Here is a 111,135-nt window from a genome sequence, read left to right on the forward strand (position 1 = left end):
AGACGCACCTGGCGTACGTACGGGAGCGGCGCACGGACGCCGACGGCGAGGCGATCCTCGCCGAGGCCCTCGCCAAGCTCCGCGGCGAGATCTGAACACCACCTGAAGTCATGTGACGTGAGGCCCGGTCCCGTTGGAGACATCTCCGGCGGGACCGGGCCTCTTTGTGTGCGTTGGTCCCCTTCGGATCCCTTAGGTTGGAGATCGGCGGGGCACGACAGGACGGAAGAAGTGGGTTGATGTCCGAGATGAACGCAGACAGCCGTACGAAGCTCAACCGGATGCCGGAGTGGCTGGCACTCGGCAAGCACCGGGAGGAGTTCGGGCAGACGCATCTGCGGGAGCTGTTCGAGGAGAATCCGGGCCGCGGTGCCGGCTACACCCTGCGGGTCGGCGACCTGCACATCGACTACTCGAAGCACCTCGTGACCGACGAGACGCTGACCCTGCTGCGCGAACTCGCGGCGGCGGCGGGCGTGGCCGAGCTGCGCGAGGCGATGTTCCGCGGCGAGAAGATCAACACGACCGAGGACCGGGCGGTCCTGCACACCGCCCTGCGCGCGCCCGAAGACGCTGTCGTCGAGGTCGACGGAGAGAACGTCGTCCCCGCGGTGCACGCCGTCCTCGACAAGATGGCGGACTTCGCCGGCCGGGTCAGGTCGGGGGAGTGGACCGGCTTCACCGGACAGCGCATCAGGAACGTCGTCAACATCGGCATCGGCGGCTCCGACCTGGGTCCCGCGATGGCCTACGACGCCCTGCGGGCCTTCACCGACCGCGGTCTGACAGTGCGCTTCGTGTCCAACGTGGACGGCGCGGACCTGCACGAGGCCGTGCGCGACCTGGACCCGGCCGAGACGCTGTTCATCATCGCCTCCAAGACCTTCACCACCATCGAGACCATCACCAACGCCACTTCGGCGCGCGAGTGGCTGCTCGCGGGCCTGGGCGGTGACCAGGCGGCCGTCGCACGGCACTTCGTGGCGCTGTCGACCAACGCCGAGAAGGTCACGGACTTCGGCATCGATCCGGCCAACATGTTCGAGTTCTGGGACTGGGTCGGCGGCCGCTACTCCTTCGACTCCGCCATCGGGCTCTCGCTGATGACCGCGATCGGCCCGGACGCCTTCCGGGAGATGCTCGGCGGCTTCCACGCCATGGACCGGCACTTCCGCACCGCGCCTCCGGAGGAGAACGCCCCGCTGCTGCTCGGGCTGTTGGGCATCTGGTACGGCGCCTTCTTCGACGCGCAGTCGCACGCGGTGCTCCCGTACAGCCACTACCTCTCCCGCTTCACCGCCTACTTGCAGCAGCTGGACATGGAGTCCAACGGCAAGTCGGTGGACCGCGACGGCAATCCGGTGGAGTGGCAGACGGGTCCGGTGGTGTGGGGCACGCCCGGCACCAACGGGCAGCACGCGTACTACCAGCTGATCCACCAGGGGACGAAGGTGATCCCCGCGGACTTCATCGGCTTCGCGCGTCCGGTGGCGGAGCTGGAGCCCTCGCTCGCGGCCCAGCACGACCTGCTGATGGCGAACTTCTTCGCGCAGACCCAGGCGCTGGCCTTCGGCAAGACGGCGCAGGAGGTACGGGCGGAGGGCGCCGCCGAATCGCTGGTCCCCCACAAGACCTTCCAGGGGAACCACCCGACGACCACCATCCTGGCCACCGAGCTCACCCCGGCGGTGCTGGGACAGCTGATCGCCCTGTACGAGCACAAGGTGTTCGTACAGGGCGCGGTGTGGAACATCGACTCCTTCGACCAGTGGGGCGTGGAGCTCGGCAAGGTCCTCGCGAAGCGGATCGAGCCCGCGCTGACGCAGGGCGCGGACGTACCGGGCCTGGACGCCTCGACCAAGGCCCTGGTGGCCGCCTACCGCGAGCTGCGCGGGCGCGGCTGAGCCACGTGACGTACCCGTCGGCTCACGAGGCCGGCGGGTACATCCCGGACGGGAGGTGCGCGGCCGCCGCGCGGTCCAGGAGCCACAGGGTGCGGGAACGGCCGTAGGCCGCCGCCGCCGGGGCCTGGACCCCGCCGGCGCCGCCGAGGGCGATGGACACCGCGCGGGCCTTGTCCTCGCCCGCCGCCAGCAGCCAGACCTCGCGGGCCGCCCGGATCGCCGGAAGGGTGAGCGAGATGCGGGTGGGCGGGGGCTTCGGGGCTCCGTGGACGCCGACCACCGTCCGCTCGGTCTCGCGGGTCGCCGGGTGCTCCGGGAACAGCGAGGCCACGTGGGTGTCCGGGCCCACGCCCAGCATCAGCACGTCGAAGGTGGGGACCGGGCCGTGGTCCTCGGGACCGGCCGCCTTCGCCAGCTCGGCCGCGTACGAGGCCGCCGCCGCGTCCACGTCGGGCCCGTACGGGCCGTCCGAGGCCGGCATGACGTGCACGCGGGCGGGATCCACCGGGACGGAGTCCAGCAGCGCCTCGCGGGCCTGGGTGTGGTTGCGCTCGGGGTCGTCGGCGGGGACATAGCGCTCGTCCCCCCACCACAGGTCCAGCCGGGACCAGTCGACCGCGTCCCGGGCCGGGGCGGTGGCCAGCGCCGCGAGCAGGCCGTTGCCGTTGCGGCCGCCGGTGAGGACCACGGACGCCGTGCCGCGGGCCGTCTGCGCGTCCACGATCTTCGTGATGAGCCGGGCCGCCGTGGCCTGGGCCATCAGCTCCTTGTCCCGGTGGACGACGACCTGGGGAGTCGTCATACCCATGTGCTGCCGCCTTCTTGGTAGGTGGGGGTGGGTGCGGGTGCCGCTGCCCGGACCCGCAAATGCCGACGGGGCTGGATTGCGCTGCGCACAATCCAGCCCCGCGCGGTACGGGCTACTTCGCCGCGGCCTTCTTGGACGGCTTGGCCGCCGGCTTCGGGGCCGGGGCCGGGGCCTCCTCGGCCGGGGCCGGGGCCGCGGACTCGGGGGCCAGTTTGGCCACGCCGAACTTCAGCGAGGCCTCGTAGGTGTTGTCCGGGTCCAGGCGGCGGAGTTCCTCCGCCAGGAGCTCGGCCGTGTCCCGGCGCTTGAGCGCCACCGCACGGTCGGGCTGCCCCGGCATGCACAGCGTGGCCAGCGCCCCGTCCGCCCGGTCCAGGACGATCGTGCCGTCCTTGGTCTCCAGGCGTACGGCCGTCAGGCCCGGACCCGCCGACGGCGTGCGCCGGACGGGGACCTTGAGCCGGTCCGCCAGCCACATGGCCAGCAGCTCGCAGCTCGGGTTCTCCGACTCGCCCTCGACGGTCGCCGAGGCGACCGACAGGGTCTGCTGGTCCAGCGCGGCCGCCAGCATCGAGCGCCACGGGGTGATCCGGGTCCACGAAAGGTCCGTGTCCCCGGGCGCGTAGGCGGCGGCCCGGCTGCCGAGCGCCTCGGTCGGGTCCTCGCAGGAGTACGTGTCCGTGATCCGGCGCTGCCCCAGCGCACCGAGCGGGTCGCCCGCCAGGTCCGTCGGAGCGTTCTCGGGCCACCAGACGACCACCGGGGCGTCCGGCAGGAGCAACGGGAGAACCACCGACTGGGCGTGGTCGACCAGTTCGCCGTGAAGGCGGAGCACGACCGTCTCGCCGGTGCCGGAGTCCGCCCCGACGCGGACTTCCGCGTCGAGACGGGCATCGCGGCGGCTGCGCGGCGAGCGGCTGACCCGCTTGATGACGACGACGATCCGCGAGGGGTGTTCGTGGGACGCGTCGTTCGCCGACTTGAGCGCGTCGTACGCGTTCTCCTCGTCGGTCACGATCACCAGCGTGAGGACCATGCCGATGGCCGGCGTGCCGATGTCCCGGCGCGCCTTGACCAGTGCGGCGTTGATCTTGCTGGAGTTGGTCTCCGTGAGGTCGATCTTCATGGCCGGCGCCAGCTCCGTCCGTCTCGTGCGAGCATCTCGTCCGCCTCGACCGGACCCCAGGTGCCCGCCGGGTACTGCGCGGGCTTGCCGTGCTTGTCCCAGTACTCCTCGATCGGGTCGAGGATGTTCCAGGACAGTTCGACCTCCTGGTGACGCGGGAAGAGGTTCGCGTCGCCGAGGAGCACGTCGAGGATCAGCCGCTCGTACGCCTCGGGGCTCGACTCCGTGAAGGACTCGCCGTAGGCGAAGTCCATCGTGACGTCCCGGACCTCCATGGAGGTGCCCGGAACCTTGGACCCGAAGCGGACCGTGACGCCTTCGTCCGGCTGGACCCGGATGACCAGGGCGTTCTGCCCCAGCTCCTCGGTCGCGCCCGATTCGAACGGCAGGTACGGGGCCCGCTTGAAGACCACCGCGATCTCGGTCACCCGGCGGCCCAGGCGCTTGCCGGTCCGCAGGTAGAACGGGACGCCCGCCCAGCGGCGGTTGTTGATCTCCAGCCGGATGGCCGCGTAGGTGTCGGTCTTCGACTTGGGGTCGATGCCGTCCTCTTCGAGGTACCCGACGACCTTCTCGCCGCCCTGCCACGCCGCCGAGTACTGGCCGCGCACGGTGTGCTTGCCCAGGTCCTCGGGCAGCTCCACGGCGGTCAGCACCTTGAGCTTCTCGGCCACCAGCGCCTTGGGGTGGAAGGTGCCGGGCTCCTCCATCGCGGTCAGCGCGAGCAGCTGGAGCAGGTGGTTCTGGATGACGTCACGGGCCGCGCCGATGCCGTCGTAGTAACCGGCCCGGCCGCCGATGCCGATGTCCTCGGCCATGGTGATCTGGACGTGGTCGACGTACGACCGGTTCCAGATCGGCTCGAACATGGTGTTGGCGAAGCGGAGCGCCAGGATGTTCTGGACGGTCTCCTTGCCGAGGTAGTGATCGATCCGGAAGACCTCGTCACGGGGGAAGACCTCGTGAACGACCTTGTTGAGCTCCTCGGCGCTCTTCAGGTCGTGGCCGAAGGGCTTCTCGATGACGGCGCGCCGCCAGGAGCCTTCCTTCTGCGCCAGACCGTGGTCCTTGAGCTGCTGGACCACCTTGGGGAAGAACTTCGGCGGGACCGACAGGTAGAAGGCGAAGTTGCCGCCCGTACCCTGCGCCTTGTCGAGCTCGTCGATCGTCGCCTTCAGGGTCTCGAAGGCCGCGTCGTCGTCGAAGTCGCCCTGCACGAACCGGCAGCCCTGCACCAGCTGCTGCCAGACCTCCTCCCGGAACGGCGTGCGCGAGTGCTCCTTGACGGCCTCGTACACCTCCTGGGCGAAGTCCTCGTGCTCCCACTCCCGGCGGGCGAAGCCGATCAGTGAGAAGCCCGGCGGGAGCAGGCCGCGGTTGGCCAGGTCGTAGACGGCAGGCATCAGCTTCTTGCGCGACAGGTCACCCGTAACGCCGAAAATGACCAGGCCGGACGGCCCCGCGATACGCGGGAGCCGCCGGTCCTGTGCGTCACGAAGCGGGTTCGCTCCGTTTACAGACAAGGTGTTCAGGCCTCCGTGGGGGCGAGGCGCTCAAGCTCCGCCTCGGTCGACTTCAGCAGGTCGTTCCAGGACACCGCGAACTTCTCGACGCCCTCGTCTTCCAGCAGCTGCACCACATCGTCGTACGAGATGCCCAGCTTCGCGACCGCGTCGAGCTCGGCGCGCGCCTGCTCGTAGGTGCCGCGCACGGTGTCACCCGTGATCTGCCCGTGGTCGGCCGCGGCCTCCAGGGTGGCCTCCGGCATGGTGTTCACCGTGTTCGGGGCGACCAGGTCGTCCACGTACAGGGTGTCCTTGTACGCCGGGTCCTTGACGCCCGTCGAGGCCCACAGCGGACGCTGCTTGTTGGCGCCGACGCGCTCCAGGGCGGCCCAGCGGTCCGAGGAGAAGACATCCTCGTACGCCTCGTAGGCCAGACGGGCGTTGGCGAGCGCCGCCTTGCCCTTGAGGGCCTTGGCCTCGTCGGTGCCGACGGCGTCCAGGCGCTTGTCGATCTCGCTGTCCACGCGGGACACGAAGAAGGAGGCGACCGAGTGGATCAGGGACAGGTCCAGGCCGGCGGCCTTGGCCTTCTCCAGACCCGCCAGGTACGCGTCCATGACCTCGCGGTAGCGCTCCAGCGAGAAGATCAGCGTGACGTTGACGCTGATGCCCTTGCCGATGACCTCGGTGATCGCCGGCAGGCCGGCCTTGGTCGCCGGGATCTTGATCAGCGTGTTCGGGCGGTCCACCAGCCAGGCCAGCTGCTTGGCCTCGGCGATGGTCGCCGGGGTGTTGTGCGCCAGGCGCGGGTCGACCTCGATCGACACGCGGCCGTCCTGGCCGTCGGTGCGGTCGTAGACCGGGCGCAGGATGTCGGCGGCGTCGCGGACGTCCGCCGTCGTGATCATGCGCAGCGCCTCCTCCACGGTCACCTTGCGGGTCGCGAGGTCGGTGAGCTGCTGCTCGTATCCCTCGCCGCCGCTGATGGCCTTCTGGAAGATCGCCGGGTTGGTGGTGACGCCGACCACGTGCGACTCGTCGATGAGCTCGGCCAGGTTGCCGGACGTGATGCGCTTGCGGGACAGGTCGTCCAGCCAGATCGCCACGCCCTCGTCGGAGAGGCGCTTGAGTGCGTCTGTCATGGGAATTGCATCTCCTACTGGTCTTGTACGGGCGTCAGCGCGCGGCTGCGGCGAGGGAGGCCTGGGCTGCGGCGGTCACGGCCTCGGGGGTGAAACCGAACTCGCGGAACAGCACCTTCGCGTCGGCCGAGGCACCGAAGTGCTCCAGCGACACGATCCGGCCCGCGTCGCCGACGTAGCGGTGCCAGGTCAGGCCGATGCCCGCCTCGACCGCGACGCGCGCCTTGACGGAAGGCGGCAGGACGCTGTCCTTGTACGCCTGGTCCTGCTCCTCGAACCACTCGACGGACGGCATCGAGACGACTCGGGTGGGGATGCCCTGGGCCTGGAGCTGCTCGCGGGCCTCCACGGCCACGTGCACCTCGGAGCCGGTGCCGATGAGGAGGACCTGCGCGGCTGCGCTCTGCCCGTCGGCGCCCGTGGCCTCGAAGAGCACGTAACCGCCCTTGGCGGCGTCCTCGTTGCGCTCGTAGGTCGGCACGCCCTGACGGGTCAGCGCCAGGCCGTGCGGGGCGCCCTTGCCGAACACCTTGGTGTGGCGCCGCAGGATCTCGCGCCAGGCGATGGCGGTCTCGTTGGCGTCGGCCGGGCGGACGATGTTCAGGCCCGGGATGGCGCGCAGCGAGGCGAGGTGCTCGACCGGCTGGTGGGTCGGGCCGTCCTCGCCGAGACCGATGGAGTCGTGCGTCCACACGTAGGTGACCGGCACGTGCATCAGCGCGGAGAGCCGGACGGCGTTGCGCATGTAGTCGGAGAACACCAGGAAGGTGCCGCCGTAGATGCGGGTGTGGCCGTGCAGGGCGATGCCGTTCATGGCCGCGGCCATGGCGTGCTCGCGGATGCCGAAGTGGATGGTGCGGCCGTACGGGTCGGCCTCCGGCAGCGGGTTGCCCACCGGCAGGAACGAGGAGTTCTTGTCGATGGTGGTGTTGTTGGAGCCGGCCAGGTCGGCCGAGCCGCCCCACAGCTCCGGGATGACCGCACCGAGGGCCTGGAGCACCTTGCCGGAGGCGGCGCGGGTGGCGACACCCTTGCCGGCCTCGAAGGAGGGGAGCTTGTCCTCCCAGCCCGCGGGCAGCTCGTTCGCGTTGATGCGGTCGAACTCGGCGGCGCGCTCCGGGTTGGCGGTGCGCCAGGCGGAGAAGTCCTTCTCCCACGCGGCCTTGGCCTCGCGGCCGCGGTCCAGCGCCTTGCGGGTGTGCGCGATGACCTCGTCGGAGACCTCGAAGGTCTGCTCCGGGTCGAAGCCGAGGACGCGCTTGGTGGCGGCGACCTCGTCGTCACCGAGGGCCGAGCCGTGCGAGGCCTCGGTGCCCTGGGCGTGCGGGGCCGGCCAGGCGATGATCGAGCGGGCCGCGATGAAGGACGGGCGCCCGGTCTCGGCCTTGGCGGCGATCAGCGCCTGGTGCAGCGCCTTCGGGTCGAGGTCGCCGTTCTCCTGCTGCGCGACGCGCTGGACGTGCCAGCCGTACGCCTCGTAGCGCTTGAGGGTGTCCTCGGAGACGGCCGTCTCCGTGTCGCCCTCGATGGAGATGTGGTTGTCGTCCCACAGCAGCACCAGGTTGCCGAGCTTCTGGTGGCCCGCCAGCGCGGACGCCTCGTGGGAGATGCCCTCCTGGAGGCAGCCGTCGCCCGCGATCGCGTAGATCATGTGGTCGAACGGGGAGGTGCCCTGGGCGGCCTCCGGGTCGAACAGGCCGCGCTCGTAGCGGGAGGCCATGGCCATGCCCACCGCGTTGGCGATGCCCTGGCCCAGCGGGCCGGTGGTGGTCTCCACGCCGGCCGTGTGGCCGTACTCCGGGTGCCCGGGGGTCTTGGAGCCCCAGGTGCGGAATGCCTTGAGGTCGTCCAGCTCCAGGCCGAAGCCGCCGAGGTACAGCTGGGTGTACAGGGTGAGGGACGAGTGCCCCGCGGAGAGCACGAAGCGGTCGCGGCCCACCCACTCGGGGTCCGCCGGGTCGTGCCGCATCACCTTCTGGAAGAGGGTGTACGCGGCGGGGGCCAGGCTCATCGCCGTACCGGGGTGGCCGTTTCCGACCTTCTGGACCGCGTCAGCGGCCAGAACGCGGGCGGTGTCGACGGCCCGCTGGTCCAGTTCGGTCCACTCGAGCTCTGTGGTGGTCGGCTTGGTGCTCACCGTGGGTCAGGGCTCCTCTCCACATGTCTGTTCCCGGTGACGAACGGTGCACCGGCGCGATTCCGAGCCTACCCCCGCAACGGCGTGCAGCTATTCGAGTGTCCGCACTCCGTCACCGTGCCGTCACCGGGTCGTCAGCTCCGTTCGGACCAACACGACGCGACCCCCGCGCAGGGCGACGTATGACCAACGTCTACAGTGGCGTGGTACGTGCAAGCCCTTGTGGTGCTTGCTGGTTTCTCTCTCAGGGGTGTGCGTGACGGCCGTCGAATCCCGTCCAGCGGGGGTGCTCGCGACGAGCGCCGGTCACCGGCCGTTCGGGGCCCGGGCCATGGCTTTCGTGGCATTGACCAAGCCGCGGATCATCGAACTTCTGCTGATCACCACAGTGCCGGTCATGTTCCTCGCCGAGCAGGGCGTGCCCTCGCTGTGGCTGGTCCTCGCGACCTGCTTCGGCGGCTACCTGTCCGCGGGCGGCGCCAACGCGCTGAACATGTACATCGACCGCGACATCGACGCGCTGATGGACCGGACCTCGCAGCGCCCGCTGGTGACCGGCATGGTCAGCCCCCGCGAGTGCCTGGTCTTCGGCATCACCCTGGGAGTGGTCTCCACCCTCTTCTTCGGCCTGCTGGTCAACTGGCTGTCGGCCGCTCTCGCACTCGGCGCGCTCCTCTTCTACGTCGTGGTCTACACGATGCTGCTGAAGCGGCGTACCGCCCAGAACATCGTCTGGGGCGGCATCGCGGGCTGCATGCCGGTGCTCATCGGCTGGTCCGCCGTCAAGAACGAGGTCTCCTGGGCCGCGGTCATCCTCTTCCTCGTCATCTTCTTCTGGACGCCGCCGCACTACTGGCCGCTGTCGATGAAGGTGAAGGACGACTACGCGCGGGTCGGCGTGCCGATGCTCCCCGTCGTGGCGGGCAACAAGGTCGTGGCCCGTCAGATCGTCCTCTACAGCTGGGTGATGGTGGCGGTCTCGCTGCTGCTGACCCCGCTGGGGTACACCGGCTGGTTCTACACCGCGGTCGCGCTGGTCGCGGGCGGCTGGTGGCTGTGGGAGGCGCACGCGCTGCACGCGCGGGCCAAGTCCGGGGTGACCGGGCCGAAGCTCAAGGAGATGCGCCTGTTCCACTGGTCGATCACCTACGTATCGCTGCTGTTCGTGGCGGTGGCCGTGGATCCCTTCCTCCGCTGATTACTCACGGGTAGCATGCCGTCCATGGCAGACACCGCAGACACCACCGCAGCGACCGCGGACAAGAAGCAGGACCGTACGGCGGCGAAGCTCGCCAAGCAGATCGGTGCGTTCGCCAAGCAGCACGGCGGCGCCGAGGGCCACCTCGCCCACATCGGCCAGGCCGGCACCCGGATCGTGCTGGTGGGCAAGGACGGCGAGTGGGGCGACCTGGTGGCCCCGGCTTTCGCGGTGGCGCAGCTCGCCGCCGAGAAGGCCGAGCTGACCCTCCACGAGGAGTTCGACGGCGAGTTCGCGGCGCGCGTGCGCACCGGCCCGTACGAGTGGACGCGGATGGCCGGCATCCAGCTCGGCGGACCCGCGAATCCGGCGGCCTGACCCGCCCCCGGACAGCTTCCGGGGACCCCAGGTGGCTGCTCGGTCAACAGCGCGAGCAACACCTCACACCCCGCTCACCCGTTAGGACGTGTGGAAGCTCCTTCCTCACGTCCGCAACGGGATGCCCGGATGATCGAAACGCCGCCCCTGGTGGATCAGTACTGCCACGGAGTACTCCGTACGGAACTGGGCCTGGGCACCTTCGAGGCCCAGCTGATCCGCTCGGCAGGACCGCCCGCCGCGGGCACCACCTTCTTCGACACGCAGACCGGTTTCGCCGTGCGCCGCTGGTGCCCGCCGCTGCTCGGGCTGGAGCCGTACGCCGCCCCCGCCCGCTATCTGGCCCGGCGGCGCGAGCTGGGCGCGATCGAGTCCGCGCGGCTGCTGCTGCGGGGCTCCGGGATCGCCGCCTACGTGGTCGACACCGGAGTGGCCGGGGACCTCACCGGCCCCAAGGAGCTGGCCCTCGCCGGGGATGCCGAGGCCTTCGAGACGGTCCGGCTGGAACCGCTGGCCCAGCAGGTCGCCGACACCTCCGGGACCGTGGCCGCCTTCCTCGCCAATCTCGCCGAGGCCGTGCACCAGGCGGCCACCGGGGCCGTGGCCTTCACCTGCGGCGCCGCCGCCGACCATCCGTCCGTCCTGGCCGACGCGCCCGAGCCGCCCGATCCCGGCGAGGTGCGCGGGGCGGCCGGGCGGTGGCTGGTCGGGCGGACCAGGGGCGATGCCGTGCGCGACCCCGTACTCCTGCGGCACCTGGTGTGGAGCGCGGTCGCGTCCGGGCTGCCGCTCCAGCTGCACACCGGGGCGGGGGACCCGGCGCTGCTGACCGGGTTCGTACGGGCCACTGCGGGTCTGGGCACGCGACTGGTCCTGCTCGGCGGATACCCGTACCACCGGCAGGCGGCGCAGCTGGCCGAGGCCTTCCCGCACGTCTACGCCGACGCCGGCGCGGCCCTCGGGCAGACCGGGGCGCGGGCCGCGGCGGTCCTGGCCGAGCTGCTGGAGCTCGCGCCGTTCGGGAAGCTGCTGTTCTCCAGCGGCGGCCGGCGGCTGCCCGAGCTGCACGCGGTGGGCGCCCTGGTGTTCCGGGAGGCGCTGGGCCGGGTGCTGGGCGGCTGGGTCGCCGACGGGGCCTGGTCCTGGACGGACGCGGGGCGGGTGGCCGCCATGGTCGCGGCGGGCAATGCCCGCCGCGTCTACCGGCTGGACGAGCGGGAGTGAGTCTCCCGGGCCTCCCGGGCCAGGCGGGCCGGACGGGTCAGACGGAGGAGAGCTGGGGGTCGCCCTGGGCCGGGATCTCCGCCTGCGTCATCGGCCGCTCGCGCAGGCTCAGCGCGACCCGGAGCACCGCGATCCACACCAGGCAGGAGCCGAGCATGTGGGCGGCGACGAGCAGCTCGGGCAGCTCGGCGAAGAACTGCACGTAGCCGATGCCACCCTGCGCGAGGAGCACGATCAGCAGGTCACGGGCGCGCGCCCGGGTGTCCGCGGGGGCGTCGACCACGCGCAGCACCAGCCACATCGCCACGGCCAGCGCGCACACCAGCCAGGCGGTGATCGCGTGCACGTGGGCGGTGGCCGCCCAGTCGAACGGCATCCGCTTGATCTCGCTGCGGTCGCCGGCGTGCGGTCCGGAACCGGTGACCACGGTGCCGGCGGCGATCAGGACCAAGGTGGTCGCGAGCATCGCCCACGACAGCTTGCGCACCGGGCCGGGTACGCGCGGCCGCGGGGCGGAGTCCCCCTCGCGGGTGCGCTGCCAGGTGAGCGTCGTCACGGTGATCAGCGAGGTGGCGAGCAAGAAGTGCCCGGCCACGCTGTAGGGGTTGAGACCCGTCATCACGGTGATGCCGCCCAGCACGGCGTTGGCCATCACGATGGCGAACTGGACCCAGCCGAGCTTCGTCAGCGTACGGCGCCAGGGCTTGGCCGAGCGGGCCGCGAGGATGACCCAGCCGACGGCCGCGCAGAGCACGTACGTCAGCATCCGGTTGCCGAACTCGATGGCGCCGTGGAAGCCCTGGGCCGGCGTCGCGATCAGGCTGTCGTCGGTGCACTTGGGCCAGGTGTCGCAGCCGAGACCGGATCCGGTCAGCCGCACCGCGCCGCCGGTGACGACGATGGCCACGCTCATGAGGAGCGCGGCGGACGCGGCCCGCTGGACGATCCGGGGTGACGGAGTCCAGCGACTGGCGATGAAGGCGAATGGGTTCAACACGGCTCCTATCGTAGGCGGAGCCTTGTGCAAAGTTTCACGAGGGGGTGGCCGGTGGTGCGTCGGGGCCGACGGCCAGCCGGAACCGGGCCCCGGCCGGGTCGCCCTCCTCGTGCCACCACACGTGGATGCGCCAAGGAACGCCGTCGCCGGGGTGGTCGGCCGAGCTCACGAAGCCTCGTACCAGTTCGGCCCCTATGTCCTCGGCTGTCCTGTTTCTCACTTCCGTGGCGCTGTGCCATGGATGGTCGAGTACGTTCCACAGTCCGTCAGGACCGCGCACCTCGACGCGCCACACCGCGAGCCAGGGCGTGACCTCCAGCATCGTGCGCACCTGTTCGGCGCCCAGACCCAGCCGGGCCGCGATCTCGGACTCCGCCACCCCCTGGACGCGGGCGGCCACCACGGCCCGGGGCAGCAGCCGTTCGGGCAGCAGCCCCTTCAGACGGAGACCGACCAGGGAACCGAAGGCCAGGAAGCGCAGGCGCAGTTCCAGCTGCCGGCCGATGTGGTCGAGGGCCTCCGCGGCCTCCGCGGACTCCTCCGAGCCGTGGTCGGCGAGCAGCAGCTGCCGGAAGTCCGACTCCGCGTCCACGGCCCAGGCCACCGCGTCCTCGGCGAAACCGAGCTCCGCGAGGCGGTCCCCGAGGAACACCTTCGCCTGGGCCAGGCCCCGCCGGTTGACCGGGTCCTTCTGGTCCAGGCCCGCCCACACCCCGACCGCGGCCCGGGTCAGATCACGGGCACGCTCCCCGGCCGCCCGTTCCATGGCGGTCGGCCCCTCCGTGGCGGCCGGGCCAAGCGGATGTCTCGGCAGCCGGTCCTCGTCGCTCAGCGGCCAGGCCAGCCACACCCCGTGGTTGATCAGCCCCCGGGCGTACCAGCGGGTGAACTCGGGGGAGTACGCGGCCGCGCGCTCGGAGCTGCGCAGCCCCTCCTCGATCATGGCCAGGGCGGAGGCGCGGTCCCCCGCGGCGAAGCGCAGCGCGGCCCGGTCGGCGAGGCGCAGCCCCAGCAGCGCGGTGCACTCGGGGTCCTCCGGATGGGTCCGCAGGGCCCCGATCAGCTCGTCGAGCAGCCGCTCGCGCTCCTGCGGTTCCGCGTGCGCCGCCCCCGACCGCACCCGTGCCCACTGCTCGTCCAGCCGTAGAACGGCCTCCCGCTGCACCATGTCCGCCCCCCGGCTTCATGTGTGGAGGCGCCCATCCTCGCGGCTGTGTCAACGGGAGGGGAAGGGATTCACTCCCAGCGGAAACACCGCGCGGCGGCCCCCAGACCCACGGCGGCCCAGGCTGCCAGCACGGCCGCGTCGCCCCACGGCAGCGCGGCCCCGTGCTGGAGCACCTCGCGCAGACCGTCGGACAGGGCGGAGATGGGCAGCAGGCCCAATATGGACCGAACGGCGTCCGGGAACTTGTCCAGCGGCACGATCACCCCGCCGCCGACCAGCAGCAGCAGGAACACCAGGTTGGCCGCGGCCAGGGTCATCTCGGCCTTGAGGGTGCCCGCCATCAGCAGGCCCAGCCCGGAGAACGCGGCGGTGCCGAGCAGCACCAGCGCGGCCACCGACAGCGGGTTCCCGTGCGGCGACCAGCCCAGCGCGAAGGCGATCGCCGTCAGCAGGGCGATCTGGAGCACCTCGGTGACCAGCACGGACAGGGTCTTGGCGGCCATCAGGGCCCAGCGCGGCAGCGGGGAGGCCCCGAGCCGCTTGAGGACCCCGTAGCGGCGGTCGAAGCCGGTGGCGATGGCCTGGCCGGTGAAGGCGGTGGACATGACGGCGAGCGCCAGGATGCCGGGGGCCAGGAAGTCCACGGACTTCTCGGAGCCCGTCTCGACGATGTCCACGGCGGAGAAGAGGGTCAGCAGCAGTGCCGGGATGATCACGGTCAGCAGCAGCTGCTCCCCGTTGCGCAGCAGCATCCGGGTCTCCAGTGCCGTCTGCGCGAGGATCATGCGGGAGACGGGAGCCGCCCCCGGGTTGGGGGTGAACGTGCCGGCGCTCATCCGCGCAGCTCCTTACCGGTCAGCTCCAGGAAGACGTCCTCCAGGGTGTGCCGCTCCACCGAGAGGCTGTCCGGCATGACGCCGTGCTGTGCGCACCAGGAGGCGACGGTGGCGAGCAGCTGGGGGTGGACGTCGCCGGTGACCCGGTAGACGCCGGGGGTGAGCTCGGCGGCCTGGGTGCCGTCGGGCAGCGCCTTCAGCAGGGAGGCGAGGTCGAGCGAGGGGCGGCCGGTGAAGCGCAGGGTGTTCTCGGCGCCGCCCCGGCACAGCTGCTCGGGGCTGCCGTGGACGATGACCCGGCCCGCGTCCACGATGGCGACCTCGTCGGCGAGCTGCTCGGCCTCGTCCATGTGGTGGGTGGTGAGGACGACGGTGACCCCGTCGGTGCGCAGCTCCCGTACGAGGTCCCAGGTCGCGCGGCGGGCCTGCGGGTCCAGGCCGGCGGTGGGCTCGTCGAGGAAGACCAGCTCGGGGCGGCCGACCACGGCCATGGCGAGGGCCAGGCGCTGCTGCTGGCCGCCGGAGAGCCTGCGGTAGGCGGTGCGGCCGCAGCCGCCGAGGCCGAGGCGTTCCACCAGGGGGTCGATGTCCAGCGGGTCGGCGTACAGCTTGGCCATGTGGCGGAGCATCTCGACGGCCCGGGCTCCGGAGTAGACGCCTCCGGACTGGAGCATCACGCCGATCCGCGGGCGCAGCGCCTCCGCCTGGGCGACCGGGTCGAGGCCGAGGACGCGGACGGTCCCGGCGTCGGGGCGGCGGTAGCCCTCGCAGGTTTCCACCGTGGTGGTCTTGCCCGCGCCGTTGGGGCCGAGGACCGCGGTGACGGAGGCCCTCGGGACGGTGAGGTCCAGGCCGTCCACCGCTCTCTTGGGGCCGTACCGCTTCACCAGTCCGCGGATCTCCACGGCGGGGTCGTTGCTCATGGGGGATGAGTCTACGGAGCGGGGCGAGCACTGTTTTCGCCGCCTTCGGATTCGAACACTGTGTCGCGATCACGGTTCTTTTCGGCCCGTCGTTCCTGGATGGCCCAGCGCCGTTCAGTGATCTTTTCCGGAATTCGATGTTCATGGTCCCCGGCTGCATCCTCGGTGGAGGATTGCTGGTGGGGGCCGTGTACCGGTGCACCGGAGGGGCTCGGCGAGAGTGCGGAGCGTTCCCCTCCGAATGACTCTCCGTCGACAAATTAGGTAACCCTTAGTGATGGAGGCCACCAGGGGTGGCGTCCATCACGGCTTGTCGGCGCTCGGTTAATTACGCAACAATGGCGTTGTGAAATACGGCGAACGGCAGATCGAGACCCCCCAGGGGGAGCTCGCGACCGGGGAGCGGTCAACCCGCAACCGGGTCGCGCGGTCCATCCTGGACCACGGTCCGTCCACCGTCGCCGACCTCGCCCAGCGTCTCGGCCTCACCCAGGCCGCCGTCCGCCGCCACCTCGACACGCTCGTCGCCGACGACGTGGTCGCACCCCGTGAGCAGCGTGTGTACGGTGCGCGCACCCGGGGCCGGCCCGCCAAGGTCTTCGCGCTCACCGACTGCGGCCGCGACGCCTTCGACCAGTCCTACGACACGCTCGCCGCGGACGCCCTGCGCTGGATCGCGCAGTCCGTCGGCGGCGGAGAGCAGGGGGAGGCGGCCGTCGCCGCCTTCGCCAGGTCCAGGATGGAAGAGCAGGCGCAGCCCTACCGGGAAGCCGTCGAGGCGGCCGCCCCGGAGGAGCGCGCGGAGGCCCTTGCCAGGGCGTTGACCGTCGACGGGTACGCTGCTACGGCGAAGAGCGCTCCCGGTCCGCACAGCGGTGAACAGCTCTGCCAGCACCACTGCCCGGTCGCACACGTCGCCGAGCAGTTCCCGCAGCTGTGCGAGGCGGAGACCGAGGTCTTCTCCCGCCTGCTCGGGACCCATGTGCAGCGCCTCGCCACGATCGCCCACGGCGACGGAGTGTGCACGACGTTCATTCCGCGTAGCGCGAGCACCACACAGACCGACACCTCAGTATCTGCAAGTACGGCCGGGAGGAACCCCGCATGACCACGGAGACTGCTCACCCTGAGCTCGATGGCCTGGGCACCTACGAATACGGCTGGGCCGACTCCGACGCGGCCGGCGCCGCTGCCAAGCGGGGTCTGTCCGAGGATGTCGTGCGCGACATCTCGGCGAAGAAGTCCGAGCCGGAGTGGATGCTGAAGCTCCGCCTCAAGGGTCTCAAGCTGTTCGACAAGAAGCCCATGCCGAACTGGGGCTCCGACCTCTCCGGCATCGACTTCAACAACATCAAGTACTTCGTGCGCTCCACCGAGAAGCAGGCCGCTTCGTGGGAGGACCTGCCGGAGGACATCAAGAACACGTACGACAAGCTCGGCATCCCGGAGGCGGAGAAGCAGCGCCTCGTCGCCGGTGTCGCGGCCCAGTACGAGTCCGAGGTCGTCTACCACCAGATCCGTGAGGACCTGGAGGAGCAGGGCGTCATCTTCCTCGACACGGACACCGCGCTCAAGGAGCACCCGGAGCTCTTCCAGGAGTACTTCGGCACGGTCATCCCGGTCGGCGACAACAAGTTCGCGTCGCTGAACACCGCCGTGTGGTCGGGCGGCTCGTTCATCTACGTGCCCAAGGGCGTCAAGGTCGACATCCCGCTCCAGGCCTACTTCCGTATCAACACGGAGAACATGGGCCAGTTCGAGCGGACGCTGATCATCGTCGACGAGGACGCCTACGTCCACTACGTCGAGGGCTGCACCGCCCCGATCTACTCCTCGGACTCGCTGCACAGCGCCGTGGTCGAGATCATCGTGAAGAAGGGCGGCCGCTGCCGCTACACGACGATCCAGAACTGGTCGAACAACGTCTACAACCTGGTCACCAAGCGCGCCGTGGCGTACGAGGGCGCGACCATGGAGTGGATCGACGGCAACATCGGTTCCAAGGTCACCATGAAGTACCCGGCCGTCTACCTGATGGGCGAGCACGCCAAGGGCGAGACCCTGTCCATCGCCTTCGCGGGCGAGGGCCAGCACCAGGACGCCGGCTCCAAGATGGTCCACATGGCGCCGAACACCTCCTCGAACATCGTCTCGAAGTCGGTGGCCCGAGGCGGCGGCCGCACCTCGTACCGAGGCCTGGTCGAGATCGGCGAGGGCGCCCACGGCTCGAAGTCCAACGTGCTGTGCGACGCGCTCCTGGTCGACACGATCTCCCGCTCCGACACGTACCCCTACGTGGACGTCCGCGAGGACGACGTGTCCATGGGCCACGAGGCGACCGTCTCCAAGGTCTCCGACGACCAGCTCTTCTACCTGATGAGCCGCGGTCTGACGGAGTTCGAGGCCATGGCGATGATCGTGCGCGGCTTCGTCGAGCCGATCGCGCGGGAGCTGCCGATGGAGTACGCGCTGGAGCTGAACCGGCTGATCGAGCTGCAGATGGAGGGTTCGGTCGGTTAGTCCCGACCGCCCGAGTCCCGCAGACATTCTTTTTGACGTAGGAAGAGAGCACGAAGACAGCCATGGCTGAGGCTCAGAACATTCCGGCGGGGTCGACCACCGCCGGCGCGATCGCGGTGGCCGCCGAGTCGACCGTCGCCACCCGGATGAGTGCGCCCCCGTCCTTCGACGTGGCGGACTTCCCCGTGCCCCACGGCCGCGAGGAGGAGTGGCGGTTCACCCCGCTCGCCCGCCTGCGCGGTCTGCACGACGGCACGGCGGTCGCCAACGGCACCATGAAGGCCCAGATCGACGCGCCCGAGGGCGTCACCGTCGAGTCGGTGGAGCGCGGCGACGCGCGCATCGGCAAGGCCGGCACCCCGGTGGACCGGGTCGCCGCCCAGGCGTTCTCGTCCTTCGCCAAGGCCACGGTCGTGACCGTGCCCAAGGAGGCCGTCCTGACCGAGCCGGTGCGCGTCACGCTGCACGGCGAGGGCGGTACGACCTTCGGCCACACCGTCTTCGACGTGCAGGCCTTCGCCGAGGCCGTCATCGTCATCGACCACACCGGTGACGGCGTGCGCGCCGCCAACGTCGACTTCCTGGTCGGCGACGGCGCCAAGCTCACCGTCGTGTCCGTGCAGGACTGGGACGACACCGCCGTCCACGTCTCCCAGCACAACGCGCTGATCGGCCGCGACGCGACCTTCAAGTCGATCGTGGTCACCTTCGGCGGCGACGTCGTACGCCTGCACCCGCGGGTCAGCTACGCGGGCCCCGGCGGCGAGGCCGAGCTCTTCGGCCTGTACTTCACGGACGCCGGCCAGCACCAGGAGCACCGCCTCCTGGTCACGCACGACGCCCCGAACTGCAAGTCGAACGTGGTCTACAAGGGCGCGCTCCAGGGCCAGGACGCCCACGCCGTCTGGATCGGTGACGTGCTCATCGAGAAGAGCGCCGAGGGCACCGACACCTACGAGATGAACCGCAACCTCGTCCTCACGGACGGCGCGCGGGTCGACTCGGTGCCGAACCTGGAGATCGAGACCGGCGAGATCGTCGGCGCCGGCCACGCCTCCGCGACCGGCCGTTTCGACGACGAGCAGCTCTTCTACCTGCAGGCCCGCGGCATCACGGCCGACGACGCCCGCCGCCTGGTCGTGCGCGGCTTCTTCGCCGAGCTCGTCCAGCAGATCGGTGTCGACGACATCGAGGAGCGCCTGCTCGCCAAGATCGAGACCGAGCTCCAGGGCTCCGTCTGATGAATTACGTCAAGGCCTGTGCGCTGAGCGAGCTGGAGGAGAACACCCCCAAGCGGGTGGAACTCGACGGCACGCCGGTGTCCATCGTCTCCACCGAGGGCGAGGTGTTCGCGATCAACGACATCTGCTCGCACGCGAACGTCTCGCTCTCGGAGGGCGAGGTCGAGGACTGCATGATCGAGTGCTGGCTGCACGGGTCGGCCTTCGACCTGCGCACCGGCAAGCCCTCCGGTCTGCCGGCGACCCGCCCCGTACCCGTATACCCCGTAAAGATCGAAGGGGACGACGTGCTCGTTTCCCTCACCCAGGAGTCCTGAGGTATCCATGGCAACGCTTGAAATCCACGACCTGCACGTCTCCGTCGAGGCCGAGAACGGCGCCCGCGAGATCCTCAAGGGCGTCGACCTCACCGTCAAGCAGGGTGAGACGCACGCCATCATGGGTCCGAACGGCTCCGGCAAGTCCACCCTGGCGTACTCCCTCGCCGGTCACCCGAAGTACACCATCACCGGTGGCACCGTGACCCTCGACGGCGAGGACGTCCTGGAGATGTCCGTCGACGAGCGCGCCCGCGCCGGCGTCTTCCTCGCCATGCAGTACCCGGTCGAGGTCCCCGGCGTCTCGGTCTCCAACTTCCTGCGCACCTCGGCCACCGCCATCCGCGGCGAGGCCCCGAAGCTGCGTACCTGGGTGAAGGAGGTCAAGTCCGCGATGGAGCAGCTCCAGATGGACCCGGCCTTCGCCGAGCGCAACGTCAACGAGGGCTTCTCCGGCGGTGAGAAGAAGCGCCACGAGATCCTCCAGCTGGAGCTCCTGAAGCCGAAGATCGCGATCCTCGACGAGACCGACTCCGGCCTCGACGTCGACGCCCTGCGCCAGGTCTCCGAAGGCGTCAACCGCGTCCGCGCGACCGGCGAGGTCGGCACCCTGCTGATCACGCACTACACGCGGATCCTCCGTTACATCAAGCCCGACTTCGTCCACGTCTTCTCGGAAGGCCGCATCGTCGAGTCCGGCGGCGCCGAGCTCGCCGACAAGCTGGAGGCGGAAGGCTACGAGGCGTACAGCACGAAGGGTGGCGCGAGCGCGTGACACAGCTGCCTGGCCTCCTCGACATCGAGGCGATCCGCAAGGACTTCCCCCTGCTGGATCGTGTGGTCCACGACGGGAAGAAGATCGTTTACCTGGACAACGCGGCGACTTCGCAGAAGCCGCGCCAGGTGCTCGACGCGCTGAACGAGTACTACGAGCAGCACAACGCCAACGTCCACCGTGGCGTGCACGTGCTCGCCGAGGAGGCCACGGCGCTGTACGAGGGTGCCCGCGACAAGGTCGCCACCTTCATCAACGCACCGAGCCGCGACGAGGTGATCTTCACCAAGAACGCCTCGGAGTCCCTCAACCTGGTCGCGAACATGCTCGGCTGGGCGGACGAGCCCTACCGGGTCGACCGCGAGACCGAGATCGCCATCACGGAGATGGAGCACCACTCCAACATCGTGCCGTGGCAGCTGCTCTCGCAGCGCACCGGCGCGAAGCTGAAGTGGTTCGGCCTCACCGACGACGGCCGGCTCGACCTGTCCAACATCGAAGAGGTCATCACGGAGAAGACGAAGATCGTCTCCTTCACGCTGGTCTCCAACATCATGGGCACGGTCAACCCGGTCGAGGCGATCGTCCGGCGCGCCCAGGACGTCGGCGCGCTGGTGCTGATCGACGCCTCCCAGGCCGCTCCGCACATGCCGCTGGACGTGCAGGCGCTCGGCGCCGACTTCGTGGCCTTCACCGGCCACAAGATGTGCGGCCCGACCGGCATCGGCGTCCTCTGGGGCCGCCAGGAGCTCCTGGAAGACCTGCCTCCGTTCCTCGGCGGCGGCGAGATGATCGAGACCGTGTCGATGCACGCCTCGACCTACGCCCCCGCGCCCCACAAGTTCGAGGCCGGTACGCCCCCGATCGCCCAGGCCGTCGGCCTCGGCGCGGCCGTGGACTACCTGACCGCGATCGGCATGGACAAGATCGCCGCGCACGAGCACGCGATCACCGAGTACGCGATCAAGCGCCTCGCCGAGGTGCCCGACCTGCGGATCATCGGCCCCACCACGGCCGAGGACCGCGGAGCGGCGATCTCCTTCGTGCTCGGCGACATCCACCCGCACGACGTCGGCCAGGTGCTGGACGAGCAGGGCATCGCGGTCCGCGTGGGACACCACTGCGCGCGCCCGGTCTGCCTGCGGTACGGAATTCCGGCGACGACCCGAGCGTCTTTCTACCTGTACTCCTCTCCCGCGGAGGTCGATGCGCTGATCGACGGGCTGGAGCACGTACGGAACTTCTTCGGCTGACGAGGACGACGAGGACGCTGTGAAGCTGGATTCGATGTACCAGGAACTCATCCTGGACCACTACAAGCACCCGCACGGGCGTGGCCTGCGCGACGGCGACGCCGAGGTGCACCACGTCAACCCGACGTGCGGGGACGAGATCACGCTGCGCGTGAAGTACGACGGCGAGACGCTGACCGATGTCTCGTACGAGGGCCAGGGCTGCTCGATCAGCCAGGCCAGCGCGTCCGTACTGAACGAGCTGCTCGTCGGCAAGGAGCTGGCCGAGGCGCAGAAGATCCAGGGCGTGTTCCTGGAGCTGATGCAGTCCAAGGGCAAGCTGGAGCCGACCGAGGAGATGGAAGAGGTGCTGGAGGACGCGGTCGCGTTCGTCGGCGTCTCCAAGTATCCGGCGCGTGTGAAGTGTGCTCTGCTGAGTTGGATGGCCTGGAAGGACGCGACCGCCCAGGCTCTGGGCGACGCGGAGAGGAAGACGGCATGACCGAGAACGCGACGCCCGAGGCGTCGATCAAGCCGGCCACCGAGGAAGAGGTCCGCGAGGCCCTCTACGACGTGGTCGACCCCGAGCTGGGCATCGACGTCGTCAACCTGGGCCTGATCTACGGCATCCACGTCGACGACGCGAACATCGCCACCCTCGACATGACGCTGACCTCGGCGGCCTGTCCGCTGACGGACGTCATCGAGGACCAGGCGAAGTCGGCGACGGACGGCATCGTCAACGAGCTTCGCATCAACTGGGTCTGGATGCCCCCGTGGGGCCCGGACAAGATCACGGACGACGGCCGTGAGCAGCTGCGCGCGCTCGGCTTCAACGTCTGAGTCACCCGCGTGTGAGGGCCCCCGGCACGGTCGTGCCGGGGGCCCTCCCTGTTCTTCGGGCGGACGGGTGACGTGCACCCGGAGTTGGCCACGGTGGCCGAACCTTCTCGACGGCCGTCACGCCGTGACGCCGCACGCGAGAGGACCCTCTGTGACCGTTCGTTTCGCCGCCGGGATCGCCGGCGCCGCCGCCCTGCTGGTCGCCGGGCTGACCGTTCCCGCCCAGGCCGTGACCTACGGGACGCCGACCATCGCGCTCTCCGCCTCCTACCTGTCCGGTGCCGTCGGCGCGGTCGGGGACCCCGTGGTGAACGTGACCGTCGCACAGAGCGGGGCCGCCGCGTCCGCGCTGACGGTCGGGGCCTCGGCGTCGAGCAAGGCCTCGGTCGCCGCGACCGGGGACGTCACCGTCACGGGCACCGGGTCGGTACGTCAGCTCGCGGTCACCGCGCGGGGCCGCGGCTACACCAGCCTCACCGTCAAGGTGACCGGGCTGGGCGGCAAGACGGCCACCAAGACCCTGTACTACGCGGCGTCTGCCGCCGTGCAGAACCCGGCCGACGCCCGGTACTTCACCGGTTCCGCGGACGCCTCGGCCGCCGTGGACGTGGGCGGCGGTTACGCGATCGTCGCCGACGACGAGTCCAACGTGCTGCGCCTGTACGACCGTTCCCGCTCGGGCGCCCCGGTGCGGACCTGGGACTTCAGCTCCCAGCTCGGGGTCACCAAGGAGGTGGACATCGAGGGGGCGACCCGGATCGGCGACACCATCTACTGGACGGGTTCGCTCGGCAACAACAAGGACGGCGAGTACAAGGCGCCCCGGAACACGGTGTTCACCACCACGGTGAGCGGATCCGGTACGGGCACGCAGCTCGCGTACGGGCGCTCGTACAAGAAGCTCCGCGAGGACCTGGTGGCCTGGGACGTCGCGAACGGGAACCGCTACGGCTTCGCGGCCGGTACGGCGGCGGGCGAGGCGCCGAAGCAGATCGACGGGTTCAACGTGGAGGGGCTGGAGTTCGCGCCCGGCTCCACGACCACCGCCTACGTCGGCTTCCGGGCCCCGCTGGCGCCCGTGGTGCCCGGCGGCAAGGCGCTGATCGTGCCGGTCGTCAACTTCGACCAGGTGCTGGCGAGCGGGGCCAAGGCGGCCTTCGGGGCGGGCATCGAACTCGACCTCGGCGGGCTGTCCGTGCGCGACCTGCGCAAGAACGCGGCCGGGCAGTACCTGATCCTGGCCGGCTCCTGGGCCGCGGACGACAACTCCGACCCGTACGCGCTCTACCAGTGGGACGGCGTCCCGGGCCACGCCCCGGTCAAGCGGGCCGACCTGCCGACCACCGACCCCGGCGGCTGGGAGGCCGTCGTGGACGTGCCGGACCTGACGGCGCCGGGCGCGCGGGTGCAGCTGGTGACCGACAGCGGATCGGCGGACCTGTACGGGGACGGCGTCGAGGCCAAGGACCTGACGCACCCGGAGTGGAAGAAGGCGCGGGCGGCCTGGTTCACCCTCGGCTGACAGCGGGCAGCCACGGGGTCTAGGGGCGTAGCCGCCGGTCCACGTAGAGCAGGCCGGCGGCCAGCCGGGGCAAGGGCAGCAGCAGGGCGGGCGCGAGCAGCGCGCCCGGCAGGCCGAGGCCCGCGTACAGGACGTACGCCGCCAGCGGTGCGAGGGCCCCGGCCAGTGCCGTGACCCCGAACGTCCGCCACCAGGCGCCGCGCACCAGGGCGGCCGAGCGGCGCAGCGCCGCGAGCGGGCCGAGCCCCTCGTACCCGGCCGCCGTGGGGGCCAGGGCGAACAGCACCCCCAGCCAGAGGGCGACCGGGGCGAGGGGAGCAGCGAGTACGGCGGCAGGCCCGCGGCGAGCGCGGCCGCGCCCGGCCCGGCAGCGGCGGCCAGGGCCAGCAGCCGGGCGCCGAGCACCGCCGGAATCCGGGGCACGGCGGCGCGCAGCAGCCCGGGCACGGTCACGGGCCGGCCGAGCACGGCCGGCCGCAGCAGCGCCACGGCCAGGGCGGTCGCCAGTGCGCTGCCGAACAGCAGGAACAGGGCCGCGGAGGGGAGCAGGGTGTAGACGAACACCCGGTTCCCGGCGGTACGGGTGAGGGAGGCCAGGGTGGCCGCCCCGGCCACGACGGCGATCGGCAGCAGCCCGCCCAGCTGGCCGAGGAGCAGGGCGCCGAGCAGTCGGCCCCCGTACCGGCCCAGGGTGGTGAGGACCCCGCCGAGGATGTCCCGCGGCCCCAGCGGGCGCAGGGGTATCACCCCGGGCCGCGGCGAGCGAGGGGGCAGCCAGCCGCCGCCCCGGTGGGTCCAGTGCTGCGCCATGCGCGAGCCCCCCTGTCGCCGGAAGCGGACAGGGTAGCGCCGTGGGCCGCAGGAGTCCCGGGTGCTGCGTGCGCACGTGTATGTGTACGCCCGTACGCATCGTTGTGTACTGTTGTACACATGCCCTACGTACTGCTTGCCGCGGCCATCGCCGCCGAGGTCGCCGGAACCACCGCCATGAAGTTCAGCGACGGCTTCACGAAGCTGTGGCCCTCGCTCGGCACGGTGCTGGGCTACCTCATCGCCTTCACCCTGCTCGCGCAGACGCTGAAGACGATGTCGGTGGGCACGGCGTACGCGATATGGGCCGGGGTGGGAACAGCCGCGATCGCCGCCATCGGGATGCTGTTCATGGGAGAAGCCGCCAGCGCCGCGAAGATCGCCGGGATCGCCCTGGTGATCGGCGGCGTGGTGCTGCTGAACATGGGCGGGGCGCACTGATGGCCCCCGGCGTGCGCAGGTACGACCCCGAGCGGCGCCAGCGGATCATCGACGCGGCGATCCGGGTGGTGGGTGCCAAGGGCATCGCGGGGCTGAGCCACCGCACCGCGGCCGCGGAGGCCGACGTACCGCTCGGGTCGACCACCTACCACTTCAAGACCCTGGACGACCTGCTGGTCGCGGCCCTGCGCCAGGCCAACGAGGGCTTCGCGCAGGCCGTGGCGGGCTCGCCGGCGCTGGCCGATCCGGACGCGGACCTCGCGCAGGCGCTGGCCCGACTGCTGGGCGAGTTCCTGGCGGTGGACCGGGGGCGGGTGGAGCTGGAGTACGAGCTGTACCTCGCGGCCCTGCGGCGCCCGGCGCTGCGGCCGGTGGCGGCGGAGTGGGGCGAGGCCATGGCCGCGGCCCTGACCCCGCGCACGGATCCGGTGACGGCCCGGGCGCTGGTCGCGGTCATGGACGGCATGGGCCTGCAGGTCCTGCTGACGGACGCGGAGTACGACGAACCGTACGCGCGCGAGATCCTGGGGCGGGTCCTGCGGCCCGCCTAGGCCGTGGCGCGGACGGCGGTCAGGGCCGCCTGGACGCTCGCCTCGATGTCCCGGATCGGGTAGAACACCTCGCGCACCGTGCGGTCCCGGTCGAGGACCAGGGTCAGCCGCTTGATCCGGGTCACGCCCGCCGCGCGGAACGTCGGCAGCCGCAGCGCCGCCGTCAGGGCCAGATCCGCGTCCGACAGGAGCGGGAAGCGCAGCCGCTCCCGCTCCGCGAACTCCCGCTGCTCGTCGGGGCGCTGGGTCGACACACCGTGCACGGTGGCGCCCGCCGCGGTGAACTCCGCGAGCTGGTCGCGGTACGTGCACGACTCGAAGGTGCAGCCCTTGGCGCCCGGGATCCCGGCCCAGCCGGGCGGGTAGGACTCGGCGCGCGCGTACGCGCCGGGGAAGCAGTACAGGACCGTGAACGCGGTGTCCGCCACCGGGTCGCGGAGCTCGCCGGAGCGGTCCGGCAGCAGCAGCTCGGGCAGCCGGGTGCCGCGCAGCGCGTGGACCCGTTCCGCCTCGCGTGAGGCCTCGGTGGTCGTCGCCGTCATCTCTCCCTCTCCCAGGATCCAGCTGTCCCCCCAGTCCTGGAGGGCCACCAGCACCGGCAGCAGCCCCCGGCCGCGCGGGGTCAGCCGGTACTCGTGCCGCACCGGGCGTTCCCGGTACGGCTCGCGCGTCAGCACCCCGGCCTCGACCAGCAGCTTCAGCCGCTCGGCCAGCACCTTGCGGGACATCCCCAGCTCGCGCTGGAGCTCGTCGAAGCGGTGCAGGCCGCGCGCGGTGTCGCGCACGATCAGCAGCGTCCACCAGTCGCCCACCACGTCGAGGGCCTGGGCGATCGAGCAGTCCGCGTCGCCGAGGTGTGTGCGCTGGGCCATGGGCACTCCTTTGTCCGTTGACCCAAGGCTGTCATGCTGACATAGTCCGTTCCCAAAAGGAACTTACTTGCTCGGGATGCGGGGGACACGGGTGTGCTGCAGGGGTTCAAAGACGTACCGAGGACTGTGTGGCTGCTGGCTGCGGGGGTCTTCGTCAACGCCGTCGTCAGCTTCACGTTCGTCTTCGTCTTCCTCTACCTGACCGGCCCGCGCGCCCTGGGCACCGCGCAGGCGGGCCTCGTCACCGGTATCGGCGGCATCGGCCTGGTCGCCGGCAATTTCACCGGCGGCTGGTATGGCGACCGCTTCGGCCACCGCCGGGTGCTGCTCCTCGCGTCCACGCTGGGCGGACTGACCCTGGCGGCCTTCCCGCTGCTGCCCACCCCGCTGCTGTACGCGGCCCTGCCGGTGGCCCAGTACGCCTCCGGTGTGGTGCGCGCCGCCAACTCCGCGCTGGTCGCCGTCACCGTCCCGCAGGGGGCCAGGCGCCAGGCCTTCGCCGTCGTACGCTGCGTCTCCAACGGGGGGTTCACCCTCGGGCCGCCGCTGGGCGCGCTCGTCGCGACCGGGCTCTCGTACGACTGGCTCTTCGTCGGAGACGGCCTCGGCACCCTCTTCTTCGCGCTGTGGACCGCCCGGGTCGTCCCGGCGCGCAGCGCGGACCGCACCCCCGCCGCGGCCCCGGACGGGGGTCTGGGCCGCGGCGTATGGGGGGAGCTCCGGGCCAGGCCCGCGGTCCTCGTCCTGCTGGGTGCGATCCTGGTGGTCGACGTCATCTACCGCCAGCAGTACTCGACCTTCCCCGTCTACCTCGCCGACCACGGTCTCGACACCGGCGCCTACGGGCTGATCGTCGCCCTCAACGGGGCCGTCATCCTCGTCCTGGAACTGCCGGCCGCCGTCGCCCTGCGCGCCCGCCCGCCGCTGGGCGTCGTCGGCGTCGGGCTCCTGCTCGTCGGCGCCGGGTACGGGGCGCTGCTGCTCGGGACCGGGATCGCGGCGGCCGTCGCCATGATGGTGCTGCTGAGCCTCGGCGAGATCCTCTACAAGACCCCCGCCACGGCCTACGTCGCCGACCAGGCGCCCCCGCACGCCATCGGGAGGTTCCAGAGCCTGTACGCGGGAATCTCGGTCAGCGGGGTCGTGCTCGCCCCGCCGCTGGGCGGAGCGCTGTACTCCGCCGCGCCCGGGCTGCTGTGGCCGCTGTGCGCGGTGCTCGCGGCGGGAGCGGGCGGGGCGGTGCTGTGGGCCCACGCCAGGCAGCGGCGACACGCGGTCCGACCGGCACATGAGACCGGTTCGCGACCTCGGGCGGTCGCCGGTTAGGTTTCTGGCATGACTGCTACGCGTACCACCGGCGCCGTCGCCGCCGGACTTGCCACCATCGCCGCCGACGGCACCGTCCTCGACACCTGGTTCCCCGCCCCCGAGCTGGTCGCCGAGTCCGGCCCGGCCGGCACCGAGCGCCTCACCGCCGAGCGCGCCGTGGAGCTGCTGGGCGCCGCCGCGGCGAAGGCGATCCGCCAGGACGCGGTCCGCGGCGTCGAGGTCGTGGCCGTCCGTACGGTGATCTCCTCCCTGGAGGACAAGCCGCTGGACGCGCACGACGCGTACCTGCGCCTGCACCTGCTCAGCCACCGCCTGGTCAAGCCGCACGGCCAGAACCTCGACGGCGTGTTCGGCCTGCTGGCCAACGTGGCCTGGACCTCGCTGGGCCCGGTCGCCGTCGACCAGGTCGAGACCGTCCGCCTCAACGCGCGCGCCGAGGGCCTGCACCTCCAGGTCACCTCGATCGACAAGTTCCCCCGGATGACGGACTACGTCGCCCCCAAGGGCGTGCGCATCGCCGACGCGGACCGCGTCCGCCTCGGCGCGCACCTCGCCGAGGGCACCACCGTCATGCACGAGGGCTTCGTCAACTTCAACGCCGGCACCCTGGGCACCTCCATGGTCGAGGGCCGCATCTCCGCGGGCGTCGTCGTCGGCGACGGCTCCGACATCGGCGGCGGCGCCTCCACGATGGGCACCCTCTCGGGCGGCGGCAAGCAGATCATCTCGATCGGCGCGCGCACCCTGATCGGCGCCGAGGCGGGCGTCGGCATCGCGCTCGGCGACGAGTGCGTCGTCGAGGCCGGCCTCTACGTGACCGCGGGCACCCGGGTCACCCTCCCGGACGGCCAGATCGTCAAGGCCCTGGAGCTCTCCGGCGCCAGCAACATCCTCTTCCGCCGCAACTCGGTCACCGGCGCCGTCGAGGCCCGCCCGTACAAGGCGGCCTGGGGCGGCCTGAACGAGGTCCTGCACAGCCACAACTGACCCGCACCGGGCCGGTACGCAGAAACGCCCTCCCACCCCGGCCGGGGTGGGAGGGCGCTTCTGCGTTTGCGCGTGACCGGGTCAGCGCGGCGGGATCGTACGGATCAGGCCCGCGAAGGCCTGCCGCTCCGCCTCGGTCAGCTCCACCGACTCCAGCGGGTGCGAGGCCGAGCTGCGCTGGGCCGGGATCACCGGGAGGCCCTCGAAGGCGGCCGGCTCGGGGTGGTGGAAGCGGTTGTCCCACAGCATGTGGCCGAGGCCGACCACCCAGACGAGGGCGGCCACGAACAGGACGGCGAGGCCGATTTCCTGGGCGAGGGAGATGGAGGGGAACACGCGGTCCTCCGGGGAGTACGGGGGTACAAGGCGGTACAAGATCGGGCGTGTGGACACTCAACACCACGGGACGGTCGATTCGGCAGAGATGTGTCGAGCGTCACGCCAGGGCCGAAAGTCCCCGACTTGTCCGACAACGCCCCCCGTGGCGCGTGGCCCGTGGCCCGTACGCCCCCTGCGGCCTCTGGGGCCGCCCTACGGCTCGAGGCGCAGCTTGAAGCCCTCGTGGCTGCGGGCGAAGCCCAGGCGCTCGTAGAAGCGGTGGGCGGCGGTCCGCCGCTTGTTGCTGGTCAGCTGCACCAGGCCGCAGCCCCGCTCACGGGCCCGGTTCACGGCCTGCTTCATCAGCTCCGCGCCCAGGCCCCCGCCCCGCCGGTCCGCGCGGATCCGTACCGCCTCCACCAGCGCCCGATCCCGCCCGCCCTGGCCGAGGCCCGGTATGTACGTCAACTGCAGGCAGCCCAGGACGACCCCGTCCGTCTCATCGGTGAGGACCAGCATCTCGTTGCGGGCGTCCGCTTCGATGGCGGCGAAAGCGCGCTCCTGCGCCGTGTCGACGACGACCGAGTCCGGGTCCACGACCCGGTCCTCGTCGGCCAGCAGGGCGAGCACGGCGGGCAGATCAGCGCGCGTGGCGGTACGGAAGATCATGCGCCGGAGTGTGGCAGAGAGCCCGGGCGGGACGGCGTCCGGGCCCTCTGCGGTCTGGGGGCTACGGCTTGAAGCGCAGCACCTGCGGGTCGTGGTCGCTGTTCTGGTCCGCGAACTCAGCGTTGATGTGCACGCTGTCGTACGTGAACTTCTTGATCGCCGGGCTGGTCAGGATCTGGTCCAGCACCTGGGCGTTGCCCTGGTAGACGTACGAGTAACGCTCCGGCTTCGGCAGCGACGTGATCGCCGGGTACAGCGCCCCGCCGTCGGCCAGCGCGTTCGTCGTCGCCGAGAACTCGAAGTCGTTGATGTCGCCGAGGACGAGGACGTTCGCGTTCTTCTCGGCCGCCAGGATCTCCTTCACGAAGCCGTTCACGGCCTGGGCCTGGAGCAGTCGCTTGGCCTCCGAGGAGCGCACCGGCGGCTGGTGGTGCGAGGTCAGGCCCTCGTCGCCGCCCTTGGAGCCGAAGTGGTTGGCGATCACGAAGACCGTCTTGCCGCGGAAGACGAACTCGCCGGCGAGCGGCTTGCGGCTGTCGGCCCACGCCGGGTTCGCCGGGTCAATGCGGCCGGGGGAGTGGGTCAGGGCGGCCTTGCCGTTCTCCTGGACCACGCCGGTCGCCGTCACCGCGTCACCCGGGGCGCGCTCGGTGAAGGAGACCCGCGCCGGGTTGAAGAGGAAGACCTGGCGGATGTTGCCGCCGGGCTCGCCGCCGTCCTTCTTGTCCTCCGGGTTGACGGTCCGCCACTGGTAGGCCGGGCCGCCCGCCGCCGCGATCGCCGCCGTGAACTTCGTCAGCGTCTGCTCGGCGGAGACGGTGCCGTCGTTCTTGGCGCCGTTGTCGTCCTGGATCTCCTCCAGGGCGAGGATGTCCGGGGAGGCCAGGTTCTCGACGACCGCCTTGGCGAGGGCGTCGAACTTCGCCTGCGGGTCGGTCGGGTCGAGGTTCTCGACGTTGTACGTGGCCACCGCGAGCTCGTGCTCGGCCTGCGCCTTGGTCTTCTCGGGGGCGAGGGTGCCCGCCTTGACCGTGCCGAGGGTGCGGGCCACCAGGGTGTAGCCGCCGAACTGGTTGAAGTCCAGCGGGCCCTCGGTGGTGCCGGTCAGCTTGTCGCCGACGTTGGCCACTGGGAAGGGCTGCTGCGCGAGGGGCGCGAGCTGCTGGATCTGGAGGCGGCCGGTGTTCTGGGACTCGTAGGAGCCGTAGATCGTGCCGCCGCGCTTGGCGGTGTTCTCCCAGCCCTTCACGGTGACCCACAGCTCCGAGTACGGGTCGGTGGCGCCGACCACGCGCGAGGTGCCGATCTTGACGTTCATGCCCTCGAGGGACTCGTAGAAGTCCAGGGCGTAGCGCGCGGGCTCCAGGGCCAGGCCGTTGATGCTTCCGGCGGCGGCCGGGTCGCCGGCCGGGGCGTACTCGGCGGGCACCGTGTACTCGTTGATCGCGGCGGCCTCGGGCAGGGCGTTGCCCGCGGAGACGACCGTCACGACCGGCTTGGATATCTGGGTCACGGACTGGTTGCCGGAGTTGACGCCGCCGGGGACGTACTCGCCGACCGTGCCGGAGACCTTGACCGCGTCGCCCACGGTGACGGTCGGAACCGAGCTGGTGAAGACGAACACGCCTTCGCTGGTGGCGTCGTTGTCGTCGGCGTCCGGGTCCTGGATCCAGAAGCCGCGGGAGCCGTACGTCCGCACGCCCGTCACGATGCCCTCGACGTCGGCGACCTGCTTGCCGGCGAGGGGGGATATCCGGGTGGTGCCCTGGATGTCGTGGATGCGTACCGGACCGTCGGCCGCGGAGCCTTCGGCCGCGCCGGCGGAGCCCGCGAGCAGGCCGGTGGCCAGCGCGGTGGCGACGAGGGCCGCGACGGCGGCGGAACGGGGATGCGAGGAGCGCATGGGCGAGAACTCCGGTGTGGGATGAGGGAGACGGCAGGGATGGACGGGACTGCGGCAGGAAATCTGCGGGAGGCTTGCGACTCCCGAAACATCTACGCGCGTCAATTTCCTGTGTGGCCAGCAAAGTTGTCAAGGCCTCCAGGGAATACGGCAGCTGACTGTGGGATGAACCAAAGGGGATGGCCCGCCGGACCCGCCCGAAATGCGTCTACGCTGGGTCGCCGGGCCGGCCGGCCAACCGACCAACTGGCCGGCCGTCACGGCCCCGCTCCGCCCCACCCCGTCTGACCCCGCCCTACCCCGCCCTACCCCGTCCCACCGCGTCCGCGATCCGCGAGGAGAACCGCCCCATGTCCGCAGAGCCGCACCCCACGCTGCCGCCGGTACGGCTGCACTCCGATGCGGAACTGGCCCGCGACGCCCTCGTCGCCCCGCTGTTCGCCCGCGCCGTACGGCTGGCGCGCTGGGCCGGACCCGGCACCCGCGTCGACATCGGCGGCGAACTCGTCGCCGACCAGCTCCCCGAGGCCGCCGCGGTGCTCGGTCTCGATGCCGCCGACGCGGACTCCGCGGTGTACGCGAGCCAGGCCTGGCGGGTGGCCGTGGACACCGGCCTGGTGGACGTGACCGAGCCGGAGGAGGACGCCGGCGCAGCCGGCGGCGAAGCGGGGGCGGGCGAGGGGAAGTTCGGCAGCGCCGCGCCCGGTGAGGACCTCGCGCTGGTGGCGAGCGGTGCGCCCGGCGACGTACTCGACCTGTGGCTGGCCGCCCTGGACAGTGTGCTCGCGGACGCGGCCGTGCCCGATCTCGACGACCTGGTCGACGCGCTGGACGCGGGCGGGGAAATCGACTTCGACCAGCTGGACTGGAACCCGGGGCGCGAGGCGGACTTCCTCGACGGGGTCCTCGCCAACCTCTACCTGCTCACCGTCGCCGAGGGCGGGGCGGCGGAGGGGCCGGTTCCGCTGCCCGTGCTCGCCGCGTCCATGGTGGTGCCGGACGACATGGGCGAGCCGACCGACGCCGTGCTGGAGCAGGTCTCGGACGCGATGATGCGCCTCGACGACCAGTTCCGGCAGCTGGAGCCCATCGGGCTGGTCGAGTTCCAGCCCGTCGACGAGGAGCTGATGGCGGAGGCGGACGACGAGGAGCTCACCTCGGGCGCGGCCGCCGACGAGGACGTCTCCCGCTACGGGATGGTCCGCCTGACCCCGCTCGGCCTGTACGGGATCCGTGCCCGGATGCTGGAGGCCGGGGTCGAGGCCCCGGCCGTGGGCGAACTGGCCGGCAAGGGCGCGGACGCGCTGCTCGACGCGGTCTCCCGCTACCCCGAGAGCGCCGCCCAGGCCGAGATCGAGGCGTGGCTGGCGGGCCGCGAAGTGCCCGCGGCCGTCACCGAACTGCTGGCCGCGGCGCGTGGCGACGACGAGGGAGCCCCGCTGCGGCGGCTGCGCTGCCAGCAGGCCCTCGCACCGGCGGGGCCGGAGGCGGAGCCCGCGGTCCGCGCGGTGCTGGACGACGGGGAGCTGGGCGGGCTCGCCCGGGTCTGGCTGGCCGAGCGCGGCGCGGCCGACGTACCGGCACCGGACGGGACGATGGTGTTCTGGCTCACGGTCGACACGATCGCGGCGCAGCTCGCCGCCGACGGCGAGACCGAGGAGCTGCCGCTGCTGATGGAGACCCTGACCGCCCATCACACCGGGTTCTTCGAGCAGGCGTGGCGGGTGGAGCACCCGGCGACCGCCTTCGTCCTGGAGGCGATGGGGCGGCTGCACCCGGACAAGAAGGCGGCGAAGGAGGCCCGCAAGGCCGCGTTCAAGGCGCGCTCACGGCAGTCCTGAGCGTCGCCGGGAGTCCTGAGCGCCGCCGGGGTGCATTGACCGGGCCCGGGGGAGCTTTGACGGAGCATCGACAATGCGCCGTTTCTGGGCCGGAGTTGGCCATTCCGGCCACGGGCAAGGGGTCCGCTCCTCTTACCGGGTAGTTCAGCCGCCGTTCACGTGCGGGCGGGAGCGTGTGCGCCGACGACTGCACGACAGGCGCACCACTCCCCACCCCTGGAGACCCGATGCCGCTCAGCCGCAGAGACTTCACCGCCCGTACCGTCATCGCCGGCGCGGGGGTCGCGCTCACCGGGACGGTCGGCGCCCTCGCCACCGCCCCGGGCGCCCTGGCAGCCGACGACAGCACCGCTCGCGACGAGCAGGGCCGGCCCTGCGAGCCCGGCTACGGCCCGCTCGTTCCCGACCCGGCCGGCCTCCTCGCCCTCCCCGCCGGTTTCACCTACCGCGTGATCACGCACAGCGGGGTCACCACGCTGGAGTCGGGCGAGAGCACCCCGTCCAACCACGACGGGACGGCCGCCTTCGAGGGCCGGCGCGGGGTCACCCTCCTCGTCAACAACCACGAGCTCAAGGGCAAGCGGGCCAGCTGGGCCCACCCCGTCCCGCTCACCGAGGGCCTCGTCTACGACCCGGCCGCGGCCGGCGGCTGCACGGTCGTCGAGGTCCGGCGCGGCGGCGAGGTCGCCGAGTGGGTGGGCGTCGCCGGTACGTCGACCAACTGCGCGGGCGGCTCCACCCCCTGGGACACCTGGCTCACCTGCGAGGAGACCGAGGACCTGGCCGGCAAGAACGGCATGACCAAGGACCACGGCTACGTCTTCGAGGTCGACCCGCACGACCGGCGCGCCAACCGCGACCCGCAGCCGATCAAGGCGTTCGGGCGGTACGCGCACGAGGCCGTGGTCATCGACCCGCGCGAGGGCCACGCCTACCTGACCGAGGACGCCTCCGGCCCCAACGGGCTGCTCTACCGCTGGACCCCGCCCCGCGGCTTCCACCACGGGCGCGGCAAGCTGCGTACGCTCGCGCCCGACGCCGGTGTGCTCCAGGCCGCCAAGTGCATCGACAGCGCGGGCCGGTTCGTCGACGACCTCTCGCGCGCCACGAAGATCGGCACCGTCTACGGGGTCGACTGGGTGGACGTGACGGACCGCGACGCGCGGACCGTGCCGGTGCGCAAGCAGTTCGCCGACGGCGTCGTGACGCGGGCGCGCAAGCTGGAGGGCATGTGGTGGGCCGACGGCGGTGCGTACTTCGTGTCCTCCTACGCCCGTGAGGAGAGCCCGGGTGCGGCGCACGACGGCCAGGTGTGGTTCTACAACCCCAAGCGGCGCACGATCCGGCTGACCGTCCTGATCGGGGTCAACGCGGACCCGTCGGCGGACGGCGGCTACGACGGCCCGGACAACATCACCGTGTCGCCGTACGGAGGCCTGGTCATCGCCGAGGACGGTTCGGGCCTCCAGCACCTGTTCGGCGCGACCGAATCGGGCCGCACCTACCCGCTGGCGCGCAACGAACTGAACATCGGGTCGGCCGAAGAGCCGGAGTTCTCCGAGTTCACCGGTGTCTGCTTCTCCCCGGACGGGCGCACGCTGTACGCCAACATCCAGGACCCGGGCGTCATGCTGGCCATCACCGGGCCGTGGCGGCGCGCGCACTGACGCAGCCGCGAGCGACCGCCCGGCCCGGGCCTACGGGGCCGCGGAAACCTCCGCGTGGGAGGCCGCGGCCCACTCGGCGAGCAGGAACTCATACGCCTCCGAGGGCCACTCGCCGTCCACCCGGGTCTCGACAAGGTGCCGTATCGCCTCGTTCGCCTCTGCGGCGGACGGGCGAGCGGGCCCTGTGGGGATGACTGACTTGTGCATGAGTCCAAGGCTACGGGCGGGCACTGACAGCCACCCCCGGATTACGCGTGGCATCCATCACCAGGGTCGGCGCCCGGTTGGCGCCATGCGGCTTCTCGTGCCCGCCCACCTGCTCAGAGTGCCTGCGAGGCCGGCTTGACCATGCCGCGCACTGTGCGGGACTTCACAAACTCGCCGATGGCCGTCATCTCCCACTCGCCGCTGAACTGCTTGATGAGTTTCGCCATCATGACCCCGGTCTGCGGTTCGGCGGAGGTGAGGTCGAAGCGCACCAGCTCCTCGCCGCTCGCCGCGTCGATCAGACGGCAGTAGGCCTTGGCGACCTCGGTGAACTTCTGGCCGGAGAAGGAGTTGACCGTGAAGACCAGGCCGGTGGCGTCGGCGGGGATCCGGCCGAGGTCCACGACGATCACCTCGTCGTCGCCCGCGCCCTCGCCCGTCAGGTTGTCGCCCGAGTGCTTGATGGCCCCGCCCAGGATCGACAGCTTGCCGAAGTAGCAGCTGTCGATGTGGTTGCGCTGGGGGCCGTACGCGATGACGGAGGCGTCGAGGTCGATGTCCCGGCCGCGGAACGCGGGCTCCCAGCCGAGGCCCATCTTGACCTGGGAGAGCAGCGGGCGGCCGCCCTTGACCAGGGAGACGGTCTGGTTCTTCTGGAGGCTGACCCGGCCCTTGTCGAGGTTGATCTTTCCGCTGCCGCCGACCGCCGGGGCCGGGGCCACCGGCGGCGCGGGCGGAACCGGGGCGCTGGGGGTCGTGGGCGTCGTACCGCCGAGCCAGGGGGAGGGCGGGTAGGAGACCGGCGGGGCCGGGGGAGCCGGCGGCGCGGGCGGGGCAACGGGGGCGGGAGCCGGGGCGGCGGGCGCGGCGGCCGGCTCCTCGTCCACGGAGACCCCGAAGTCGGTGGCGATTCCGGCGAGGCCGTTCGCGTACCCCTGGCCGACCGCGCGCACCTTCCACACGCCGCCGCGCTGGTACACCTCGACGACGACGAGCGCGGTCTCGGAGCCGAGCTGCGGCGGGGTGAAGCTGGCGATCACCGCTCCGCCGTCCGCGTTGCGCACCGTGGCGGTGGGCTCGATGCCCTGGAAGGTCTGCCCGGCGGCATCCGGGCTGGCCGTGACCACGATCCGCTCGATGCCGGGCGGCAGCGCGGAGGTGTCCACCGTGATCGAGTCCGGCGCCGCACCACCGCCCGACCGGTAGCTGACACCGGGCCCGGAAGGCTGGTTGTAGAAGATGAAGTCGGCGTCGGAGCGCACCTTGCCGTCCGCCGTCAGGAGCAGTCCCGATACGTCGAGCCGTACCGGCGCAGCCACGTCCACCGTCACACGGACGGCATTGAGCGGCAGGTTGGATCCAGGGGTCATAGCGGTCATGCCCGGAGAACGACCGGAGGTGCTTTGCCGTTCCCTTACCCTCGGGGCAGATTTCAGCGCCTGTTGCGGGGGTGGTTCTTCGCCGTGCGCTCGTTGCCGAACTTGTACGCACCGGTCCAGCGGGCCATCACCAGCTGCGCGTCGCCGGACTCCACCTCGGCCAGGAACTTGTCCGCCCGGTTCCCGCGCAGGGTGGCCGCGGTGCGGCCCTGGTGGGTGATGACGACGGACTGGTCGTGGTGGCGTTCGTACGAGAACCCGTGCGGCTTCGGCATGCGCCGCAGCCTGCCCCGCCGGGGGCGGGGCAGGCAACGGATTTACGGCGTTCCGGCAGGTCCGGGCGGGTCCAGCCGGGCCCGGCGGCGCTCGTCAGCTTCCGGCGGCCCCCGTCACGCGACGCGGCAGCCCGAGCGGGTTGGCCTCGCGCAGCTCGGGCGGAAGCAGGGCGTCCGGCACCGACTGGTAGGCCACCGGGCGCAGCCAGCGCTCGATGGCCGTCCCGCCGACCGAGGTGGAGTGCGAGGTCGCCGCCGGGTACGGGCCGCCGTGGTGCTGGGCCGGGGCCACCGCCACCCCGGTCGGCCAGCCGTTGACCACGATCCGGCCCGCCAGCCCCGTGACCTGCCCGATCAGCTCGGAGGCCGGGCCGGGCGCGCCCTCGGTCTCGGCGGCCGACAGCTGGAGGGTGGCGCTCAGGTTTCCGCCCAGCCGCCCGAGGACCTCGCCCGCCTCGCGCTGGTCGGCGTACCGCACGACGACGGTGACCGGGCCGAAGCACTCCTCCAGCAGCACCTCGTACTCCCCGTCCGGGGCGCTGTCGAGGATGCGGGCGGCCGGTACGGTCAGGTAGCCGGCGCCGACGGTGTGCGCGCCGCCCGAGCCCGGGGTGACGGGCGCGTCGACGCCCGGCAGCGCGGCCCGATCGCGGACCCCGGCGACGAAGTTCTCCCGCATCCGGTGGTCGAGCAGCACCCCCGGCTCGGTCTCCCCGAGCGCCTTGGTGAGCGCGCCGGTGAGGCGGTCGCCCGCCGCGCCCTCGGGGACCAGGACCAGGCCGGGCTTCACGCAGAACTGGCCGACGCCGAGGGTGACCGAGCCCGCGAGCCCGCTGCCGATCTCCTCGGCGCGCTCGACGGCCGCGGCCGGGGTGACCACGACGGGGTTGAGGGAGCCCAGTTCGCCGTGGAAGGGGATGGGCACGGGCCGGGCCGCGGCCGCGTCGAACAGGGCGCGGCCGCCCCGGATGGAACCGGTGAATCCGGCGGCGGACACCAGCGGGTGGCGGATCAGCGCCAGGCCGGCGTCGAACCCGTGCACCACGGAGACGACTTCGGGCGGGAGCCCCGAGGCGACGGCCGCCCGGCGCAGCAGCGAGGCGCACAGCTCCGAGGTGGCCGGGTGGTCGGGGTGCGCCTTGACGACCACCGGGCAGCCGGCGGCCAGCGCGCTCGCGGTGTCACCGCCGGGGACGGAGAAGGCGAGCGGGAAGTTGGAGGCGGCGTAGACCGCGACCACGCCCAGCGGCACCTTGTAGCGGCGCAGTTCGGGGCGCGGCGGGCTGAGGGAGGGGTCGGCGCGGTCGATCCGGATGTCGAGGTAGGACCCGTCCTCGACGGCGTCGGCGAAGGCACGCAGCTGGCCGGTGGTGCGGGCCAGCTCTCCGGTGAGCCGGCCCGGGCCGAGGGCGGTCTCGGCGTCGGCGGCCTCGATGACGTGCGCGGCGGCCTCGTCGAGGAAGTCGGCGGCCGTACGCAGGAAGGCGGCGCGGGCGGCGGCGTCGGCCAGCGCGCCCCGGGCGGTGTGGGTGGTCCGTACGGCTTCGTCCACCTCCTGGGGTGTGGCCTCGACCGCAACCTGTTCGCGCTGTTTCCCGGTGCGGGGGTCCACACTCCAGACTGGTGTCGTTGTCATGGCCCACTGCCTCCTGGAACGTTCAGTATTCTGAACGCCGTTCCGGTGGATGAATGATCACATCTGCTGTGGACTCTATTTCCGCGTCCTCGGCGTGACAAGAGGCGGCCAGAGGGGAAGCAGGCGCATGACGACGACCGAATCGGGGAGCACGGTCCCGGCGGCGCCGGTCAAATCGGCGGTGCGGACGGTCCTGTTGCTCGAGCACTTCGCGGCGCGGCCGGGGCTGCACAGCCTGGCCGACATCCAGAACGACCTCTCCCTGCCCAAGTCCAGCCTGTACATGCTGCTGCGCACGCTGGTGAACCTGGGGTGGGTGGAGACGGACGCGACGGGCACGCGCTACGGCATCGGCGTCCGGGCGCTGCTCGTCGGCAGCTCGTACATCGACGGCGACGAGGTGGTCGCGGCCGCCCGGCCCACCCTGGACCGGCTCTCCGACGACACGACGGAGACCATCCACCTGGCCCGGATGGACGGGACGAGCGTGGTGTACCTCGCGACCCGCCCGTCCCGGCACTACCTGCGGCCCTTCACCCGCGTCGGGCGGCGGCTGCCGGTGCACTCCACGGCGCTCGGCAAGGCGCTGCTGGCCACGCACACGGACGAAGAGGTACGGGGCCTGCTGCCGCGGCGGCTGGAGGCGGTCACCGAGCACACCGTCACCGACCGGGAACGGCTCATCGAGGAACTGGCGCTGGTGCGGGAGCAGGGCTACGCGGTGGACCGGGAGGAGAACACGCTCGGGCTGCGCTGCTTCGGGGTGGCGGTGCCGTACCGGACGCCGGCCCGGGACGCGGTGAGCTGCTCGGTGCCGGTGGCCCGGCTGACTGCGGAGCACGAGCAGGTCATCAAGGCGGCGCTGTTCGAGGCGCGGGACCGGCTGTCGGTGGTGACGCGCCGGATGTGAGCCCGGTGGGCCCGGGTGCTGGGGGCGCCGCGAGCCCTGCCCGGGTGCTGGGAGCGCCGCGAGTCCTGTGGGCTGGGCAGGAGGGCCGGCGGAGTGAGTGGTTCCTCCCCCGGCCGGGGGAGGCGGTTCCCCTTCCAGGGGGAGGTGGCGGGGCGCCGCGGGCGGGACCGTTGAGTCATGACCACACGAGCCGTTCACGCGACGTCCGCGACGCAGCCGTCGGCCCCCGGCCTGGGGACCGGACGGCGGATCCTGCGGGTGGTGGCCCTGGCCGCCACCGTGCCCTATCTGACGCTCAAGACCGCCTGGCTGGCCGGGAGTCAGGTGGGCATACCGGCCGGCAGTGTGCTGAGCGAGCCCGGGGTTTTCTTCACCGTGGCCAACTCCGTCACGCTGGCCATGGACGCCTGCGTGATCCTGCTCGTGCTGGTGCTCACCCGGCCCTGGGGCATACGGGTGCCGTCCTGGCTGCTGACCGTCCCGGTCTTCATCGCGACGGGACTGCTGGCCCCGATCCTGCTCGGCTTCCCGGGCCAACTGCTCATACGCCTGCTCGGCTTCGGGGCCGAACCGGCCGGGGACGGCGGACCGGAGCCCTTCCTGGACCCCTGGGTCTTCAACGTCGTCTACACGGGGTTCTCCGTACAAGGACTCGCCCTGGCCGGGCTGTTCGTGCCCTATGCGCGGGAGCGCTGGGGCCGGCGGTGGCAGGGCGTGCCGGAGGTGCGGCTGCCGTCGTCCACGGGGGTGGTGGCGGCAGCCGCGGCGACGGCCGGCCTGGCGGTCGCGGCGGTGGACGCGTACTGGGCCTTCGGAGGCACGGCCTGGCTGGATGCCGAGCGCGCGGCCGCGTACTCCGCGGAGACGGGCGTGGTGTCCGCCGCCCACGGGCTGTGCGCGCTCGCCGCGGGAGCGGGGGCACTCCTCCTGGCCCGCGGCGGAGAGCTCCGGACGCGATGGCCGCTCGGCATCGCATGGATAGGCGCGGGCGCGGCGCTGAGTTGGGGGACGTGGATGCTGATCGCCTCGCTGGGGCCGCAGTTGGACGGAGGCGAAGGGCCTGCCGGAGCGATCCTGTTGACCTACGCTGGCCAGATGATCACCGGATCGCTCTCGGCCGTCGTCCTCATACGGTTCCTCACCGCCCGCCGCGCCGCGTGAACCTGCTGTTCGGGGCCCGGGCCAGACTGCGCTGGGTCCACCTGATACTCGGCGGGGCCCTGCTGATGCCGTACTTCCTCCTCGCGCAGGTGGGGGTCGGCATGGCGGCCGGCGGGGTCAACGCCCTCAGCTCCTTCCCGCTCACCCTCGCCGCCTACGCGGCCGCCCTCCCGCTGGCAGCGGTGACCGCGGTGTACGGGCTGGTCCGGCCGCTGTCCGTGACCGCCGTCCGGGCCATGTGCGCGGTACCGGGGGAGCGGCTCGCCGAAGGGCCGGCGCGGTCCTGGGCCGCGCGGGGGCGGACCTCGGCCTGGTGGACCCTGCACCTGGGGGTCGGGGCGGTGCTCAGCGGGCTGACCCTCGCGGTCCCGCCCATGGCGGTGGTGCTGATCGCGCTGCCGTTCGTGAGCGGGCTGCGGGAGGTGCGGCTGGGGCTGGGCTGGTTCAGCACCGGGGCCGATCCGTACGTCGCCCCCCTGCTCGGGACCGGCCTGCTGGGCGGGCTCGTCCTGTGCGCCGCCGGGGCCGGGGCGCTGCTGGCCCGGCTGGCGCCCGTACTGCTCGGGCCGGCGGCGGCGGACCGGCTGGCCGCCGCCGAGGAACGGGCCGCCGACCTGGCGGTGCGCAACCGGCTGGCCCGGGAACTGCACGACGCGGTGGGGCACGCGCTGAGCGCCGTCACCCTCCAGGCGGCGGCCGCCCGGCGGGTGCTCGACAGCGACCCCGGGTTCGTCCGGGAGGCGCTGGCCGCCATCGAGGACACCACGCGGCGGACGGTGGGCGAGCTCGACGCCGTACTGGGCCTGCTGCGGGACGGCGACCCGGCCCGGCAGGACGCCGCGCCCGCGCCGACGCTGGCCGCCGACCTCGACGGGCTGCTCGCCCGTACCGGGGCCGCGGGCACCACCGTCACCGCCCATCAGGACCCCGGACCCGCCCGGGACTGGGCGGGGCTTCCGGCGATCGCCTCCCGCGAGGCGTACCGGATCGTCCAGGAGGGCCTCAGCAACGCGCTGCGCCACGGCGCGGGCCCCGTGGAACTGCGGATCCGCGTACAGGACGCGGCCGAGACCGGACACCGTGAACTGGAGATCACCATGACCAATCCGCCCGCCGCACCGGAGGGCCGCCGCGAGCCCCGCACCACCGGGGGCCGCGGACTGCGCGGCGCCGCCGAACGGGCCGCCCTGCTCGGCGGCCGCGTCGAGGCCGGTCCGCACGGGGACCGGTGGCGGCTGCGGGCCGTCCTGCCGCTCGCGGAGGACGCCCGATGACAGCCCCGGGCGCACCCGCCACGCCACCCGCCCCGGGGGGACGCCCGCCGCTGCGGATCGTGCTCTGCGACGACGAGCGGATGGTGCGCACCGCCCTGCGGGTCATCCTCGAGGCCGAAGCCGACCTGGAGGTCGTCGGTGAGGCGGCCACCGGGGCCCAAGCCGTCCCGTTGGTCCGCTCCCTCGCCCCCGACGTGGTGCTGATGGACGTCCGGATGCCCGAGATCGACGGGATACGGGCCACCGAGCAGATCCTCGCCACCATGGCCGAGCCGCCCCGCATCGTGGTCGTCACCACCTTCGAGAACGACGCCTACGTCTACGGGGCACTGCGGGCGGGAGCAGCCGGGTTCCTCCTCAAGCGGGCCGACCCCGACGAGCTGATCGGCGCCGTGCGCCTCGTCGCCCGCGGGGACTCGCTGCTCTTCCCGGCCGCCGTCCGCTCCCTCGCGGCGGCACACACGGCCGCCGCCGCGCCGGCCGCGCCCTGGGTGGCCCGGCTCACCGACCGGGAGGCCGACGTACTGCGGCTGATGGCCACCGGACTGTCCAACCACGAGATGAGCGAACGCCTGGGGGTCGGACCGCAGACGGTCAAGACCCACGTCGCCTCGGTCCTCGCCAAGACCGGAGCCCGCGACCGGACCCAGGCGGTCATCGCCGCGTACGAGGGCGGCTTCATGAAGAAAAGCTGAGAACCCCGCCACAATCGGGGCAGAGCGGAACGGCTGGGGCCGTTGGTGCGTCCTTCTGGAGGATGAACAAGACGATCAGGCGTGCGTCGGTCTTCTGTCTGCTTCTGGTGCTGGCCCTGCTGGTCCGCGTCACCTGGGTGCAGGCATACCAAGGCCAGGCCCTCGCAGACGACAAGCACAACCGGCGCAACCTCATCGGGCAGTACGAGAACCCGCTGGGCAACATCATCGTGGGCGGGGAGGCGATCACGGGCTCGACGAAGACGGGCGGCAAGGACTTCGGGTACAAACGGACCTACGTCGACGGCCCGCTGTACGCGCCGATCACCGGATTCAGCTCCCAGGCCTTCGGCACGAGCATGCTGGAGGGCGTCTACAAGAACATCCTCAACGGCTCCGACAGCCGGCTGAAGACGATGATGGACATGCTCACCAACAAGCGGGCCTCCCCGGGCAACGTGCTGACCACCATCGACAAGAACGTGCAGAAGGCCGCCTACGACGCGCTCCAGGGCAAGCAGGGCGCCGCCGTGGCCATCGACCCCGCGACCGGCGAGATCCTCGCCGTCGTCAACAACCCCTCCTTCGACCCCGGCCGGATCGCGGGCGCCAACGACACGGCGGCCTGGGAGGAACTGTCCGCCGACAACGGCAAGGCCATGGAGAACGTGGCCCTGCGCAAGCCGCAGGCACCCGGCTCCACCTTCAAGCTGGTCACCCTCGCCGCGGCGATCGAGAACGGCCTGGTCACCAACCTCGACCAGCAGACCGGCATCCCAGACCCGTACACGATCCCCGGCACCCGCACCGCGCTGCCCAGCGAAGCGGGCTCGGCGGCCTGCAACAACGTTTCGGTGCGCACCGCCCTGCGGCTGTCCTGCAACAACGTCTTCGCTGAGCTGGCGTCCAAGCTCGGCCAGGACAAGATGCGCGCCACGGCCGAGAAGCTCGGCTTCAACGCGCAGATCGACACCCCGGTCCGCACCAACCCGCCGAGCAAGTACCCCTCGAAGAAGATGTCGATCGACCAGGTCGCGCAGACGGGCATCGGCCAGTTCGACGTCCAGGCCACCCCGCTCCAGATGGCGATGGTCACGGCCGCGATCCAGAACGGCGGCAAGCTCGTCGCCCCGCACATGGTCTCCGAGGTCACCGACTCCGGCGGCGACGTGCTGGAGAGCTTCAAGGACCCGAAGTCCCAGCAGGTCATGAGTGCGAAGACCGCCTCGATGATCCAGGACGCCATGCGGACCGTCGCCACCGAGGGCGGCGGCAAGCCGGCCCAGGTGGCGGGCGCCGAGGTGGGCGGCAAGACCGGCACCGCCCAGCGCGGCGTCAACAACAGCCTCAACCCGCTCGCCTGGTTCACCTCGTACGGGAAGCTGAACGGCAAGCAGATCGCCGTCGCCGTCGTGATCGAGAACTCCGACACCGACCGGTCCGAGATCGGAGGCGGCAAGCTGGCCGCCCCCATCGCCCAGAAGATGATGGAGGCGTGGCTCAAGAAGTAGCCACGCGGCCGGCGGCCGGATACGACGCACGGCGAACGCGCCGGGAACCGACACGGTTCCCGGCGCGTTTCCCTTCCCATGATCAGGACCGCGCGACTCGCAGACCTCGACGCCATAACCGCCCTCCACACCAGAGCCCGGGCCACCTACTACCGGGGACGGGTCCCCGAGGAGACCTACGCCGGCGAGCTGCACGTCGCCCACGCCCGCGAGGCGTGGTCCCGGGCCGTCGCCCGCCCCGCCGCCGAGGGCGGGGTCCTGTGCGCCGAGCAGGACGGCGAGGTGACCGGCGTCGCCGCCTTCCGCACCGCGGACGGCGAGACCACCCTCACCCAGCTGCACGTCGACCCGGTCCACTGGCGCCGCGGTACCGGCGCGGCCCTGCACGCGGCCTGCCTCGACGCCTGGCGCCGCGCCGGAATCGAGCGGGTCCGCCTGGAGGTGTACGCGCACAACCTGCGCGCCCAGGCCTTCTACGCCACCCACGGCTGGCTCCCGGAGCCGCACTCCGCCCCCTCCGGCTCTCACCTCACCCTCTGGCTCGCGGTGCCGCGGCCGTCCGGGGAGTCACTGTCCGGGGAGTCACTGTCCGGGGTGTCACCGTCCGGGGAATGAGACGCACCCCCGGTTCGTTGAACCAAGAACTGTTTGTTCACCGGACCCGGAGAGAAGAAGGAACATGCGCGTCGAGATCTGGAGCGACATCGCCTGCCCGTGGTGCTACATCGGCAAGGCCCGGTTCACCAAGGGGCTGGCCGAGTTCGCGCACCGCGACGAGGTGGAGGTCGTCTTCCGGTCCTTCGAGCTCGACCCGAACGGCGCCAAGGGAGTCACCGCGCCCGTCCTGGAGATGCTCGCCAAGAAGTACGGCCGCACCCTCGAAGAGGCGCGCGCCATGGAGGAGCACGTCGCGGCCAGTGCCCGCGCCGAGGGGCTGACGTACCGCACCGACGGGCGCGACCACGGGAACACCTTCGACATCCACCGCCTGCTGCACCTGGCCGCCGCCCGCGGCCGTCAGGAGGAGCTGCTCGACCTCGCCTACCTGGCCAACTTCGGTGAGGAGCGGTCCGTCTTCGACCCCGAGGTGCTGGTCGCGCTCGCCGTGGAGGCCGGGCTGGACGAGGCCGAGGCGCGCGCCGTGCTCGCCGACGACTCCGCCTACGCCGCCGAGGTCCGCGCCGACGAGCGCGAGGCCGCCGAACTGGGCGCGAACGCCGTGCCGTTCTTCGTCCTCGACCGCCGGTACGGGATCTCCGGCGGGCAGCCGGCCGAGGTGTTCACCCGCGCGCTGGAGCAGGCGTGGGCCGGGCGCGAGGTCGAGGAGCCGGCGGCGGGAGCCGAGGCGTGCGAGCCCGACGGGGCGTGCGCCGTCCCGCAGGTATAAGCATTCCTTGAGGATGACCTGCATAAATAGGCAATGGACTTTGGGTCGCTCGCGGCGCAGAGTGGACCCATGGATCTTCCCCTCACCGAAGCGGTCCGCGCCGAGTTCGCCCATTCCACCGTCTACCTCAACACCGCCACCTGCGGGGTCCTCCCGCGTTCCGCCGTCGCGGCCGTGCATGAACTGGCCGACTCGGCGGGCGCCGGGATCCCCAGCGGATTCGGCGACTTCGACCGGGTGAACCGGGTCCGGGCCGCCTTCGCCCGGCTGGTCGGGGTCGACGCCGAACGGGTGGCCATCGGCTCGGCCGTGGCCACCCACGTCGGCCTGATCGCCGCGGCCCTTCCGGCCGGGGCCGAAGTCCTCTGCCCGGAAGGCGAGTTCGCGTCCGTCATCAACCCCTTCGTGGTGCGCGGCGACCTCAAAGTGCGCTTCGCACCGCTGGAATCGATCGCCGAAGCCGTCGGCCCGGAGACCGCGCTGGTCGCGCTGAGCGTCGTACAGTCCGCCGACGGGCGGGCGGCCGACCTGGCCGCGGTGCGCGCCGCCACCACCGCGCACGGCGCCCGCATGCTGGTGGACGCGACCCAGGCGGCGGGCTGGCTGCCCTTCGACGCCTCGCCGTACGAGTACACGGTCACGGCCGGCTACAAGTGGCTGCTCGGCACCCGCGGCGCCTCGTACCTGACCGTGTCGGAGGAGGCCCAGCACACCCTGACCCCGCTGCACGCCGGGTGGGTGGCGGCCGAGTCCATGTGGGAGGCCACCTACGGGCCCATGCCGGAACTGGCCCACGGAGCCCGGCGGTTCGACGAGTCCCCCGCCTTCCTCGCCTACCACGCGGCCGAGCCCTCGCTGGCCCTGCTGGAGCGGATCGGCATCGAGACCGTCCACGCCCACAACACGGCCCTGGCCGCCCGCTACCGGGCCGGCCTCGCCCGCCTCGGCCACGAGCCCGTGCCCGGCGGAGCCGCCATCGTCGCGGTGCCCGGCCTCGCCGGCCGGCAGCCCGCCCTGCAGGCGGCCGGCATCGCCACCGCCGCCCGCGCGGGCGCCCTGCGGGCCTCCTTCCACCTCTACAGCACCGAGGCGGACGTCGACCGGCTGCTGGACCTCCTGTCCTGAGCCGGTCGCGAACCCGACCCGACCCCGGTCAGCCGAGCGTCGCGGCCCAGGCCGACCCCGCCGCGGCGACAGCCGCCGCGGGCTCGGCCCCCAGGGCTGCCGCGAGGGCCGTCAGCGCGGCCTCGACCACGGGCAGCGAGGCCGCGGTCCCGTAGTGGTTGACCCGGACCATCTCCCGCGCCAGCGCGCCGCCGCCCGCGGCCAGCGGAACCGCCGCGTCCGCGGCCAGCGCCTTGGCCACCACCAGCGAGGCGTCCGCGACCCGCAGGGTGGTGGCCACCGGGGCGGCCTCAGCGGCCCGGCCCACGTACGGGGCCACCCCGAGCTCCGCCGCACCCGCGCGGGTCGCCGCCGCGGCGGCCGCGTGGCGGGCCGCCACCGAGGACAGCCCCTCGTCGGCGATCCGGTCGAGGCAGGCCTCCAGCGCCAGCATCTCCAGCTGCGCCGGGGCGTGCGGCAATGCCTTGCGCCCGGCGTCGATCCAGCGCTCCTTCCAGTCCAGCAGCGACAGGTAGGAGCGGCGCGGGGCCGCCGGGTTCTCCGCGAACCGGGCCCACGCGCGCTCCGACACCGACACCGCGGACACGCCCGCCGGGCCGCCCATCGCCTTCTGCGCGCCGATCACGCACAGGTCCACGCCCCACGCGTCCGGCAGCAGCGGCTCCGCGCCCACCGAAGCCACCGCGTCCAGCATGAACAGAGCCCCGTGCGCCCGTACGGCCTCACCGATCTCCGCGACCGGGTTGGTGTTGCCGGTCGCCGCCTCCGCGTGGACCAGCGAGACGAAGTCGATCTCCGGGCGCTCGGCCAGCGCCCGCGCCACCTGGCCGGCCGTCACCGCCGTGTCGAACGGGACCTCCAGGTCCACCACCGTCGCACCGCAGTCGCGCAGCCAGTTGCCGAAGGTGGTCCCGTACGGCCCGGTGACCACGTTCAGCGCCGTCGACCCGGGACGCGCGCCCGACCGGATGCACCCCTCCAGCGGCAGCAGCGCCTCGCCCTGGGTGATCACCACGTCCTGCCGGGTGGAGAGGAGGTCCGCGACCCCCCGCTCGATCGACGCGAAGCGCTCGGCGGTGAGCGGCGGGAGGTCCAGCAGGGGGTGGGTCACGGTGGTGCTCTCTTCGTCCGGGGTTACCGGAAGAGCGTATCGAGCACGCACGTACAGTGCCGACATGAGCGATGTGAGCGTGGGCGGCGCGGACGACGTGGGCGGCGTGAGCGACGTGCTGCACGTGAAGGGGCGGGTCCTGGTCGGGCCCGACGAGGTCCGCGACGAGCTCTGGGTGGTCGGGGGCCGGATCTCGTACGAGCGCCCGCGCGCCGCCCGGGAGATCACCACGGTGTCCGGCTGGGCCCTGCCCGGGCTGGTCGACGCGCACTGCCACGTGGGGCTGGACAGCCACGGCCCGGTCGACGCCGAGACAGCCGAGCGCCAGGCCCTGACCGACCGCGACGCCGGGACCCTCCTCATCCGCGATGCCGGATCCCCCTCCGACACCCGCTGGATCGACGACCGCGAGGACCTGCCGAAGATCATCCGGGCGGGCCGGCACATCGCGCGCACCCGCCGCTACATCCGCAACTACGCCCACGAGATCGAGCCCGCCGACCTCGTCGCCTACGTAGGCCGCGAGGCATTGCGCGGCGACGGCTGGGTGAAGCTGGTGGGCGACTGGATCGACCGCGAGGCCGGGGATCTGACGGCCTGCTGGCCGCGCGCCGAGGTGGAGGCGGCCATTGCCGAGGCGCACCGGCTGGGTGCCCGGGTCACGGCCCACTGCTTCGCCGAGGACTCGCTGCGCGACCTGGTCGAGGCGGGCATCGACTGCATCGAACACGCCACCGGCCTCACCGAGGACACCATCCCGCTGTTCGCGGAGCGGGGGGTCGCGATCGTCCCGACCCTCGTGAACATCGCGACGTTCCCGAAGATGGCGGCGGGCGGCGAGGCGAAGTTCCCGCGCTGGTCGGCGCACATGCGACGGCTCCACGAGCGGCGCTACGACACCGTCCGCGCCGCCTACGACGCGGGCATCGCGGTGTACGTCGGCACCGACGCGGGGGGTTCCCTGCCGCACGGCCTGGTCGCGGCGGAGGTCGAGGAGCTGGTGAAGGCCGGGATCCCGGCGCTGGACGCCCTCTCGGCGACGGCCTGGGCGGCACGCGAGTGGCTCGGCAGGCCGGGGCTGACCGAGGGGGCGCCCGCGGACCTCGTGGTCTACGCCGCCGACCCGCGGGCCGACGTACGGGCGCTCGCGCAGCCGCTGCGGGTCGTGGTGAACGGCAAGGTCCGGGCCTGAGCGGGGTGTTGGCGCGGTGTTGACGCCGCGTGACATCGAAGGCCCGGCAGTCGTTAGGGATGCCCGCAGGGGCCGGATGACTGTGAAAGGAGAGAACTCGCGTTCCTCCTGAGGCGCAGCCAATCGAATGTATGCGTGGAAACCACCCTTTGGGGTGAACTCACGTCAGGTGGCTGCCCGTTCACTCACAGTAGGTAAAGATTCCCGGGACGAGGCCGTCGGCGCGCGATGTCCCCCATTGGCGGCGCGACGGCACCCATCTCCTTGGGGGTTCCACCACCTTGAACAGCAACACCTTCCGCATGCCCGCGGCCGTCCTGCTCGCCACGGGAGCGGTAGCCCTGCTCACCGCTCCGCCCGCCTTAGCCACGGGAGGCGGCGGAGCCGGGGGCGAGGGCAAGGCCGGCGCCGTCGTCCTGCGCACCGGACTGGACGTGGGCCTGCTCAACAAGACCGTGCACATCCCGCTGAAGACGACCCTCAACGAGGTCAACGCCCCCGCGACGGCCGAGAAGACGGCGCTGACGGTCACCCTCGACGGCGTCGAGGGCGGTACGCCGGTCAGCGTGCTCCGCGCCGACGTGGCCACCTCCAAGGCGACCGCCGACAAGACCCGGGCCGAGGCGGAGGTCAACCTCGCCAAGGCCCGGGTGCACGTGCCCGGCCTGCCGGCGCTCTCGCTCATCGAGGTCGAGAAGGTCACCTCCAAGGCCGTGTGCGAGGCGGGCAAGCAGCCGGTGGCCACCTCCAACGTCCTCGGCCCGGTGACCGCGCTCGGCAAGAAGGTCACCCTGACGGCGGGCGGCCCCACCAAGATCGAGGTTCCGGGCGTGGGCCTGGTCAGCCTGGAACTGTCCGGTACGCAGACCACCTCCACGACCGCCGCCGCGGCCGCGCTCCGGCTGAAGGTGTCGGTGAACCCGCTGAAGCTGAACGTGGCCGAGGTGGAGGGCGAGGTCGTGCTCGCCGAGGCGCACTGCGAGTCCCCGACGGCCCCGGATCCCGCCCCGTCCTCGAAGCCGGACGTCAAGCCCCAGACCGGGACGGGCACCGGCTCCGGCGCCGGGTCCGCCATCACCACCGACGCCAACCTGGCGGAGACCGGCGGCGGTTCGCTGACCCCGTACGTCGCGGGCGGTGCGCTGGTCCTGCTCGCGATCGGCGGGGGCGCGCTCCTGGTGACCCGGCGGGGCCGGACCTCGTAGCGCGGCCAGGGGCCGGGCCGCGGGCCGCGCGCCACCCGAGGAGCACACGGAGGGGAGTGCTCAGCGGGTGGCGCGCTCGGCGGGCGGCGGGCCGCCGGCTCACCGGGTGGCGTGCTCCAGGCCCTGGCCGCCCGCGCCGCGGGACAGCACGGCCTCGCTGACCTGCTGATCGATCCGGACGTACTCGCCCCGCTTGGCGGCCGGGAGCGTGGTGTCGGATGCCGCGCAGGAGGCGCAGACGACGCGGAACGGCGGCCCCATGTCCGAGTACTGCGTCAGGAACTCGGCCTTCACCACCTCCCAGCGGCCCGCGTGGGCCGCCGCCGGGGCGAAGGTGAACCGGGGGACCGACGACTGGTTCCCGCGCAGCTTGTCGGCCGGCACGAAGCTGGCGACCTGGTCGCCCATGCCGAAGACCACCCAGGTGCCGTTGATCTTCTCGTAGGGCTGCGGCACGTGGTTGTGCGTGCCGATGATCAGATCGATGTCGGGGAGGCCGTCGGTCCCGCGGGAGGCGGTCAGCGCCTCCGCCAGCTCGCGCTGCTGCTCATCGGGCGCGGTCTGCCACTCGGTGCCCCAGTGGACGCTGAGCACCACCACGTTCGCACCGCCGGCCCGGGCGGCGCGGGCATCGGCCAGGATCCGGTCCTTGCCGATCAGGTTGACGGCCCACGGCTTGCCCTCGGGGAGGGGTATGCCGTTGGTGCCGTACGTGTAGTCCAGCTGGGCGACCTTCGCGCCGCCGGCCGACATCAGGGCCGGGGCCTTGGCCTCCTCCGCGCTGCGGGCGGAGCCGACGTGCGCGATGCCGACCCGGTCGAGGTGCTCGAGCGTGCGCGCGAGGCCTTCGTAACCGTCGTCCAGGGTGTGGTTCGAGGCGGTGGAACAACTGTCGTACCCGGCGTCCTTCAAGGCGTCGGCCAGCTGGTGCGGGGCCTTGAAGAGCGGGTATCCGGTGTAGGCGCCGCCGGGGCGCCCGTACGGTATCTCGTGATGGCATATCGCCAGGCCGGCGGCGGAGACCAGGGGTTTGACCCCGGCGAGTATCTTCCGGAAGTCGTACTCGCCGGCCTGGCCGGCGTCGTCCGCCGACCGCTGGACGATCGACGGGTACGGGATGATGTCGCCGGTCGCCACCAGGGTGAAGGGCTGCCCGGCGGGGGCGGCCGGAGCGGCAGGTGTGGCGCTCGCCGTCGAGGCGGGCTTGCCCTGGAGCCGCTGCTCCGGGGCCGCCGGCTCGCCGCCGCTCTCCAGCAGCCGCGGCATGGCGAGGATCCCGCCGGCTATGACGGCCACACCGGCCACGGTCGCGCCCATCTTTGCGGATGCCTTCATTCCCAACCCCCGATGTCACACAGCCCTGCGGGGATCATCGCCGACCCCCGCCCCCGTGGACATCGTAGGCAGCCGTCCGGCTGAGTGCCGGTCAGCTGCTGTCCGCGAGGGCCAGCGCGTGGTCCAGGGCCTGGAGCAGCCGGCCCGTCGTCGCCCGGTCGCGGACCGCCAGCCGGAGCCAGGATCCGTCCAGACCCGGGAAGGTGTCCCCCCGGCGCACGGCGAAGCCCAGCGCGCGCAGCCGGGTGCGGACCTCCGCGCCGCCCGCCACCTGGATCAGGACGAACGGCCCCTGCGCCGCTTCCACCACCGTGACCTCGTCGAACTCCTCAAGCCCGGCGAGCAGATGGGCCCGGTCCACCGCGATCCGCCGCGCGGCCTCCTCCGCCTCGGCCAGCGCCGCCGGAGCCACACAGGCCTCGGCCGCCACCAGCGCCGGGGTGGACACCGGCCACAGCGGCTGCGCCGCCGCCAGCTTCGCGATCACCTCCGGCTCGGCCAGCACGTAGCCGATCCGCAGCCCCGCCAGACCCCACGTCTTCGTCAGGCTCCGCAGCACCACCAGCCCCGGCAGGTCCATCCGGCCGGCCAGGGCCTCCCGTTCGCCCGGGACCGCGTCCATGAACGCCTCGTCCACCACCAGGATCCGGCCCGGCCGGGCCAGCGCGGCCAGCGCGGCCGCCGGGTGCAGGACCGACGTCGGGTTGGTCGGGTTGCCGACCACCACCAGGTCCGCGTCCTCGGGCACCGCCGCCGGGTCCAGCCGGAACCCGTCCGCCGCCCGCAGCACCACCCGTTCCACCCGGTGGCCCGCGTCCCGCAGGGCCGCCTCCGGCTCGGTGAACTGCGGATGCACCACGACCGGTCGTACGGCGTCCAGGGCCCGGGCGATCAGCACGAAGGCCTCGGCGGCCCCGGCCGTCAACAGCACCCGCTCGACCGGCAGCCCGTGCCGGTCCGCCACCGCGGCGCGGGCGGTCCGGCCGTCCGGGTACGCGGAGAGATCCCCGAGGGAGGCGGCGATCCGCTGCTTGAGCCACTCCGGGGGCGTGTGCGCCCGTACGTTGACCGCGAGGTCCACCAGGTCGGCGCCCGCGTCGATCACCTCCGCGTCGCCGTGGTGGCGCAGGTCGTGCGCGTGCGCCGTGGCCACCGCGCAGGTCGCGGCCACCGACCGCCGCTTCGGCACGAGGAGTTCACCGCCGCCCGCGAGCGCCGCGGCCTCCGCCACCGAGGAGGTTCCGGCGGCGGTGCGCGCGGCCTCCGAAGGATGCGGCACGGTGATCGCGGCCAGCTGTTCGGCGGGGTAGCCGATGAGGGGCACGCCGAAACGTTTCGCCGCGCCCGCTAGCCCCGCCTCGGCCGCCTTCGAGTCCACCGTGGCCAGCGCCGTCACCGCCCCCGGGGCCAGCCCGGCCCCCCGCAGCGTCTCCTCGACCAGGGCGCAGACCTCCGCCACGGAAACCCCCGCGCGTCCGCCGACACCGACCACCAGCTGCGTCACGTACTCGCCCACCGGGGTCCTCCCTCCGTAGTCATCGTCACCGTCACGATCGCCGTCGCCGGCCGGTCGTCAACAGTCCGCCGCCCGCCACCCGGGCGCGGAAGTGCACGCGGGCCCGCGAATCGGTATTCAGGGGCACATGGCCGTGATCGTCGCACTGGGCGCGTTCCTGATGACCCTGGCGGGCGGATGGACGGCGCAGCGCGTCACCGACCGCCGCCACCTCGTGCTGGGCCTGGCAGGCGGGCTGATGCTCGGCGTCGTCGGCCTCGACCTGCTCCCGGAGGCCCTGCACGCGGCGGGCCGCGAGATCTTCGGCGTGCCGCTCGCCCTGCTGCTCTTCGTGGCCGGATTCCTGGTCGCGCACGTCGTGGAACGGCTCCTCGCCGTACGCCAGGCCGCGCACGGAGCCGAGGACGGTGCCCGGGCCCCGCAGGTCGGGCTCACCGCGGCCGCCGCGATGGTCGGTCACAGCCTCGCCGACGGGGTGGCCCTGGGCGCCGCGTTCCAGGTCGGCGGGGGGATGGGGGTGGCCGTGGCGCTGGCCGTCATCACCCACGACTTCGCCGACGGGTTCAACACGTACACGCTCACCAGCCTCTACGGGAACGACCGCCGCAAAGCCTTGATGATGCTCTTCGCGGACGCCGCCGCCCCCGTCGTGGGCGCGGCGTCCACTCTGCTGTTCACCCTTCCGGAGGAACCGCTCGGCGCGTACCTCGGCTTCTTCGGAGGAGTACTGCTGTACCTGGCGGCCGCCGAGATCCTGCCCGAGGCGCACCACGAACACCCCGCCCTGTCCACGCTGATGTGCACGGTGGGCGGGGTGGCCGGGATCTGGCTCGTGGTGGGGATCGCGGACTGATCCCGGCGGATTCACCGGTGCGCTGCCGCGGCCTGCGCGAAGCGGCCGGCGACGGAGGGCGCCGCCGCCCAGTGCGTGTGCAGGTAGCTGGCGTGCACGCCCTGCTGTACGAAGCCCTCGACGCGGCGTTCCGGGTGGGTGAACCCCCATGCCGCGGTGGCCCCGGCGCCCGGCTCGATCACCGTGCGGTGGAACTCGTGCCCGCGCAGCCGGGTACCGGCCGGTGCGAGCGCGCTGTCGGACACCGCCACCGCCTCGCGGTAGCCCAGCGTGAGGCGCTCCGACATCCGCGCGTCGGCGTCGAGCACCCCGCACATGGGCTTCCCGTCCAGGGACCGTGCGAGGTAGAGCAGCCCGGCGCACTCGGCGGCCACCGGGCCACCCGCCGCGGCGAAGGCGGCGACGGCCGCGCGCAGCGGTTCGTTGGCCGACAGCTCGGGCGCGTACACCTCGGGGAAGCCGCCGCCGATCACCAGGCCGGTGGTCCCCTCGGGCAGCGCCTCGTCCCTGAGCGGGTCGAAGGTGACGACGTCCGCCCCTGCCGCCGTGAGCAGCTCCGCGTGCTCGGCGTACGAGAACGTGAACGCGGCCCCGCCGGCGACGGCAACCACGGGTCGTGGACCGGGGCTCCGCCCCAGACCCCGCGCCTCAAACTCCCCCAGACTCCGTCCGGGGGGACCCCAAGGCGGGGCTGAATCAGCACCTTCCGCGGACCACGGCTCGCAGGCCAGGGCCGGGGCCGTGCGGGCCAATGCCATCAGGGCGTCCAGGTCGCAGCCGGCCCGGACCTGGTCGGCCAGGGCAGCCACGGCGGCCAGCGCATCGGCACGCCGCTCGGCGACCGGCACCAGACCCAGGTGCCGCGAGGGCGCGGCGACCTGCGGAGCCCGCCGCAGCACGCCGAGCACCGGCATGCCCGCCTCCTCCAGCGCCTCCCGCAGCATCACCTCGTGCCGGTCGGAGCCGACCTTGTTCAGGATCACGCCCCCCAGCCGCACCTGCGGGTCGAAGGACGCGAAGCCGTGCACCAGCGCCGCCACCGACCGCGACTGCGACGAGGCGTCGACCACCAGCACCACCGGCGCCCGCAGCAGCTTCGCGACCTGCGCCGTGGACGCCAGCTCACCCCGCCCCGCCGCACCGTCGTAGAGGCCCATCACGCCCTCCACCACCGCGAGGTCACACCCGGCCGCCCCGTGCGCGAACAGCGGAGCGACCAGCTCCGCCCCGCACATGAAGGCGTCGAGGTTGCGTCCCGGCCGGCCGGTGGCCAGCGCGTGGTAACCGGGGTCGATGTAGTCCGGCCCCGCCTTGTGCGGGGACACGGCGAGGCCGCGCTCCGAGAAGGCGGCCATCAGGCCCGTGGCGACGGTGGTCTTGCCGCTGCCGGACGACGGCGCGGCGATGACCAGACGAGGCACATTGAACTGGTACGAGGTCACCACTCGATGCCCTTCTGGCCCTTCTGGCCGGCGTCCATCGGGTGCTTGACCTTGGTCATCTCGGTGACGAGATCCGCGAACTCCAGCAGCTTCTCCGGCGCGTTGCGCCCGGTGATCACCACGTGCTGGGTGCCGGGACGGTTGCGCAGCACCTCGATGACCTCGTCGACGTCGATCCAGCCCCAGTGCATCGGGTACGCGAACTCGTCGAGCACGTACAGCTTGTGCGTCTCGGCCGCCAGATCCCGCTTGACCTGCTCCCAGCCCTCCTTGGCCGCCTGCTCGTTGTCGAGCTGCGCGTCCCGCTGGACCCAGGACCAGCCCTCGCCCATCTTGTGCCAGACGACGGAACCGCCCTCGCCGGAGGCGCCGAGCACCTTGAGCGCGTTCTCCTCGCCGACCTTCCACTTCGCCGACTTGACGAACTGGAACACCCCGATCGGCCAGCCCTGGTTCCAGGCGCGCAGCGCCAGCCCGAAGGCCGCCGTGGACTTGCCCTTGCCGGGCCCGGTGTGGACGAAGACGAGCGGGCGGTTGCGGCGCTGGCGCGTCGTGAGTCCGTCGTCCGGAACGACGTTCGGCTGTCCCTGCGGCATTACGCGGCCCTCCTGGTGCTGTCGGATGCGGAAGATGTCACTGCGGTACGTACGTTCTTCACGAGCCCGGCCAGCGAGTCGGCCCGCAGCCCGTCGAGGGTGACGGCGGGCCCGCCCAGATCCGTGGCCAGTACCCCGGCCAGCCCCAGCCGGACCGGCCCCGTCTCGCAGTCCACGACCACGGACGCCACGCCCGCGGCCTGGAGCAGCCGGGCACTGCGCCCCGACAGCTCGCGCGGGTCGCCGCCGACGGCGCCGGCCGAGGTGGCCCGTCCATCGGTGACGACGACGAGCAGGGGCCGGCGCGAGGGGTCCCTGAGCCGCTCGATCCGCAGCACCTCGTGTGCCTTCAGCAGCCCGGCGGCCAGCGGGGTGCGGCCACCGGTCGGCAGCTTCTCCAGCCGGGCCGCGGCCGCGTCCACCGAGGAGGTGGGCGGCAGCGCCAGTTCGGCCGTGGCCCCGCGGAAGGTGATCAGGCCGACCTTGTCCCGGCGCTGGTAGGCGTCCAGGAGCAGCGACAGCACGGCGCCCTTGACCGCGCTCATGCGCTGCCGGGCGGCCATCGAGCCCGAGGCGTCGACGACGAAGAGGACGAGGTTGCCCTCGCGGCCCTCCCGCGTCGCCTGGCGCAGATCGTCCTTGCGGATCACCAGGCCGCGCCCGTCGCGGCCGCGCGCCTTCTGGTGCGGTGCGGCCGCGTGCACGGTGGCCGCCAGGTGCAGCTTCGTGAGCTGGCCGCGGGGGCGCTGGGCGCCGGTGGTCCGGCCGTGGGCGGTACGGGCACGCGAACGCCGCCCGGCAGCGCCCTCGCCGAGGCCGGGCACGCTCAGCATCTTGGTCCGGAACGGCTCCGCGGCCCGTACGGCGGCCTGCTCGGGCCCGCCGGCTCCCTGGGAGGAGGGCTGAGGGGCCTCGGGGGCGTCCGCGGGGGCGCTCTCGGTGGACTCTGATTCCGACTCCGGCGGGGCGTCGGAGGTCTGCGGACCGTTGCCTTGCGGGGGCACCCCGCCGCCCCCGTCGGGGCCGCCGCCGTCGTCGTCCGGGCCGCTGTCGTCCGGTCCCTCCGGCTCCGGCTCCGGTTCGGGCTCCGGCTCCTCGTCCTCGAACCGGTCCAGGATCTCGTCCAGCTTGTCCTCGTCCAGGCCCGGCGCGTCGAAGGGGTTGCGCCGCCGCCGGTGGGGGAGCGCCAGCAGCGCCGCCTGCCGTACGTCCTCCTTCAGCACCTCGGTCCGCCCGGCCCAGGCGGCCAGCGCGGTCGCGGTCCGGGCCATCACGATGTCCGCCCGCATGCCGTCGACCTCGAAGCCCGCGCAGGTCGCGGCGATCCGGAGCAGCGCGGTGTCCCCGAGCCGGACCTGCGGGAGCAGCGCCCGCGCCGCCACCACCCGGGCGCGGACCTCGTGTTCGTCATCGGCCCAGCGGGTCGCGAAACCGGCCGGGTCGTCCTCGTAGGCGAGCCTGCGGCGCACGACCTCGACGCGCTGGGCGGGCTCGCGGGAGGCGGCGACCTCGACGGTGAGCCCGAAGCGGTCCAGGAGCTGCGGGCGCAGCTCGCCCTCCTCGGGGTTCATGGTGCCGACGAGCAGGAACCGTGCGGCGTGCCGGACGGAGACTCCCTCGCGCTCGACGTACGAGGCCCCCATCGCGGCGGCGTCCAGCAGCAGGTCGATGAGGTGGTCGTGGAGCAGGTTGACCTCGTCGACGTACAGGATGCCGCGGTGCGCGTCGGCGAGCAGGCCGGGTTCAAAGGCCTTCACGCCTTCCGCCAGGGCCCGTTCGATGTCGAGGGCCCCGACGAGGCGGTCCTCGGAGGCCCCGACGGGCAGCTCCACCATGCGGGCGGGCCGGGCGGCGCCGGGGCCCGGCTCGTGCGGGCCGTCCGGGCAGGCCGGGTCGGGCGCGGCCGGCGCGCACGAGAACCGGCATCCGGGGACCACGTCCACCTGCGGCAGCAGCGCCGACAGCGCGCGCACGGCGGTGGACTTGGCGGTCCCCTTCTCACCGCGCACCAGCACACCACCGACCGCCGGGCTCACGGCGTTGAGCAGGAGCGCCAGCCGCAGGTCGGTCTGACCGACCACTGCGGTGAACGGATAGGGCGTGCTCATGCGTTGCTCACTCCTTCGAAGGCGCGGGTCCGGGCAGAGCCCGGTTGAGGGAAGGGGCGGGGTGGGGGAGAGCCCCGCAGGGCCGCGGCCGTCACGGCGCGCCCGGCGGGAGGAACGGCAGGGCCGCCGGGGCTCCGCCTTCGATCAGCCGCAGCAGCGCATCCGTATCGGCGTGCTCCGCGATCAGGTCGCCCAGCAGGTCGAGCTGTTCCTCCCGCAGGGAGGAGAACGAGGTGTCCGGCGCCGGGACGAACCGCCGCCCGGCCGCCGCGGCCACCTCCCGCAGGAACGCCCGGCGGAAGCCGTCCGACTCCAGCGAGCCGTGCCAGTGCGTCCCCCACACCGACCCGACCCGGCACCCGTCCAGGAAGGGCGTCCCGCCCAGCACCTCGGCCACGCCGTGGTGGATCTCGTACCCCTCGACCGGCTCCCCGAGCGCCGAACCCACCGGCCGCGCCAGGGTCTTCTCCCGCTCGAAGCGGATGCGCACGGGCAGCAGCCCGAGCCCGTCCACCGCACCCGCCCGCGATTCGACCTCGTCCTCGATGTGCTCGCCGAGCACCTGGAAACCACCGCAGATCCCGAGCACCGGCCGCCCCTCGGCAGCCCGCCGCAGCAGGGCGTCCGCCAGCCCGCGCTCGCGCAGCCAGGCGAGGGCCTTCACCGTCCCGCGCGTCCCCGGCACGACGACCAGGTCCGCGTCGGCCAGCTCCTCGGCCCGGTCCACGAACCGCACGACCACCCCCGGCTCCGCCGCGAGCGCGTCGACGTCCGTGAAGTTCGACATGAGCGGCACCGCGCACACGGCGACCCGCAGCACGTCCTCGCCCACCGGAGGGGCGACCACCGATTCGCGCACCGCGCCCCGCAGGGAGACCCGGAGCCCGTCCTCCTCGTCGATGCCCAGCCCGTGCTGGAAGGGCAGGACCCCGTACGTGGCCCGCCCGGTCAGGCCACGCAGCATCTCCATGCCCGGCTCCAGCAGCGAGACGTCACCGCGGAACTTGTTGACCAGATATCCGGCGATCAGCGACTGGTCCTCCGCCGACAGCAGAGCCGTCGTACCGAAGAAGGACGCGAAGACCCCGCCCCGGTCGATGTCCCCGACCACGACCACCGGGAACCGCGCGGCCCGCGCGATGCCCATGTTCACGATGTCGGTCCGGCGCAGGTTGATCTCGGCCGGACTCCCCGCCCCCTCGCAGATCACGGCGTCATACGTGCCCCGCAGCTGCTCCAGACAGTCCGTGACGATGCCGAGCAACTGCTCCTGCCTGCCCCCGTGGTAGCCGCGGGCGCTCATCTCGCCCACCGGCTTGCCCAGCAGCACCACCTGGCTGCTGCGGTCGCTGCCCGGCTTGAGCAGGACCGGGTTCATCAGCGCGGTCGGCTCCACGCCGGCCGCCTGGGCCTGCATCGCCTGGGCGCGGCCGATCTCGGCGCCCTCCCGGGTGACGAAGGAGTTCAGCGACATGTTCTGCGCCTTGAAGGGCGCCACCTTGACGCCCTGGCGGGCCAGCCAGCGGCAGATGCCCGCCGTGACCACGCTCTTGCCCGCGTCCGACGTGGTTCCGGCGACCAGCAGTCCGCCGCCGCGCTTCGCGCCGCTCATGCGCGCCCCCTCCGTGATGTGCGCGAGACCAGCATCCGGGCCGCCACACAGGCCCCCAGCGCCAGCCAGGTCACCTGCCGCGACAGCCGTACCGCCCGCTCGATGTCCGCGACCTCCACCGGCCGCCCCGTCCCGCCGTTGAGCACCGCCCGGTGCTCGACCCGCCCCCCGTACGCCAGGGTGCCCCCCAGCCGTACGCCGAGCGCCCCCGCGAAGGAGGCCTCCACGGGCCCGGCGTTCGGGCTCGGGTGCGCGGCGGCGTCCGCGCGCCAGGCCCGTACGGCTCCCCGCCGGTCGGGTCCGGCCAGTACGGCGGCCAGCGCGGTCAGCCGGGCGCCCGGCCAGCCCGCCAAATCGTCGAGCCGGGCGGACGCCCAGCCGTAGCGCAGGTAGCGGGGGGACTTGTGGCCGACCATCGCGTCCAGGGTGTTCACGGCGCGGAAGGCCAGCAGCCCGGGGACTCCGGCGACGGCGCCCCACACCAGGGCCCCGACCACCGCGTCGGAGGTGTTCTCCGCGACCGACTCCACGACGGCGCGGGCCATCTGCTGCTCGTCCAGGGCTTGCGGGTCGCGCCCGCACAGGTGCGGCAGCCGCTCGCGGGCCACCTCGGCGTCCCCGGCGGCGAGCGCGCCGCCGATGGCGCGGGCCTCCCGGCCCAGCGAGGTGCCGCCCACGACGGCCCACGTGGCGGCGGCGGTCAGGGCGATACGGGCGGCCGCGGGCCGGGAGCGCACGGCGCGGGCGCCCAGCGCACCGACGGCGGCCGCGCCCCCGGCGCACACCAGGGTGTGCAAGAGGCCCCGGGCGCGGTCGTCGCGCCACAGGGCGCGCTCGACGGCGGCGGCGGCTCGTCCGAAGGCGGCCACGGGGTGCCCACGGCGCGGATCCCCCAGGATCCGGTCGCCGATCAGCCCCGCCGTGACGCCGTACGCGAAGACGCGATCGGCACGCATGGTGGCAGGTATGTCCTCACTCAGGGTCCGCGCCCTGGTTCGACGTGTCCGGCGGCGAGAGTTCCTGGCTCCCGGGTCGCACTCGGTCGAGTGCCCCGGTGACAGTGGCGGGACCGCGCCGGATTCGCACCGGACTTCCTCTCCATGCCGCCGTATTGGCTCGCGCAGTCCACCACGCACCGCGAACGCCCGTCAACTCGCCGTTGACCTGCGACGGGGCTGCGGTGGGGCGTGTGGCGGGACGTGTGGCGGGGCATGCGAAAGCTCCCCCCGGGGAAACCCGGAGGGAGCGTTCACGCGTGACGTGCGTGTCAGGCGACGATCAGGTAGATCCCGTAGCCCACGGCGGCCGCGACGAGCGCGAAGCAGGCGTACGCGCCGCTGCGGGCCAGGGTGGCGGTGCCGCCCTGCTCGGTGGCGGTCTCGTGCTTGGACAGGCCCACCAGGCCCAGGGTGAAGAGGGCCACGAGGGCGACGGTGGCGGAGAGGCTGACCCCGAACACGGAGCCGAGTGCTTCCCAGTCGATCTTCATACCGCTGATTCCTCTGTCGTTCTCGGGGTCAGACCGCCGCGGCCGGAGCCGCAGGCGTCGCGGTCGCGGCCGGGATGGTGGCCTTGAGGTCCTCGTCGGTCACGGCGGCGGTCGTACCGGCCGCGGCGGCGGTCGGCGGGACGGTGACGGCGGCCATGGCCGTGGTGACGACACCCGGCTCCTCGGCGCCGGCCGGCTCCACCTCGTTGACGTTGTGGTGGTCGACGACCTGGCGGCGCGAGATGAACCAGATCGCGGTGCAGGAGGCGACCAGGAACACCGCGACGACGGCGACGCCGACGTCACCGGTGCGCATGACCAGCTCGGCACCGGAGGCGACGAGGGCGGCGGCCGGCAGGGTCAGGCCCCAGGCGATGAACATGCGGGTGGCGGTGGACCAGCGGACCACGCCGCCCTTGCGTCCCAGGCCCGCACCCATGACCGCGCCGGAGCACGCGTGGGTGGTGGAGAGGGAGAAGCCGAGGGAGGAGGAGGCCAGGATGACGCTGGCGGCCGAGGTCTGGGCGGCGAAGCCCTGCTGCGGCTGCAGGTCGGTCAGGCCCTTGCCCATGGTGCGGATGATGCGCCAGCCGCCCAGGTAGGTGCCCATCGCGATGGCCATACCGGCGGAGACGATGACCCAGACCGGCGGGTTCGAGCCGGGCGCGAGCGCGCCTCCGGCGACGAGTGCCAGAGTGATGATGCCCATCGTCTTCTGCGCGTCGTTGGTGCCGTGCGCGAGGGAGACGAGGCTGGCCGAGGCGATCTGACCGGCGCGGTAGCCCTTGGCGGAGGTCTTCTCGCCGACCTTGTTGCCCAGCTTGTACGTGACCTTGGCGGCGAGCATCGCGGCCAGACCGGCCACGAGGGGCGCGGCGATCGCGGGGATCAGCACCTTGGTGACGACGACGCTGCCGTTGACGGCGCCCATGCCGGCCGAGGCGACCGCGGCACCGATCAGGCCGCCCATCAGGGCGTGGGAGGAGCTGGAGGGAAGGCCGACCAGCCAGGTGACGAGGTTCCAGAGGATCGCGCCGACCAGGGCGGCGAAGATCACTTCTGGCTGGATGCCCTCCTCGTTGACCAGGCCCTTGGAGATCGTCTTGGCGACCTCCACGGACATGAACGCGCCGACGAGGTTGAGCACGGCGGACATGGCCACCGCCGTCTTGGGCTTGAGGGCGCCAGTCGAGATGGTGGTAGCCATCGCGTTGGCTGTGTCGTGGAAACCGTTCGTGAAGTCGAACACGAGAGCGGTGATGATCACGATCCCGAGGAGAAGCGTTATGTGCTCCATTTACCCAGGCTTCTGTTTGACGTCAGTGGCTCGGCGACCGTAGGCAACCTGGATGAACGGAAGGTGAACTGATGCGGGCTTAATGGTGTCTCCACCTGGGGTGCGATCAGGTCATTCGTCCCGATTCTGTCGTAGCTATCCAGATAAATGCACGTCAAAGCAGGGTGAACGAACCCCTCCGCGAGTGACCTCTGGCTGATCGGCCGCCCCCTCCGGGGCATCGAAAGAGAGCTAGATCACCTCGCCCGCGGCGACCGTCGGAACGATCGCCTCCGGTGGCCCGCCGAAGCCCGCGCCTCGACACTGGAGCAGTGCGTACCGCGACAGCGACGGCAGCGGCCGTCACCACCACCCTCCTGGGCACCGCCGTGGCCGCTGTCGCGGCCGGCCGGTACGCCGCCGACGTGGCCCTGCGGCCCCAGCCCGGGCGCCCGCTGCCCGGCAGTCCGCGCCTGAGCGTCCACTCCACCGCCGCCGACCGGGTCGTGCTGACCCGCTCGCTCGGCTCCCTGCGCCCCGGTACGTACGGACTCGACGCCCCCGGGGTGCACGCCGTGATCGGCCCCGTGCTCCCCGACGCCGAGCACGGCCCGGACACCGTCGTACGCCGGCTCCTCGCCGTCACCCACGGCAGCCTCGACCCCGGCACCCGAGTCACCCTGACCCCCCAGGTCCACCTCGGGAACCCGCGCACCGCCCTCGGGCTCGACCACGCCGACGTCGACGTCCCCGGGGAGCTCGGCGCCCTGCCCGCCTGGTTCGTGCCCGAGGCCCGCGACACCTGGGTCATCACCGTGCACGGGCTCGGCGCCGGCCGCGAGCACCCGATGGTGGTCATGCCCTTCCTGCACCGGCACCGGCTGCCCGTCCTGGACCTGGCCTACCGCGGCGACCTCGGTGCCCCCGCCTCCCCGGACGGCCTCGGCCACCTCGGCGAATCGGAGTGGCGGGACCTGGACGCCGCCATCCGCTACGCCCTGCGCTACGGCGCCCGCCGCGTGATCCTGCACGGCTGGTCCACCGGCGCCACCATGGCCCTGCGCGCCGCCGAGCGCTCGGCGCTGGCCGGCCGGATCGCCGGGCTGGTGCTGGACTCTCCCGTATTCGACTGGCACACCACCCTGCGCGCGCTCGCCGCGGCCCGCCACACCCCGGCCCCGGTGCTCCCGCTCGCGGTCCGGGCCGCCGAGAGCCGCGCGGGACTGCGCGCCGACCGCCAGGCGCCCCTGGCGGACCCGGGCACGCTGCGCCTCCCCGTACTGATCTTCCACGGCCCGGACGACACCCTCGCGCCCTGGGAGCCCTCGCGGCGGCTCGCCGCCGCACGCCCCGACCTCGTCACCCTGCACCCCGTGCGTCAGGCCGGCCACGGCGCGATGTGGAACGCCGACCCGGACGGATACGAGGAGGCCCTGCGGCGCTTCCTCACCCCCCTCATGTGAACGCGTGTGAACGTGTGTGAACACTCGTCTGAGTGCTCGCGTGAGTGCTCGAGTGCGTTCTCACGTGCACTTTCTTGTGAAGGGGATGTGGCGGCGAGAGCCCTGTGGGTGACTTGCCCCGGTCTGGACCTCGGGCCGGCCTTGGAAACGGCTGGTTCCGTTTGGGCTTTCGGCCAGTGACGGGCGAGACTGCTTCCGTGACGTCCCGAAAGCCTGATGAGCAGTTGGCTCGCGACTCCAGACTCCGACTCGTCTACCCGAGGTCCGTTAGTACGGCCCGCAAGGCGGTGACGGACCGACGTACCCGGCCCGCCCCGAGGCCCCCGGCGGGCACCCCCGCCACGGCCGACCTCGCGAACCGGGCCCGTGCCTCGCTCGCCGACGCCGTACGACTGACCCGCTGGGCCGAACTCAACCTCGGTGCGGGCGACGGGGGCCGGCCCGCCCCCACGGGCGCCCTGCCCGCCGCCGACGTCGAACGCGCCGCCGGGGAACTGAACCTGACGCACGGCCAGATCAGGGTCGGCTGGGACCGCGCCCGGCTCGCCGGCCTGGTCGAGGTGCACGGAGGCCACGCCCGGCCCGGCTGGCGCCTGCGCGCCTGGGACCGCGACGACACCGCCGTACTGCGCGGCTGGGTCGCCCTCTTCGACGCCTGGTCCCTCGTGCACCCCGCCCCCGCCGACATCGCCCCCGCGGCCGTCGCCGAGGTCGTCGAGGCGATGCCCCAGCTGCTGTCCCTGCTCCAGCTCTCCGCCGGGCCGGTGACCGTCCCCGACCTCCTCGACCTGCTCGGGCAGCGCGTCACCGAACTGCGCGACGAGCGCTGCGAGGTCCCCTACGACGCCCTGTCGCAGGCGGCGCCCGACCAGCCGGACGCCGAGCCGGCGGCCGCCCCCGCACCGCCCGTCCCGCTCGCCCGGCTGCTGCGCTGGGCGCTCGGCGGACTCGCCGCCGTGGACGCCGTCACCCTCGGCCCCGCACGGGCCGCGCTCACCCCGCTCGGCAGCTGGGCGGTCTGGGTCAAGCTGGAGCAGATCTGCGTGGCCGCGCAGAGCCCCGCCGGGAACATCGAGCAGTCCGCCGCCGCCATGCTGCACGGCTGCGCCCGGCTCACCCCGGGCCCGGCCCGCGCCGAGTACCAGGCCTGGCTCGCCGCCCGGCCCGTCCGCCACGCCGTCAGTGAGCTCCTGCTCGCCGCCCGCGGCGAGGACGCCCTGCTGCGCGGCCTCGCCTTCGAGGCGCTGCGCGTCGTCGGCGCCCCCGCCGAACCCGAGGTGCGCGCCGCCGTTCGCGAGCCCGCCCTGCGCCCCTACGCCCTGCTCTGGCTCGCCGAGCACGACGGGGTCGACCCCGACGAGGCGCAGGACGTCCTCACCGCCGAGGAGTCGACCTGGCTCTGGGTGGACACCGCGGCCGCCATCGCCGACCACGGCGAAGCCGACCTGCTGGCCCGCCACCTCGACTCGGCCGTCAGGACCACCGTCCCGAGGCTGCTGGACGAGGTCCGCGCGGTCGGCCACCCGCGCACCGTGCAGGTGCTGGTCGCGCTGGCGGCGGCCCACCCCGACCCGGCCCTGGCCAAGGCGGTCCGCCGGGCCGCCTTCCAGGTCCACACCGGCGGCGCGTAGCCCCGTAGGAGCGAAGGCGGCGAAGGCGGGGACGTACCCGCCGCGGGTCTCAGACCTGCGGCGCGTACGTCCCGAAGCTCCAGATGTTGCCCTCGCCGTCCCGGGCCATGTAGTCGCGGGAGCCGTAGTCCTGGTCGGTGGGCTCCATCAGGATCTCCGCACCGTGCTCGGCGGCCCGCCGGTGGTGGGCGTCCACATCGTCGACCACGACATAGACCCCCGAGGGCCCCGCGTCCCCCATGGCCTTGTCGAAGACCCCGCCGGTGCCCTTGCTGCCCAGCATCACCACGCCGTTGCCGTAGGCCAGCTCCGCATGCACCACCGAGCCGTTCTCACCCTCGTACACCGCGACCTGGCTGAAGCCGAAGGCCTCGGTCAGCAGCTTGATGGCCGCCTTGGCGTCGCGGTAGACCAGCGTGGGACAGATGGACGGAACGCCTGCCATGACGATCACTCCCTCTCTTGACGGTGACCCACGTCACAGCATGGCAGGCGCCGCTGACAGTCAGCGGAAGGTGTTGCACTGGGCCATGTCACCGGTGTGGTAACCCTGGTAGAACCACTGCTGGCGCTGCTCGGCCGACCCGTGCGTCCAGCTCTCGGGGGTCACCCGGCCCTGGAACTTCTCCTGGATCCGGTCGTCGCCGACCGCGGCCGCCGCGTCCAGGCCGTCCCTGATGTCCTGGTCGGTCAGGCTGGTGATCAGCGGCCGGCCGGTGGACTCGTCCGGGACCTTCGTCGCGTTGTGCGCCCACACCCCGGCGTAGCAGTCCGCCTGGAGCTCGACCTTGACGGCGTTGCTGTTCGCGCCCTGCTGCCCGTCCTGGGCCCGCTGGAGCGTTCCGGTCAGGTTCTGGATGTGGTGCCCGTACTCGTGGGCGACGACGTACGCCTGGGCGAAGGGGCCGCCGCTCGCGCCGAACTTCGTCCGCAGGTCGTCGAAGAACCCCAGGTCCAGGTAGACCCGCCGGTCGGTGGGGCAGTAGAAGGGGCCGACCGCCGAGGTGGCCGCCCCGCAGGCGGTGTTCACCCGGCCGCTGAAGAAGATCGTCGACGCCGGGGCGTAGGTGCCGCCCCGCCTGGTGAACTCCTGCCTCCAGAAGTCCTGGGTGCTGTTGACCACCGCGACCAGCCGGCAGTCCTCCCGGGCGTTCGCGTCCCGCCCCTTCTTGCAGGTCTGCTCCACCTGGCTCACGGAGGACGAGGCGGGCGCCGGCTCCTGGTCCCCGGAGGAGAGCCCCAGCTGCTCGGGTCCCACACCGAACAGGAGGCCCAGGACCAGCGCGATCAGTCCGACGATGCCGCCGCCGATCGTGGCCCTCCCGCCCGGGACGCGGCTGCCGCGCACGTCCTTGACCTCGGAGGTGTCCAGATCGGCGTCATCGTCGAACTGCATCCCGCACCGCCCTCCATCCGTGCAGCCAGGGGGCCGCGTGGCCACCTGCGGCGAGTATCAACCCATTCATCCTGATACGCGCCCCGGCCCGCCGGTGCGGCCCATGAGCCGAACGGGGGACACGGAAGAGGGCGCCCGGGGCGTCCACCGGCCCGGAAAGTAGTTGCGCACCCCCGGTAGAATGTCTCTCATGGCAAATCTCCTCGCGGATTAGCGGCGTCGAAGCATCGCGTCCTGCCCCCCTTCCGCCGTCCCCACCGCCCTGGAGTATTTCCGTGATCACCGCCACCGGCGTCGAGCTGCGCGCCGGCGCCCGCGTCCTCATCGAGTCCGCCTCCTTCCGCATCGCCAAGGGCGACCGCATCGGCCTGGTCGGCCGCAACGGAGCCGGCAAGACCACCCTCACCAAGTGCCTCGCGGGCGAGGGTCAGCCCGCCGCCGGCTCCATCACCCGCTCTGGCGAGGTCGGCTACCTCCCGCAGGACCCGCGCACCGGCGACCTCGACGTGCTGGCCAGCGACCGGATCCTGTCCGCGCGCGGCCTCGACGTCCTGCTCAAGAAGATGAGGATGAACGAGGAGCGCATCTCCAGCGGCGCCGGCGCCACCCGTGAGAAGGCGCTGCGCCAGTACGAGCGCCAGGAGACCGAGTTCCTCACCAAGGGCGGGTACGCCGCCGAGTCCGAGGCCGCGACCATCTCGGCCGCCCTCGGGCTGCCCGACCGGGTCCTCGGCCAGCCGCTGCACACCCTCTCCGGCGGTCAGCGACGCCGTGTCGAGCTCGCCCGGATCCTCTTCTCGGACGCCGACACCCTGCTCCTCGACGAGCCCACCAACCACCTCGACGCCGACTCGATCGTCTGGCTGCGGGACTACCTGAAGAACTACCGCGGCGGCTTCGTCGTGATCTCCCACGATGTCGACCTGGTCGAGACCGTCGTCAACAAGGTCTTCTACCTGGACGCCAACCGCTCCCAGATCGACGTCTACAACATGGGCTGGAAGCTCTACCAGCAGCAGCGCGAGGCCGACGAGAAGCGCCGCAAGCGCGAGCGCCAGAACGCGGAGAAGAAGGCCGCGGCCCTGAACTCGCAGGCCGACAAGATGCGCGCCAAGGCCACCAAGACCGTCGCCGCGCAGAACATGGCCAAGCGCGCCGACCGGCTGCTCGCCGGCCTGGAGGCCGTCCGCGTCTCCGACAAGGTCGCCAAGCTGCGCTTCCCGGACCCGGCGCCCTGCGGCAAGACCCCGCTGACCGCCGAGGGCCTCTCGAAGTCGTACGGCTCGCTGGAGATCTTCACCGACGTCGACCTGGCCATCGACAAGGGCTCCCGCGTCGTCATCCTCGGCCTCAACGGCGCCGGCAAGACCACCCTCCTGCGCCTGCTGTCGGGCACGGAGAAGCCGGACACCGGCACGGTCGTTCCCGGTCACGGCCTCAAGCTCGGCTACTACGCCCAGGAGCACGAGACCCTGGACCCGGAGCGCACGGTCCTGGAGAACATGCGGTCCTCCGCGCCCGACCTGGACCTGGTCGCCGTCCGCAAGACGCTCGGCTCCTTCCTCTTCTCCGGGGACGACGTGGACAAGCCCGCCGGGGTGCTCTCCGGCGGCGAGAAGACCCGTCTGGCCCTGGCCACGCTGGTCGTCTCCTCGGCGAACGTGCTGCTGCTCGACGAGCCCACGAACAACCTCGACCCCGCCAGCCGCGAGGAGATCCTGGGCGCCCTGCGCACGTACAAGGGTGCGGTCATCCTCGTCACGCACGACGAGGGCGCCGTCGAGGCGCTGGAGCCGGAGCGGATCATCCTGCTTCCGGACGGCGTCGAGGACCTGTGGGGCCCGGACTACCGGGACCTGGTCGCCCTCGCCTGACCGCCCGGCCGCCCGGTCGCCTGCCGATCCGGTGCTGATCCGGTGCTGATCCAATTCCTTATGGATCATTCGGCTCAGGGGTGATCCATCATCTGAGTGAGACGGTCTCGTACCGTTGCACGTCGTACGACGGCCCCGGTCGCGCTCCCAAGAGCGCGCGACCGGGGCCGTCCGTCTATCCGTTTCCCGCCCCTGACCTGGTGATTCCCGATGAGGGCGGCGGAGTGTGACGGAGGTCATGCAGCGGAAGAGAAGATTCCGTTCTGCTCGGGTGTCCACCCCTCGGGAAATGCGGCCGTACCGACCTTGCGGAATGGGTGGCCAGGAAGCGTGGGAGGGGTGATCATGAGAAGTCCAGAGCGCACTTCCCATGAGGAGGCACGGGTGGCCGAGACTCTGAAGAAGGGCAGCCGGGTAACCGGCGCCGCGCGCGACAAGCTCGCGGCAGACCTGAAGAAGAAGTACGACTCCGGTGCGAGTATCCGGGCACTGGCCGAAGAGACCGGCCGGTCCTATGGATTCGTCCACCGGATGCTCAGTGAGTCCGGGGTTTCGCTGCGCGGTCGCGGTGGCGCGACGCGGGGCAAGAAAGCGGCTACGGCCTGACCCTGGTCCCATCGGTTCCGACGCTCGAACGTTTCACACGGCTTCAAAGGCTTCACATGGTCCAACGTTTCCTTCGGTGACCCCCGGTCGGCCTCCCGGTCGACTGGGTGGTTACTGTGCAGTCACTTAGGCCGGCTTTGCGGCCGACTGCACACCGGAGGCATACAGATGACTCTGCTCGACAAGGACGGCGTACGACTCACCGTCGACGGCTCGCTCGCCACGGTGACACTGACCAATCCGGCCAAGCGAAACGCCCAGTCCCCCGCGCTCTGGCGGGCTTTGGCGGAGGCCGGAAGGTTGTTGCCGGGCACCGTCCGGGTCGTCGTGCTGCGCGGCGAGGGCAAGTCCTTCTCCGCCGGGCTCGACCGGCAGGCGTTCACCCCCGAGGGTTTCGAGGGCGAGCCGTCCTTCCTCGATCTGGCACGCGGTTCGGACGAACTGCTCGACTCCACGATCGCCGAATACCAGGAGGCATTCACCTGGTGGCGGCGTAACGACATCATCTCCGTCGCTGCGGTGCAGGGGCACGCGATCGGCGCCGGCTTCCAGCTCGCGCTCGCGTGCGACCTGCGCGTGGTCGCCGACGACGTGCAGTTCGCCATGCGCGAGACCAGCCTGGGTCTGGTCCCCGACCTGGCCGGCACCCAGCCCCTCACCTCCCTGGTCGGCTATGCCCGCGCCCTGGAGATCTGCGCCACGGGCCGCTTCGTGCATGCCGAGGAGGCCGAGCGGGTGGGCCTCGCCAACCTCGTGGTCCCCGTCGACGAGCTCGACGCCGCGGTCCAGGACCTCACCACCGCCCTGCTGGCACCGCCGCGCGACGCCGTAGTCGAGACCAAGGCCCTGCTGCGCGACGCGCAGTCCCGCCCGTACGACGACCAGCGCACCGCCGAGCGCGCCGCCCAGGCCCGCCGCCTGCGCGACCTGGCGGGTCTCTCGGACTGACCTGCGGCGCCGCTGCCGGGGCGGAGCCTTGGGGGCACCTCCCGGCGGTAGCCGGGGGAGGAACGGTTCCGGCCGACCGGCGTAGTCCCGGGGCGGCGGCGCGGTCACGCGCCTAACGTGGTGAGGAGTGAGTCCGCACGCGTGAAGGGACACTCCATGACCGAATCCGCATCAGGGGGCTCCTCCAGGGAAGCCGCCGACCGGGGCCGCACCACCATTGCCGACGGGGTGGTCGAGAAGATCGCCGGGCTGGCCGCGCGCGAGGTGGTCGGCGTGCACGCCATGGGCAGCGGCAGCGGGCTCTCCCGTACCTTCGGCGCCGTCCGCGACCGGGTCCCGGGCGGCGCGAAGGCCTCCGTCAGCCGTGGGGTCAAGGCGGAGGTCGGCGAGGTCCAGACCGCCCTCGATCTGGAGATCATCGTCGATTACGGCGTGTCGATCAGGGAGGTGGCCCGGGCGGTCCGTGAGAACGTCATCTCGGCGGTCGAGCGGATGACCAGCCTGGAGGTCGTCGAGGTCAACATCGCGGTCAGCGACGTCAAGCTGCCCGACGAGCCCGACGAGGAGCCGGAGTCCCGGCTCCATTAGCCGAGAGGAGCCACGCAATGAGCATGGCGGTCGCCGGCATGTTCGCCGGCATGGCCCTGGCGTTCGCCGGATACTTCGGCGGCTTCGGAGCCTTCCTGCTGGTGGCGGCGCTGGGCGCCATCGGCTTCGTCGCCGGCCGGTTCCTCGACGGGGACCTGGAACCCGGGGACCTGTTCCGGCGCCGCGACGACCGGCGCGGGTGAGGCGCCGATGAGCAACCCGCCCAAGGCCGTCGCGCCCAAGGCCCTCCCGCCCCGGGTGGCTCCCGCCGACCGGGGGGCCACCCGCATCGCCGACCGGGTCATCGCCAAGATCGCCGCCCAGGCCGCCCGGGAGGCGCTCGTCGCGCCGCCACCCCGGGCGGCGGCTCCGCACGCCACCGTCACCGTGCACCACGACATCGCCCGGGTACGGGTGAGCCTGGAGCTGGACTACCCCTCCGACATCGCCGCCCAGTGCGCGGCCGTACGCCGTCAGGTCGCCCTCCGGATCGAGGAGTGCGCGTCGATGTCCGTACCCGAGGTGGACATCGACATCGAGCACCTGCACTCCGCGCACGCCCGGCCCGCTGCCGGGCGGGACCGGCGGCTGCGGTGACCGACACCGTCCCCGGGACCCCGCACGAACCGCATGCACCGCACGAATCGCACGAACCGCGCGTCCACCGGCTGCGCTCCGCCCGGCGCGTGCCGGCCGCGCTCACCGCGCTCGCCCTCCTGGGGGTGGCCGGCCTGTTCCTGTACGACCTGGCCGCCGTACGGGCCCACCGGCCCGGCATGAGCTGGCGCCACGAGCTCGCCCGGCAGCTGGACCGGCACACCCCGGCCGACCTGAGCGTGCTGCTGGGCGGCGGTGCCCTGGCCGTCGCCGGGGCGGTGCTCCTGCTGCTGGCGTTCACCCCCGGGCTCCGCGGGATCCTGCCCATGCGGACTCCGGACGGCGACACCGGGCTGCGGGCCGGGCTCGGGCGCAAGGACGCCGCGCAGGTACTGCGGGACCGGGCCATGGAGGTGTCCGGGGTGCGCTCGGTCCGGGTCAAGGTGGGCCGCTCCCGCATCGGGGTCCGGGCCACCTCGCACTTCCGCGAACTGGACGACGTACGGGCCGACCTCGACGCGGTGCTCGCCGTCGGCATCGAGGAACTCGGCCTCGCACACCCGCCGCACCACCCGCACGTCCGGGTCAGGAGGTGACGGGATGCTCGGGGCGGTGAACCGCATCCTGCTGGCCGTGACGGGCTTGGTCCTGCTGGCGGCCGGCGCCTCGGTGCTCGCGGCGTCCTGGCCGTTCGGCGGCCGCCACGCGCCGCTGCTGACCGAGGAGACCCGGCGCACGTACTGGCATGCCGACGGCTGGTGGAGGTGGGCGGTGATCGCCGGCCTCGGGCTGTGCGTGCTGCTGTTGCTGTGGTGGCTGCTGTCCCAGCTGAGGCGTTCGCGGCTGCAGGCGGTGGACGTGGACACCGGGGACGGGGCGTTCGCCCTGCTGCGGGGGCGCGCCCTGGAGGAGGCGGTGGCGGCGGAGGCCGGGGCCCTGGACGGGGTCGCCCGCTGCCGGGTCGCGCTGCGCGGCAGGCGGGGATCGCCCGCACTGCGCATCGCGCTGGAACTGGAGCCCCACGCCGTCCCCGCCGACGTCCTGGCCGCCCTCGCGGGCCCGGTCCTGACCCACGCCCGCACCTCGGCGGGCCTCGCCGCACTGCCGACGGAGGCCCGCCTGAAGGTGACGGCACACCGGGCCCAGCGCGTCACCTAGTGCTGTGACCGGAAAGGTTCACCGGGTCACGACGCCCGGCACGGCACCTCGCCGCGTTGTCGGACCGCGCAAGTACGTCCAGTACGACCCGCGGGCCTCCGCCTTGCGATGCACCGCACCTGGGGGCACCTCCCAGCGGTAGCTGGGGGAGACGCGACCCGGCAAACCTTCCCGGCCACAGCACTGGGCCGGCGGACAGCGGGTCAGAAGCCGTGCCGGGAGCCGCCGTCGACCGGGAGCATGATGCCCGTCAGGTACGAGGCCGCCGGGGAGAGCAGGAACGCCGCCGCGCGGCCGAACTCCTCCGGGGTGCCGTAGCGCCGCAGCGGGATGCGGGACTCGTGCCCCGCCCGGGCCGCCTCCGCGTCCCCGGACAGGGCGTCGAGCTCCCGCACCCGGTCGGTGTCGATCCGCGCCGGGAGCAGGCCGACGACCCGGATCCCGCGCGGGCCGAGGTCCACCGAGAGGGACTTCGCGAAGCCGGCCAGGCCCGGGCGCAGGCCGTTGGAGATGGTCAGGCCGGGGATCGGCTCGTGGACCGAGCCCGACAGGACGAAGCCGATGACCCCGCCCTCGCCCAGCTCGGCGGCGGCCGCCCGGGCGAGGCGGACCGCGCCCAGGAAGACCGACTCGAAGGCGGCCGACCACTGTTCGTCGGTGTTGTCGGCCGCGAGGCCCGGGGCCGGGCCGCCGACGCTGATGAGGATGCCGTCGAGGCGTCCGAAGCGCTCGCGCGCGGTGGCGACGAGCCGCCCGGCCGCCGCCGGGTCGGAGTTGTCGGCCGCCACACCGGCCGCGTTCGGGCCGAGCGAGGCGGCGGCGTCGGCCGCCCGCTTCTCGTCACGGCCCGTCAGGAGGACCTTCGCGCCGTCGGCGGCCAGTTCCCGGGCGGAGGCGAAGCCGAGGCCGCGCGTGGCCCCGGTGACGATGTAGACACGGTCCTTCAGTCCAAGATCCATGCCGACACGCTACGCCGTCGCGGGCTCCCGCTCGGCGCCGGATCCGGATCCGGCCGCCTGCTCCTCGCGCTCGCGCTTCTCGCGCCGTACGAGGACCACCCAGCCCACCGGGACCGCGGACGCGAACAGCCACCACTGGACGGCGTACGCCATGTGCGCGCCGATCGAGTCGTGGTCGGGCTCGGCGACCATCTGGGGGCTGCCGCCGGCCGGGGCCGGGCCGGTGAGCTCCAGGTAGCCGCCGAGGACGGGCCTGCCCAGGGACTCGGCCTGCTGCGTGCTGTTGATCAGCATCACCTGGCGGTCCGGCAGGCCCTTGCGGTCCTTGATGCCGCTGCCGGCGCTGGTCTCGTCGGCCTTCAGCCGGCCGGTGACCGTGACCTCGCCCGAGGGGGCCGCCGGCACCGGCGGGTACGCGCGGGGGTCGTCGCCGCCCGGCACCCAGCCGCGGTTGACGAGCACCACCCGGCCGTCGCCGAGGACGAGCGGGGTCAGGACGTGGAAGCCGACCTTGTCGTCGTTGTCGGTCCGCATCCGGACGACCACCTCGTGCGCGGTGTCGTACGTGCCGGTCGCGGTGACCGCCCGCCAGAAGTCCGCGCGGGGGACCCGGTGGCCGGGGGAGGTGACCTCGGTCATGGGGACCGGCTCCGCCCGCAGGTTCGCGTCGATGAGCTGGTTCTGCGCGACCCGGTGCTCATGGCGGTGGAACTGCCAGAACCCCAGCTTGATCATCACGGGGATGAGGACGAGGGCGATGAGGGTGAGGCACACCCACTGCCGGGTCAGCACAAAGCGGTACACGCCCACGACGGTACCCCCAGCGGGGTCGGCCCCGGACGGCCGGGTGGCCGTACGGGGCCGACGCGGACGTCAGACGCGGTCGACGATGCCCACCTTCCCCTCCGCACGGGCGCAGTGCGCCCCGCAGAACCACTGCCCCTCGACCTCGACGCCCTGTCCGATGATCTGGACCCGGCAGTGCTCGCAGACGGGCGCCATGCGGTGAATGGCGCAGGAGAAGCAGTCGAAGACGTGCACGGCGCCCTGCGCGTGCACCTCGAAGGACATGCCGTAATCGTTTCCGCAGACCTCACAACGTGCCATGCGCCGAATGCTGCGCACGGCGGCGGACCGGAACAAGATCCACCGGGGTGAGTCGCCGCGCCGGCACCCACCCGGCGCAATCGGGGATCAGTCCGCGGGGCGCTCGGCGGCTCGGTCGGCGGCGCGGTCCTCGGCCGCCGCGACGTCCCGCAGCAGCTGGGTGAAGGCGGCCTCGTCGACCACCGGCGTGCCGAAGGACTTCGCCTTGACCGTCTTCGAGGTCGCCGAGTCCGGGTCGTTCGTCACCAGCAGGCTGGTGAGCCGCGACACGCTCGTCGCGATGTGCAGACCCGCCTCGACCGCGCGGTCCTCGAGCAGCTCCCGGTCCACGGAGGTGTCGCCGGAGAAGGCGATCCGCATGCCCTGCTTCAGCGGCTTGCCGTCCTCGTAGCGCCCCGGGTTCGGGTGCGGGCACGGCGGCCGCTTGCGCGAGGGCCGCCAGCTGCCGCCCCGGTAGGAGGCCTGGTAGCCCACCCGCGGGGTGGCGGGGGAGTCCGACCACTCCGTCAGCGGCCGGCATTCCAGCAGGGGCAGCCGTACGCCGTCCCGCGCGGCCGCGTGCAGGGACGGACGGAACGCCTCAGCCAGCACCCGGGCGTCGTCGAGCGCGTGGTGGGCGCGCTGCTGGACCACGCCGAAGTGCGCGGCGAGCGACTCCAGCTTGTGGTTGGGCAGCGGGAGGTTCAGCTCCTTCGACAGGGCGATGGTGCACAGCCGCTGACGGACCGGCGCGGTCTCGGCGGCCCGCGCGTACTCCCGGGCGATCATCTGCCAGTCGAAGATGGCGTTGTGGGCGACCAGCACCCGGTCCGCGAGCCGGCCGGCGAACTCCTCGGCGATGTCCTTGAAGAGCGGTGCGCCGGAGAGCATGTCGCTGGTGAGACCGTGGATCCACACCGGCCCGGGATCCCGTTGCGGGTTGACCAGGGTGTACCAGTGGTCCTCCACATTGCCCTGCGCGTCGAGCCGGTAGACGGCGGCGGAGACTATCCGGTCGTCGCGAGCGAGCCCGGTGGTCTCCACGTCGACGACCGCGTACCCCTGTGGGTACGCGGTCGGCCACATCGTCTCTGCGGTCGTACGGTCGTCGAGCATGGTCACAGAGGATATCGGCCCCGACTGACAGCTGTGGCCCGAAGGCCTCGAGGCCCTCCCCGGGACGAGCCGGCCCCGAGTTCAGCCCAGGGCGGCGACGAGGTCGCCCGCCGCGAGCTGTTCGAGGCCGCAGCCGTCAACGGGCCCCGGCAGCAGGCGGTATACGGAGCCGCTCGCGCGGGACGGCGCGACATCGCCGTCGACCAGCGCGAGGAAGGCGGACCGCCCGGAGGCGGCGCGGCCCGCGAGGGCGTCGACCGCCGCCGAGCGCACCAGGTCCTCCGGGTCGCACAGCCCGACCACGCGGGCGGCGAAGGCCGCGGTGTCCTCGTCCACCCGCCGCCGGAAGGTCCACAACTCGTCGGGGTCGGCGGGCCGGGGTGTGCGGCGCATCACGGTCACCTCGGGGCAGCGGGCGGCCGCATGCCAGCCCGCCAACTCCCACAGGGTGGTGCGCCCGGTGGAGAAGTGCTCGAAGAGGTCGCGCCCGACGCGGGCCAGATCGACGACGTGCGTCCGCACACTGTGGTGGCCCTCGTCCTTCGGCAGGTGGACGTCGGTCCACAGGAACCCGCGCCGCTCGAGGTCGACGAGGAGCGGTACGTGGATCCGCGAGTTGCCGACCAGGTCGTACCGCTGGCGGACGGTCCGCGGGTCGTAGCGGGAGGTGCGGCCGGTGCGTCCCGGCAGGGCCATGAACCCGGCGAAGGCGTCGGGCAGCAGCTCGAAGGGGATGTTGTTGAAGCTGAAGACGACCGGCATGACGAAGCGCACGCCCAGGTCTGCGACGGCGTCCAGGTCGATGTCCACGTACTCGCTGGCGCCGTGCGGCGCGGGCGCCGAGACGAGGTCCCCGGAGTGGACCACGGCGCCGTCGCCGTAGACGAGGTGCGTGTAGTCGCAGTGGCCCACGCGGTTCCAGTCCGCGTCGAACAGCACCACCGACAGGTCCAGGTCCACCCGCTTCCTCGGCGGTTCCATCCAGTGCAGGAACATGCGCAGCACCTCACCGTCGGGCAGCGCCTGGAAGCTGCCCTTGGGGACGGTGACCAGGGCCTTCGCCGAGGCCCGCTCTGCGGACGGGACGTGGAGATGGGCCAGGCGCGAGTCGATGACCGCCACGTCGTACGGGTCGGCAGCGGCGAGCCGGCGCAGCACCTCGGCCTCGAACAGCGCGCATACGGAGCGGGTCACGGCCTCGGCGAGCGGGGCCCGGTCCTCCGCCCGCGTGTAGGAGTGCGTGACCTGCCCGCGGGGGAAGAACACCCGCCGTGTGCGCGGCAGATGGCGGATCCGCAGCTGCCCGAGCGCGGACAGCAGCGGCCCCGGGCCCACCTTCGGGAGCCGCTGTTCCAGTACCTCGGCCACCTGCGGGGGCAGGGCCTCGGCCGCGTACAGCCGCAGCAGGTGGTCGAGGCGCCGGACGAGTTCGCCGGGCCGCTCGGCCAGGACGGCGAGGGCGCGGTCCGGGTCGCCGCCGCGCAGGGCCTCCTCGGCCCGGCCCGTCCAGGTGGCCGCCCGGATCCGGCCGCCGTCGATGCGTACGGCGTCCGGGTGCGCGGCGGCGGTGGCGAGCAGGGCGGTGACGAGGGCGGTGCCCGTGCCGGTGCTGGTTCCGCGCAGCACGGCGAAGGCGAGCGCGGCACGCGGGTGGCGGGCGTACTGCTCGAAGGGGTGGAGGATCTCGGCGGCGCGCTTCCACAGGTCGGCGTGGCGCAGGACGTCCTCGACGAGCAGGACCGGGTCGAGCGCGTCCAGGACGGCGAGCAGTTCGCGGCGCAGCGGCCGGGGCAGCGACCGCAGCCGCGGCGGTTCCAGCAGGTCGGCCTCGCCGCCGGACCACACGGCGAGCAGGCGGAGCACGTCGGTCGCGGTGGTGAGCCGCTCGGGCAGCAGGGTCCGGACGGCCGCGTGGGTGCGGCGTTCGCGCAGCAGGCTGCCGAGGAGCAGGGCCTTGGTCTCCCGTACGGGTACGGCATCGGGGAGCCAGCCGAGGTCGGTGGGGGCGTGGGCGAGGAGGACCCGGGTCTCCTCGGTGTCCTGCGGGGAGAGGGGGGTGCGGCGCGCGAGCAGTCTGCCGAGCGCGGTGACCGAGTCGCCCGCCCGGTCGGCGCCGAAGGACAGCAGCCGCAGCGGTCCCGCGTACCCGTCTCCTGCGGAGTCCGTCTCGCCCGTCTCGCCGATGGCGGCGGGCCGCAGGAACGGGTCGGCCGGATCCACGCGCCGGTGGCAGATCGGGCAGCCCGTGTAGTCGGCGCCGTCCCAGCAGGTCCGGCAGACCAGGTGGGCGCACGGGGAGACGGGGTGGACGCTGCCCGCGGTCGCGCAGAGTACGCACGGCTGGTCCGGCCACTGCGCGAGCAGCGTGCGGACGCGGTCGACCCAGAGCCCGTGGGTGTCGTCGGGCACGGAGGCCGGGAAGGAACGGAACAGCGGCATGTGGGTGCGGTCGGCGCCCAGGAGGGTGTCGATGTCGCGGACCAGCTGGGTGCCGGCCTGGGCCAGTCCGGTGGGGCCCAGCCAGGCGAGCGCGGCCCGCAGCGGGGCCGTCAGGGCGTGTCCCCGGTCGAGGAGTTCGGCCTCCAGGGCCGTCAGGCCCCCGGCTGTCGGCGGATCGCCCGGGCGCGGCCCGGCCTGGTCGACGTAAACGGTGTGCAGACGGCGCAACAGGACGGTCGACAGCTCGGGCAAAGGGGGGATTCCTCCGGAACCGGAAAGGGATGAGGGCGGGGACGGAGAGGGGACGCGCTACGGGTGTCAGAGAAGGTGAGAAGGAAGCACGTCGCGGAGCCGCCCCCGCGCAGCAGATACAACCACGGCGGGCGGGCGCGCGCACATGATTTACCGCGGCGCCGCCGAGGGCGCCAACAGAGCCTGCACGAGGGCCCGTACGGAGAGCAGGAAGAGCCGTTCCGGGTCGGCCGGGCGGGCCAGCGCGCGGGCGAGCGCCGGGTCGTGGGGGGCGGCGACCGGGTCCCAGAGCTCGCTCTCGGCGGGGGACTGGGCCGGCGCGCGCTCGCGATTGCGCTCGACGAGCAGGAAGCCGACGATCTGGAACTGGATCGCGCGCACCGCGTCGGCGGCCCGGGCGCCGCGCAGTCCAGCGGCGTGCACCTCGTGCACCAGGGCCTGCTGCGCGGGCAGGAACATCCGCTCGGTGAGACCGCGTTCGTGGACCATCGCGATCAGGTGCGGGCGCTCGCGCAGTTCGCGGCGCAGGGTCCGGGCCACCGACAGGATCCGGTCGGCGGGGGTGCGGCCGGCGGGGAGGATCGCGCCCATCTCCTCGACGGTCCGCCGCACGAGGGCGTCGAGCAGTGATTCGCGGTTGCCGACGTGCCAGTAGATGGAGGTCACCGCGGTGCCCAGCTCCGCGGCCAGTTTGCGCATGGTGAGGGCGGCCGGGCCGTGCTGCTTGACCAGGGAAGCCGCGGCGTCCAGCACCTCGTCGCGGGTCAGCGTGCTTCTGGCCATGGATCCGGCCCACCCATCTGTCGAGTCTTTGGAACTGGCACAGTGTCAGTTCTGGTGCGTGCAGGGGTCTTTACCCTTCATCGGTGGCGGTGTAACTGTGTTACAGAACCTCCCCCAGCTACCGCTGGGGGGACCCCCAGAAGGGTGGTGCGAGACATGGCACGCGTACGGTACGGAGCGCGGACCGAGGCCGAGATCGCGGCGTCGCGCGAGAAGAGTTCCAAGCTCCCCGACATCTGGTCCACCGGCGTGGTGGCCGTCTGGGAGAGCGACCCGGACGTGGTGGCGGCGGTCCTGCCCCCGCCGCTCAAGCCGGCCGACCGGCCTCTCGTACGGGCCAACATCAGCAAGGTCGACCTGCCCGGCTACCCCCTCGGCGCCGGCTCGGTGGCCGTCGCCGCCCAGCACGGCGGGGTCGAGGGCTGGTACCCGCTGGTCATGCCGATGACCCTCGAGCGCGCCCTGACCGGCGGCCGCGAGGTCTTCGGCGAACCGAAGAAGCTGGGCGAGGTCACCGTCGAGCGAGAGGGTCTCGTCGTACGGGCCGCCCTCGCCCGGCACGGCATCGCCTTCGTCGAGGTGCGCGGGGCGGTCGACCGTGAACTGCCGCTGCCCGAGCCCACCCAGAAGACCGACTTCTACTTCAAGTTCCTGCCCGCCGTGGACGGTTCGGGCTTCGACGTCGACCCGGTGCTCGTCCACTGCACCCGCAACGAGAAGGTCCGCAAGCTGGAGCACATCACCGGTGACGTGGTGCTCCGCGAGTCCATGTTCGACCCCGTGGCCGACCTCCCCGTCCGCCGGATCGTGGAGATCACCATCGGCGAGAAGACCACCGACCAGAAGGGCAGGGTCGTCGAGCGGGTCAGCGCCCAGGCCCTGCTCCCGTACATCCACCAGCGGTACGACGACCCGATGCAGATCCTGGACGGGCCGCCCGAGGGGAGTGTGTGACGTGCGAGTCGAACCGGGACAGGTGGCCGTCGTCACCGGCGCCGCCAGCGGCATCGGCCTGGCCATGGCCCGCCGCTTCGCCGCCGAGGGAATGAAGGTCGTCCTCGCCGACGTGGAGGAAGGCGCCCTGCGCAAGGCCGCCGACGACCTCGCCGCCGACGGGGCCCAAGTGCTCGCCAGGCAGGTCGACGTCAGCGACCGCGACTCCGTGGTCTCCCTCGCCGACGCGGCGTACGAGACCTTCGGCGCCGTGCACGTGCTCTGCAACAACGCGGGCGTCGGCTCGGGCGCCGAGGGCCGCATGTGGGAGCACGAGCCCAACGACTGGAAGTGGGCCTTCTCCGTCAACGTGTGGGGCGTCTTCCACGGCATCCAGGCCTTCGTCCCCCGCATGATCGCGGCCGGGGGGCCGGGTCACGTCGTCAACACCTCCTCCGGGGACGGCGGCATCGCCCCGCTGCCCACCGCCTCCGTCTACGCCGTCACCAAGGCGGCCGTGGTCACCATGACCGAGTCCCTGTACGCCCACCTCAAGGCGGAAGGCGCGGCCGTCGGCGCCTCCGTCCTCTTCCCCGGACCGCACATGCTGCGCACCGGGCTGTGGGAGTCCCACCGCAACCGGCCCGACCGGTACGCGAAGCAGCGCCCGCGCAAGTCCCCGTACCGCAGCCTCGACCAGTACGAGGCGGCGATGAGACAGGCCGGGCACGAGGTGGCGTTCACCCCGGTGGAGGAGGTCGCCGAGCACGTCCTCGACGGCATCCGCGCCGACCGCTTCTGGATGCTCCCGGCGAGCGAGCACAGCGACCGGCAGATCCGCGCCCGGTCGCAGTCGATGCTCGACCGCGCCAACCCCGCCTACCTGGAAAGCTTCATCCTCGACTGAGGGGCGTTGCAGTGAGTGACACGCTAGGAAAAGACCCGGCCGAAGACCCGTACCTGATCATCTCCTCCGACTGTCACGCGGGCCTCCCCACGGAGCAGTACCGGCCCTACCTGGATTCCCGCTTCCACCCCCAGTTCGACGAGTTCCTCGGCGAGCGCGACGCCCGCCGAGCGGAGGCCACCCGGCTGGGCGTCCGCAACGAGGCCTTCGCCGAGAAGTGGTTCCACGACCACGAGGAAGGCCTCAAGGGCGGCTGGGACACCGGACAGCGGCTGAAGGAACTCGACGGCGACGGCGTGGCCGCCGAGGTCGTCTTCCCCGACGCGGACGCCGTCGACAGCCAGACTGCGGCCCCCTTCGGGGTGGGCCTGGGCCTCTCCGGCGACCAGGACCCCGAGCTCGGCATGGCGGGCGCGCAGGCGCACAACCGCTGGCTCGCCGAGTTCGTGTCCGAGAATCCCGAGCGCCACTGCGGCGTCGCCCTGCTCCCCATCACCGGCGAGCCGTCGAAGGTCGTCGCGGAGATCCACCGGGCGAAGGAGTCCGGGCTGGGCGCCCTGATGATCCCCGCGATGTGGGTGGACAAGGCCCCCTACCACGACCGCCGTTACGATCCCGTCTGGGCGGCCGCGGCCGAGACGCAGATGCCGGTCGTCACCCACTCCGGGTCCTCGCCGCGCCACGAGTACGGGGACCACCTGGGCATCTTCGTCTCCGAGGTCACCTGGTGGCCGGCCCGCCCGCTGTGGTTCCTGCTGTGGTCCGGGGTCTTCGAGCGCCACCCCGGCCTGAAGTTCGGCGTGGCGGAATCGGGCTGCTGGTGGCTGCCGAACCAGCTCTGGTTCATGGACCGCCTCTACCTCGGGGCGCACGGCGGCAAGAAGCTCTCCCCGTTCGAGGAGCTCAAGCGCCCGCCGAGCGAGTACCTGGACCGGCAGGTCTTCATCTGCGCGACGAACACCAAGCGCCGGGAACTGGCCCAGCGCTACGAGATCGGCGTGGACAACATCCTGTGGGGCTCGGACTTCCCGCACCCCGAGGGCACCTGGCCCGACACCCGGAACTGGCTGCGCAAGACCTTCCACGACATCCCGGTCGCGGAGACCCGCCGGATGCTGGGGCTGGCGGCGGCCGAGGTCTTCGGCTTCGACACGGAGAAGCTCGCCCCGATCGCCCGCCGGATCGGCCCCACCCCGGCCGAGCTGGGCCAGTCCCCGGACCAGTCGGCGGTGGAGGCCTCCTGGGCCCGCTCCCGCGAGGTGGGCCGGCACTGGCTGACGGAGCACGACTTCCCGGTGCTGGGGGTCTCGCGATGACCGGCGACCGGTACACCGTGATCTCGGCGGACTGCCACGCGGGCGCCGACCTCCTGGACTACAAGCCGTACCTGGAGAAGCGTCACCACGACGACTTCGACGCCTGGGCCGCCACCTACGTGAACCCGTACGAGGACCTCCTCGCGGACACGGCGGACCGGAACTGGAACTCCCGGCGCCGGCTGGCCGAGCTGGAGGCGGACGGCATCGTCGCCGAGGTCGTCTTCCCCAACACCATCCCGCCGTTCTTCCCCAAGGCCTCCCTGATGGCCCAGCCGCCGACGGCAGCGGAGTACGAGATGCGCTGGGCCGGGCTCCAGGCCCACAACCGCTGGCTGGCGGACTTCTGCGCGGACGCGCCGGGCCGCCGGGCGGGCGTGGTCCAGATCCTGCTGAACGACGTGGACGCGGCCGTGAAGGAGATCCGCCGTACGAAGGAGGCGGGCCTGACGGGCGGCATCCTGCTGCCCGGAGTCCCGCCCGGCTCGACGGTCCCGGAGCTCTACTCGGCCGACTACGACCCCATCTGGGCGGTGTGCGACGAACTGGACGTGCCGGTCAACCACCACGGCGGCTCGGCCTCGCCGCCCCTGGGGGACGAACCAGCCGCCCGCGCGGTCTTCATGGTCGAAACCACCTGGTTCTCGCACCGCGCCCTGTGGCACCTCGTCTTCGGCGGCACCTTCCGCCGCCACCCGGGCCTCAAGCTGGTCCTGACGGAGCAGGGCTCCGGCTGGATCCCGGGCGTGCTGGAGATGCTGGACTACTACCACGGCCGGCTGGTCGCGGCCTCGGCCACGGCCGAGTCCAAGTTCGGGGCGGGCCTCGCCGAGGCGATGGGCAAGGGCCCGAGCGAGGTCTGGCGGGACAACTGCTTCGTGGGCGCGAGCTTCATGCGCCCCCACGAGGTCCCGCTGCGGGAGCGGATCGGCCTCGACAAGATCATGTGGGGCAGCGACTACCCCCACGACGAGGGCACGACCCCGTTCTCCCGCGAAGGCCTCCGCATCGCCTACGCGGGCCTCCCGCGCGCCGAGGTCGCCGCGATGGTCGGCGGCAACGCGGCCCGCGTCTACGGCTTCGACCTCCCGCTGCTGGACGCGGTGGCGGCGAAGTGCGGCCCCCGGGTCTCGGAGATCGCGGAACCCCTGACCGAGATCCCCCCGGAGGCCACCAGTCCGGCCTTCGCCCGCGGCGGCTCGGTCCGCGTCTGGTGACGGGCCTCCGCCGGGGCGGATCACGGAAGGCATGCGTGATCCGCCCCGGCGGGATCGTGCTCTCGCGAACCAGCGGTAACCCCGATGGATACCGATCGGTAACAACCTCTAGCGGTGCCCCCGGAGGCGCCTCTATGGTGCGGTCATGCCGAACCTGCCCGATGTCGTGCTGTGGTCCATACCGGCCTTCGTGCTGCTCACCGTCCTGGAGGTGGTGAGCTACAGGCTCCGTCCCGACGAGGACGCCGCCGGGTACGACACCAAGGACGCGGTCACGAGCGTCACCATGGGTCTCGGCAGCATCGGATTCGACCTGCTGTGGAAGATCCCGGTCGTCGCGGTCTTCACCGCGGTCTACGAACTCACCCCGCTGCGGGTGCCGTTCCTGTGGTGGACCGCCCTGCTGATGCTGCTCGCCCAGGACTTCCTGTACTACTGGCAGCACCGCGGCCACCACGTCATCCGCATCCTGTGGGCCTGCCACGTGGTCCACCACAGCAGCCGGCGGTTCAACCTCACCACCGCCCTGCGCCAGCCCTGGACCAGCGCCACCACCTGGTGGTTCTACCTGCCCATGGTGGCCCTCGGCGTGCACCCCGCGGCGATCCCGTTCTGCTACGGGATCAACCTCCTGTACCAGTTCTGGGTCCACACCGAGCGCATCGGGAAGCTGCCCCGCCCCTACGAGTACGTCTTCAACACCCCCTCCCACCACCGCGTCCACCACGCCTCCCAGGGCGGATACCTGGACCGCAACTTCGGCGGGATCCTGATCATCTGGGACCGGATGTTCGGCTCCTGGGTGGGGGAGACGGAGCGGCCCGTCTACGGGCTCACCAAGAACATCGGCACCCACAACCCGCTGCGCGTGGCCACCCACGAGTACGCCGCCATCGCCCGCGACGTACGGGCGGCCCGCAGTTGGCGCGAGCGCGCCGGACGCGTCTTCCGCGGCCCCGGCTGGCAGCCCGCCCCGGTCCCGGCCACCGCCCCGGCCCCCGCCGCGCAGGCCGCTCCGGAGCACGCGGCATGAGCGCCGCCGCCTCCCGTACGCCGTCCTGGGCCCGCCCCGTCCCCGAACGGGGCGCAGCCGCCGCCCGCGCGCTGCTCGCCGCCTTCGCCGCGGCCACCGTCGTCGACCTCGGCTCGCTGCTCGCCGGCTGGCACCTCGGGCACGTCCTCGCCAAGCCGCTGCTGATGCCGCTGCTGGTGGCGTACGTGATCACCCGCCGCGCGCCCCGCCTGCTGGTCGCCGCCCTGCTGTTCGGCTGGGGCGGGGACCTCGCCCTGCTCTTCGACGCCGAGCCCGCCTTCCTGATCGGCATGGGCTCCTTCGCCGCCGGGCACGTCTGCTACCTCGTGCTCTTCGGCCGGCGCGCCGCCAACCCCCTGCTCGGGGGCGCGTACGGCCTCGCCCTCCTCGGGACCATCGGTCTCATGTGGGCGGACCTCCCGGCCGATCTGCGCATCCCCGTCGCCGGCTACAGCCTGCTGCTCACCGCCATGGCCTTCCGCTCCAGTGCCCTCGGGCTGCGGGCCGGGATCGGCGGAGCGCTGTTCCTGCTCTCCGACACGCTCATCGCGACCGGGGTCGCCGAGTGGCCGCAGCTGCCCCGGCCCGACTTCTGGATCATGGCGACCTACCTGGCCGCCCAGTACCTGCTGGCCACGGGCACGCTCACCTCCGCGCAGGCGTACCGTATGACGGTCCCACAAGGGCAGCACAGCCAAGACTGAACCATCCCCGAGCCGGAGGACTGCCTCACCATGCGCGCCACCGTCATCCACGCCCCGCACGACATACGCGTGGAGGAGGTGCCCGACGCTGTGATCCAGCGCCCCGAGGACGCCGTCGTCCGCGTCCTGCGTGCCTGCATCTGCGGCAGCGACCTGTGGGCCTACCGCGGCGAGGCCGCGCGTCAGCCCGGTCAGCGCATCGGCCACGAGTTCCTGGGCATCGTCGAGGAGACCGGCTCCGCCGTGTCCGGCCTGCGTGCCGGCGACCTCGTCGTCGCGCCCTTCATGTGGTCGGACGGCACCTGCGACTACTGCTCCGAGAGCCTCTTCACCTCCTGCGAGTACGGCGGCTTCTGGGGCTCGGTCGGCCACGACGGCGGCCAGGGCGAGGCCGTCCGCGTCCCGCACGCCGACGGCACCCTGGTGAAGCTGCCCGCCGAGGCCGCCTCCGACGACCACCTGCTCACCGGGCTGCTCGCGCTGTCCGACGTCATGGGCACCGGCCACCACGCGGCGCTGGGCGCGGGCGTGCGCAAGGGCTCCACGGTCGCCGTCGTCGGTGACGGCGCGGTCGGCCTGTGCGGCGTCCTCGCCGCCAAGCGCCTCGGCGCCGAGCGGATCATCGCGCTGGGCCGCCACACCGTACGTACGGACATCGCCAAGCTCTTCGGCGCCACCGACGTCGTCGCCGAGCGCGGCGAGGCCGCCGAGGCGGCCGTGCGCGAGCTCCTCGGCGGCCGGGGCGCGCACGCGGTCATCGAGGCGGTCGGCACAGAGCAGTCCATGCGCACCGCCGTGAACATCACCCGCGACGGCGGGGCCATCGGCTACGTCGGCGTGCCGCACGGCAGCGGCACCGGTCTCGACCTCGGCGTGATGTTCGACCGCAACATCACCCTGCGCGGGGGCGTGGCCCCGGTCCGCGCCTACATCCCGGAGCTGCTGGAGGACGTGCTCAGCGGAGCCATCGACCCGGCGCCGGTCTTCGACCGGGCCGTGTCCCTGGACGAGGTCCCGGAGGGCTACCGTGCGATGGACGACCGCAGCGCGCTCAAGGTGATGATCAAGCCCTGACGCCGCATGTGAGAGGGCCGGGCGGGGGTCACCCCCGCCCGGCCCTCTCGCGTACCAGGTGTTACTTCACGGCCTTCAGCGCGTCGACCACGCCGTAGCCGTAGTAGCCGGTCTGACCCCACTTGCTCTCGCAGGTGGTGGCGTCTATCAGCGCGCCCGTGGCGTCGTAGACCTGGGCCGGGCAGGCCGTCTTGGTGGCCTGGCCCTTGAGCATCGCCTGGAGCTGCGACGGCGTGGCCGACGGGTGCGCGCTCTTGAGCAGGGCCGCGACGCCCGCGACGTGCGGGGTGGCCATCGAGGTGCCCTGCTTGTAGCCGTAGCCGCCCGGGATGGTGGACAGCACGCGGCCGTTGGCGTCCGGGGTGGCCGGGACCTGCCACTTGTCGCCGCCGGGGGCGGCGACGTCCGCCACGCCCAGGCCGAAGCTCGAGTAGTACGACTTGAAGCCCTTGTCACCGGTCGCGGTCACCGTGACCACGCCCGGCAGCTGGGTCGGCACGTCGAGGCAGACCCGCGGGTCGATGGTGCGCGGCACCGGGGTGGTGTCGTTCGGGCTGGTGTCGTCGACGATCGAGTCGGCCGACAGGTCGAAGTTCTCGTTGCCCGCCGCGGCGACGTTCAGCACGCCCTTGCGCTGGGCGTAGTTGCTCGCCCGGGTGAGGGCCTCCACCAGCGCCTTCTGGTCGTCGTCCGTCTTGCAGTTGAAGTACCAGGGGTCGACGTAGTAGCTGTTGTTGGTCACCTCGATCCCCTTCTCGGCGGCGAACATGAAGCCGCAGACGACGGCCTCGGTGTAGAAGAGGCTGGTCCCGGGCTCGCTCACCTTGATCGCGGCGAGCTTCACACCGGGCGCGACACCGCTGACGCCCACGCCGTTGCGCGGGGCGCCGATGGTGCCGGCCACGTGCGTGCCGTGGTCGCTGCCGTCCACGTACGGGCGCCAGGCGCCCTCGGAGGTGTCCGGGACGCCGCCGACGCAGTTGGCCGACTGCTCCTTGGAGAAGTTCGCGGCGAGATCGGGGTGGGTGTCGTCGACACCCGTGTCGATGATGCCCACCGTGACGTCCGGGCTGCCATCGTTGATCTTGTGAGCCTGGTCGGCCTTGATCGCCCGCAGGTCCCACTGGTTGGACTCCAGCGGCTCCTGGCCCGGCGCCGCGTCCGCAGCCGCCTTGGCGGCGTCCGCCGCGCTGAGCTGCTGCGTCGTGCCCTCCTCGGTGGTCTGCACCGTCTGCAGAGGGGCCGTACGGGTGGCGCCCACGGACACGAACAGGCCGCGCTGGGCCCTCAGCTGCTTCGCGAACTCCGGGTTCTGGGAGTGTGCGACGACGACGCCGATCTGCTCATGGACCGTCACCACCGTTCCACCGGCCCGCTCGACGGCCTTCTTCGCCGCGGGGACCGTGGCGTACGCGTTCAGGTTCGCCACGTACGACAGCTTGGGCCCGGTGGTGTCGGCCTTGGAGGCCGTCGCCGCGTCCGCCGTGTTGCCCAGCGGGGCGGCGGAAGCCGCGACCGAGGGCAGGAAGGCGAGCGAGGCGGTGAGCGCCAGGCCGACCGGAACGGCGAGAGCTCGCCGGCGGCCGGATCCCAGATGAGCCATGGGTTCTCCACATCATCCTTGAAAAGAAGCCGTCCGGACGTGGTCACGGCGGACGGGTTCATGACATGGGGAACCTAGTGCCGGTGTTCCCTTCTGCGCCATCAGTTCGAGAAATCAGTCTCTAAAGAAACAGCGGGTGTTGAACCGTCCCGACGCGCCGGCCGTGCCGTTGACAGGGGGGCTCAGCGCCACCGTCCCCCCACACGGAGGTTGTTTTGTCCGTCGTCCCCACCGCACCCGCGTCACAAGGAGAGCCCCCCGTGACCACCGAAGCAGCGCCGCCGCCGGGCAGCACGGGAACGCCCCCGGCGAGTCCCGGTCCCACGGCAGAAGAATTCGGAACCGTCCAGCAGAGTGCCGAGTTCGCCGAACTGCGCCGCTCCTACCGATCCTTCGCCTTCCCGCTCACCGTGGCCTTCATCGCCTGGTACCTGCTCTACGTACTGCTGTCCAACTACGCGGGCGGCTTCATGGGGACCAAGCTCTTCGGCAACATCAACGTCGCCCTCGTGCTCGGCCTCGCCCAGTTCGCGACGACCTTCCTGATCGCCTGGCTGTACTCGCGGCACGCCGCCGCGAAGCTGGACCCGAAGGCCGCGGCCATCAAGGCGCGAATGGAGGCCGGGGAATGAGCTCCACGCACCACCTGACGACGGTGGCGGCCGGTGCCAGCGAGCACCGCCCGCTGATCATCACCCTGTTCGGGCTGTTCGTCGTCGCCACTCTGATCATCACGATCTGGGCCGGCCGCCAGACCAAGGACGCCGCCGACTTCTACGCCGGCGGCCGCCAGTTCACCGGCTTCCAGAACGGCCTCGCCATCTCCGGCGACTACATGTCCGCCGCGTCCTTCCTCGGCATCGCCGGAGCCATCGCCCTCTTCGGCTACGACGGCTTCCTGTACTCGATCGGCTTCCTCGTCGCCTGGCTGGTCGCGCTGCTGCTGGTCGCCGAGCCGCTGCGCAACTCCGGCCGCTACACGATGGGCGACGTCCTCGCGTACCGGATGCGCCAGCGGCCCGTCCGTACCGCCGCGGGCACCTCCACCATCGTGGTCTCGATCTTCTACCTGCTCGCCCAGATGGCCGGCGCGGGCGTGCTCGTCTCGCTGCTCCTGGGCATCACCGACGACGGCGGCAAGGTCGCGGTCGTCGCGCTGGTCGGCGTGCTGATGATCCTCTACGTGACGATCGGCGGCATGAAGGGCACCACCTGGGTCCAGATGATCAAGGCGGTCCTGCTCATCGCGGGCGCCCTGCTGATCACCTTCCTGGTGCTGCTGAAGTTCAACTTCAACATCTCCTCCCTGCTGGGACAGGCCGCCGAGAACAGCGGCCAGGGCACCAAGTTCCTCGAGCCCGGGCTCAAGTACGGCAAGGACTCGCTGACCAAGCTGGACTTCGTCTCCCTCGGCCTCGCCCTGGTGCTCGGCACCGCCGGCCTGCCGCACATCCTGATCCGCTTCTACACCGTGCCCACCGCCAAGGCCGCCCGTAAGTCCGTGAACTGGGCCATCGGCATCATCGGCGCCTTCTACCTGATGACCATCGCCCTCGGCTTCGGCGCCGCGGCGCTGCTCAAGCGGGCCGACATCCTGGCCTCGAACAAGGCCGGCAACACCGCGGCCCCGCTGCTCGCCCAGGAGATCGGCGGCGGCGCGGGCTCCACCGGCGGCGCCATCCTGCTCGCCGTGATCTCCGCGGTCGCCTTCGCCACCATCCTCGCCGTGGTCGCGGGCCTCACCCTGGCCTCCTCCTCTTCCTTCGCGCACGACCTCTACGTGAACGTCATCCGCAAGGGCAAGGCCACCGAGAAGGAGGAGGTGCGCGCGGCCCGCTGGTCGACCGTGGTCATCGGCGCCGTCGCCATCGGCCTGGGGGCGCTGGCCCGCGATCTGAACGTCGCCGGCCTGGTCGCCCTCGCCTTCGCGGTCGCCGCGTCCGCCAACCTGCCGACGATCCTCTACAGCCTCTTCTGGAAGCGCTTCAGCACCCAGGGAGCGCTCTGGTCCATCTACGGCGGCCTGATCTCGGCGGTCGGCCTGGTGCTCTTCTCCCCGGTCGTCTCCGGGAAGCCCACCTCGATGTTCAAGGACGCCGACTTCTACTGGTTCCCGCTGGAGAACCCGGGCATCATCTCGATCCCGCTCGGCTTCCTGCTGGGCTGGCTGGGAACCGTCCTGTCCAAGGAGAAGGCCGACCCCCAGAAGTTCGCCGAGCTCGAGGTCCGCTCCCTCACCGGAACCGGCGCTCACTGAGATCGTCCGAACACCCAGCGTGGCCGCGTCGTACTTCCCTACGACGCGGCCACGCTGGCTCTCGTCCCTTCCGGCACCTCTGGATGTAACAGGCGTCGCGTACGCTCGATTAATCGAACCTCTACAGATACGGACAGGGAGGGGGCCCACAGTGCTTCTCGACACCTACGGCCGCGTGGCCACTGACCTGCGCGTCTCGCTCACCGACCGGTGCAACCTGCGCTGTACCTACTGCATGCCCGAGGAGGGACTGCAGTGGCTCGGCAAGTCCGATCTGCTCAGTGACGACGAGATCGTCCGGCTGATCCGCATCGCGGTCACCTCGCTGGGCATCACCGAGGTCCGCTTCACCGGCGGCGAGCCGCTGCTCCGCCCCGGCCTGGTCGGGATCGTCGAGCAGTGCGCGGCCCTGGAGCCCCGCCCCAGGATGTCCCTGACCACCAACGGCATCGGTCTCAAGCGCACCGCGCAGGCCCTGAAAGCCGCCGGTCTGGACCGAGTGAACGTTTCCCTCGACACCCTGCGGCCCGAGGTCTTCAAGACCCTCACCCGCCGCGACCGGCACAAGGACGTCATCGAGGGCATGGCCGCGGCCCGCGAGGCCGGCCTCACCCCCGTCAAGGTCAACGCCGTCCTGATGCCCGGGCTGAACGACGACGAGGCCCCGGACCTGCTGGCCTGGGCCGTGGAGAACGAGTACGAGCTCCGCTTCATCGAGCAGATGCCCCTCGACGCCCAGCACGGCTGGAAGCGCGAGGGCATGATCACCGCCGGTGACATCCTCCAGTCGCTGCGGACCCGCTTCACGCTCACCGAGGAGGGCGCCGACGAGCGCGGCTCCGCCCCGGCCGAGCGCTGGGTGGTCGACGGCGGCCCGGCCACCGTCGGCGTCATCGCCTCCGTCACCCGCCCCTTCTGCGGAGCCTGCGACCGTACGCGGCTCACGGCCGACGGCCAGGTCCGTACGTGCCTGTTCGCCACCGAGGAATCGGACCTGCGGGCCGCGCTGCGCTCGGGCGCCCCGGACGAGGAGATCGCCCGGCTGTGGAAGCTGGCGATGTGGGGCAAGAAGGCCGGGTCCGGTCTCGACGACCCGTCCTTCCTCCAGCCCGAGCGCCCCATGTCGGCGATCGGCGGCTGACCGCCCGGACCGCCCGGGCGCTCAGCGCTCGCGCTCCGAGCCCTCCGGCTGGACCCACTCGCCGAGCTTCACCACGTCCTTGAGGAAGCCGCGAACACCCAGGAACTGGGAGAGGTGTTCGCGGTGTTCCTCGCACGCGAGCCAGGTCTTGCGCCGCTCCGGCGTGTGCAGCTTCGGGTTGTTCCACGCCAGCACCCAGACGGCCGCGTCGCGGCAGCCCTTGGCGGAACAGCTGGGGATTTCGGTATCAGGGGAGGTCACGCCTCAACCCTACAAACCGCCGGAACGGAAAGGCGACGCCGAGCAGCCACGGGGGGAGCTGCCCGGCGTCGGTCCGTCGCTCCGACGGGGGATGCGGAGCGCGTAGGCAGTATGTCACGCAGGACCCGGTACGGTGCACTGGAACTTCATGATTGATCTGAGCTTTTCTTGAGGTTTCCCGCGTCCAGCGCGGGCCGTACGGGAGCCGGGATGAAGTGCGAGGGCAGCGAGGGCGTCGACTCGCGCCCCGCGTTGGCGATGACCACGGCGACGTACGGCAGCAGGGCGCCCGCGATCAGCGTCACGATCGCCACCGGCCGCTGAACGTTCCACAACAGTACCGTCGCGATGACCGACAGGGTCCTGATGGCCATCGAGATCACGTAGCGGCGCTGACGGCCCCGCACGTCCTCGTCGAGCCCCATCCTCGCACCGGTGATCCGGAAGACCTCGGCCCCGTTCCGCTTCTGTCGCTTCGTCCGCTCCACGCTCCACCACCCGATCACCCGCCGGGCACTCCCCGCCCGGACCCTCCCACCGTACGCCGCCGCCCCCGCCGCGAGGAGAGGGGGATCCCCCGAACGGGTCTGCCTGAAATGCGCCGTATGTCGCACGGGTCGAGACTGGGCCCACGTGCGCACAACGCGCCAGGAGGAGGCTCGACATGAGTTGGTTGTGGGCGATCATCGTCGGTTTCGTGCTGGGCCTGATAGCCCGGGCCATTCTGCCGGGCAAGCAGCACCAGCCCCTCTGGCTGACCACGCTCTTCGGCATCATCGGCAGCGTCCTCGGCAACGCCGTCGCCACGTGGATCGGCGTCGCGGACACCAAGGGCATCGACTGGACCCGGCACTTGCTGCAGCTTGCCGGAGCGGTCCTCGTGGTCGGCCTCGGCGAAATGGCTTACGGAGCGGTCCGGGGCAAGAACCGGCAGATGACCTAGATGACCTGGACGGGCCCGGGACGCCCCGCGGCATGACGGAGGGCCGGCCGGACGAGTGTCCGAACCGGCCCCTCCGCCGTGATCCGTGCCGCTGTGCGACTCCGTGCGAGGCCGACGCGTCAGGCGCCGGTGACCTCGACCGCCGCCAGGTTCTTCTTGCCGCGGCGCAGCACCAGCCAACGCCCGTGCAGCAGGTCCTCCTTGGCGGGGACCGCGTCCTCGGCCGTCACCTTCGCGTTGTTCACGTAGGCGCCGCCCTCCTTCACGGTCCGCCGGCCGGCCGACTTGCTCGCGACCAGACCGGTCTCCGCCAGCAGGTCCACCACCAGACCGGGCTCGGCCACCCGGACGTGCGGCAGTTCCGACAGGGCCGCGGCCAGCGTGGCCTCGTCCAGCTCCGCCAGGTCGCCCTGCCCGAACAGCGCCTTCGATGCGGCGATCACGGCGGCGCACTGGCCGGCGCCGTGCACCAGCGTGGTCAGCTCCTCCGCCAGCGCCCGCTGGGCGGCGCGCGCCTGCGGCCGCTCGGCGGTCTGCGCCTCCAGTGCCTCCAGCTCCTCACGGCTCTGGAAGGACAGGATCCGCATGTAGGTGGAGATGTCCCGGTCATCCACGTTCAGCCAGAACTGGTAGAACGCGTACGGCGTGGTCATCTCCGGGTCCAGCCAGACGGCCCCGCCCTCGGTCTTGCCGAACTTGGTGCCGTCCGCCTTGACCATCAGAGGGGTCGCCATCGCGTGCACGACCGCGCCCGGCTCGACCCGGTGGATCAGGTCGAGGCCGGCCGTCAGGTTGCCCCACTGGTCGGAGCCGCCCTGCTGGAGCACGCAGCCGTGGCGCCGGTACAGCTCCAGGAAGTCCATGCCCTGGAGCAGCTGGTAGCTGAACTCGGTGTAGCTGATGCCCTGGTCGGACTCCAGCCGCTTGGCGACCGAGTCCTTCGTCAGCATCTTGTTGACGCGGAAGTGCTTGCCGATGTCCCGCAGGAACTCGATGGCGGACATGCCCGCCGTCCAGTCCAGGTTGTTGACCAGGACCGCCGCGTTCTCGCCCTCGAAGGACAGGAACGGTTCGATCTGCGAACGCAGCCGGTTTACCCACTCCGCGATGACCGCGGGATCGTTCAGGGTGCGCTCGGCGGTCGGGCGCGGGTCGCCGATCTGGCCGGTGGCCCCGCCGACCAGCGCGAGCGGCCGGTTCCCGGCCAGCTGGAGCCGGCGCATGGTGAGCACCTGGACCAGGTGTCCCACGTGCAGCGAGGCCGCGGTCGGGTCGTAGCCGCAATAGAACGTGACAGGACCGTCCGCGAACGCCTTGCGCAGCGCTTCTTCGTCGGTGGACTGGGCGAACAGCCCGCGCCACTTCAGTTCGTCGACGATGTCCGTCACGGTTCTCTCGACTCCTTCGATACCTGGGGAAATACAAGGCTCAGTCTAGGTGGGTCAGACCCCCTTGCTGACCGAACTCATGTTGAAATCCGGGATGCGCAGGGCGGGCATCGCGGCCCGGGTGAACCAGTCGCCCCACTCGCGCGGCAGGGTCTTCTCGGTCCTGCCCGCCTCGGAGGCCCGCGACAGCAGGTCCACGGGCGACTCGTTGAACCGGAAGTTGTTCACCTCGCCGACGACCTGCCCGTTTTCCACCAGGTAGACGCCGTCCCGGGTCAGGCCCGTGAGCAGCAGGGTGGCCGGGTCGACCTCGCGGATGTACCAGAGGCAGGTCAGCAGCAGGCCCCTCTCGGTGTCCGCCACCATCTCCTCGAGCGACTTGTCGCCGCCGCCCTCCAGGATCAGGTTCCCGAAGGCCGGGGACACCGGCAGATCGGTCAGCGCGGCACTGTGCCGGGTCGTGGTCAGCCGGGCCAGCTCGCCGCCGCGGATCCACTCGGTCGCCGGGACCGGCAGGCCGTTGTCGAACACCGAGGCGTCGTCCCCGGAGCTGTGCGCGATGACGAACGGCGCGGACTCCAGGCCCGGCGCGTTCGGGTCGCTGCGCAGCGTCAGCGGCAGCTCGGACAGCCGCTCGCCGAGCCGGGTGCCGCCCCCGGGCTTGGAGAAGACCGTCCGGCCCTCCACCGCGTCCCGGGCCGCCGCCGACCACATCTGGTAGATCAGCAGGTCCGCCACGGCCGTCGGCGGCAGCAGGGTCTCGTACCGGCCGGCGGGCAGCTCGATCTTCCGCTCCGCCCAGCCGAGGCGTACGGCGAGCTCCGCGTCCAGGACCGTCGGGTCCACGTCCTTGAAGTCCCGGGTGGCGCGGCCGGCCCAGGCCGAGCGCTGCCGGTCCGGGGACTTGGCGTTGAGCTCCAGGGTGCCCTTGGGCTGGTCGTGGCGCAGCCGCAGGCCCGTGGAGGTGCCGACGTACGTGGAGACCAGCTCGTGGTTGGCGAAGCCGTACAGCTCCCGGCCGCCGGCGCGAGCCCGGGCGAAGGCCTCGCCGAGGGCCGGGGCGAAGTCCGCGAACACCGCCGAGGAGGTCTCGGCCGGGGCGTCGGCGAAGTCCGGCGAGGCCGGGGTCCCGGTCACCAGCGGCTGGGCGTCCTCGGCGGGACCGGCCCCGCGCGCGGCCGCCTCGGCGGCCCGCACCAGCGGCTCCAGGTCCTCGGCGGTGACGGCGGAGCGCGAGACGACCCCCGAGGCCGTGCCCTCCTTGCCGTCGACCGTGGCGATGACCGTCAGGGTCCGGCCGCGGGTGACGCCGTTCGTGGTGAGTGCGTTGCCGGCCCACCGCAGGTTGGCGGTGGACTGTTCGTCGGCGATGACGACACAGCCGTCGGCGGTGGACAGCTCCAGCGCCCGCTCGACGATCTCGTGGGGCTTGGTCGATCGAATCGACGAGGTCATCGTCCGGCCTCCTGCGTGGTGTTCAGGATGTTCACGTCGCGGAACAGGGCGGACGGGCAGCCGTGGGAGACCGACGCGACCTGGCCCGGCTGGGCCTTTCCGCAGTTGAAGGCGCCGCCCAGGACGTAGGTCTGCGGACCGCCGACCTTCTCCATCGAGCCCCAGAAGTCGGTGGTCGTGGCCTGGTACGCCACGTCGCGCAGCTGCCCGGCCAGCTTGCCGTTCTCGATGCGGAAGAACCGCTGCCCGGTGAACTGGAAGTTGTAGCGCTGCATGTCGATCGACCAGGAGCGGTCGCCGACCACGTAGATCCCGCGCTCCACCCCGCCGATCAGGTCCTCGGTGGACAGGCCGCCCGGATCCGGCTGGAGCGACACGTTCGCCATGCGCTGGACGGGCACGTGCCCGGGGGAGTCGGCGTAGGCGCAGCCGTTGGAGCGTCCGAGGCCGGTCAGCTTCGCGATCCGCCGGTCCAGCTGGTAGCCGACCAGGGTGCCGTCCTTGACCAGGTCCCAGCTCTGCGCCTCGACGCCCTCGTCGTCGAAGCCGACGGTGGCCAGGCCGTGCTCGGCGGTGCGGTCACCCGTCACGTTCATGATCGGGGAGCCGTACTTGAGCTTGCCGAGCTGGTCGAAGGTGGCGAAGGAGGTTCCCGCGTACGCCGCCTCGTAGCCCAGCGCCCGGTCGAGCTCGGTGGCGTGGCCGATGGACTCGTGGATGGTGAGCCACAGGTTGGACGGGTCCACCACCAGGTCGTAGCGCCCGGCCTGCACGCTCGGCGCCTTCATCTTCTCGTCGAGCAGGCCGGGGATCTGCTCCAGCTCCGCGTTCCAGTCCCAGCCGGTGCCGGTCAGGTACTCCCAACCGCGCCCGGCGGGCGGGGCGATGGTGCGCATCGAGTCGAACTCGCCGGTGGTGGCGTTGACGGCGACCGCCGTGAGCTGCGGGTGGATCCGGACCCGCTGCTGGGTGGTCGTGGTGCCCGCGGTGTCCGCGTAGAACTTGTTCTCGTGCACGGCGAGCAGCGAGGCGTCCACGTGCGCGACACCGTCGGCCGCCAGCAGCCGCGAGCTCCAGTCGGCGAGCAGCGCCGCCTTCTCCGCGTCCGGCACCTCGAAGGGGTTCACGTCGTAGGCGGAGATCCAGGTCCGGTCCGAGTGCACCGGCTCCTCGGCGAGCTCCACGCGCTCGTCGGAACCGGCGGCCTTGATCACCTGGGCGGACAGCTTCGCCATGGCCACGGCCTGCGAGGCCACCTTGGCGGCGGCGTCCATGGTCAGGTCCACACCGGAGGCGAACCCCCAGCTGCCCCCGTGCACCACCCGGACCGCGTAGCCGAGGTCGGTGGTGTCGGACCCGCCGGAGGGCTTGGCGTCCCGCAGCCGCCAGGAGGCGCTGCGGATCCGCTCCAGCCGGAAGTCGGCATGCTCGGCGCCCAGCGCGCGAGCCCGGGCGAGCGCCGCGTCGGCGAGCGCCCGCAAGGGAAGTGCGGTGAAGGCCGCGTCGATGGAATGGGGCACGGAATTCCTCCCGGTGGTCGGGGCCGGTCTCCCCGATCATGTCGCGCCCGGGGTGCTCGTGCCTACACCTTTCTGTAGGGATTCGACAGAGCCCGTCGCAAGGCCCTGTCGGAGGTCGATTCTCCGTACGAGGGATGCGACCTATAGGTTTTCGGTATTCAGACCGCTAGCGAAAGGGTGATCCGTTGAGCCGCTCGGTTCTCGTCACCGGAGGAAACCGGGGCATCGGCCTCGCCATCGCCCGTGCCTTCGCGGAGGCCGGAGACAAGGTCGCGATCACGTACCGGTCGGGGGAGCCGCCGGAGGCGCTCACCTCGCTCGGCGTCCTGGCGGTCCGGTGCGACATCACCGACTCCGAGCAGGTGGAGCAGGCCTACAAGCAGATCGAGGACACGCACGGCGCGGTCGAGGTGCTGGTGGCCAACGCCGGCATCACCAAGGACACGCTGCTGATGCGGATGTCCGAGGAGGACTTCGCCTCGGTCGTCGACACCAACCTCACCGGCACCTTCCGGGTGGTCAAGCGCGCGAACCGTGGCATGCTCCGTGCCAAGAAGGGCCGCGTCGTCCTGATCTCCTCGGTCGTCGGGCTGCTGGGTTCGGCGGGCCAGGCCAACTACGCCGCCTCCAAGGCCGCGCTGATCGGCTTCGCCCGGTCGCTCGCCCGCGAGCTGGGCTCCCGCAACATCACCTTCAACGTGGTCGCCCCCGGCTTCGTCGACACGGACATGACCAAGGTCCTCACCGACGAGCAGCGCGCGGGCATCGTGGGCCAGGTGCCGCTCGGCCGCTACGCGCAGCCCGAGGAGATCGCGGCAGCCGTGAGCTTCCTGGCGTCCGACGACGCCGCGTACATCACCGGAGCCGTCATTCCCGTTGACGGCGGATTGGGCATGGGTCACTGATCACCATGAGCGGAATTCTCGAGGGCAAGCGCATCCTCATCACCGGTGTGCTGATGGAGTCGTCCATCGCGTTCCACACCGCCAAGCTCGCCCAGGAGCAGGGCGCCGAGGTCATCCTCACGGCGTTCCCGCGGCCGACGCTGACGGAGCGCATCGCCCGCAAGCTGCCCAAGCCTGTCAAGGTGATCGAGCTCGACGTCACCAACCAGGAGCACCTGGACCGGCTGGAGGACCTCGTGCGCGCCGAGCTCGGCGGTCTCGACGGTGTCGTCCACTCCATCGGCTTCGCGCCGCAGGACGCCCTCGGCGGCAACTTCCTGAACACCCCGTTCGAGTCGGTCGCCACCGCCATGCACGTCTCGGCGTTCTCGCTGAAGTCGCTGACCATGGCCTGCAAGCCGCTCTTCCCGCACGAGGGGGCGGCCGTCGTCGGCCTCACCTTCGACGCGCAGTTCGCCTGGCCGCAGTACGACTGGATGGGCCCGGCCAAGGCCGCGCTGGAGGCCACCAGCCGCTACCTCGCCCGCGACCTGGGCAAGGAGAACATCCGCTGCAACCTGGTCTCGGCCGGGCCGATCGGCTCCATGGCCGCGAAGTCCATCCCGGGCTTCGGCGAGCTGGCGGACGTCTGGAACTCCCGCTCGATGCTGGAGTGGGACATGAGCGACCCGGAGCCGGCGGGCCGCGGCGTTGTCGCGCTGCTGTCGGACTGGTTCCCGAAGACCACCGGCGAGATCGTCCACGTGGACGGCGGCCTGCACGCGATGGGTGCCTGACGGCACTCGCGTCCGTAAGCAAGGCGGCGGCCGCGCTTCCCTTCCGGGAGGCGCGGCCGTCGCCGTTTTCGCACCTCGATCGGATGTTCACCGGCTGAACGGATCTTCCCGAGTCGAAAACCAGGGCAGATGCCTGCAAACTGGCCGAGTCGGGATCTTCCCGGCTCCTGCGGGGAGGAGGTACGGGATTGCGCGCGAGATCGAGCGGAGCGGTATCGCTGCTGGTCACCTCGGTGATCCTGACCGCACTCCTGGGCCCGGGCGCCGTCGCGCAGACCGCGCCCGGCGAGCCCGCGCCCGGTCCCGAGGCCGTCGCCCCGGCCGAGGTGGACCTCGCAGAGATCCCCGCCGAGCCACCCGTACAGCCCGCGCGGACCCCCGTCCGGGACCTCTTCGGCGCCGACTGCGACACCGAGATCAGCGGCTCGCAGGTGACGGCGTCCTGCCACAACAGCTACCCGGAGACCGACCTGGTGCGGCTGCACGTCGAGTGCGACCGCTGGTGGGACCTGGACGGCGACGGCGCCGCCGTGGCCATCGGCCCCGCCGGGCGCGTCGAGCTCACCAGCCGCTGCTGGAAGGAGGTCCGCTCGGCCTGGGTCAGCCACGAGCGACCGTGAGTGGATCTCAGTCGGCGTGAGTGCTCTCGCCCGCTGTCAGCTGCTGTCAGCCGGTGCCCTTGCCGAGACAGGCGAAGGGATAGCCCGCCGCCTCCGAGGCGGCCGCGTCCCCGTCCCCCCGCCGGATCGCCTCGATCAGCCGGGCGTGGTCCAGATGCGCGGACGGACGCAGCTCGGTGCCGACATCCGTACGCAGCCAGTCCGCCACCAGATCGCCGAGGTCCGCGTACAGCTCGATCAGCACCTCGTTGTGCGAGGCCGTGACCACCGCCATGTGCAGGCTCACGTCCGCCGCCACGAACACCTCCGCGTCCCCGCCCGCCCAGGCCTCCTCGCGCCGAGCGAGCAGCGCGTCCAGCTGTACGAGGTCCCGCTCGGTCCGCCGCTCCGCCGCCAGCCGGGCCGCCGAGGACTCCAGGGTCGAGCGCAGCTCCGCGATGTGCCGCGGGTCGGCCCCGGCGAAGCGGCGGTGCATCACACCGGCCAGCTCGCTGGTGGCGATGACGTACGTACCCGAGCCCTGCCGGATGTCGAGCAGGCCGTTGTGCGCCAGCGCCCGGACGGCCTCGCGCACGGTGTTGCGGGCGACGCCGAGCAGCTCCACCAGCTCCGGCTCGGTCGGGATGCGGGCGCCGACCGGCCACTCGCCCGAGGTGATCTGGTTCCGCAGCTGGGCGATCACCTGGTCGACGAGCGCGGAGCGCCGGGGTGAGGTCAGCGGCATGGGTTCCCCTCGATAGCGACGAGCGACTGGACAACCAATCATCCCATGATTCTATGATGGTTGAATGTCCGACGAAGAAATCCAGACCATGAACCGCCCGCCGGCCGTGCGCACCACGCCCGACCGGCCCCTTCCCGCTCCCGTCCACGTCGCCCCCACGTGGCTCGGTCCGGTCCTCATCGTCGGCATCGTGCTCGCCGCCCTCAACCTGCGGCCCGCCATCACCAGCCTCGGCGCCCTCTTCGAAGAGACCCGCACGGGCCTGGGCATGAGCGGCACCGTCGCCGGACTGATCACCTCCGTCCCCGCCCTCTGCTTCGCCGTCTTCGGAGTCACAGCGCCCCGGCTCTCCCGCCGCTTCGGCCCGGCCGCCGTGATCTGCGCCGGCATGGTGGCCGTCACCGCGGGCCTGTTGATCCGCCCCTTCGCGGACAGCGCCGCCGCCTTCCTCGCCGCCAGCGCACTGTCCCTGGCCGGCATAGCCCTGACCAACGTGCTGCTCCCGGTGATCGTCAAGCGCTACTTCCCGGACCGGGTCGGCACCATGACCGGCCTGTACTCCATGGCGCTGGCCGCCGGCACCTCGCTCGCCGCCGCCGCGACCGTCCCGCTGACCGAGGCCCTCGGCGGCAGCTGGCGCACCGGCCTGCTGATGTGGGCCCTGCTCGCGCTGGTCGCCGTACTGCCCTGGCTGCCCATCGCCCGTGCCTCCCGGCGCGCCGCCCGGGCCGAGCGCGCCGCGGCCGCCGACTCCGCCGAAGGGGCCGGCGTACGGGCCGACGCCGGCCCCCGGATCGTCCGCAGCCGTACCGCCTGGGCCCTGGCCTGCTACTTCGGCCTCCAGGCCACCGGCGCGTACATCACCATGGGCTGGCTCCCGCAGATCTTCCGCGACGCCGGGGTCTCCGCCTCCACCGCCGGAGTGCTGCTCGCCGTCACCATGGTCATGGGCGTCCCGCTCGCGTTCGTCATCCCCGGCCTGGCCGGCCGGATGAAGAACCAGGGCGCCATCGCCGCCACCCTCGGCCTCTTCGGCTTCGCCGGCTACCTCGGGCTCTACCTCGCCCCCGCCGCCGGCGCCTGGGCCTGGGCGCTCATGCTCGGCGTCTCCAACTGCGCCTTCCCGCTGGTCATCACCCTCATCGGGCTGCGCGCGAAGTCCCCGGCCGGCGTCGTCAAGCTCTCCGCCTTCGCCCAGAGCACCGGCTACCTCATCTCCATCCCCGGCCCCCTGGTCATCGGCACGCTCTACCAGCACAGCGGCGGCTGGGACCTGCCGCTCGTCCTCATGGCCGGACTGCTCGTCCCGCAGATCGCGCTGGGCATCCTGGCCGGCCGGGACCGCACGATCGAGGACGAATGCGGCATGCGAGACTGACCGGCATGTCGCCCGTACTTGAACCGAACCCGCAGAACGGCCACAGGAAGCTCGGCCTCGTGCTCGGCGCGATGCTCGTCGTGACCGTGATCATTTCCGTCATCGCGACGATCGCCTCCCCCTGACGGGCGAGAGGGTGGGGATAACCCCACCCACCCCTAGGGGGTAAGGGTCAGGGTCAACTGGGGTGTGCCCCGGATGGGAACCGCTCCTTCGGATCCATAGATTCGAAGGAGCGAGAGCCAGTCCCGTCAGCACCCCGGAGGCGGCCATGTCGGCCCCCACGCACACCCGCTCCCTCCCGTCCGGCCCCCGAGCCGCGTCCGCCGCCCGAGCGGTGCCCGGCGCCCGAGCCCTGCCCGGCGCCCGGCAGGGTGCCGAGGCCCGCCTGCGCTGGTGGGCGCTGGCCCTGCCCGCGCTCGCCTTCGGCCTGCTCCTGCTCCTCCTCGCCGGATCCGGCGAGGCCCACGCCGCCACCGGCGAGGCCACCGGACTGCTCCACGTCACACAGCAGCTGCTGCGCGCCGTCGGCTGACCGGTGTGCGCCGGGGTGCGCCGGGCCGTGCCGCACCACCGGGTGCGGGCCCTCAACACCCTGCGCCCCGTGGCCCGTTTCATGCGAAGCTGGGAGCCATGAGCGCCGACACACCCCGCAGGATCGCCCTCCTCCGGCACGCCAAGGCCGACTGGCCACAGGTGTCCGACCACGACCGCCCGCTGGCGGAACGCGGCCGCGCGGACGCAGCGGCCGTCGGTCTGAAGCTGGCCGAAACCGGCATCACCTTCGACCTGGCCCTCTGCTCCACCGCCACCCGCACCCGCGAGACCTGGAAGATCGCCGTCCAGGAGCTGCCGCACCGGCCGAAGACCCACTACGAGGAGCGGCTCTACGAGGCCTCGCCGGGCGAGCTCATCGCCCTGCTGAACGAGACCCCCGACGAGGTGCACGACCTCCTGGTCATCGGCCACAACCCCGGCATGCACGCCCTTGCCGACGCCCTTTCCGGGCGCGCGAAGGACGACACCCTGGCGCGGATGACCCGTACCGGATTCCCGACCGGGGCCCTCGCCGTCGTCTCCTTCACCGGCTCGTGGAAGGCTCTGGAACACGGCGTGGGCACCCTGCTCGACTTCTGGACCCCCAACGAGCACTGACCGGGGGAGTGCGTACGGGAGGGCCCCGGCAGCCGATGCGGCCGCCGGGGCCCTCCCTCGCGTCGTACGGACAGGACCTGGACCTGGGCCTGGGCCTAGGCCAGGTCGGCGGCCTCGATCTCCTCGCGGGTGATCCCGAGCAGGTAGAGCACCGCGTCCAGGAAGGGCACGTTCACCGCCGTGTGCGCGGCCTCGCGGACCACCGGCTTGGCGTTGAAGGCCACGCCCAGCCCGGCCGCGTTCAGCATGTCCAGGTCGTTCGCGCCGTCGCCGATGGCCACCGTCTGGGACAGCGGTACCTCGGCCTCCGCGGCGAAGCGGCGAAGCAGCCGGGCCTTGCCCGCCCGGTCCACGATCTCGCCGGTCACCCGGCCGGTCAGCTTCCCGTCGATGATCTCCAGGGTGTTGGCGGAGGCGAAGTCCAGCCCCAGCCGCTCCCGCAGATCGTCCGTCACCTGGGTGAAGCCGCCGGAGACCACGCCCACCTGGTAGCCGAGCCGCTTGAGGGTACGGATCAGCGTCCGGGCGCCCGGGGTCAGCTGCACCTCGGCGCGGACCTTGTCCACGACGGACGCGTCCAGACCCGCCAGCAGCGCCACCCGGGCGTGCAGCGACTGCTCGAAGTCCAGCTCGCCGCGCATGGCCCGCTCGGTGACCTCGGCGACCTCGGCCTCGCACCCGGCGTGGGCGGCGAACAGCTCGATGACCTCGTCCTGGATCAGGGTCGAGTCCACGTCCATGACGACCAGGCGCTGGGCCCGGCGGTGCAGCCCGGCCGAGACGACGGCCACGTCCACGCCGATGTGCGCGGCGGCCGTGGCCAGCGCGGTGCGCAGCGGCTCGGTCTCGCAGCCGGAGACGGCGAACTCCACCGCCGTCACCGGGTACTTGGCGAGCCGGAAGATACGGTCGATGTTGCCGCCGGTCGAGGTGATGCGCGCGGCGATGGCCGCCGTGGACTCGGCGGTGAGCGGGTGCCCGAGCACGGTGACGTGGGACCGGCCGCTGCCGCGCGGCCGGTTGTCACCGGTGCCGGAGAGGATCTCGGCCTGGAGCTTGAGCGACTCGGCCCAGCTGTGGACGGTGGCCCGCAGCTCGCCATCGGTGCCGACGGCGGGCTTGGTGACGAGGGCGCACAGGACGATGCGGCCACGGGTGACGACCTGCTCGATGTCGACGACATCGACGGAGTAGGCGGCGAGGGTGTCGAACAGCCCGGCGGTGATCCCGGGACGGTCCTTGCCGAAGATCTTGACGAGGAGGGTGGGGACGTCGGAGGTCTGCGATGCGCTCATGGTGTTCTCACCGTATCTTCCCGCTCCCCGGGACAGGACCCCCGTCCCACCTCTTGAACGCGCCGCTCGCACGGCTCGGCCCTGGCGGGCCTCTCCGGCTTCGCGCCGCTGCGTCGGCCTCCGGCCGTCGGCCGCCGATCCTGGCCGCTGATCCGGCGGCGCTTGAGGCGCGGGGTTTGGGGCGGAGCCCCAAGTGGGGGTCCCCCCCGGACGGAGTCTGGGGGAGGAGAAGGGGCGGGGCGGGGAGTGGCTCCGCGCAGCGGCCCGGCCCCGGCGGTCAGCGCGGCCCCGGCGGCTTTGGCGGCGGTGGTGCTCCCGGCGGGGGAGGCGGGACGAAGGGCGGTCGCCGCAGAGGTTTCGGCGGCCTCGGAGCCCTCGGCGGGAGACCCGTGACCGTCACGTCCCAGGACACACCCGGATCCGGGTACGAGTACGGGGACGAGGCCGTCGGCGCCTCGGGGTCCGGCCACCCCGGGGCAGCGGAAGCCGGGGCGGAGGAAGGGCGGCGGCGGCCACGGGCCAGTACGGCCCCCACCGCACCCGCCACCGCCCCCCACGCCGCCCCCAGCACCAGGGCCAGCGGGACGGACCCGCGCAGCTCCACCCCGGCGTCGACCGCGTCCACCCCCAGCACGGCGAGCGACGCATCCGCCGACAGCGCCGTCGGCCACACCAGCGCCGCCAGCGCCACCGCCGTCACGGCCGACAGCCGCGCCGCGCACCCGGCGATCCCGCGCCCCGGGGTCCGTACGGCGGCCAGCACGCCCGCGTAGAGCACCAGCAGCCCGGCCCCCGCCACCAGCAGCCACACCCGCCCGTCGTACTCCGCGAGGCGGGCCACCGTCACCGGCTCCCGCGCGGAGCCCGCCAGCAGCTCGTCCAGCGGATCCGGCAGCAGCCGGGCCGGCGCACCGGTGGCCCGGCCGCTCAGCGGGACGAACAGCCCCAGCAGCACCCCCGCCCAGGCGCCGTTCGGCGCGCCCAGCAGGGCCGCCCCCAGCACCCGCCCGGGATGCTCGTCGCCCGCCGCCGCCCACACCGCCGCCGCCAGTCCGGCCGCCACCGCCACCAGCAGCATCGCCACCACCGCCGAGGCGGCCGGCCGCAGCCGCGCGAGCGGCTCGGGCCCGCGCCGCGAGATCGCCAGGGCCACCGCGAGCACCACCGCGGCCCACACCCCCGCGGCCCGCAGGGTCGGTCCCGGCTCCACCGAGAACCCCACCCGGGTCCGCGTCTCGATCAGGTCCCCGATGCGGTCCGGGAGCAGCCCGCCGATGTCCCCGATCCCCGGCACCTCGACCTTGACCGGGGTCCTCGGCAGCACGTCCCCGTCGAGGGTGACCACGTCGTGCCCGGCCCACGCCAGCACCCCCACCGCGGCGACGAACAGCGCCACGACCACCGCCGCCCGCGCCGGTAGCTCTCCGGGGGCGGCGCCGGCCCGCAGCGAGCGCAGGAACAGGTGCCCCAGCACCAGGGCTCCGGCCAGCCCGACCCCCAACGGCATGACGTCCAGCGAGGCTTCGGCGCCCGCACCGCCCGCCCCGAAGACCGACACCGCACCCGAGGGGGTCACGGTGCCGCCCACGGCCAGGACCACCACGGCCGCGCTCATCGCCCCCAGCGAGCCTCCCGCCGCGTCGGCGCCGAGCAGGTGCAGCCCGAGCGCGGCGACCACGGCCATCGCCACCAGCGACCAGCCGGCAGTGGCGATGCCGGACACCAGGACGTCTCCCCAACGGATGCGGCGCATGAGCGGTCCCCCGATGTGTGCCGAGCGGGACCGCCGGGCGAGAAGTCCCGTATCTCACTCTCCGGGTGACTTTCGCCCCCGTCAACGGGCAGTCGTAGACGCCTCGGCAAGGCCCCGATTCCACATGTGGCCCCAGGCCTGAAATAGTTCCCCCGGATGTTCGCCATCCCTAGACTCCCTGACGTCATGGGGGATTCTCGGGGGACTTAAGTGGGGCTGGAGTGCCGGAACTCGTACTGGAATTGAATGGAAGGACCTGGACGCTCGATCCGTCCAGGTCGTACTCGCTGGGGCGCGATCCCCAGGGAGACGTGGTGATCGACGATGCCCGGGTGTCGTGGCGACACGCCACCATCAGCTGGAACGGCCGTGGTTGGGGCATCGAGGACCACGGCAGCACCAACGGCACCTACGTGCGCGGTGCTCGGGTGCAGCAGGCCGAGCTCGTGCCGGGCACGCCGGTTCACCTGGGCAACGCGACCGACGGCCCGCGGCTGAATCCCGTCGCCGCCGCGGCGCCCCAACCGGCCGTGGCCCAGCAGGCCCCGGCCCAGGCTCAGGCCCAGGCGGCCGCGTACGCCCAGCCGCAGGCCCCGGCGTACCAGGCCCCGCAGCAGCAGCCCCAGCAGCACGCCTGGGACCAGCAGCCTCAGCAGCCGCACCTCCCGCACCAGCAGGGCGGCGGCCCCGCCGCGGCCCGCCCGGCGCAGGGGGCCGCCCCCCACCACGGGGGCGACCGCAGCCCGACGACGTTCCACCAGCTCTCGCTGGGTCACGTCATGCGGATCGGCCGTGCGCTGGAGAACGAACTGGTGGTCTCCGACCTCCAGGTCTCGCGCCACCACGCCGAGTTCCGCTCGATGCCCGGCGGCCGGTTCGAGATCCACGACCTGGGCAGCCACAACGGCACCTACGTCAACGGTCAGCCGCTGGCCAAGTCCGGCACCGCGCTGCTCGGCCCGAACGACATCGTCGGCGTCGGCCACTCGACGTTCCGGATCGTCGGTGACCGCCTCGAGGAGTTCGTCGACACCGGCGAGGTCTCCTTCTCGGCCCGCCACCTCACGGTCACGGTCGACGGCGGCAAGCAGATCCTCAAGGACGTCACCTTCGGCGTCCCGGAGAAGTCGCTGATCGGCGTCATCGGCCCGTCCGGCTCCGGAAAGTCGACCCTGCTCAAGGCGCTGACCGGCTACCGGCCCGCCGACCAGGGTGACGTCCTCTACGACAACCGCAACCTGTACAAGCAGTTCGCGGAGCTCCGTCAGCGCATCGGCCTGGTCCCGCAGGACGACATCCTGCACAAGGAACTGAAGGTCAGCACCGCCCTGAAGTACGCGGCCAAGCTCCGCTTCCCCGGCGACACCGCCGAGTCCGAGCGCGAGGCCCGCATCAACGAGGTGCTGCGCGAGCTCAAGCTCGACATCCACAAGGACAAGAAGATCACCTCGCTCTCGGGTGGTCAGCGCAAGCGCGTGTCCGTGGCCCTGGAGCTGCTCACCAAGCCGTCGCTGATCTTCCTGGACGAGCCGACCTCCGGCCTCGACCCGGGCATGGACCGCGACGTCATGCAGCTGCTGCGTGCCCTCGCCGACGACGGCCGTACGGTCCTCGTCGTCACCCACTCGGTCGCCGAGCTGGCCATCTGCGACAAGCTGCTGGTCATGGCCCCGGGCGGCTCGGTCGCATACTTCGGCCCGCCGGACGAGGCGCTGAACTTCTTCGGCTACACCACGTGGGCGGACGTCTTCTCGGCCTTCGAGAACTACCGCGACTACGACTGGGCCGGCCGCTGGAAGGGCTCGCAGCACTACCAGCTGTACGCCGCCGACATCGACGCGGTCGCCCCGCAGTCCGTCGCGATGCCGTCGCCGCAGCAGATGCGCCCGCCCAAGCCGCAGGGCTGGGGCTCGCAGCTGTGGACGCTGATCCGCCGCTACACGTCGGTGATCGCCTCCGACAAGGGCTTCATCGGCCTGATGCTGATCCTGCCCGCGGTCCTGGGCGTGGTCTCCACGGTCATCCCCGCGACCTTCGGCCTCGCGCCGCCGACGCCGCCGTCCCAGTTCAACGGCGACGCCGGCACGATCATGCTGATCCTCGCGGTCGGCATGTGCTTCTCGGGCGCCGCGAACTCGGTCCGTGAGCTGATCAAGGAACGCGTGATCTACGAGCGTGAGCGCGCGACGGGCCTGTCCCGGTCGGCGTACCTCATGTCGAAGGTGATCGTCCTCGGCGTCATCACGGCCATCCAGGGCGTGATCATCTGCGGGATCGGCTTCGCCCCCCGCGACCTGCCCGTCGAGGGCCTGCTGATGCCGCCGGCCGTCGAGCTCTGCGTGTCGGTCATCGCGCTCGGCTTCACGTCGATGATGTTCGGCCTGGTGATCTCCTCGCTGGTGAAGACCGCCGAGAAGACCATGCCGCTGCTGGTCATGTTCGCGATCGTCCAGGTCGTCTTCACCGGCATCCTCTTCCAGGTCTACGACTCCCCGGGCCTGGAGCAGTTCGCCTGGCTGATGCCGTCCCGCTGGGCCGTCGCCGCCGCCGGCACCACGCTGAACCTCGGCAAGCTCATGCCGCCGTGGGACCGCGACAACCCGACCAACACCGACCCGCTCTGGGACGCCACGGTCGGCCAGTGGAGCCTGAACATCACCATCCTGCTGCTCATCGGCATCGCCTGCGGTTTCGCGGTACAGCGCCTGCTGCGCCGCCACGAGCCCGAGGTCATGCGCGCCGGCAAGTAACCGGCAAGCGGTCCGCGAACGCGCGTACGCGAAAACGCCTGAGGGCGGCACCCGGTACTCCGGGGGCCGCCCTCAGGCGCATGGGGGGTCTGGATGCCGTCGGCGTCCTAGTAGGCGCTGTTGACGTTGTCCATCGAGCCGTAACGGTCGGCCGCGTAGTTGCAGGCGGCGACGATGTTGGCGACCGGGTCGTACTGGTCGAACTTGGTGCCCTTGACGTGGTACGCCTTGAAGGTCGGAAGGATGACCTGGAGCAGACCCTTGCTGGGGATGCCGTTCTGGGCGTTGATGTCCCAGTTGTTGATCGCCATCGGGTTGCCGCTGGACTCACGCATGACGTTCTTGTGGATGCCGGCGTAGGTGCCCGGAATGCCTTCCTTCTTCATGATGAAGAGGGCTTCCTTGATCCAGCCGTCCAGGTTGTTCGCGAAGACGGGGGTGCGGGCGGCGGAACGGCTCGCGGCCGCCTTCTGCTCGCGGTCCTTCTTCGCGGCGGCCTCGGCCTTGGCCTTGGCGTCAGCCTTGGCCTTGGCGTCCTGCGCCGCCTTGTCGGCGACGACCTGCTGCACGGAGAGGTGCTGCTGCACGGCCTTCGTCTGGGCGCCGTCGACGACCTGGGTCCAGGCGACGGGGGCGGCGGAGACCGTCTCGGCCTGGGCGGCGTCGGCCGGGACGAGGGAGAAGGCGAGCGCGGCGGCACTGAACGTGGCGACGCCGGCAATGGACAGCTTGTGTGCCTTCGTCAGACGACTGTGACCGGGAGTGCTGGAAGCAGACATGGCGGGGCAACCTCTTCGAATCGCGGGAGCCGCAGGAAGGCGCTGCGAGGATCCGGGGATCCGCAGCGCCGTGCGACGAGAGCAATTCTTAGCGGCGGCAAAATCCTGTGGCAAAGGTGTGACGTACGATCCTGCTTAGTGGATCAGGGCCGGGCGCCGAGGCCCGAATTCAGGCCTCGGCGCTACGTGCGCCCGTGCTGACAGGGTCTTTACGTGTCCACTAGGGAGCTTCGTAAGTGATGTGGGTCCTATGCCCGGGCTCACATCGAGCACGTAACGGTCTCACCATGCGTTGCTCAAGCAATGCGTTCAGTGACCGGTCTCCTCCTTGAGTAGCAGATGGACGTCCCCGAACTCGTGCCAAAGGCAGAGACGGGCCACCGCCTCCGCATACCCGAGCCGTACGGCGGCACGCCCCGCGACCGCCTCCAGCATCAGCAGATGGGACGCCTCGGGCTCGTGCAGCCCGGTCAGCAGCCCGTCCACCACCCGCACCCCGCGCTCCGGCGTCACCACCAGGTCCGTCCAGCCGCCGGCCGGGCGCACCCGGCCCTCCGCGTCCGCGGCCGACTCCAGGGCCCGCACCGCCGTGGTCCCCACCGCGATCACCCTCCCTCCCGTCGCCCGCGCCGCGTTCACGAGCCACGCCGTGGCCGCGGGCACCTCGTACCGCTCCGGGTACGGCGGCTCGTGCGCCTCCTGCGAGGCCACGCCCGTGTGCAGGGTCAGCGGGGCGAACTGCACCCCCCCGGCTGACCAGCCGCGCCACCAGCTCCGCCGTGAAGGGCCGGGCGGCGCTCGGCATCTCCGCCGACCCCGCCCCGTCGGCCCCCGGCACCGCGAACACCGTCTGGTAGGCCGACAGAGGCTGGTCCCGCTCCGTGTACGCGTACCGGATCGGCCGCCCGCGGGCCCGGAGCAGACCGGGCAAGTCCTCCGTCGAGGGCCGCGCCCACCACAGCCGGTCCCCGCCCGCCGCGAGCGGCTCCTCCAGTACGAGGCGATGCCCGCCCGGCAGCTCCACGACGGCCCCGGCCGGGCCTCCGGCATGCGGCCGGGTCGTGCCCCCGTCGGCCGGGGTCCGCAGCTCCACCGACCACCGGCCGTCATCGCCCCGGGTCGAGAAGTGCACCACCAGCGCCTCGCCGCCCAGCCGGGCGTCCACGGCGGCCGCCAGCGTGGCCGAGGTGTTCACCACCAGCACGTCCCCCGCGCGCAGCAGCTCCGGCAGCTCCCGGAAGGCGTGCAGCGACACCTCCGTACTGCCCCGCGACACCAGCAGCCGCACCGCGTCCCGGCCCAGCCCCGGCCCGCGCTGCTCGGCCGGCACCCGGGCCAGAAGGCTCGGCGGAATGTCCGGTATATACAGTCCCTTCTCTTGTAGCGCCCGGCGCCCGCTCACCGCCCCGCCCCCGCCCCCGCGCCCGCTTCCGGGCCCGCCACCGGCCCCTCCGCCAGTCGCTCCGCCGTGTACCGGCCGCTCGGCAGCCCCTCCGCCACCAGCCGCAGCAGCGCCGGCGCCACCTCCTCCGGCGCGGGCAGCCCCGCCAGGTCCTCCCCGGGCTCGGCCGCCGCCATCATCCGCGTCCGCATCGAACCCGGGTCCGCCCACCAGACCCGCAGCCCCGGCTCCTCCACGGCCAGCACGCCCGACATCAGATCCCCCGCCGCCTTGGTCGCCCCGTACGCCCCCCACGTCGCGTACGCCACCACCGCCGCGTCCGAGCTGATGTTGAGCACCGCACCGGCCGCCGAGGCCCGCAGCAGCGGCAGCCCCTCCTGGATCAGCCCCAGCGCCCCCACCACATTGACCTCGAAGGCCTCGCGCAGCCCGTCCAGCGGATGCACCGCCAGCGGCACCAACGGCTCCGCC

107 protein-coding genes, 1 pseudogene and 1 riboswitch (2 of these 109 running past the window's edge) are annotated in these 111,135 nt (G+C 72.2%); of the genes and pseudogenes, 60 read left to right on the forward strand and 48 right to left on the reverse strand.

Annotated features, from left to right (window positions below):
• Nucleotides 1-95, forward strand: the end of a protein-coding gene (locus OHA89_RS27710; protein WP_007263454.1) for an RNA polymerase-binding protein RbpA. The gene continues 241 nt to the left of window position 1, outside the view; 95 of the gene's 336 nt are visible here — the last part of the coding sequence; its start codon lies off the left edge, out of view; its stop codon occupies nt 93-95.
• 153 nt (nt 96-248) lie between these two features.
• Nucleotides 249-1,904 (forward strand): glucose-6-phosphate isomerase, encoded by a 1,656-nt coding sequence (gene pgi / locus OHA89_RS27715; protein WP_257559482.1) that lies wholly within the window; start codon nt 249-251, stop codon nt 1,902-1,904.
• Between the two features lie 22 nt (nt 1,905-1,926).
• Here the strand turns inward: pgi and pgl are convergent, their stop codons facing one another.
• The 5 genes from pgl to tkt form a co-directional block, all read right to left on the reverse strand.
• The gene (gene pgl / locus OHA89_RS27720) at nt 1,927-2,706 is read right to left on the reverse strand and encodes a 6-phosphogluconolactonase (protein ID WP_266612458.1); all 780 of its coding nucleotides are present in this window, start codon (nt 2,704-2,706) and stop codon (nt 1,927-1,929) included.
• 118 nt (nt 2,707-2,824) lie between these two features.
• Entirely contained in the window at nt 2,825-3,838 is a 1,014-nt protein-coding gene (gene opcA, locus OHA89_RS27725) for a glucose-6-phosphate dehydrogenase assembly protein OpcA (RefSeq protein ID WP_266610391.1), read from the reverse strand.
• The gene (gene zwf / locus OHA89_RS27730) at nt 3,835-5,361 is read right to left on the reverse strand and encodes a glucose-6-phosphate dehydrogenase (protein ID WP_215142036.1); all 1,527 of its coding nucleotides are present in this window, start codon (nt 5,359-5,361) and stop codon (nt 3,835-3,837) included. The genes opcA and zwf overlap by 4 nt, the downstream gene beginning before the upstream one ends.
• Nucleotides 5,362-5,366: 5 nt before the next feature.
• A complete protein-coding gene (gene tal, locus OHA89_RS27735; protein WP_215142038.1) occupies nt 5,367-6,485 on the reverse strand; it encodes a transaldolase in 1,119 nt (372 codons plus the stop codon).
• Nucleotides 6,486-6,519: 34 nt separating this feature from the next.
• Complete coding sequence (gene tkt, locus OHA89_RS27740) at nt 6,520-8,622, reverse strand: transketolase (RefSeq protein WP_266610395.1); 2,103 nt, start codon at nt 8,620-8,622, stop codon at nt 6,520-6,522.
• 256 nt (nt 8,623-8,878) lie between these two features.
• On the opposite strand from tkt, the gene OHA89_RS27745 reads away from it, so the two are divergent.
• The 3 genes from OHA89_RS27745 (at nt 8,879) to OHA89_RS27755 (ending at nt 11,422) form a co-directional block, all read left to right on the forward strand.
• Nucleotides 8,879-9,820, forward strand: a complete 942-nt coding sequence (locus OHA89_RS27745) for a heme o synthase (RefSeq protein ID WP_215142043.1) — start codon at nt 8,879-8,881, stop codon at nt 9,818-9,820.
• A 15-nt stretch (nt 9,821-9,835) separates the two neighbouring features.
• A complete protein-coding gene (locus OHA89_RS27750; RefSeq protein ID WP_215142045.1) occupies nt 9,836-10,198 on the forward strand; it encodes a hypothetical protein in 363 nt (120 codons plus the stop codon).
• Between the two features lie 129 nt (nt 10,199-10,327).
• Entirely contained in the window at nt 10,328-11,422 is a 1,095-nt protein-coding gene (locus tag OHA89_RS27755) for an amidohydrolase family protein (protein ID WP_406367341.1), read from the forward strand.
• A gap of 37 nt (nt 11,423-11,459) precedes the next feature.
• Here the strand turns inward: OHA89_RS27755 and OHA89_RS27760 are convergent, their stop codons facing one another.
• From OHA89_RS27760 to OHA89_RS27775, 4 genes are all read right to left on the reverse strand, one after another.
• The gene (locus OHA89_RS27760; RefSeq protein WP_406367342.1) at nt 11,460-12,449 is read right to left on the reverse strand and encodes a COX15/CtaA family protein; all 990 of its coding nucleotides are present in this window, start codon (nt 12,447-12,449) and stop codon (nt 11,460-11,462) included.
• A gap of 4 nt (nt 12,450-12,453) precedes the next feature.
• Complete coding sequence (locus OHA89_RS27765) at nt 12,454-13,587, reverse strand: hypothetical protein (RefSeq protein ID WP_266945368.1); 1,134 nt, start codon at nt 13,585-13,587, stop codon at nt 12,454-12,456.
• A 68-nt stretch (nt 13,588-13,655) separates the two neighbouring features.
• On the reverse strand, nt 13,656-14,423 hold the full coding sequence (locus OHA89_RS27770) for an ABC transporter permease (RefSeq protein WP_406367343.1): 768 nt from the start codon (nt 14,421-14,423) through the stop codon (nt 13,656-13,658).
• Nucleotides 14,420-15,346 (reverse strand): ABC transporter ATP-binding protein, encoded by a 927-nt coding sequence (locus tag OHA89_RS27775; protein ID WP_266610401.1) that lies wholly within the window; start codon nt 15,344-15,346, stop codon nt 14,420-14,422. Before OHA89_RS27775 ends, OHA89_RS27770 begins: the two co-directional genes overlap by 4 nt.
• Before the next feature lie 346 nt (nt 15,347-15,692).
• On the opposite strand from OHA89_RS27775, the gene OHA89_RS27780 reads away from it, so the two are divergent.
• From OHA89_RS27780 to OHA89_RS27820, 9 genes are all read left to right on the forward strand, one after another.
• Nucleotides 15,693-16,454 carry a metalloregulator ArsR/SmtB family transcription factor gene (locus OHA89_RS27780; protein WP_215142056.1) on the forward strand — a complete coding sequence of 254 codons (762 nt, stop codon included), beginning with the start codon at nt 15,693-15,695 and terminating at the stop codon, nt 16,452-16,454.
• Nucleotides 16,451-17,866, forward strand: coding sequence for a Fe-S cluster assembly protein SufB (gene sufB, locus OHA89_RS27785; protein ID WP_257556857.1), 1,416 nt, complete (start codon nt 16,451-16,453; stop codon nt 17,864-17,866). The genes OHA89_RS27780 and sufB overlap by 4 nt, the downstream gene beginning before the upstream one ends.
• A gap of 62 nt (nt 17,867-17,928) precedes the next feature.
• Nucleotides 17,929-19,107 carry a Fe-S cluster assembly protein SufD gene (gene sufD, locus OHA89_RS27790; RefSeq protein ID WP_406367345.1) on the forward strand — a complete coding sequence of 393 codons (1,179 nt, stop codon included), beginning with the start codon at nt 17,929-17,931 and terminating at the stop codon, nt 19,105-19,107.
• Entirely contained in the window at nt 19,107-19,424 is a 318-nt protein-coding gene (locus OHA89_RS27795; protein WP_030009135.1) for a bifunctional 3-phenylpropionate/cinnamic acid dioxygenase ferredoxin subunit, read from the forward strand. Before sufD ends, OHA89_RS27795 begins: the two co-directional genes overlap by 1 nt.
• Nucleotides 19,425-19,431: 7 nt before the next feature.
• Complete coding sequence (sufC, locus tag OHA89_RS27800; RefSeq protein ID WP_215142062.1) at nt 19,432-20,199, forward strand: Fe-S cluster assembly ATPase SufC; 768 nt, start codon at nt 19,432-19,434, stop codon at nt 20,197-20,199.
• Nucleotides 20,196-21,452 (forward strand): cysteine desulfurase, encoded by a 1,257-nt coding sequence (locus OHA89_RS27805; RefSeq protein WP_215142064.1) that lies wholly within the window; start codon nt 20,196-20,198, stop codon nt 21,450-21,452. The genes sufC and OHA89_RS27805 overlap by 4 nt, the downstream gene beginning before the upstream one ends.
• 19 nt (nt 21,453-21,471) lie before the next feature.
• Nucleotides 21,472-21,933: a Fe-S cluster assembly sulfur transfer protein SufU gene (gene sufU, locus OHA89_RS27810; protein WP_215142066.1), complete on the forward strand. Its 462-nt coding sequence runs from the start codon at nt 21,472-21,474 to the stop codon at nt 21,931-21,933.
• Nucleotides 21,930-22,274: a metal-sulfur cluster assembly factor gene (locus OHA89_RS27815; RefSeq protein WP_215020285.1), complete on the forward strand. Its 345-nt coding sequence runs from the start codon at nt 21,930-21,932 to the stop codon at nt 22,272-22,274. Before sufU ends, OHA89_RS27815 begins: the two co-directional genes overlap by 4 nt.
• Before the next feature lie 151 nt (nt 22,275-22,425).
• Nucleotides 22,426-23,796 (forward strand): hypothetical protein, encoded by a 1,371-nt coding sequence (locus OHA89_RS27820; RefSeq protein WP_406367347.1) that lies wholly within the window; start codon nt 22,426-22,428, stop codon nt 23,794-23,796.
• 19 nt (nt 23,797-23,815) lie between these two features.
• On the opposite strand, the gene OHA89_RS27825 is transcribed toward OHA89_RS27820, so the two are convergent.
• Nucleotides 23,816-24,082 carry a hypothetical protein gene (locus tag OHA89_RS27825; RefSeq protein WP_406367348.1) on the reverse strand — a complete coding sequence of 89 codons (267 nt, stop codon included), beginning with the start codon at nt 24,080-24,082 and terminating at the stop codon, nt 23,816-23,818.
• A gap of 644 nt (nt 24,083-24,726) precedes the next feature.
• Here OHA89_RS27825 and OHA89_RS27830 point away from each other — a divergent pair.
• On the forward strand, nt 24,727-25,047 hold the full coding sequence (locus tag OHA89_RS27830; protein WP_257556859.1) for a multidrug efflux SMR transporter: 321 nt from the start codon (nt 24,727-24,729) through the stop codon (nt 25,045-25,047).
• Nucleotides 25,047-25,598, forward strand: coding sequence for a TetR/AcrR family transcriptional regulator (locus tag OHA89_RS27835; protein ID WP_215139909.1), 552 nt, complete (start codon nt 25,047-25,049; stop codon nt 25,596-25,598). The genes OHA89_RS27830 and OHA89_RS27835 overlap by 1 nt, the downstream gene beginning before the upstream one ends.
• Here OHA89_RS27835 and OHA89_RS27840 read toward each other — a convergent pair.
• Nucleotides 25,595-26,470: a winged helix-turn-helix transcriptional regulator gene (locus OHA89_RS27840; RefSeq protein WP_266610409.1), complete on the reverse strand. Its 876-nt coding sequence runs from the start codon at nt 26,468-26,470 to the stop codon at nt 25,595-25,597. The two genes, OHA89_RS27835 and OHA89_RS27840, sit on opposite strands and share 4 nt — an antisense overlap.
• 96 nt (nt 26,471-26,566) lie before the next feature.
• On the opposite strand from OHA89_RS27840, the gene OHA89_RS27845 reads away from it, so the two are divergent.
• Together OHA89_RS27845 and dapD are read left to right on the forward strand one after the other, a co-directional pair.
• Nucleotides 26,567-27,796 (forward strand): MFS transporter, encoded by a 1,230-nt coding sequence (locus OHA89_RS27845; RefSeq protein ID WP_266612462.1) that lies wholly within the window; start codon nt 26,567-26,569, stop codon nt 27,794-27,796.
• Between the two features lie 9 nt (nt 27,797-27,805).
• Entirely contained in the window at nt 27,806-28,786 is a 981-nt protein-coding gene (gene dapD / locus OHA89_RS27850) for a 2,3,4,5-tetrahydropyridine-2,6-dicarboxylate N-succinyltransferase (protein ID WP_257556862.1), read from the forward strand.
• 81 nt (nt 28,787-28,867) lie between these two features.
• On the opposite strand, the gene OHA89_RS27855 is transcribed toward dapD, so the two are convergent.
• From OHA89_RS27855 to OHA89_RS27865, 3 genes are all read right to left on the reverse strand, one after another.
• The gene (locus OHA89_RS27855) at nt 28,868-29,161 is read right to left on the reverse strand and encodes a hypothetical protein (RefSeq protein WP_257556863.1); all 294 of its coding nucleotides are present in this window, start codon (nt 29,159-29,161) and stop codon (nt 28,868-28,870) included.
• Between the two features lie 156 nt (nt 29,162-29,317).
• Nucleotides 29,318-29,773 carry a GNAT family N-acetyltransferase gene (locus OHA89_RS27860; RefSeq protein ID WP_266610412.1) on the reverse strand — a complete coding sequence of 152 codons (456 nt, stop codon included), beginning with the start codon at nt 29,771-29,773 and terminating at the stop codon, nt 29,318-29,320.
• A 61-nt stretch (nt 29,774-29,834) separates the two neighbouring features.
• On the reverse strand, nt 29,835-31,676 hold the full coding sequence (locus OHA89_RS27865) for an endonuclease/exonuclease/phosphatase family protein (protein ID WP_406367349.1): 1,842 nt from the start codon (nt 31,674-31,676) through the stop codon (nt 29,835-29,837).
• Between the two features lie 350 nt (nt 31,677-32,026).
• Between OHA89_RS27865 and OHA89_RS27870 the strand changes: the two genes are divergently transcribed.
• Complete coding sequence (locus OHA89_RS27870; protein ID WP_406367351.1) at nt 32,027-33,517, forward strand: hypothetical protein; 1,491 nt, start codon at nt 32,027-32,029, stop codon at nt 33,515-33,517.
• A 227-nt stretch (nt 33,518-33,744) separates the two neighbouring features.
• The gene (locus OHA89_RS27875; RefSeq protein WP_266610418.1) at nt 33,745-35,184 is read left to right on the forward strand and encodes an alkaline phosphatase PhoX; all 1,440 of its coding nucleotides are present in this window, start codon (nt 33,745-33,747) and stop codon (nt 35,182-35,184) included.
• Nucleotides 35,185-35,214: 30 nt separating this feature from the next.
• On the opposite strand, the gene OHA89_RS27880 is transcribed toward OHA89_RS27875, so the two are convergent.
• From OHA89_RS27880 to OHA89_RS27895, 4 genes are all read right to left on the reverse strand, one after another.
• Complete coding sequence (locus tag OHA89_RS27880) at nt 35,215-35,391, reverse strand: hypothetical protein (protein ID WP_257556868.1); 177 nt, start codon at nt 35,389-35,391, stop codon at nt 35,215-35,217.
• A 113-nt stretch (nt 35,392-35,504) separates the two neighbouring features.
• Nucleotides 35,505-36,761: a TerD family protein gene (locus OHA89_RS27885; protein ID WP_266612464.1), complete on the reverse strand. Its 1,257-nt coding sequence runs from the start codon at nt 36,759-36,761 to the stop codon at nt 35,505-35,507.
• 62 nt (nt 36,762-36,823) lie between these two features.
• On the reverse strand, nt 36,824-37,045 hold the full coding sequence (locus OHA89_RS27890) for a hypothetical protein (protein WP_257556869.1): 222 nt from the start codon (nt 37,043-37,045) through the stop codon (nt 36,824-36,826).
• 94 nt (nt 37,046-37,139) lie between these two features.
• A complete protein-coding gene (locus tag OHA89_RS27895; RefSeq protein ID WP_406367353.1) occupies nt 37,140-38,681 on the reverse strand; it encodes an aldehyde dehydrogenase (NADP(+)) in 1,542 nt (513 codons plus the stop codon).
• A gap of 127 nt (nt 38,682-38,808) precedes the next feature.
• Here OHA89_RS27895 and OHA89_RS27900 point away from each other — a divergent pair, with 127 nt between their 5' ends.
• From OHA89_RS27900 to OHA89_RS27935, 8 genes are all read left to right on the forward strand, one after another.
• Nucleotides 38,809-39,591 (forward strand): IclR family transcriptional regulator, encoded by a 783-nt coding sequence (locus OHA89_RS27900; protein ID WP_257556871.1) that lies wholly within the window; start codon nt 38,809-38,811, stop codon nt 39,589-39,591.
• Nucleotides 39,592-39,768: 177 nt separating this feature from the next.
• Entirely contained in the window at nt 39,769-40,752 is a 984-nt protein-coding gene (locus OHA89_RS27905) for a hypothetical protein (protein ID WP_266610423.1), read from the forward strand.
• Nucleotides 40,749-42,026: a sensor histidine kinase gene (locus tag OHA89_RS27910; RefSeq protein ID WP_406367355.1), complete on the forward strand. Its 1,278-nt coding sequence runs from the start codon at nt 40,749-40,751 to the stop codon at nt 42,024-42,026. Before OHA89_RS27905 ends, OHA89_RS27910 begins: the two co-directional genes overlap by 4 nt.
• Nucleotides 42,023-42,721, forward strand: coding sequence for a response regulator (locus tag OHA89_RS27915; RefSeq protein ID WP_406367356.1), 699 nt, complete (start codon nt 42,023-42,025; stop codon nt 42,719-42,721). Before OHA89_RS27910 ends, OHA89_RS27915 begins: the two co-directional genes overlap by 4 nt.
• 62 nt (nt 42,722-42,783) lie before the next feature.
• A complete protein-coding gene (locus tag OHA89_RS27920; RefSeq protein ID WP_266610427.1) occupies nt 42,784-44,232 on the forward strand; it encodes a penicillin-binding protein 2 in 1,449 nt (482 codons plus the stop codon).
• A gap of 78 nt (nt 44,233-44,310) precedes the next feature.
• A complete protein-coding gene (locus tag OHA89_RS27925; RefSeq protein ID WP_406367358.1) occupies nt 44,311-44,847 on the forward strand; it encodes a GNAT family N-acetyltransferase in 537 nt (178 codons plus the stop codon).
• A 64-nt stretch (nt 44,848-44,911) separates the two neighbouring features.
• On the forward strand, nt 44,912-45,619 hold the full coding sequence (locus OHA89_RS27930; RefSeq protein ID WP_266610431.1) for a DsbA family oxidoreductase: 708 nt from the start codon (nt 44,912-44,914) through the stop codon (nt 45,617-45,619).
• 69 nt (nt 45,620-45,688) lie between these two features.
• Nucleotides 45,689-46,744 (forward strand): aminotransferase class V-fold PLP-dependent enzyme, encoded by a 1,056-nt coding sequence (locus OHA89_RS27935; protein ID WP_266610433.1) that lies wholly within the window; start codon nt 45,689-45,691, stop codon nt 46,742-46,744.
• 28 nt (nt 46,745-46,772) lie between these two features.
• Here the strand turns inward: OHA89_RS27935 and OHA89_RS27940 are convergent, their stop codons facing one another.
• Nucleotides 46,773-47,855 (reverse strand): alanine--glyoxylate aminotransferase family protein, encoded by a 1,083-nt coding sequence (locus OHA89_RS27940; protein WP_266610435.1) that lies wholly within the window; start codon nt 47,853-47,855, stop codon nt 46,773-46,775.
• A gap of 64 nt (nt 47,856-47,919) precedes the next feature.
• On the opposite strand from OHA89_RS27940, the gene OHA89_RS27945 reads away from it, so the two are divergent.
• Both OHA89_RS27945 and OHA89_RS27950 read left to right on the forward strand, forming a co-directional pair.
• On the forward strand, nt 47,920-49,047 hold the full coding sequence (locus tag OHA89_RS27945) for an amidohydrolase family protein (RefSeq protein ID WP_266610437.1): 1,128 nt from the start codon (nt 47,920-47,922) through the stop codon (nt 49,045-49,047).
• 281 nt (nt 49,048-49,328) lie between these two features.
• Entirely contained in the window at nt 49,329-50,252 is a 924-nt protein-coding gene (locus OHA89_RS27950; protein ID WP_406367361.1) for an SCO1860 family LAETG-anchored protein, read from the forward strand.
• A 99-nt stretch (nt 50,253-50,351) separates the two neighbouring features.
• Here OHA89_RS27950 and OHA89_RS27955 read toward each other — a convergent pair whose 3' ends face one another.
• Nucleotides 50,352-51,587: a CapA family protein gene (locus OHA89_RS27955; protein WP_406367363.1), complete on the reverse strand. Its 1,236-nt coding sequence runs from the start codon at nt 51,585-51,587 to the stop codon at nt 50,352-50,354.
• A 91-nt stretch (nt 51,588-51,678) separates the two neighbouring features.
• Complete coding sequence (gene cobC / locus OHA89_RS27960; RefSeq protein ID WP_406367365.1) at nt 51,679-53,103, reverse strand: Rv2231c family pyridoxal phosphate-dependent protein CobC; 1,425 nt, start codon at nt 53,101-53,103, stop codon at nt 51,679-51,681.
• Between the two features lie 127 nt (nt 53,104-53,230).
• On the opposite strand from cobC, the gene OHA89_RS27965 reads away from it, so the two are divergent.
• On the forward strand, nt 53,231-53,956 hold the full coding sequence (locus tag OHA89_RS27965) for a ZIP family metal transporter (RefSeq protein WP_266610441.1): 726 nt from the start codon (nt 53,231-53,233) through the stop codon (nt 53,954-53,956).
• Between the two features lie 11 nt (nt 53,957-53,967).
• Here the strand turns inward: OHA89_RS27965 and OHA89_RS27970 are convergent, their stop codons facing one another.
• From OHA89_RS27970 to OHA89_RS28000, 7 genes are all read right to left on the reverse strand, one after another.
• The gene (locus OHA89_RS27970; protein ID WP_266610443.1) at nt 53,968-55,401 is read right to left on the reverse strand and encodes a cobyrinate a,c-diamide synthase; all 1,434 of its coding nucleotides are present in this window, start codon (nt 55,399-55,401) and stop codon (nt 53,968-53,970) included.
• The gene (gene cobO, locus OHA89_RS27975) at nt 55,395-55,994 is read right to left on the reverse strand and encodes a cob(I)yrinic acid a,c-diamide adenosyltransferase (RefSeq protein WP_215139878.1); all 600 of its coding nucleotides are present in this window, start codon (nt 55,992-55,994) and stop codon (nt 55,395-55,397) included. The genes OHA89_RS27970 and cobO overlap by 7 nt, the downstream gene beginning before the upstream one ends.
• Nucleotides 55,994-58,102, reverse strand: a complete 2,109-nt coding sequence (locus tag OHA89_RS27980; protein WP_406367368.1) for a putative cobaltochelatase — start codon at nt 58,100-58,102, stop codon at nt 55,994-55,996. The genes cobO and OHA89_RS27980 overlap by 1 nt, the downstream gene beginning before the upstream one ends.
• 91 nt (nt 58,103-58,193) lie before the next feature.
• Nucleotides 58,194-59,714 (reverse strand): cobyric acid synthase, encoded by a 1,521-nt coding sequence (locus tag OHA89_RS27985; protein WP_406367369.1) that lies wholly within the window; start codon nt 59,712-59,714, stop codon nt 58,194-58,196.
• The gene (locus OHA89_RS27990; protein WP_406367371.1) at nt 59,711-60,670 is read right to left on the reverse strand and encodes a cobalamin biosynthesis protein; all 960 of its coding nucleotides are present in this window, start codon (nt 60,668-60,670) and stop codon (nt 59,711-59,713) included. Before OHA89_RS27990 ends, OHA89_RS27985 begins: the two co-directional genes overlap by 4 nt.
• Nucleotides 60,671-60,707: 37 nt before the next feature.
• Nucleotides 60,708-60,851: riboswitch (cobalamin riboswitch) on the reverse strand.
• Between the two features lie 130 nt (nt 60,852-60,981).
• Nucleotides 60,982-61,203, reverse strand: a complete 222-nt coding sequence (locus OHA89_RS27995; RefSeq protein WP_215139874.1) for a hypothetical protein — start codon at nt 61,201-61,203, stop codon at nt 60,982-60,984.
• Nucleotides 61,204-61,231: 28 nt separating this feature from the next.
• Nucleotides 61,232-62,500, reverse strand: coding sequence for an inorganic phosphate transporter (locus OHA89_RS28000; RefSeq protein ID WP_257556889.1), 1,269 nt, complete (start codon nt 62,498-62,500; stop codon nt 61,232-61,234).
• 311 nt (nt 62,501-62,811) lie between these two features.
• Here OHA89_RS28000 and OHA89_RS28005 point away from each other — a divergent pair, with 311 nt between their 5' ends.
• Together OHA89_RS28005 and OHA89_RS28010 are read left to right on the forward strand one after the other, a co-directional pair.
• The gene (locus OHA89_RS28005) at nt 62,812-63,942 is read left to right on the forward strand and encodes a S9 family peptidase (RefSeq protein WP_266610450.1); all 1,131 of its coding nucleotides are present in this window, start codon (nt 62,812-62,814) and stop codon (nt 63,940-63,942) included.
• Nucleotides 63,943-64,139: 197 nt separating this feature from the next.
• Entirely contained in the window at nt 64,140-65,573 is a 1,434-nt protein-coding gene (locus OHA89_RS28010; RefSeq protein WP_406367374.1) for a hypothetical protein, read from the forward strand.
• 49 nt (nt 65,574-65,622) lie between these two features.
• Here OHA89_RS28010 and OHA89_RS28015 read toward each other — a convergent pair whose 3' ends face one another.
• Together OHA89_RS28015 and OHA89_RS28020 are read right to left on the reverse strand one after the other, a co-directional pair.
• Complete coding sequence (locus tag OHA89_RS28015; protein WP_215139870.1) at nt 65,623-66,018, reverse strand: VOC family protein; 396 nt, start codon at nt 66,016-66,018, stop codon at nt 65,623-65,625.
• Nucleotides 66,019-66,078: 60 nt separating this feature from the next.
• Nucleotides 66,079-66,969 carry a neutral zinc metallopeptidase gene (locus tag OHA89_RS28020; RefSeq protein WP_406367375.1) on the reverse strand — a complete coding sequence of 297 codons (891 nt, stop codon included), beginning with the start codon at nt 66,967-66,969 and terminating at the stop codon, nt 66,079-66,081.
• 275 nt (nt 66,970-67,244) lie between these two features.
• Between OHA89_RS28020 and OHA89_RS28025 the strand changes: the two genes are divergently transcribed.
• The 8 genes from OHA89_RS28025 to amaP all read left to right on the forward strand — a co-directional run bounded on the left by OHA89_RS28025 (nt 67,245) and on the right by amaP (nt 72,740).
• Nucleotides 67,245-68,843, forward strand: coding sequence for an ABC-F family ATP-binding cassette domain-containing protein (locus OHA89_RS28025; RefSeq protein ID WP_215139868.1), 1,599 nt, complete (start codon nt 67,245-67,247; stop codon nt 68,841-68,843).
• A gap of 384 nt (nt 68,844-69,227) precedes the next feature.
• Nucleotides 69,228-69,449 carry a helix-turn-helix domain-containing protein gene (locus OHA89_RS28030; RefSeq protein ID WP_030010789.1) on the forward strand — a complete coding sequence of 74 codons (222 nt, stop codon included), beginning with the start codon at nt 69,228-69,230 and terminating at the stop codon, nt 69,447-69,449.
• 168 nt (nt 69,450-69,617) lie between these two features.
• Nucleotides 69,618-70,397 carry an enoyl-CoA hydratase/isomerase family protein gene (locus tag OHA89_RS28035; protein ID WP_266610454.1) on the forward strand — a complete coding sequence of 260 codons (780 nt, stop codon included), beginning with the start codon at nt 69,618-69,620 and terminating at the stop codon, nt 70,395-70,397.
• A 156-nt stretch (nt 70,398-70,553) separates the two neighbouring features.
• On the forward strand, nt 70,554-70,985 hold the full coding sequence (locus tag OHA89_RS28040) for an Asp23/Gls24 family envelope stress response protein (RefSeq protein ID WP_266610456.1): 432 nt from the start codon (nt 70,554-70,556) through the stop codon (nt 70,983-70,985).
• A 17-nt stretch (nt 70,986-71,002) separates the two neighbouring features.
• Nucleotides 71,003-71,188 carry a hypothetical protein gene (locus OHA89_RS28045; protein ID WP_215139865.1) on the forward strand — a complete coding sequence of 62 codons (186 nt, stop codon included), beginning with the start codon at nt 71,003-71,005 and terminating at the stop codon, nt 71,186-71,188.
• A 7-nt stretch (nt 71,189-71,195) separates the two neighbouring features.
• The gene (locus tag OHA89_RS28050; protein ID WP_266610457.1) at nt 71,196-71,582 is read left to right on the forward strand and encodes a hypothetical protein; all 387 of its coding nucleotides are present in this window, start codon (nt 71,196-71,198) and stop codon (nt 71,580-71,582) included.
• Entirely contained in the window at nt 71,579-72,178 is a 600-nt protein-coding gene (locus OHA89_RS28055; RefSeq protein WP_266610458.1) for a DUF6286 domain-containing protein, read from the forward strand. The genes OHA89_RS28050 and OHA89_RS28055 overlap by 4 nt, the downstream gene beginning before the upstream one ends.
• A gap of 4 nt (nt 72,179-72,182) precedes the next feature.
• Nucleotides 72,183-72,740: an alkaline shock response membrane anchor protein AmaP gene (gene amaP / locus OHA89_RS28060; protein ID WP_406367377.1), complete on the forward strand. Its 558-nt coding sequence runs from the start codon at nt 72,183-72,185 to the stop codon at nt 72,738-72,740.
• A 203-nt stretch (nt 72,741-72,943) separates the two neighbouring features.
• On the opposite strand, the gene OHA89_RS28065 is transcribed toward amaP, so the two are convergent.
• From OHA89_RS28065 to OHA89_RS28090, 6 genes are all read right to left on the reverse strand, one after another.
• Nucleotides 72,944-73,699: an SDR family oxidoreductase gene (locus OHA89_RS28065; protein ID WP_266610460.1), complete on the reverse strand. Its 756-nt coding sequence runs from the start codon at nt 73,697-73,699 to the stop codon at nt 72,944-72,946.
• 9 nt (nt 73,700-73,708) lie between these two features.
• On the reverse strand, nt 73,709-74,503 hold the full coding sequence (locus OHA89_RS28070; protein ID WP_406367379.1) for an SURF1 family protein: 795 nt from the start codon (nt 74,501-74,503) through the stop codon (nt 73,709-73,711).
• A gap of 69 nt (nt 74,504-74,572) precedes the next feature.
• Complete coding sequence (locus OHA89_RS28075; RefSeq protein WP_215139859.1) at nt 74,573-74,806, reverse strand: hypothetical protein; 234 nt, start codon at nt 74,804-74,806, stop codon at nt 74,573-74,575.
• 87 nt (nt 74,807-74,893) lie between these two features.
• Nucleotides 74,894-75,907: a DEDDh family exonuclease gene (locus OHA89_RS28080; protein ID WP_406367380.1), complete on the reverse strand. Its 1,014-nt coding sequence runs from the start codon at nt 75,905-75,907 to the stop codon at nt 74,894-74,896.
• Between the two features lie 75 nt (nt 75,908-75,982).
• Nucleotides 75,983-78,592, reverse strand: coding sequence for an MXAN_6230/SCO0854 family RING domain-containing protein (locus tag OHA89_RS28085; protein ID WP_406367381.1), 2,610 nt, complete (start codon nt 78,590-78,592; stop codon nt 75,983-75,985).
• Nucleotides 78,593-78,742: 150 nt separating this feature from the next.
• Nucleotides 78,743-79,375: a TetR/AcrR family transcriptional regulator gene (locus OHA89_RS28090; RefSeq protein ID WP_215139856.1), complete on the reverse strand. Its 633-nt coding sequence runs from the start codon at nt 79,373-79,375 to the stop codon at nt 78,743-78,745.
• Nucleotides 79,376-79,531: 156 nt separating this feature from the next.
• Between OHA89_RS28090 and OHA89_RS28095 the strand changes: the two genes are divergently transcribed.
• From OHA89_RS28095 to OHA89_RS28125, 7 genes are all read left to right on the forward strand, one after another.
• Entirely contained in the window at nt 79,532-80,329 is a 798-nt protein-coding gene (locus OHA89_RS28095; protein WP_215139855.1) for an acetoacetate decarboxylase family protein, read from the forward strand.
• A gap of 1 nt (nt 80,330) precedes the next feature.
• Entirely contained in the window at nt 80,331-81,215 is an 885-nt protein-coding gene (locus OHA89_RS28100) for an SDR family NAD(P)-dependent oxidoreductase (RefSeq protein ID WP_406367383.1), read from the forward strand.
• 11 nt (nt 81,216-81,226) lie between these two features.
• Nucleotides 81,227-82,531 (forward strand): amidohydrolase family protein, encoded by a 1,305-nt coding sequence (locus OHA89_RS28105; RefSeq protein ID WP_257556902.1) that lies wholly within the window; start codon nt 81,227-81,229, stop codon nt 82,529-82,531.
• Nucleotides 82,528-83,748 (forward strand): amidohydrolase family protein, encoded by a 1,221-nt coding sequence (locus OHA89_RS28110; RefSeq protein ID WP_215139852.1) that lies wholly within the window; start codon nt 82,528-82,530, stop codon nt 83,746-83,748. Before OHA89_RS28105 ends, OHA89_RS28110 begins: the two co-directional genes overlap by 4 nt.
• 145 nt (nt 83,749-83,893) lie before the next feature.
• Complete coding sequence (locus tag OHA89_RS28115) at nt 83,894-84,781, forward strand: sterol desaturase family protein (RefSeq protein ID WP_266610471.1); 888 nt, start codon at nt 83,894-83,896, stop codon at nt 84,779-84,781.
• On the forward strand, nt 84,778-85,485 hold the full coding sequence (locus OHA89_RS28120; RefSeq protein ID WP_266610473.1) for a lysoplasmalogenase: 708 nt from the start codon (nt 84,778-84,780) through the stop codon (nt 85,483-85,485). The genes OHA89_RS28115 and OHA89_RS28120 overlap by 4 nt, the downstream gene beginning before the upstream one ends.
• A gap of 30 nt (nt 85,486-85,515) precedes the next feature.
• Entirely contained in the window at nt 85,516-86,559 is a 1,044-nt protein-coding gene (locus OHA89_RS28125) for a zinc-dependent alcohol dehydrogenase family protein (RefSeq protein ID WP_266610474.1), read from the forward strand.
• A gap of 61 nt (nt 86,560-86,620) precedes the next feature.
• Here OHA89_RS28125 and OHA89_RS28130 read toward each other — a convergent pair whose 3' ends face one another.
• Complete coding sequence (locus OHA89_RS28130) at nt 86,621-88,162, reverse strand: S8 family serine peptidase (RefSeq protein WP_257556905.1); 1,542 nt, start codon at nt 88,160-88,162, stop codon at nt 86,621-86,623.
• Between the two features lie 260 nt (nt 88,163-88,422).
• On the opposite strand from OHA89_RS28130, the gene OHA89_RS28135 reads away from it, so the two are divergent.
• The 3 genes from OHA89_RS28135 (at nt 88,423) to moaA (ending at nt 91,560) form a co-directional block, all read left to right on the forward strand.
• Nucleotides 88,423-88,794, forward strand: coding sequence for a DUF485 domain-containing protein (locus OHA89_RS28135; protein ID WP_257556906.1), 372 nt, complete (start codon nt 88,423-88,425; stop codon nt 88,792-88,794).
• The gene (locus OHA89_RS28140) at nt 88,791-90,419 is read left to right on the forward strand and encodes a cation acetate symporter (RefSeq protein ID WP_215139846.1); all 1,629 of its coding nucleotides are present in this window, start codon (nt 88,791-88,793) and stop codon (nt 90,417-90,419) included. The genes OHA89_RS28135 and OHA89_RS28140 overlap by 4 nt, the downstream gene beginning before the upstream one ends.
• A gap of 151 nt (nt 90,420-90,570) precedes the next feature.
• Nucleotides 90,571-91,560, forward strand: coding sequence for a GTP 3',8-cyclase MoaA (gene moaA, locus OHA89_RS28145; RefSeq protein WP_215139845.1), 990 nt, complete (start codon nt 90,571-90,573; stop codon nt 91,558-91,560).
• 21 nt (nt 91,561-91,581) lie between these two features.
• Here moaA and OHA89_RS28150 read toward each other — a convergent pair whose 3' ends face one another.
• Together OHA89_RS28150 and OHA89_RS28155 are read right to left on the reverse strand one after the other, a co-directional pair.
• Complete coding sequence (locus tag OHA89_RS28150) at nt 91,582-91,821, reverse strand: hypothetical protein (RefSeq protein ID WP_215139844.1); 240 nt, start codon at nt 91,819-91,821, stop codon at nt 91,582-91,584.
• 146 nt (nt 91,822-91,967) lie between these two features.
• A complete protein-coding gene (locus tag OHA89_RS28155) occupies nt 91,968-92,309 on the reverse strand; it encodes a DUF3099 domain-containing protein (protein WP_257556908.1) in 342 nt (113 codons plus the stop codon).
• 176 nt (nt 92,310-92,485) lie between these two features.
• Here OHA89_RS28155 and OHA89_RS28160 point away from each other — a divergent pair, with 176 nt between their 5' ends.
• A complete protein-coding gene (locus OHA89_RS28160; RefSeq protein ID WP_266610477.1) occupies nt 92,486-92,764 on the forward strand; it encodes a GlsB/YeaQ/YmgE family stress response membrane protein in 279 nt (92 codons plus the stop codon).
• A 119-nt stretch (nt 92,765-92,883) separates the two neighbouring features.
• Here the strand turns inward: OHA89_RS28160 and tyrS are convergent, their stop codons facing one another.
• Genes tyrS through OHA89_RS28175 form a run of 3 tightly spaced genes read right to left on the reverse strand, consistent with a single transcriptional unit; the run spans nt 92,884 to nt 97,127 of the window.
• Nucleotides 92,884-94,152 carry a tyrosine--tRNA ligase gene (gene tyrS / locus OHA89_RS28165; RefSeq protein ID WP_266610479.1) on the reverse strand — a complete coding sequence of 423 codons (1,269 nt, stop codon included), beginning with the start codon at nt 94,150-94,152 and terminating at the stop codon, nt 92,884-92,886.
• Between the two features lie 54 nt (nt 94,153-94,206).
• Entirely contained in the window at nt 94,207-95,607 is a 1,401-nt protein-coding gene (locus OHA89_RS28170) for a metallopeptidase TldD-related protein (RefSeq protein ID WP_215139840.1), read from the reverse strand.
• Nucleotides 95,604-97,127, reverse strand: coding sequence for a TldD/PmbA family protein (locus OHA89_RS28175; protein WP_257556912.1), 1,524 nt, complete (start codon nt 97,125-97,127; stop codon nt 95,604-95,606). Before OHA89_RS28175 ends, OHA89_RS28170 begins: the two co-directional genes overlap by 4 nt.
• Before the next feature lie 185 nt (nt 97,128-97,312).
• On the opposite strand from OHA89_RS28175, the gene fabG reads away from it, so the two are divergent.
• From fabG to OHA89_RS28190, 3 genes are all read left to right on the forward strand, one after another.
• Complete coding sequence (gene fabG, locus OHA89_RS28180) at nt 97,313-98,032, forward strand: 3-oxoacyl-[acyl-carrier-protein] reductase (protein ID WP_266610481.1); 720 nt, start codon at nt 97,313-97,315, stop codon at nt 98,030-98,032.
• 5 nt (nt 98,033-98,037) lie between these two features.
• Nucleotides 98,038-98,808, forward strand: a complete 771-nt coding sequence (gene fabI, locus OHA89_RS28185) for an enoyl-ACP reductase FabI (protein WP_215139837.1) — start codon at nt 98,038-98,040, stop codon at nt 98,806-98,808.
• Between the two features lie 188 nt (nt 98,809-98,996).
• A complete protein-coding gene (locus OHA89_RS28190) occupies nt 98,997-99,428 on the forward strand; it encodes a hypothetical protein (protein WP_406367389.1) in 432 nt (143 codons plus the stop codon).
• Between the two features lie 46 nt (nt 99,429-99,474).
• On the opposite strand, the gene OHA89_RS28195 is transcribed toward OHA89_RS28190, so the two are convergent.
• Nucleotides 99,475-100,152: a FadR/GntR family transcriptional regulator gene (locus OHA89_RS28195; RefSeq protein WP_215139835.1), complete on the reverse strand. Its 678-nt coding sequence runs from the start codon at nt 100,150-100,152 to the stop codon at nt 99,475-99,477.
• 64 nt (nt 100,153-100,216) lie between these two features.
• On the opposite strand from OHA89_RS28195, the gene OHA89_RS28200 reads away from it, so the two are divergent.
• The 4 genes from OHA89_RS28200 to OHA89_RS28215 all read left to right on the forward strand — a co-directional run bounded on the left by OHA89_RS28200 (nt 100,217) and on the right by OHA89_RS28215 (nt 102,685).
• Nucleotides 100,217-101,530, forward strand: coding sequence for an MFS transporter (locus OHA89_RS28200; protein ID WP_266610483.1), 1,314 nt, complete (start codon nt 100,217-100,219; stop codon nt 101,528-101,530).
• A 5-nt stretch (nt 101,531-101,535) separates the two neighbouring features.
• The gene (locus tag OHA89_RS28205) at nt 101,536-101,655 is read left to right on the forward strand and encodes an SGM_5486 family transporter-associated protein (RefSeq protein ID WP_251063898.1); all 120 of its coding nucleotides are present in this window, start codon (nt 101,536-101,538) and stop codon (nt 101,653-101,655) included.
• Nucleotides 101,656-101,801: 146 nt separating this feature from the next.
• Entirely contained in the window at nt 101,802-102,065 is a 264-nt protein-coding gene (locus tag OHA89_RS28210) for a hypothetical protein (RefSeq protein ID WP_406367392.1), read from the forward strand.
• Nucleotides 102,066-102,163: 98 nt separating this feature from the next.
• The gene (locus OHA89_RS28215) at nt 102,164-102,685 is read left to right on the forward strand and encodes a SixA phosphatase family protein (RefSeq protein WP_406367394.1); all 522 of its coding nucleotides are present in this window, start codon (nt 102,164-102,166) and stop codon (nt 102,683-102,685) included.
• 95 nt (nt 102,686-102,780) lie between these two features.
• On the opposite strand, the gene serB is transcribed toward OHA89_RS28215, so the two are convergent.
• Both serB and OHA89_RS28225 read right to left on the reverse strand, forming a co-directional pair.
• Nucleotides 102,781-103,980 (reverse strand): phosphoserine phosphatase SerB, encoded by a 1,200-nt coding sequence (gene serB / locus OHA89_RS28220; RefSeq protein WP_257556916.1) that lies wholly within the window; start codon nt 103,978-103,980, stop codon nt 102,781-102,783.
• 277 nt (nt 103,981-104,257) lie between these two features.
• Complete coding sequence (locus tag OHA89_RS28225; protein ID WP_406367396.1) at nt 104,258-105,733, reverse strand: streptophobe family protein; 1,476 nt, start codon at nt 105,731-105,733, stop codon at nt 104,258-104,260.
• A gap of 242 nt (nt 105,734-105,975) precedes the next feature.
• Between OHA89_RS28225 and OHA89_RS28230 the strand changes: the two genes are divergently transcribed.
• Nucleotides 105,976-108,483 (forward strand): FHA domain-containing protein, encoded by a 2,508-nt coding sequence (locus tag OHA89_RS28230; protein WP_266612469.1) that lies wholly within the window; start codon nt 105,976-105,978, stop codon nt 108,481-108,483.
• 107 nt (nt 108,484-108,590) lie between these two features.
• Here OHA89_RS28230 and OHA89_RS28235 read toward each other — a convergent pair whose 3' ends face one another.
• The 3 genes and pseudogenes from OHA89_RS28235 to OHA89_RS28245 all read right to left on the reverse strand — a co-directional run.
• A complete protein-coding gene (locus tag OHA89_RS28235) occupies nt 108,591-109,262 on the reverse strand; it encodes a transglycosylase SLT domain-containing protein (RefSeq protein WP_215143617.1) in 672 nt (223 codons plus the stop codon).
• A 309-nt stretch (nt 109,263-109,571) separates the two neighbouring features.
• Nucleotides 109,572-110,664 (reverse strand): annotated as a pseudogene (locus OHA89_RS28240) (S-adenosylmethionine:tRNA ribosyltransferase-isomerase).
• A protein-coding gene (locus OHA89_RS28245) for an SDR family oxidoreductase (RefSeq protein WP_266610490.1) crosses the window boundary here: on the reverse strand, nt 110,661-111,135 show its 3' portion. 269 nt of this gene lie beyond the right edge of the window; 475 of the gene's 744 nt are visible here — the last part of the coding sequence; its start codon lies off the right edge, out of view; its stop codon occupies nt 110,661-110,663. Before OHA89_RS28245 ends, OHA89_RS28240 begins: the two are co-directional and overlap by 4 nt.

It is taken from the genome of Streptomyces sp. NBC_01546 (assembly GCF_045208355.1).
Lineage (GTDB): Bacteria > Actinomycetota > Actinomycetes > Streptomycetales > Streptomycetaceae > Streptomyces.

What these genes read in the sequence shown, in the direction of transcription:
- OHA89_RS27925 (WP_406367358.1), top strand. Translation starts at nt 44,311, where the DNA reads ATGATCAGGACCGCGCGACTCGCAGACCTCGACGCCATAACCGCCCTC.
- OHA89_RS27900 (WP_257556871.1), top strand. Translation starts at nt 38,809, where the DNA reads ATGACGACGACCGAATCGGGGAGCACGGTCCCGGCGGCGCCGGTCAAA.
- OHA89_RS28140 (WP_215139846.1), top strand. Translation starts at nt 88,791, where the DNA reads ATGAGCTCCACGCACCACCTGACGACGGTGGCGGCCGGTGCCAGCGAG.
- OHA89_RS27830 (WP_257556859.1), top strand. Translation starts at nt 24,727, where the DNA reads ATGCCCTACGTACTGCTTGCCGCGGCCATCGCCGCCGAGGTCGCCGGA.
- OHA89_RS27775 (WP_266610401.1), bottom strand. Translation starts at nt 15,346, where the DNA reads ATGAGCAACGACCCCGCCGTGGAGATCCGCGGACTGGTGAAGCGGTAC.
- OHA89_RS27920 (WP_266610427.1), top strand. Translation starts at nt 42,784, where the DNA reads ATGAACAAGACGATCAGGCGTGCGTCGGTCTTCTGTCTGCTTCTGGTG.
- OHA89_RS28000 (WP_257556889.1), bottom strand. Translation starts at nt 62,500, where the DNA reads ATGGAGCACATAACGCTTCTCCTCGGGATCGTGATCATCACCGCTCTC.
- OHA89_RS27860 (WP_266610412.1), bottom strand. Translation starts at nt 29,773, where the DNA reads ATGATCTTCCGTACCGCCACGCGCGCTGATCTGCCCGCCGTGCTCGCC.
- OHA89_RS27965 (WP_266610441.1), top strand. Translation starts at nt 53,231, where the DNA reads ATGGCCGTGATCGTCGCACTGGGCGCGTTCCTGATGACCCTGGCGGGC.
- OHA89_RS27915 (WP_406367356.1), top strand. Translation starts at nt 42,023, where the DNA reads ATGACAGCCCCGGGCGCACCCGCCACGCCACCCGCCCCGGGGGGACGC.
- OHA89_RS27815 (WP_215020285.1), top strand. Translation starts at nt 21,930, where the DNA reads ATGACCGAGAACGCGACGCCCGAGGCGTCGATCAAGCCGGCCACCGAG.
- pgl (WP_266612458.1), bottom strand. Translation starts at nt 2,706, where the DNA reads ATGACGACTCCCCAGGTCGTCGTCCACCGGGACAAGGAGCTGATGGCC.
- OHA89_RS28020 (WP_406367375.1), bottom strand. Translation starts at nt 66,969, where the DNA reads ATGCAGTTCGACGATGACGCCGATCTGGACACCTCCGAGGTCAAGGAC.
- OHA89_RS28090 (WP_215139856.1), bottom strand. Translation starts at nt 79,375, where the DNA reads ATGGCCAGAAGCACGCTGACCCGCGACGAGGTGCTGGACGCCGCGGCT.
- amaP (WP_406367377.1), top strand. Translation starts at nt 72,183, where the DNA reads ATGCTCGGGGCGGTGAACCGCATCCTGCTGGCCGTGACGGGCTTGGTC.
- opcA (WP_266610391.1), bottom strand. Translation starts at nt 3,838, where the DNA reads ATGAAGATCGACCTCACGGAGACCAACTCCAGCAAGATCAACGCCGCA.
- OHA89_RS28065 (WP_266610460.1), bottom strand. Translation starts at nt 73,699, where the DNA reads ATGGATCTTGGACTGAAGGACCGTGTCTACATCGTCACCGGGGCCACG.
- OHA89_RS28035 (WP_266610454.1), top strand. Translation starts at nt 69,618, where the DNA reads ATGACTCTGCTCGACAAGGACGGCGTACGACTCACCGTCGACGGCTCG.
- OHA89_RS27795 (WP_030009135.1), top strand. Translation starts at nt 19,107, where the DNA reads ATGAATTACGTCAAGGCCTGTGCGCTGAGCGAGCTGGAGGAGAACACC.
- sufB (WP_257556857.1), top strand. Translation starts at nt 16,451, where the DNA reads ATGACCACGGAGACTGCTCACCCTGAGCTCGATGGCCTGGGCACCTAC.
- OHA89_RS27750 (WP_215142045.1), top strand. Translation starts at nt 9,836, where the DNA reads ATGCCGTCCATGGCAGACACCGCAGACACCACCGCAGCGACCGCGGAC.
- OHA89_RS28225 (WP_406367396.1), bottom strand. Translation starts at nt 105,733, where the DNA reads ATGCGCCGCATCCGTTGGGGAGACGTCCTGGTGTCCGGCATCGCCACT.
- OHA89_RS27885 (WP_266612464.1), bottom strand. Translation starts at nt 36,761, where the DNA reads ATGACCCCTGGATCCAACCTGCCGCTCAATGCCGTCCGTGTGACGGTG.
- OHA89_RS27880 (WP_257556868.1), bottom strand. Translation starts at nt 35,391, where the DNA reads ATGCACAAGTCAGTCATCCCCACAGGGCCCGCTCGCCCGTCCGCCGCA.
- OHA89_RS28045 (WP_215139865.1), top strand. Translation starts at nt 71,003, where the DNA reads ATGAGCATGGCGGTCGCCGGCATGTTCGCCGGCATGGCCCTGGCGTTC.
- dapD (WP_257556862.1), top strand. Translation starts at nt 27,806, where the DNA reads ATGACTGCTACGCGTACCACCGGCGCCGTCGCCGCCGGACTTGCCACC.
- serB (WP_257556916.1), bottom strand. Translation starts at nt 103,980, where the DNA reads ATGAGCGCATCGCAGACCTCCGACGTCCCCACCCTCCTCGTCAAGATC.
- OHA89_RS27890 (WP_257556869.1), bottom strand. Translation starts at nt 37,045, where the DNA reads ATGCCGAAGCCGCACGGGTTCTCGTACGAACGCCACCACGACCAGTCC.
- OHA89_RS28125 (WP_266610474.1), top strand. Translation starts at nt 85,516, where the DNA reads ATGCGCGCCACCGTCATCCACGCCCCGCACGACATACGCGTGGAGGAG.
- pgi (WP_257559482.1), top strand. Translation starts at nt 249, where the DNA reads ATGAACGCAGACAGCCGTACGAAGCTCAACCGGATGCCGGAGTGGCTG.
- sufD (WP_406367345.1), top strand. Translation starts at nt 17,929, where the DNA reads ATGGCTGAGGCTCAGAACATTCCGGCGGGGTCGACCACCGCCGGCGCG.
- OHA89_RS27990 (WP_406367371.1), bottom strand. Translation starts at nt 60,670, where the DNA reads ATGCGTGCCGATCGCGTCTTCGCGTACGGCGTCACGGCGGGGCTGATC.
- OHA89_RS27770 (WP_406367343.1), bottom strand. Translation starts at nt 14,423, where the DNA reads ATGAGCGCCGGCACGTTCACCCCCAACCCGGGGGCGGCTCCCGTCTCC.
- OHA89_RS27985 (WP_406367369.1), bottom strand. Translation starts at nt 59,714, where the DNA reads ATGAGCGGCGCGAAGCGCGGCGGCGGACTGCTGGTCGCCGGAACCACG.
- OHA89_RS27755 (WP_406367341.1), top strand. Translation starts at nt 10,328, where the DNA reads ATGATCGAAACGCCGCCCCTGGTGGATCAGTACTGCCACGGAGTACTC.
- OHA89_RS28050 (WP_266610457.1), top strand. Translation starts at nt 71,196, where the DNA reads ATGAGCAACCCGCCCAAGGCCGTCGCGCCCAAGGCCCTCCCGCCCCGG.
- OHA89_RS27840 (WP_266610409.1), bottom strand. Translation starts at nt 26,470, where the DNA reads ATGGCCCAGCGCACACACCTCGGCGACGCGGACTGCTCGATCGCCCAG.
- OHA89_RS28170 (WP_215139840.1), bottom strand. Translation starts at nt 95,607, where the DNA reads ATGACCTCGTCGATTCGATCGACCAAGCCCCACGAGATCGTCGAGCGG.
- sufC (WP_215142062.1), top strand. Translation starts at nt 19,432, where the DNA reads ATGGCAACGCTTGAAATCCACGACCTGCACGTCTCCGTCGAGGCCGAG.
- OHA89_RS27870 (WP_406367351.1), top strand. Translation starts at nt 32,027, where the DNA reads ATGTCCGCAGAGCCGCACCCCACGCTGCCGCCGGTACGGCTGCACTCC.
- OHA89_RS27995 (WP_215139874.1), bottom strand. Translation starts at nt 61,203, where the DNA reads ATGAAGATCGACTGGGAAGCACTCGGCTCCGTGTTCGGGGTCAGCCTC.
- OHA89_RS27765 (WP_266945368.1), bottom strand. Translation starts at nt 13,587, where the DNA reads ATGGTGCAGCGGGAGGCCGTTCTACGGCTGGACGAGCAGTGGGCACGG.
- fabI (WP_215139837.1), top strand. Translation starts at nt 98,038, where the DNA reads ATGAGCGGAATTCTCGAGGGCAAGCGCATCCTCATCACCGGTGTGCTG.
- OHA89_RS27875 (WP_266610418.1), top strand. Translation starts at nt 33,745, where the DNA reads ATGCCGCTCAGCCGCAGAGACTTCACCGCCCGTACCGTCATCGCCGGC.
- OHA89_RS27955 (WP_406367363.1), bottom strand. Translation starts at nt 51,587, where the DNA reads ATGAAGGCATCCGCAAAGATGGGCGCGACCGTGGCCGGTGTGGCCGTC.
- tal (WP_215142038.1), bottom strand. Translation starts at nt 6,485, where the DNA reads ATGACAGACGCACTCAAGCGCCTCTCCGACGAGGGCGTGGCGATCTGG.
- OHA89_RS27835 (WP_215139909.1), top strand. Translation starts at nt 25,047, where the DNA reads ATGGCCCCCGGCGTGCGCAGGTACGACCCCGAGCGGCGCCAGCGGATC.
- OHA89_RS28130 (WP_257556905.1), bottom strand. Translation starts at nt 88,162, where the DNA reads ATGGCTCATCTGGGATCCGGCCGCCGGCGAGCTCTCGCCGTTCCGGTC.
- OHA89_RS28075 (WP_215139859.1), bottom strand. Translation starts at nt 74,806, where the DNA reads ATGGCACGTTGTGAGGTCTGCGGAAACGATTACGGCATGTCCTTCGAG.
- OHA89_RS28215 (WP_406367394.1), top strand. Translation starts at nt 102,164, where the DNA reads ATGAGCGCCGACACACCCCGCAGGATCGCCCTCCTCCGGCACGCCAAG.
- OHA89_RS28160 (WP_266610477.1), top strand. Translation starts at nt 92,486, where the DNA reads ATGAGTTGGTTGTGGGCGATCATCGTCGGTTTCGTGCTGGGCCTGATA.
- OHA89_RS28015 (WP_215139870.1), bottom strand. Translation starts at nt 66,018, where the DNA reads ATGGCAGGCGTTCCGTCCATCTGTCCCACGCTGGTCTACCGCGACGCC.
- OHA89_RS27905 (WP_266610423.1), top strand. Translation starts at nt 39,769, where the DNA reads ATGACCACACGAGCCGTTCACGCGACGTCCGCGACGCAGCCGTCGGCC.
- OHA89_RS28120 (WP_266610473.1), top strand. Translation starts at nt 84,778, where the DNA reads ATGAGCGCCGCCGCCTCCCGTACGCCGTCCTGGGCCCGCCCCGTCCCC.
- OHA89_RS27930 (WP_266610431.1), top strand. Translation starts at nt 44,912, where the DNA reads ATGCGCGTCGAGATCTGGAGCGACATCGCCTGCCCGTGGTGCTACATC.
- OHA89_RS27895 (WP_406367353.1), bottom strand. Translation starts at nt 38,681, where the DNA reads ATGACAACGACACCAGTCTGGAGTGTGGACCCCCGCACCGGGAAACAG.
- OHA89_RS28110 (WP_215139852.1), top strand. Translation starts at nt 82,528, where the DNA reads ATGACCGGCGACCGGTACACCGTGATCTCGGCGGACTGCCACGCGGGC.
- cobO (WP_215139878.1), bottom strand. Translation starts at nt 55,994, where the DNA reads ATGCCGCAGGGACAGCCGAACGTCGTTCCGGACGACGGACTCACGACG.
- OHA89_RS28040 (WP_266610456.1), top strand. Translation starts at nt 70,554, where the DNA reads ATGACCGAATCCGCATCAGGGGGCTCCTCCAGGGAAGCCGCCGACCGG.
- OHA89_RS28200 (WP_266610483.1), top strand. Translation starts at nt 100,217, where the DNA reads ATGTCCGACGAAGAAATCCAGACCATGAACCGCCCGCCGGCCGTGCGC.
- OHA89_RS28115 (WP_266610471.1), top strand. Translation starts at nt 83,894, where the DNA reads ATGCCGAACCTGCCCGATGTCGTGCTGTGGTCCATACCGGCCTTCGTG.
- OHA89_RS28235 (WP_215143617.1), bottom strand. Translation starts at nt 109,262, where the DNA reads ATGTCTGCTTCCAGCACTCCCGGTCACAGTCGTCTGACGAAGGCACAC.
- OHA89_RS28095 (WP_215139855.1), top strand. Translation starts at nt 79,532, where the DNA reads ATGGCACGCGTACGGTACGGAGCGCGGACCGAGGCCGAGATCGCGGCG.
- OHA89_RS27980 (WP_406367368.1), bottom strand. Translation starts at nt 58,102, where the DNA reads ATGAGCACGCCCTATCCGTTCACCGCAGTGGTCGGTCAGACCGACCTG.
- OHA89_RS28205 (WP_251063898.1), top strand. Translation starts at nt 101,536, where the DNA reads ATGTCGCCCGTACTTGAACCGAACCCGCAGAACGGCCACAGGAAGCTC.
- OHA89_RS28210 (WP_406367392.1), top strand. Translation starts at nt 101,802, where the DNA reads ATGTCGGCCCCCACGCACACCCGCTCCCTCCCGTCCGGCCCCCGAGCC.
- OHA89_RS27945 (WP_266610437.1), top strand. Translation starts at nt 47,920, where the DNA reads ATGAGCGATGTGAGCGTGGGCGGCGCGGACGACGTGGGCGGCGTGAGC.
- OHA89_RS27935 (WP_266610433.1), top strand. Translation starts at nt 45,689, where the DNA reads ATGGATCTTCCCCTCACCGAAGCGGTCCGCGCCGAGTTCGCCCATTCC.
- OHA89_RS28195 (WP_215139835.1), bottom strand. Translation starts at nt 100,152, where the DNA reads ATGCCGCTGACCTCACCCCGGCGCTCCGCGCTCGTCGACCAGGTGATC.
- OHA89_RS27865 (WP_406367349.1), bottom strand. Translation starts at nt 31,676, where the DNA reads ATGCGCTCCTCGCATCCCCGTTCCGCCGCCGTCGCGGCCCTCGTCGCC.